Annotated in this window: 111 protein-coding genes and 1 tRNA gene (2 of these 112 cut by a window edge); 72 read left to right on the top strand and 40 right to left on the bottom strand. The window is 69.0% G+C overall.

The window, feature by feature from the left end; translation table 11 throughout:
* From nuoN to ACWDV4_RS07710, 6 genes are all read left to right on the top strand, one after another.
* Positions 1-1,048 carry the 3' portion of an NADH-quinone oxidoreductase subunit NuoN gene (nuoN, locus tag ACWDV4_RS07735; protein ID WP_449975690.1) on the top strand. 509 nt of this gene lie to the left of the window's left edge, so only the last 1,048 of its 1,557 coding nucleotides appear in the window; its start codon lies beyond the left edge, outside the window; its stop codon occupies positions 1,046-1,048.
* 85 nt (positions 1,049-1,133) lie between these two features.
* Positions 1,134-2,165, top strand: a complete 1,032-nt coding sequence (locus ACWDV4_RS07730) for a polyprenyl synthetase family protein (RefSeq protein WP_449975689.1) — start codon at positions 1,134-1,136, stop codon at positions 2,163-2,165.
* Positions 2,166-2,331: 166 nt separating this feature from the next.
* On the top strand, positions 2,332-3,579 hold the full coding sequence (locus ACWDV4_RS07725) for a sensor histidine kinase (protein WP_449975688.1): 1,248 nt from the start codon (positions 2,332-2,334) through the stop codon (positions 3,577-3,579).
* Positions 3,580-3,595: 16 nt separating this feature from the next.
* Positions 3,596-4,240, top strand: a complete 645-nt coding sequence (locus ACWDV4_RS07720; RefSeq protein WP_449975687.1) for a response regulator transcription factor — start codon at positions 3,596-3,598, stop codon at positions 4,238-4,240.
* A gap of 76 nt (positions 4,241-4,316) precedes the next feature.
* Positions 4,317-5,048 carry an ABC transporter ATP-binding protein gene (locus tag ACWDV4_RS07715; RefSeq protein ID WP_449975685.1) on the top strand — a complete coding sequence of 244 codons (732 nt, stop codon included), beginning with the start codon at positions 4,317-4,319 and terminating at the stop codon, positions 5,046-5,048.
* A gap of 89 nt (positions 5,049-5,137) precedes the next feature.
* Positions 5,138-6,934 (top strand): FtsX-like permease family protein, encoded by a 1,797-nt coding sequence (locus ACWDV4_RS07710; RefSeq protein ID WP_449975683.1) that lies wholly within the window; start codon positions 5,138-5,140, stop codon positions 6,932-6,934.
* Between the two features lie 55 nt (positions 6,935-6,989).
* Here ACWDV4_RS07710 and ACWDV4_RS07705 read toward each other — a convergent pair whose 3' ends face one another.
* The gene (locus ACWDV4_RS07705) at positions 6,990-8,183 is read right to left on the bottom strand and encodes an MFS transporter (protein WP_449975681.1); all 1,194 of its coding nucleotides are present in this window, start codon (positions 8,181-8,183) and stop codon (positions 6,990-6,992) included.
* Positions 8,184-8,336: 153 nt separating this feature from the next.
* Between ACWDV4_RS07705 and ACWDV4_RS07700 the strand changes: the two genes are divergently transcribed.
* The 3 genes from ACWDV4_RS07700 to ACWDV4_RS07690 all read left to right on the top strand — a co-directional run bounded on the left by ACWDV4_RS07700 (position 8,337) and on the right by ACWDV4_RS07690 (position 10,452).
* On the top strand, positions 8,337-9,119 hold the full coding sequence (locus ACWDV4_RS07700; RefSeq protein ID WP_449975679.1) for an IclR family transcriptional regulator: 783 nt from the start codon (positions 8,337-8,339) through the stop codon (positions 9,117-9,119).
* 155 nt (positions 9,120-9,274) lie between these two features.
* Positions 9,275-9,769 (top strand): sigma-70 family RNA polymerase sigma factor, encoded by a 495-nt coding sequence (locus ACWDV4_RS07695; protein WP_449975916.1) that lies wholly within the window; start codon positions 9,275-9,277, stop codon positions 9,767-9,769.
* Positions 9,766-10,452 (top strand): anti-sigma factor family protein, encoded by a 687-nt coding sequence (locus tag ACWDV4_RS07690; protein ID WP_449975678.1) that lies wholly within the window; start codon positions 9,766-9,768, stop codon positions 10,450-10,452. The genes ACWDV4_RS07695 and ACWDV4_RS07690 overlap by 4 nt, the downstream gene beginning before the upstream one ends.
* 104 nt (positions 10,453-10,556) lie before the next feature.
* Here ACWDV4_RS07690 and rarD read toward each other — a convergent pair whose 3' ends face one another.
* The 4 genes from rarD to eccE all read right to left on the bottom strand — a co-directional run bounded on the left by rarD (position 10,557) and on the right by eccE (position 14,404).
* Positions 10,557-11,492, bottom strand: a complete 936-nt coding sequence (gene rarD, locus ACWDV4_RS07685) for an EamA family transporter RarD (protein ID WP_449975677.1) — start codon at positions 11,490-11,492, stop codon at positions 10,557-10,559.
* A 72-nt stretch (positions 11,493-11,564) separates the two neighbouring features.
* Positions 11,565-12,002, bottom strand: a complete 438-nt coding sequence (locus tag ACWDV4_RS07680; RefSeq protein ID WP_449975676.1) for a GNAT family N-acetyltransferase — start codon at positions 12,000-12,002, stop codon at positions 11,565-11,567.
* A gap of 35 nt (positions 12,003-12,037) precedes the next feature.
* Positions 12,038-12,424, bottom strand: coding sequence for a phage holin family protein (locus ACWDV4_RS07675; protein ID WP_449975675.1), 387 nt, complete (start codon positions 12,422-12,424; stop codon positions 12,038-12,040).
* A gap of 129 nt (positions 12,425-12,553) precedes the next feature.
* Positions 12,554-14,404, bottom strand: a complete 1,851-nt coding sequence (gene eccE / locus ACWDV4_RS07670; protein WP_449975674.1) for a type VII secretion protein EccE — start codon at positions 14,402-14,404, stop codon at positions 12,554-12,556.
* A 129-nt stretch (positions 14,405-14,533) separates the two neighbouring features.
* On the opposite strand from eccE, the gene eccB reads away from it, so the two are divergent.
* From eccB to ACWDV4_RS07655, 3 genes are all read left to right on the top strand, one after another.
* The gene (eccB, locus tag ACWDV4_RS07665; protein WP_449975673.1) at positions 14,534-15,928 is read left to right on the top strand and encodes a type VII secretion protein EccB; all 1,395 of its coding nucleotides are present in this window, start codon (positions 14,534-14,536) and stop codon (positions 15,926-15,928) included.
* Positions 15,929-16,082: 154 nt separating this feature from the next.
* Positions 16,083-16,433: a WXG100 family type VII secretion target gene (locus ACWDV4_RS07660; RefSeq protein WP_449975672.1), complete on the top strand. Its 351-nt coding sequence runs from the start codon at positions 16,083-16,085 to the stop codon at positions 16,431-16,433.
* Positions 16,434-16,457: 24 nt separating this feature from the next.
* Positions 16,458-16,751 (top strand): WXG100 family type VII secretion target, encoded by a 294-nt coding sequence (locus ACWDV4_RS07655; protein WP_449975670.1) that lies wholly within the window; start codon positions 16,458-16,460, stop codon positions 16,749-16,751.
* 89 nt (positions 16,752-16,840) lie between these two features.
* On the opposite strand, the gene mycP (ACWDV4_RS07650) is transcribed toward ACWDV4_RS07655, so the two are convergent.
* Positions 16,841-18,085, bottom strand: a complete 1,245-nt coding sequence (gene mycP, locus ACWDV4_RS07650; RefSeq protein WP_449975669.1) for a type VII secretion-associated serine protease mycosin — start codon at positions 18,083-18,085, stop codon at positions 16,841-16,843.
* A gap of 152 nt (positions 18,086-18,237) precedes the next feature.
* Between mycP (ACWDV4_RS07650) and ACWDV4_RS07645 the strand changes: the two genes are divergently transcribed.
* Together ACWDV4_RS07645 and ACWDV4_RS07640 are read left to right on the top strand one after the other, a co-directional pair.
* The gene (locus tag ACWDV4_RS07645; protein ID WP_449975668.1) at positions 18,238-20,454 is read left to right on the top strand and encodes an SseB family protein; all 2,217 of its coding nucleotides are present in this window, start codon (positions 18,238-18,240) and stop codon (positions 20,452-20,454) included.
* Between the two features lie 36 nt (positions 20,455-20,490).
* Positions 20,491-20,856 (top strand): hypothetical protein, encoded by a 366-nt coding sequence (locus tag ACWDV4_RS07640; protein ID WP_449975915.1) that lies wholly within the window; start codon positions 20,491-20,493, stop codon positions 20,854-20,856.
* Positions 20,857-20,952: 96 nt separating this feature from the next.
* Here the strand turns inward: ACWDV4_RS07640 and ACWDV4_RS07635 are convergent, their stop codons facing one another.
* From ACWDV4_RS07635 to acs, 4 genes are all read right to left on the bottom strand, one after another.
* The gene (locus tag ACWDV4_RS07635) at positions 20,953-21,897 is read right to left on the bottom strand and encodes an alpha/beta fold hydrolase (protein ID WP_449975666.1); all 945 of its coding nucleotides are present in this window, start codon (positions 21,895-21,897) and stop codon (positions 20,953-20,955) included.
* 121 nt (positions 21,898-22,018) lie between these two features.
* Positions 22,019-22,471 carry a hypothetical protein gene (locus ACWDV4_RS07630; RefSeq protein ID WP_449975665.1) on the bottom strand — a complete coding sequence of 151 codons (453 nt, stop codon included), beginning with the start codon at positions 22,469-22,471 and terminating at the stop codon, positions 22,019-22,021.
* A 147-nt stretch (positions 22,472-22,618) separates the two neighbouring features.
* Positions 22,619-25,021 carry an immune inhibitor A domain-containing protein gene (locus ACWDV4_RS07625; protein WP_449975913.1) on the bottom strand — a complete coding sequence of 801 codons (2,403 nt, stop codon included), beginning with the start codon at positions 25,019-25,021 and terminating at the stop codon, positions 22,619-22,621.
* Between the two features lie 284 nt (positions 25,022-25,305).
* Positions 25,306-27,270 (bottom strand): acetate--CoA ligase, encoded by a 1,965-nt coding sequence (gene acs / locus ACWDV4_RS07620; protein WP_449975664.1) that lies wholly within the window; start codon positions 27,268-27,270, stop codon positions 25,306-25,308.
* A gap of 162 nt (positions 27,271-27,432) precedes the next feature.
* Here acs and ACWDV4_RS07615 point away from each other — a divergent pair, with 162 nt between their 5' ends.
* Positions 27,433-28,203: an oxidoreductase gene (locus tag ACWDV4_RS07615; protein ID WP_449975663.1), complete on the top strand. Its 771-nt coding sequence runs from the start codon at positions 27,433-27,435 to the stop codon at positions 28,201-28,203.
* A 105-nt stretch (positions 28,204-28,308) separates the two neighbouring features.
* Here the strand turns inward: ACWDV4_RS07615 and ACWDV4_RS07610 are convergent, their stop codons facing one another.
* Entirely contained in the window at positions 28,309-29,112 is an 804-nt protein-coding gene (locus ACWDV4_RS07610) for an HAD family hydrolase (protein ID WP_449975662.1), read from the bottom strand.
* Between the two features lie 454 nt (positions 29,113-29,566).
* On the bottom strand, positions 29,567-30,601 hold the full coding sequence (locus ACWDV4_RS07605) for a questin oxidase family protein (RefSeq protein ID WP_449975661.1): 1,035 nt from the start codon (positions 30,599-30,601) through the stop codon (positions 29,567-29,569).
* Positions 30,602-30,720: 119 nt separating this feature from the next.
* Between ACWDV4_RS07605 and ACWDV4_RS07600 the strand changes: the two genes are divergently transcribed.
* Positions 30,721-31,191, top strand: coding sequence for an NUDIX domain-containing protein (locus ACWDV4_RS07600; protein WP_449975660.1), 471 nt, complete (start codon positions 30,721-30,723; stop codon positions 31,189-31,191).
* A gap of 90 nt (positions 31,192-31,281) precedes the next feature.
* On the opposite strand, the gene ACWDV4_RS07595 is transcribed toward ACWDV4_RS07600, so the two are convergent.
* The gene (locus ACWDV4_RS07595; protein WP_449975659.1) at positions 31,282-32,322 is read right to left on the bottom strand and encodes an alpha/beta hydrolase; all 1,041 of its coding nucleotides are present in this window, start codon (positions 32,320-32,322) and stop codon (positions 31,282-31,284) included.
* A gap of 342 nt (positions 32,323-32,664) precedes the next feature.
* Here ACWDV4_RS07595 and ssd point away from each other — a divergent pair, with 342 nt between their 5' ends.
* The 7 genes from ssd (at position 32,665) to ACWDV4_RS07560 (ending at position 37,554) form a co-directional block, all read left to right on the top strand.
* Positions 32,665-33,723 carry a septum site-determining protein Ssd gene (gene ssd / locus ACWDV4_RS07590; protein ID WP_449975912.1) on the top strand — a complete coding sequence of 353 codons (1,059 nt, stop codon included), beginning with the start codon at positions 32,665-32,667 and terminating at the stop codon, positions 33,721-33,723.
* Entirely contained in the window at positions 33,720-34,937 is a 1,218-nt protein-coding gene (locus ACWDV4_RS07585; protein ID WP_449975657.1) for a TadA family conjugal transfer-associated ATPase, read from the top strand. Before ssd ends, ACWDV4_RS07585 begins: the two co-directional genes overlap by 4 nt.
* Complete coding sequence (locus tag ACWDV4_RS07580) at positions 34,934-35,845, top strand: type II secretion system F family protein (RefSeq protein ID WP_449975655.1); 912 nt, start codon at positions 34,934-34,936, stop codon at positions 35,843-35,845. The genes ACWDV4_RS07585 and ACWDV4_RS07580 overlap by 4 nt, the downstream gene beginning before the upstream one ends.
* The gene (locus ACWDV4_RS07575) at positions 35,845-36,573 is read left to right on the top strand and encodes a type II secretion system F family protein (RefSeq protein ID WP_449975654.1); all 729 of its coding nucleotides are present in this window, start codon (positions 35,845-35,847) and stop codon (positions 36,571-36,573) included. The genes ACWDV4_RS07580 and ACWDV4_RS07575 overlap by 1 nt, the downstream gene beginning before the upstream one ends.
* Positions 36,574-36,599: 26 nt before the next feature.
* Positions 36,600-36,767 (top strand): DUF4244 domain-containing protein, encoded by a 168-nt coding sequence (locus ACWDV4_RS07570; protein WP_184534587.1) that lies wholly within the window; start codon positions 36,600-36,602, stop codon positions 36,765-36,767.
* A complete protein-coding gene (locus ACWDV4_RS07565; RefSeq protein ID WP_449975653.1) occupies positions 36,764-37,132 on the top strand; it encodes a TadE family type IV pilus minor pilin in 369 nt (122 codons plus the stop codon). The genes ACWDV4_RS07570 and ACWDV4_RS07565 overlap by 4 nt, the downstream gene beginning before the upstream one ends.
* Before the next feature lie 68 nt (positions 37,133-37,200).
* Positions 37,201-37,554 carry an Rv3654c family TadE-like protein gene (locus ACWDV4_RS07560; RefSeq protein ID WP_449975652.1) on the top strand — a complete coding sequence of 118 codons (354 nt, stop codon included), beginning with the start codon at positions 37,201-37,203 and terminating at the stop codon, positions 37,552-37,554.
* A 362-nt stretch (positions 37,555-37,916) separates the two neighbouring features.
* Here the strand turns inward: ACWDV4_RS07560 and ACWDV4_RS07555 are convergent, their stop codons facing one another.
* Both ACWDV4_RS07555 and ACWDV4_RS07550 read right to left on the bottom strand, forming a co-directional pair.
* Positions 37,917-38,390, bottom strand: a complete 474-nt coding sequence (locus ACWDV4_RS07555) for a GNAT family N-acetyltransferase (RefSeq protein ID WP_449975651.1) — start codon at positions 38,388-38,390, stop codon at positions 37,917-37,919.
* A gap of 144 nt (positions 38,391-38,534) precedes the next feature.
* Entirely contained in the window at positions 38,535-41,006 is a 2,472-nt protein-coding gene (locus tag ACWDV4_RS07550) for a DEAD/DEAH box helicase (RefSeq protein WP_449975911.1), read from the bottom strand.
* Between the two features lie 141 nt (positions 41,007-41,147).
* Here ACWDV4_RS07550 and ACWDV4_RS07545 point away from each other — a divergent pair, with 141 nt between their 5' ends.
* The 6 genes from ACWDV4_RS07545 to topA all read left to right on the top strand — a co-directional run bounded on the left by ACWDV4_RS07545 (position 41,148) and on the right by topA (position 49,230).
* Positions 41,148-41,504: an STAS domain-containing protein gene (locus tag ACWDV4_RS07545; RefSeq protein WP_449975650.1), complete on the top strand. Its 357-nt coding sequence runs from the start codon at positions 41,148-41,150 to the stop codon at positions 41,502-41,504.
* On the top strand, positions 41,501-41,938 hold the full coding sequence (locus ACWDV4_RS07540; RefSeq protein WP_449975648.1) for an ATP-binding protein: 438 nt from the start codon (positions 41,501-41,503) through the stop codon (positions 41,936-41,938). The genes ACWDV4_RS07545 and ACWDV4_RS07540 overlap by 4 nt, the downstream gene beginning before the upstream one ends.
* Positions 41,939-42,275: 337 nt before the next feature.
* The gene (locus ACWDV4_RS07535; protein ID WP_449975647.1) at positions 42,276-44,654 is read left to right on the top strand and encodes a sodium-translocating pyrophosphatase; all 2,379 of its coding nucleotides are present in this window, start codon (positions 42,276-42,278) and stop codon (positions 44,652-44,654) included.
* A 222-nt stretch (positions 44,655-44,876) separates the two neighbouring features.
* Positions 44,877-45,416: a hypothetical protein gene (locus ACWDV4_RS07530; protein WP_449975645.1), complete on the top strand. Its 540-nt coding sequence runs from the start codon at positions 44,877-44,879 to the stop codon at positions 45,414-45,416.
* Positions 45,413-46,054 carry a hypothetical protein gene (locus ACWDV4_RS07525; RefSeq protein WP_449975910.1) on the top strand — a complete coding sequence of 214 codons (642 nt, stop codon included), beginning with the start codon at positions 45,413-45,415 and terminating at the stop codon, positions 46,052-46,054. Before ACWDV4_RS07530 ends, ACWDV4_RS07525 begins: the two co-directional genes overlap by 4 nt.
* Positions 46,055-46,395: 341 nt before the next feature.
* The gene (topA, locus tag ACWDV4_RS07520; RefSeq protein ID WP_449975643.1) at positions 46,396-49,230 is read left to right on the top strand and encodes a type I DNA topoisomerase; all 2,835 of its coding nucleotides are present in this window, start codon (positions 46,396-46,398) and stop codon (positions 49,228-49,230) included.
* A 53-nt stretch (positions 49,231-49,283) separates the two neighbouring features.
* On the opposite strand, the gene ACWDV4_RS07515 is transcribed toward topA, so the two are convergent.
* A complete protein-coding gene (locus ACWDV4_RS07515; RefSeq protein ID WP_449975642.1) occupies positions 49,284-50,615 on the bottom strand; it encodes a D-arabinono-1,4-lactone oxidase in 1,332 nt (443 codons plus the stop codon).
* A 163-nt stretch (positions 50,616-50,778) separates the two neighbouring features.
* Between ACWDV4_RS07515 and ACWDV4_RS07510 the strand changes: the two genes are divergently transcribed.
* Entirely contained in the window at positions 50,779-51,456 is a 678-nt protein-coding gene (locus tag ACWDV4_RS07510) for a TetR/AcrR family transcriptional regulator (RefSeq protein ID WP_449975640.1), read from the top strand.
* Between the two features lie 60 nt (positions 51,457-51,516).
* On the opposite strand, the gene ACWDV4_RS07505 is transcribed toward ACWDV4_RS07510, so the two are convergent.
* The gene (locus ACWDV4_RS07505) at positions 51,517-52,704 is read right to left on the bottom strand and encodes an amino acid deaminase/aldolase (RefSeq protein ID WP_449975908.1); all 1,188 of its coding nucleotides are present in this window, start codon (positions 52,702-52,704) and stop codon (positions 51,517-51,519) included.
* Between the two features lie 422 nt (positions 52,705-53,126).
* On the opposite strand from ACWDV4_RS07505, the gene tmk reads away from it, so the two are divergent.
* From tmk to ACWDV4_RS07475, 6 genes are all read left to right on the top strand, one after another.
* On the top strand, positions 53,127-55,205 hold the full coding sequence (gene tmk / locus ACWDV4_RS07500; protein ID WP_449975906.1) for a dTMP kinase: 2,079 nt from the start codon (positions 53,127-53,129) through the stop codon (positions 55,203-55,205).
* Positions 55,205-56,443 (top strand): DNA polymerase III subunit delta', encoded by a 1,239-nt coding sequence (locus ACWDV4_RS07495; RefSeq protein ID WP_449975639.1) that lies wholly within the window; start codon positions 55,205-55,207, stop codon positions 56,441-56,443. The genes tmk and ACWDV4_RS07495 overlap by 1 nt, the downstream gene beginning before the upstream one ends.
* Positions 56,444-56,589: 146 nt before the next feature.
* On the top strand, positions 56,590-56,919 hold the full coding sequence (locus tag ACWDV4_RS07490) for a YbaB/EbfC family nucleoid-associated protein (RefSeq protein ID WP_449975638.1): 330 nt from the start codon (positions 56,590-56,592) through the stop codon (positions 56,917-56,919).
* Positions 56,920-57,225, top strand: coding sequence for a type VII secretion target (locus tag ACWDV4_RS07485; protein WP_449975636.1), 306 nt, complete (start codon positions 56,920-56,922; stop codon positions 57,223-57,225).
* A gap of 3 nt (positions 57,226-57,228) precedes the next feature.
* On the top strand, positions 57,229-57,906 hold the full coding sequence (locus ACWDV4_RS07480) for a hypothetical protein (protein WP_449975635.1): 678 nt from the start codon (positions 57,229-57,231) through the stop codon (positions 57,904-57,906).
* Between the two features lie 43 nt (positions 57,907-57,949).
* Positions 57,950-58,780: a PSP1 domain-containing protein gene (locus ACWDV4_RS07475; protein WP_449975634.1), complete on the top strand. Its 831-nt coding sequence runs from the start codon at positions 57,950-57,952 to the stop codon at positions 58,778-58,780.
* 100 nt (positions 58,781-58,880) lie between these two features.
* Here ACWDV4_RS07475 and ACWDV4_RS07470 read toward each other — a convergent pair whose 3' ends face one another.
* Positions 58,881-60,605: a metallophosphoesterase family protein gene (locus ACWDV4_RS07470; protein ID WP_449975633.1), complete on the bottom strand. Its 1,725-nt coding sequence runs from the start codon at positions 60,603-60,605 to the stop codon at positions 58,881-58,883.
* A gap of 203 nt (positions 60,606-60,808) precedes the next feature.
* Here ACWDV4_RS07470 and ACWDV4_RS07465 point away from each other — a divergent pair.
* Together ACWDV4_RS07465 and ACWDV4_RS07460 are read left to right on the top strand one after the other, a co-directional pair.
* Positions 60,809-60,882: transfer RNA gene (locus ACWDV4_RS07465), tRNA-Thr, on the top strand.
* Between the two features lie 233 nt (positions 60,883-61,115).
* Positions 61,116-61,682 carry a DUF3592 domain-containing protein gene (locus ACWDV4_RS07460; protein ID WP_449975631.1) on the top strand — a complete coding sequence of 189 codons (567 nt, stop codon included), beginning with the start codon at positions 61,116-61,118 and terminating at the stop codon, positions 61,680-61,682.
* 33 nt (positions 61,683-61,715) lie between these two features.
* Here the strand turns inward: ACWDV4_RS07460 and ACWDV4_RS07455 are convergent, their stop codons facing one another.
* The 3 genes from ACWDV4_RS07455 to ACWDV4_RS07445 form a co-directional block, all read right to left on the bottom strand.
* Positions 61,716-62,531, bottom strand: a complete 816-nt coding sequence (locus ACWDV4_RS07455; protein WP_449975630.1) for a glycerophosphodiester phosphodiesterase family protein — start codon at positions 62,529-62,531, stop codon at positions 61,716-61,718.
* A gap of 31 nt (positions 62,532-62,562) precedes the next feature.
* The gene (locus ACWDV4_RS07450; RefSeq protein WP_449975629.1) at positions 62,563-62,829 is read right to left on the bottom strand and encodes a hypothetical protein; all 267 of its coding nucleotides are present in this window, start codon (positions 62,827-62,829) and stop codon (positions 62,563-62,565) included.
* Positions 62,830-62,914: 85 nt separating this feature from the next.
* Entirely contained in the window at positions 62,915-63,697 is a 783-nt protein-coding gene (locus tag ACWDV4_RS07445) for a TNT domain-containing protein (protein ID WP_449975627.1), read from the bottom strand.
* A gap of 240 nt (positions 63,698-63,937) precedes the next feature.
* Between ACWDV4_RS07445 and ACWDV4_RS07440 the strand changes: the two genes are divergently transcribed.
* From ACWDV4_RS07440 to ACWDV4_RS07430, 3 genes are all read left to right on the top strand, one after another.
* Positions 63,938-64,435, top strand: a complete 498-nt coding sequence (locus ACWDV4_RS07440; RefSeq protein WP_449975626.1) for a DUF2231 domain-containing protein — start codon at positions 63,938-63,940, stop codon at positions 64,433-64,435.
* Between the two features lie 74 nt (positions 64,436-64,509).
* Positions 64,510-65,097 (top strand): Hsp20/alpha crystallin family protein, encoded by a 588-nt coding sequence (locus ACWDV4_RS07435; RefSeq protein ID WP_449975624.1) that lies wholly within the window; start codon positions 64,510-64,512, stop codon positions 65,095-65,097.
* Between the two features lie 68 nt (positions 65,098-65,165).
* Positions 65,166-66,278, top strand: a complete 1,113-nt coding sequence (locus ACWDV4_RS07430) for a glycosyltransferase family 9 protein (protein ID WP_449975905.1) — start codon at positions 65,166-65,168, stop codon at positions 66,276-66,278.
* Here the strand turns inward: ACWDV4_RS07430 and ACWDV4_RS07425 are convergent.
* Positions 66,208-67,134: a glycosyltransferase family 2 protein gene (locus tag ACWDV4_RS07425; RefSeq protein ID WP_449975622.1), complete on the bottom strand. Its 927-nt coding sequence runs from the start codon at positions 67,132-67,134 to the stop codon at positions 66,208-66,210. The two genes, ACWDV4_RS07430 and ACWDV4_RS07425, sit on opposite strands and share 71 nt — an antisense overlap.
* Positions 67,131-68,927, bottom strand: coding sequence for a D-glycero-beta-D-manno-heptose 1-phosphate adenylyltransferase (rfaE2, locus tag ACWDV4_RS07420; RefSeq protein ID WP_449975621.1), 1,797 nt, complete (start codon positions 68,925-68,927; stop codon positions 67,131-67,133). The genes ACWDV4_RS07425 and rfaE2 overlap by 4 nt, the downstream gene beginning before the upstream one ends.
* Before the next feature lie 342 nt (positions 68,928-69,269).
* On the opposite strand from rfaE2, the gene ACWDV4_RS07415 reads away from it, so the two are divergent.
* Complete coding sequence (locus ACWDV4_RS07415) at positions 69,270-70,940, top strand: MDR family MFS transporter (RefSeq protein ID WP_449975620.1); 1,671 nt, start codon at positions 69,270-69,272, stop codon at positions 70,938-70,940.
* Positions 70,941-70,947: 7 nt separating this feature from the next.
* Here ACWDV4_RS07415 and ACWDV4_RS07410 read toward each other — a convergent pair whose 3' ends face one another.
* A complete protein-coding gene (locus tag ACWDV4_RS07410; protein ID WP_449975619.1) occupies positions 70,948-71,439 on the bottom strand; it encodes an NUDIX domain-containing protein in 492 nt (163 codons plus the stop codon).
* A gap of 146 nt (positions 71,440-71,585) precedes the next feature.
* Here ACWDV4_RS07410 and ACWDV4_RS07405 point away from each other — a divergent pair, with 146 nt between their 5' ends.
* Positions 71,586-72,314: a DUF981 family protein gene (locus tag ACWDV4_RS07405; RefSeq protein ID WP_449975618.1), complete on the top strand. Its 729-nt coding sequence runs from the start codon at positions 71,586-71,588 to the stop codon at positions 72,312-72,314.
* Positions 72,315-72,375: 61 nt separating this feature from the next.
* Here the strand turns inward: ACWDV4_RS07405 and ACWDV4_RS07400 are convergent, their stop codons facing one another.
* Positions 72,376-73,044, bottom strand: a complete 669-nt coding sequence (locus ACWDV4_RS07400; RefSeq protein WP_449975617.1) for an HAD family hydrolase — start codon at positions 73,042-73,044, stop codon at positions 72,376-72,378.
* Between the two features lie 56 nt (positions 73,045-73,100).
* Positions 73,101-73,925 (bottom strand): SCO6745 family protein, encoded by an 825-nt coding sequence (locus ACWDV4_RS07395; protein WP_449975903.1) that lies wholly within the window; start codon positions 73,923-73,925, stop codon positions 73,101-73,103.
* A gap of 116 nt (positions 73,926-74,041) precedes the next feature.
* Here ACWDV4_RS07395 and ACWDV4_RS07390 point away from each other — a divergent pair, with 116 nt between their 5' ends.
* Entirely contained in the window at positions 74,042-74,431 is a 390-nt protein-coding gene (locus ACWDV4_RS07390) for a PPOX class F420-dependent oxidoreductase (RefSeq protein WP_449975616.1), read from the top strand.
* 59 nt (positions 74,432-74,490) lie between these two features.
* On the opposite strand, the gene ku is transcribed toward ACWDV4_RS07390, so the two are convergent.
* Positions 74,491-75,549, bottom strand: a complete 1,059-nt coding sequence (gene ku / locus ACWDV4_RS07385) for a non-homologous end joining protein Ku (protein WP_449975614.1) — start codon at positions 75,547-75,549, stop codon at positions 74,491-74,493.
* Positions 75,550-75,635: 86 nt separating this feature from the next.
* Here ku and ligD (ACWDV4_RS07380) point away from each other — a divergent pair, with 86 nt between their 5' ends.
* Positions 75,636-76,577: a non-homologous end-joining DNA ligase gene (gene ligD / locus ACWDV4_RS07380; protein WP_449975612.1), complete on the top strand. Its 942-nt coding sequence runs from the start codon at positions 75,636-75,638 to the stop codon at positions 76,575-76,577.
* Positions 76,567-77,499 carry a non-homologous end-joining DNA ligase gene (gene ligD / locus ACWDV4_RS07375; RefSeq protein ID WP_449975610.1) on the top strand — a complete coding sequence of 311 codons (933 nt, stop codon included), beginning with the start codon at positions 76,567-76,569 and terminating at the stop codon, positions 77,497-77,499. Before ligD (ACWDV4_RS07380) ends, ligD (ACWDV4_RS07375) begins: the two co-directional genes overlap by 11 nt.
* Positions 77,500-77,589: 90 nt before the next feature.
* On the opposite strand, the gene mycP (ACWDV4_RS07370) is transcribed toward ligD (ACWDV4_RS07375), so the two are convergent.
* Both mycP (ACWDV4_RS07370) and ACWDV4_RS07365 read right to left on the bottom strand, forming a co-directional pair.
* Positions 77,590-78,759 (bottom strand): type VII secretion-associated serine protease mycosin, encoded by a 1,170-nt coding sequence (mycP, locus tag ACWDV4_RS07370; RefSeq protein WP_449975609.1) that lies wholly within the window; start codon positions 78,757-78,759, stop codon positions 77,590-77,592.
* Positions 78,756-80,327, bottom strand: coding sequence for a hypothetical protein (locus ACWDV4_RS07365; protein WP_449975608.1), 1,572 nt, complete (start codon positions 80,325-80,327; stop codon positions 78,756-78,758). The genes mycP (ACWDV4_RS07370) and ACWDV4_RS07365 overlap by 4 nt, the downstream gene beginning before the upstream one ends.
* A gap of 232 nt (positions 80,328-80,559) precedes the next feature.
* Between ACWDV4_RS07365 and ACWDV4_RS07360 the strand changes: the two genes are divergently transcribed.
* Positions 80,560-81,129: a dihydrofolate reductase family protein gene (locus ACWDV4_RS07360; RefSeq protein WP_449975901.1), complete on the top strand. Its 570-nt coding sequence runs from the start codon at positions 80,560-80,562 to the stop codon at positions 81,127-81,129.
* Here the strand turns inward: ACWDV4_RS07360 and ACWDV4_RS07355 are convergent.
* Positions 81,108-81,407: a hypothetical protein gene (locus ACWDV4_RS07355; protein ID WP_449975607.1), complete on the bottom strand. Its 300-nt coding sequence runs from the start codon at positions 81,405-81,407 to the stop codon at positions 81,108-81,110. The two genes, ACWDV4_RS07360 and ACWDV4_RS07355, sit on opposite strands and share 22 nt — an antisense overlap.
* On the bottom strand, positions 81,404-81,724 hold the full coding sequence (locus tag ACWDV4_RS07350) for a DivIVA domain-containing protein (RefSeq protein WP_449975606.1): 321 nt from the start codon (positions 81,722-81,724) through the stop codon (positions 81,404-81,406). The genes ACWDV4_RS07355 and ACWDV4_RS07350 overlap by 4 nt, the downstream gene beginning before the upstream one ends.
* Positions 81,725-82,180: 456 nt before the next feature.
* On the opposite strand from ACWDV4_RS07350, the gene ACWDV4_RS07345 reads away from it, so the two are divergent.
* Positions 82,181-82,387 (top strand): winged helix-turn-helix domain-containing protein, encoded by a 207-nt coding sequence (locus ACWDV4_RS07345; RefSeq protein ID WP_449975899.1) that lies wholly within the window; start codon positions 82,181-82,183, stop codon positions 82,385-82,387.
* A gap of 231 nt (positions 82,388-82,618) precedes the next feature.
* Here the strand turns inward: ACWDV4_RS07345 and ACWDV4_RS07340 are convergent, their stop codons facing one another.
* Positions 82,619-83,068: a DUF4259 domain-containing protein gene (locus tag ACWDV4_RS07340; RefSeq protein ID WP_449975604.1), complete on the bottom strand. Its 450-nt coding sequence runs from the start codon at positions 83,066-83,068 to the stop codon at positions 82,619-82,621.
* 177 nt (positions 83,069-83,245) lie between these two features.
* Between ACWDV4_RS07340 and ACWDV4_RS07335 the strand changes: the two genes are divergently transcribed.
* From ACWDV4_RS07335 to ACWDV4_RS07325, 3 genes are all read left to right on the top strand, one after another.
* Positions 83,246-84,523: a DNA cytosine methyltransferase gene (locus ACWDV4_RS07335; RefSeq protein WP_449975897.1), complete on the top strand. Its 1,278-nt coding sequence runs from the start codon at positions 83,246-83,248 to the stop codon at positions 84,521-84,523.
* A 341-nt stretch (positions 84,524-84,864) separates the two neighbouring features.
* Positions 84,865-85,323, top strand: a complete 459-nt coding sequence (locus ACWDV4_RS07330; protein WP_449975602.1) for a very short patch repair endonuclease — start codon at positions 84,865-84,867, stop codon at positions 85,321-85,323.
* Between the two features lie 249 nt (positions 85,324-85,572).
* The gene (locus ACWDV4_RS07325; protein ID WP_449975601.1) at positions 85,573-86,310 is read left to right on the top strand and encodes a GIY-YIG nuclease family protein; all 738 of its coding nucleotides are present in this window, start codon (positions 85,573-85,575) and stop codon (positions 86,308-86,310) included.
* Between the two features lie 384 nt (positions 86,311-86,694).
* On the opposite strand, the gene ACWDV4_RS07320 is transcribed toward ACWDV4_RS07325, so the two are convergent.
* Positions 86,695-88,374, bottom strand: coding sequence for a DNA repair helicase XPB (locus tag ACWDV4_RS07320; RefSeq protein WP_449975600.1), 1,680 nt, complete (start codon positions 88,372-88,374; stop codon positions 86,695-86,697).
* A gap of 135 nt (positions 88,375-88,509) precedes the next feature.
* On the opposite strand from ACWDV4_RS07320, the gene ACWDV4_RS07315 reads away from it, so the two are divergent.
* The 3 genes from ACWDV4_RS07315 to ACWDV4_RS07305 all read left to right on the top strand — a co-directional run bounded on the left by ACWDV4_RS07315 (position 88,510) and on the right by ACWDV4_RS07305 (position 90,425).
* Positions 88,510-89,370, top strand: coding sequence for a L,D-transpeptidase family protein (locus ACWDV4_RS07315; RefSeq protein ID WP_449975599.1), 861 nt, complete (start codon positions 88,510-88,512; stop codon positions 89,368-89,370).
* Between the two features lie 393 nt (positions 89,371-89,763).
* A complete protein-coding gene (locus ACWDV4_RS07310; RefSeq protein ID WP_449975895.1) occupies positions 89,764-90,000 on the top strand; it encodes a DddA-like double-stranded DNA deaminase toxin in 237 nt (78 codons plus the stop codon).
* Entirely contained in the window at positions 89,997-90,425 is a 429-nt protein-coding gene (locus tag ACWDV4_RS07305) for an Imm1 family immunity protein (protein WP_449975598.1), read from the top strand. Before ACWDV4_RS07310 ends, ACWDV4_RS07305 begins: the two co-directional genes overlap by 4 nt.
* 23 nt (positions 90,426-90,448) lie before the next feature.
* Here ACWDV4_RS07305 and ACWDV4_RS07300 read toward each other — a convergent pair whose 3' ends face one another.
* Entirely contained in the window at positions 90,449-91,429 is a 981-nt protein-coding gene (locus tag ACWDV4_RS07300) for an N-acetyltransferase family protein (protein ID WP_449975597.1), read from the bottom strand.
* A gap of 299 nt (positions 91,430-91,728) precedes the next feature.
* Here ACWDV4_RS07300 and ACWDV4_RS07295 point away from each other — a divergent pair, with 299 nt between their 5' ends.
* Positions 91,729-92,325: a hypothetical protein gene (locus ACWDV4_RS07295; protein WP_449975596.1), complete on the top strand. Its 597-nt coding sequence runs from the start codon at positions 91,729-91,731 to the stop codon at positions 92,323-92,325.
* A 65-nt stretch (positions 92,326-92,390) separates the two neighbouring features.
* Here ACWDV4_RS07295 and ACWDV4_RS07290 read toward each other — a convergent pair whose 3' ends face one another.
* Complete coding sequence (locus ACWDV4_RS07290; RefSeq protein ID WP_449975595.1) at positions 92,391-93,398, bottom strand: hypothetical protein; 1,008 nt, start codon at positions 93,396-93,398, stop codon at positions 92,391-92,393.
* A 277-nt stretch (positions 93,399-93,675) separates the two neighbouring features.
* On the opposite strand from ACWDV4_RS07290, the gene ACWDV4_RS07285 reads away from it, so the two are divergent.
* The 6 genes from ACWDV4_RS07285 (at position 93,676) to ACWDV4_RS07260 (ending at position 98,553) form a co-directional block, all read left to right on the top strand.
* Positions 93,676-94,599, top strand: coding sequence for an NAD(P)H-binding protein (locus ACWDV4_RS07285; RefSeq protein WP_449975594.1), 924 nt, complete (start codon positions 93,676-93,678; stop codon positions 94,597-94,599).
* Positions 94,596-95,438 (top strand): NAD(P)H-binding protein, encoded by an 843-nt coding sequence (locus tag ACWDV4_RS07280; RefSeq protein WP_449975593.1) that lies wholly within the window; start codon positions 94,596-94,598, stop codon positions 95,436-95,438. The genes ACWDV4_RS07285 and ACWDV4_RS07280 overlap by 4 nt, the downstream gene beginning before the upstream one ends.
* Before the next feature lie 231 nt (positions 95,439-95,669).
* The gene (locus ACWDV4_RS07275; protein ID WP_449975592.1) at positions 95,670-96,131 is read left to right on the top strand and encodes a hypothetical protein; all 462 of its coding nucleotides are present in this window, start codon (positions 95,670-95,672) and stop codon (positions 96,129-96,131) included.
* A 55-nt stretch (positions 96,132-96,186) separates the two neighbouring features.
* The gene (locus tag ACWDV4_RS07270) at positions 96,187-96,627 is read left to right on the top strand and encodes a DUF3995 domain-containing protein (protein WP_449975591.1); all 441 of its coding nucleotides are present in this window, start codon (positions 96,187-96,189) and stop codon (positions 96,625-96,627) included.
* Between the two features lie 121 nt (positions 96,628-96,748).
* Positions 96,749-97,894 (top strand): sensor histidine kinase, encoded by a 1,146-nt coding sequence (locus ACWDV4_RS07265; RefSeq protein ID WP_449975590.1) that lies wholly within the window; start codon positions 96,749-96,751, stop codon positions 97,892-97,894.
* Positions 97,891-98,553, top strand: a complete 663-nt coding sequence (locus ACWDV4_RS07260; protein ID WP_449975589.1) for a response regulator — start codon at positions 97,891-97,893, stop codon at positions 98,551-98,553. The genes ACWDV4_RS07265 and ACWDV4_RS07260 overlap by 4 nt, the downstream gene beginning before the upstream one ends.
* Before the next feature lie 73 nt (positions 98,554-98,626).
* On the opposite strand, the gene ACWDV4_RS07255 is transcribed toward ACWDV4_RS07260, so the two are convergent.
* Positions 98,627-99,049 carry a DUF6223 family protein gene (locus ACWDV4_RS07255; RefSeq protein WP_449975588.1) on the bottom strand — a complete coding sequence of 141 codons (423 nt, stop codon included), beginning with the start codon at positions 99,047-99,049 and terminating at the stop codon, positions 98,627-98,629.
* A gap of 247 nt (positions 99,050-99,296) precedes the next feature.
* Here ACWDV4_RS07255 and ACWDV4_RS07250 point away from each other — a divergent pair, with 247 nt between their 5' ends.
* From ACWDV4_RS07250 to ACWDV4_RS07240, 3 genes are all read left to right on the top strand, one after another.
* Positions 99,297-99,794: a DUF2975 domain-containing protein gene (locus tag ACWDV4_RS07250; protein ID WP_449975587.1), complete on the top strand. Its 498-nt coding sequence runs from the start codon at positions 99,297-99,299 to the stop codon at positions 99,792-99,794.
* Positions 99,794-100,030: a helix-turn-helix domain-containing protein gene (locus tag ACWDV4_RS07245; RefSeq protein ID WP_449975586.1), complete on the top strand. Its 237-nt coding sequence runs from the start codon at positions 99,794-99,796 to the stop codon at positions 100,028-100,030. The genes ACWDV4_RS07250 and ACWDV4_RS07245 overlap by 1 nt, the downstream gene beginning before the upstream one ends.
* Positions 100,031-100,218: 188 nt before the next feature.
* Positions 100,219-100,509: a hypothetical protein gene (locus ACWDV4_RS07240; RefSeq protein WP_449975585.1), complete on the top strand. Its 291-nt coding sequence runs from the start codon at positions 100,219-100,221 to the stop codon at positions 100,507-100,509.
* Between the two features lie 27 nt (positions 100,510-100,536).
* On the opposite strand, the gene ACWDV4_RS07235 is transcribed toward ACWDV4_RS07240, so the two are convergent.
* The gene (locus ACWDV4_RS07235) at positions 100,537-103,041 is read right to left on the bottom strand and encodes a helicase-associated domain-containing protein (protein ID WP_449975584.1); all 2,505 of its coding nucleotides are present in this window, start codon (positions 103,039-103,041) and stop codon (positions 100,537-100,539) included.
* Positions 103,042-103,192: 151 nt separating this feature from the next.
* Here ACWDV4_RS07235 and ACWDV4_RS07230 point away from each other — a divergent pair, with 151 nt between their 5' ends.
* Positions 103,193-103,579 carry a cold-shock protein gene (locus ACWDV4_RS07230; RefSeq protein WP_184534534.1) on the top strand — a complete coding sequence of 129 codons (387 nt, stop codon included), beginning with the start codon at positions 103,193-103,195 and terminating at the stop codon, positions 103,577-103,579.
* Here ACWDV4_RS07230 and ACWDV4_RS07225 read toward each other — a convergent pair.
* Entirely contained in the window at positions 103,540-104,376 is an 837-nt protein-coding gene (locus tag ACWDV4_RS07225; protein ID WP_449975583.1) for a 1,4-dihydroxy-6-naphthoate synthase, read from the bottom strand. The genes ACWDV4_RS07230 and ACWDV4_RS07225 overlap by 40 nt on opposite strands.
* Positions 104,377-104,643: 267 nt before the next feature.
* Between ACWDV4_RS07225 and ACWDV4_RS07220 the strand changes: the two genes are divergently transcribed.
* Genes ACWDV4_RS07220 through ACWDV4_RS07195 form a run of 6 tightly spaced genes read left to right on the top strand, consistent with a single transcriptional unit; the run spans position 104,644 to position 110,330 of the window.
* A complete protein-coding gene (locus tag ACWDV4_RS07220) occupies positions 104,644-105,528 on the top strand; it encodes an STAS domain-containing protein (protein WP_449975582.1) in 885 nt (294 codons plus the stop codon).
* Positions 105,528-105,977, top strand: a complete 450-nt coding sequence (locus ACWDV4_RS07215; protein WP_449975580.1) for an STAS domain-containing protein — start codon at positions 105,528-105,530, stop codon at positions 105,975-105,977. The genes ACWDV4_RS07220 and ACWDV4_RS07215 overlap by 1 nt, the downstream gene beginning before the upstream one ends.
* Positions 105,974-106,399 carry an ATP-binding protein gene (locus tag ACWDV4_RS07210; protein ID WP_449975578.1) on the top strand — a complete coding sequence of 142 codons (426 nt, stop codon included), beginning with the start codon at positions 105,974-105,976 and terminating at the stop codon, positions 106,397-106,399. Before ACWDV4_RS07215 ends, ACWDV4_RS07210 begins: the two co-directional genes overlap by 4 nt.
* The gene (locus ACWDV4_RS07205; protein ID WP_449975577.1) at positions 106,381-107,409 is read left to right on the top strand and encodes a SpoIIE family protein phosphatase; all 1,029 of its coding nucleotides are present in this window, start codon (positions 106,381-106,383) and stop codon (positions 107,407-107,409) included. Before ACWDV4_RS07210 ends, ACWDV4_RS07205 begins: the two co-directional genes overlap by 19 nt.
* Complete coding sequence (locus ACWDV4_RS07200; RefSeq protein ID WP_449975575.1) at positions 107,406-108,776, top strand: ATP-binding protein; 1,371 nt, start codon at positions 107,406-107,408, stop codon at positions 108,774-108,776. The genes ACWDV4_RS07205 and ACWDV4_RS07200 overlap by 4 nt, the downstream gene beginning before the upstream one ends.
* Positions 108,777-108,791: 15 nt before the next feature.
* A complete protein-coding gene (locus ACWDV4_RS07195; RefSeq protein ID WP_449975574.1) occupies positions 108,792-110,330 on the top strand; it encodes a SpoIIE family protein phosphatase in 1,539 nt (512 codons plus the stop codon).
* 34 nt (positions 110,331-110,364) lie between these two features.
* Here the strand turns inward: ACWDV4_RS07195 and ACWDV4_RS07190 are convergent, their stop codons facing one another.
* A complete protein-coding gene (locus tag ACWDV4_RS07190; RefSeq protein WP_449975572.1) occupies positions 110,365-111,021 on the bottom strand; it encodes a futalosine hydrolase in 657 nt (218 codons plus the stop codon).
* Complete coding sequence (locus ACWDV4_RS07185; protein ID WP_449975570.1) at positions 111,018-112,685, bottom strand: MFS transporter; 1,668 nt, start codon at positions 112,683-112,685, stop codon at positions 111,018-111,020. The genes ACWDV4_RS07190 and ACWDV4_RS07185 overlap by 4 nt, the downstream gene beginning before the upstream one ends.
* A gap of 85 nt (positions 112,686-112,770) precedes the next feature.
* Between ACWDV4_RS07185 and ACWDV4_RS07180 the strand changes: the two genes are divergently transcribed.
* Positions 112,771-112,904, top strand: partial view of a DUF3027 domain-containing protein gene (locus ACWDV4_RS07180; RefSeq protein WP_449975894.1) — the 5' end (the start) only. The gene runs 706 nt beyond the window's last position; only the first 134 of its 840 coding nucleotides appear in the window; it begins with the start codon at positions 112,771-112,773; its stop codon lies beyond the right edge, outside the window.

The following is a 112,904-nucleotide window of genomic DNA, read 5'->3' as shown; positions in this document are numbered from 1 at the left end:
GCTCTGCGCGCTGGCCCGTCGCCGGCGGCTGCTCAGCCAGGAAGCGGCGCTGAAGTACTTCATGCTGGGCGCGTACGCCTCGGCGTTCTTCCTCTTCGGCATCGCCCTGGTCTACGGCTTCACCGGCGGGGTAGCGGCCGGTGGCGGCGGCAACGTCGACTTCGACACCATCCACCGGGCGGTGACCGAGTCGACGGCCAACCCGATCCTGCTCTTCGCTGGCCTTGCCATGGTCGCCATCGGTCTGCTCTTCAAGGCGGCGGCCGCACCGTTCCACGTCTGGACCCCCGACGTCTACCAGGGTGCGCCCACTGCGATCACCGGCTTCATGGCGGCCTGCACCAAGGTGGCGGCCTTCGGCGGGCTGCTCCGGGTGCTCTACGTCGCGTTCGACGGATCGACCTGGGAGTTCCGGCCGGTGCTGGGGGCCATCGCGGTGCTGACCATGCTGGTCGGCGCGATCCTGGCGGTCACCCAGACCGACATCAAGCGGCTGCTGGCCTACTCCTCCGTGGCCAACGCCGGCTACCTGCTCGTCGGCGTGCTGGCGGTCTCCAAGGAGGGGCTCTCCAGCACCATGTTCTACCTCGTCGCGTACGGGTTCTCGGTGATCGCGGCGTTCGCCGTGGTGACCCTGGTCCGCGACGCCGACGGGGAGGCCACGCACCTGTCCCGCTGGGCGGGGCTGGGACGTCGCTCGCCGCTCTACGCCGGGCTGTTCACCTTCATCCTGCTGGCCTTCGCCGGTATCCCGCTCACCAGCGGCTTCATGAGCAAGTTCGCGGTGTTCGGGGCGGCTCTGGAGGGTGGTCAGACCTGGCTGGTGATCGCCGGTGTGGTGAGCAGCATGATCCTCGCCTTCCCGTACCTGCGGGTCGTGGTGATGATGTGGCTCTCCGAGCCGGGCGAATCCACGCCGAGCGTCTCCCGTGCCGGGGCGATGACCAAGCTGGCGCTCGCCATTGGCGTGGTGGCGACCCTCGTGCTCGGTGTGGCCCCGGCTCCGCTGCTCGATCTGGCCAACAGCGCCGCCGACTTCGTCCGATGACGGTGGGTCGGCGGCGGGTCGGACCGTGCTGTTCGGTGCTCTCCCTCACGCTGCCCCCCACCAGGAATGCTTGGGCGGGTGTGGCATGGTTGGACACGTGGTGAGACCGGCTGACGGCCTGACGAGTATCGGGCTCGACTTCGTCGACGCGCAGGTGGAGGCGTCGGTGCTTGGCGTGCTCGCGACGGTCGAGACGGAGTTGCGGGCCAGTGTGGCGAGCGCGGATCCGTTGGTTACCGAGGCGGCCCGGCACCTGGTCGAGGCCGGCGGCAAGCGGTTCCGGCCGCTGCTGGTGGCCCTCGGGGCCCAGTTCGGCGATCCGACGGCGGCGCAGGTGGTGCCGGCCGCCGTCGTGATGGAGCTCACGCACCTTGCCACGCTCTACCACGACGACGTCATGGACGAGGCGCCGGTGCGGCGGGGGGCACCGAGCGCCAACTCGCGGTGGACCAACTCGGTGGCGATCCTGGTGGGGGACTACCTGTTCGCCCGTGCGGCGGATCTCGCGGCCGATCTCGGCATCGAGGCGGTCCGGCTACAGGCACGCACCTTCGCCCGACTCGTACACGGCCAGATCGCCGAGACTGTCGGCCCCCGGGCCGGTGTCGACCCGGTTGCCCACTATTTGCAGGTCATCGGCGACAAGACCGGTTCGCTGATCGCGACCTCCGCCCGGTTCGGCGGCATGTTCGGCAACGCGTCGCCCGAGCACATCGCGGCACTCACCGGTTACGGCGAGACGGTCGGGGTGGCGTTCCAACTCTCCGACGACCTGCTCGACATCGCGTCCGAGTCGGTGCAATCGGGTAAGACGCCCGGCACCGACCTGCGCGAAGGGGTGCCCACCCTGCCGGTGCTCTACGCGCTGGCCTCGGACGACTCCGACGCGGCGTCGGTCCGGCTGCGGGACATCCTCGCCGCCGGGCCGGTGACCGACGACGACCTGCACGCCGAGGCACTCGGCCTGCTGCGCGAGTCGCCGGCCCTCAAGCGGGCGCGGGAGACCGTACGCAGCTATGCCGAGGACGCCCGGCAACAGCTTTCGCCGCTGCCGGACTGCGCGCCGCGCCGGGCGCTGGAGTCGCTCTGCGACTTCATCGCCGACCGGACGAGTTGAGCCGCAGCACAGCCCGGTCGTGTTCGTGGCAGTCGACCAGATGCCGTCCCGGCGTCCGGCCAGGCTGGCCCGATCGTCGCACACTTCCGGCAGTACGAGCCCAGGCCAGTCAAACATCCGATGAGGGCATACGAGGGTGAGGTCGATCGGGTCGCGTCTGGGCGCGGTGTTTAGACGTAGGGCCGGTGAACTGCTGTACGCCCTGACGGATGCCCCAGTCTCCCTCGTTGGGCTAGTACTCGTCGTCCTCATGCTCTGCGTCGGTGTGCCGTTGGTGGTGATCTTCGTCGGGATCCCGATGCTGGCGACAGGGCTGGTCGGCGCTCGTGGATGGGGTCGGTTCGAGCGGTGGCGGGCTCGGGTGCTGCTGGCCGAACGAGTATCCGAGCCGCCATCGTCGTCGCTGCCTTCCGAGTTGCGGTTGGTCGGGTTGCTGCGTGTGGCGCTGAGTGACACGGTCGGTTGGCGGGCCGCGCTGTACCTGCTGGTAAAGCCACCATTGGCGGCGGTGACGACGTCCCTGGGGATCTGCGTGTACGTCGGTGCGGGTGTTGCATTGAGTTACCCACTGTGGTTCACCCGTGCGCCGATGGTGTTTGGTTCCTATCGGGTGGACACCACGCCGCTTGTGCTGGTCGTTGTGCTGATCGGCCTGGTCATGCTGACGGTCGGTCCGGTGCTGTTGGCCGGTCCGCTCATGTTGAGCCGGTTGCTGGTTCGGGGCCTGCTGGGGCGATCACGGCTGGACGGGCGGGTTCGGGCATTGGAGCAGGCCCGGGGACAGGCGGTGGACGCCTCCGCGGCGACGCTCCGGCGCATCGAGCGGGACCTGCATGACGGTACTCAGGCTCGACTGGTCACCCTTGCGATGGATCTCGGCCACGCACGGGAACTGCTGGCCGACGTCGACGACGGTGGAGCTGGCGTGGCCCTGGCGCGGGCCACCGTCGAGGCCGCGCATCGCAACGCCCAGCAGGCGTTGGTGGAGCTGCGCGGTGTCGTCAGCAACATCCACCCACCGGTGTTGGACACGGGGTTGGGGCCGGCGTTGCAGAGTATTACCCAGGCGTTGGCCGTCCCGGTCTCCCTGCAGGTTGACCTGGCTGGCCGGCCGCCGCCCGCGGTGGAGACGATCGCCTACTTCTGTGCCGCCGAACTGCTTGGCAACGTGGTGAAGCACAGCGGTGCGGAAACAGCCAATGTGGACCTGTCAGGCGACCGGCGGTTGCTGAGGCTGCGGGTGGCCGACGATGGGGTAGGCGGCGCGGTGCTACGCGGCGGCGAGGTTGGTGTGGGCGGTACGGGGCTGGCGGGTTTGGCCATGCGGGTCGCCACAGTAGACGGGACGCTGCGTATCGACAGCCCGGCAGGCGGACCGACGGTCGTTACAATCACGCTGCCCATGACCGTTTGAACTGGGGAGATGTCGAGTGCGGGTGGTGATCGCCGAGGATTCGGTCATCCTGCGTGACGGTCTGGTCCGGCTCCTCACCGCCAAGGGCCACGAGGTGGTGGGTGAGGCTGCGGACGCGCCAGGTCTGCTGACCGCCGTGGCGCAGCACACGCCGGACGTGGCGGTGGTCGACGTACGGATGCCGCCGACGCACACCGACGAAGGACTTCGCGCCGCGATCGAGCTCCGGCGTCTGTATCCGACCGTCGGAATCCTTGTCTTCTCCCAGTACGTCGAGGTGCACTACGCCCGTCGCCTCTTCGCCGACGGCAGCCGGGGTATCGGTTACCTCCTGAAGGACCGGGTCAGTGAGGTGGGCGACTTCGTGGCGGCGCTGGAGCGGGTCGCCGCTGGCGGGACCGCGCTTGATCCGGATGTCGTATCCCGCCTCATCGTGGCGCGTGGTCGGGGGCAGGGCATCGAGCGGCTCTCGCCACGGGAATCGGAGGTGCTGAAGTTGATGGCGCAGGGCCAGTCCAACGCCGCCATCGCCCGGATTCTGGTGGTCTCCACCGGTGCCGTGGAAAAGTTCGTCACCAGTATCTTCGCCAAGCTGGACCTGCCGCTGGCGGATGCTACGAACCGACGGGTGCTGGCCGTACTGCGGTACTTGCAGCAGTAGGTGGGGAAACCCCTACCAGCCGAAATGGCCAGGTCACCCCAGTGCAGGGGCGCACGGCCGCGGCTTGGATTGCCACATGACAGACGACTACGCCCTGCGGCTCGATGCCGTATCAAGGCGGTATGTGTCCCAAGCCGGTGACGTCACGGTGCTGAATGACGTCACTACCGGCTTCGTTCGTGGACAGCTGACCGCGGTGATGGGCCCCTCCGGCTCGGGCAAGACGACTTTGTTGCAGTGCGCGGCCGGGCTGGACCGACCGACCGCGGGCCGGGTGTGGCTGGGCGACATCGACCTGACCTCGCTCGGCGATCACGCGCTCGACCGGGTCCGGCGGGACCGAATCGGCTTCATCTTCCAGGCGTACAACCTGCTGTCGATACTGAACGTGTACGACAACGTCACGTTGCCGCTTCGGATGGCCGGCCGTAAGCCCGCACGCGGTGAGGTCAGCTCGGTGCTCGACGTGGTCGGTCTCGCTGGCCTCGACCGGCGCCGCCCGGCTGAGCTGTCCGGCGGACAGCAGCAGCGGGTAGCCATCGCCCGCAGTCTGGTCACCCGGCCCGAGGTGCTGTTCGCCGACGAACCCACCGGCGCGCTCGACACAGCGACCGGTCGGCAGGTTCTGGACCTGCTGCGCGCGACGGTCGACCGGTACGGGCAGACGGTCGTGATGGTGACCCATGATCCGGGTGCCGCCGCACGGGCCGACACGGTGCTGTTCCTGGTCGACGGCCACATCCACAGCCGGCTGCACCGTCCTACGCTCGGGCAGGTGACCGCACAGATCGGTGTGTGGGAGCGATGATCAGTCTGCGGTCTCTGCGGTACCAATCGGCCCGATACGTCGGCGCCTTCATCACGTTGTGCCTGGCCACGGCTATCGTCGGAAGCACGGTGATCGCGCTCGACGCGACAGGCGACGTGCCGACCGGCGGCGGGCCGGTCATCGTGGTCAACGGTCAGCGCGTCGTCCGCGACGCCGTCGACCTGGGTGGCGTGCAGACCATCCTTGCACTCAGCGGGACGACCTCGGTGTTCATCGGTGTGTTGATGGTCTCCGCTACCTTCTCGTTCGGCGTCGCACTGCGCCGGCGCGACCTGGCGCTGCTGCGGCTCGTCGCCGCGACTGGTCGGCAGATCCGCCGCCTCGTCATCGTCGAGGCGATCGCGGTCGCGTTGCCGGCCGGGCTGGTCGGCTGTTTGCTGGCCGTCCTGACCGCGCCGGCCGTGCTGCGTACGCTCAGCCAGACGGAGCTGTCCCCGGTGCAGCTGACGCCGACACCGAACCCGGGGCTGCTGTTGACCGCGTTCGGCAGCGGGGTACTGATCGCGGTTCTCGGTGCTGCTGCCTCGGCACGCAGGGCGGCACGGATTCGGCCGGTCGAGGCGCTACGTGAGGCTGACCTCGACGCCGGGGCGATGACCGCCGGCCGCTGGCTGATCGCCGTACCGCTACTGGTGGGTTCGGTCGTGATGTTGGCCGTCACGGCAGGAGCGGGCGGGGAGGCTGCCACTCCGCTGGCCCTCTTCGGCGGCCTGGGCCTTACCGCGGCGGCAGCCGCGCTCGGGCCGGTGTACCTGCCCGTGCTGGCCCGGATGTTGGCGACGCTGGCGACCGGCACCGTATCGGGACGACTCGCCGCAGCCTCGGTCGGCGCCAACCGTCGCCGCACTGCGGCTCTGGTCACTCCGGTCATGGCGATCGTCGCCGTCGCCGGGGTCCTCAGCTCGGTGCTGGCCAGCACCGCCTCGGCGGTGCAAGCCGACCAGCAGACCCACACCCAGGCTGAGCTAGTGCTTGCCGCGCCCAACGCTGACCATCTGGATCAGGTCCGCGCGGATCCGGACGTCCTGGCTGTCTCCGCAGTCGGGTCGCTGCCGGCGGTGGTCGTCCGCGGCGACGAAATCGAGCGGAACGACGTCGCTGTCGTGGACCTGCCGTCGTTGGCTGCCACCACCACCCTAAGCGCGGTGTCGGGCACCCTCGGTCCGCTCGCTTCAGACCAGGTCGCGGTGTCCCGCGAGTACGCCGGCTGGTACGGCCTGCACGTCGGAGATCGGCTCGTCCTCGCATTGTTCGACGGCCGCACACTTCCGCTGGCCGTGGCGGCGGTGCTCGATGCGGGCGCGGCGACGCCGAGCATCCTGGTGGCGCCATCCCTCGTCGGGCACAGCACGATCGGCGTACCCGACCATGCCCTTGTTCGCGTGCGGCCGGGCACTGATCCGCTTCGGGTGGCCGAGCGACTCGGTCGCGCCAGCCTCAACGTACAGCCCACCACCCGATACTTTGCCGTCACGGGCAGGGAACAGGACCGGCTCAACACGACGAGCATGTTCCTGATCGCCGGCCCTGCCGCTGGGTACGTACTCATCGCGATCACGAGCGTGGTCGTCATGGCGCTTCGTGCGCGCCGGCAGGAGTTCGACACGCTACGCCTGCTCGGCTTCCGTGGGCGCGGGATCGATCGGCTGGTGCTGCAGGAGGCGGCCGTCGCGGCGCTGCTGGGCACCTTGCTCGGCGCGGTCATCACCGCGGTGAGCCTGGTTCCGTACCGGATGGCCCTGCGCGACGGCTATGCGGTGACTTCCGTCGACCTGTCGTGGCCCGTGTTGGTCGGAGTCGCCACCATGTGCGCACTGGCGGCATGCATTGCCAGCCTGCTGGCCGTACGCCGGCGATCGGCTTGAGCCTGGAAGCCGGTACACGGATCGAGGCTTGGCGACCGATCTCGATCCAAGTCGGCTATCGACCGACAGCCGGGTCGCGTCGGCCGGCGCGGAGCATCCGGCTGCCGGTGAGCATGAGGCCGGCGGCGAGCAGCATGGCGACCGAGGCGGTCAGCCACATCGCCGGATAGCCGGCGTACGCGGCGACCGCGCCGAGGCCGAGCGGGCCGACGCAGCCGCCCGCGTACACCCCGGTCTGGGTGATGGCGGTGGCGGCGGCCGGTGCCTGCGGGTGGAGCTGGACCACGGCGAAGTTCATCAGGCCGGGCCAGGCCCAGCCCAGGCCGAAGCCGAGGACTACGCCGAGGATCAGCGGGGTCGAGCCGGGCTGGGCAAGCAGGACCAGACCGCCCGCTCCCACCACGAGCATGCCGGCGATGACGGCGACGTGCCCGCCGGTACGCCGGTCGGCCAACCAGCCGGAGAGCACCCGGGCGGTGATGCAGACCGCGCTACCGAAGGTGAGGGTCGCTCCCGCCAGCCCTGGGGAGAGTCCGCGCCCGACCGCCGAGTCGACCACGAAGGTGCCCAGGGCGTTGGCGGCAGCTGCGGCCAGGGTCGCGGCCAGGCCGAGGACCACCAGCGCCGTGGTGGCGCGTTCGCCGCCCGTAGCGTCGGTCCGACGTGCCGCCCGGTCACCCGCCGGTACGGCCAGCAGCGTGGCCAGCGTCGCCCCGGCCGCCGCGACGAAGGCCCACCGCCAGCCGGCGGTCAGGGCGATTGCCGGTACGGCGGCACCGGCCAGCAGGGTGGAGACGGGGATGGCGGCCTGTTTGACGCCGAAGGAGAGGCCCTGCCGGCCGGGCGGGACGTGTCGGGCCAGGGCGGCGTTGCTGGCGAGTTGACCGAGTGAGTTGGCACCCGCACTGAGCCCCAGCAGGACGACCAGGGTCGCGAAGGAGTGGGCAAGTACGGCGATGGCCAGCATGCTCACGGCGGCGAGCAGTAGTCCGGCGCGGGCGACGACCCGTGGGCCGTATCGCTCGACGAGCGCCCCGGAGGGCACTGAGGCGAGTGCGCTCACGCCGAAGTAGACGGAGACCGCCAGGCCGAGCCCGGCGGGGGAGAAATGCAGCTCATCGCCCATCTGAACAGCGAGTCCACCGACCAGGAAGACCGGCAGGACGCAGCCGATGGTGGTGACCGTGGCGCCGGCTGCGGCGCGTACGGGATGGGTACGCGTCGCGGCGGTGGCCTGGATCTCGGTCATATGTGAAAGATCTTATGCGATCTGGACGTATGAACCGAACGTGTCTGTCGCTGCACGCGTAGTCGCCGTAGATCTGGCATCCTCAATCCGAACGGTCATTTCCTCATAGGCCGATTTTTCATATGGTGTAAGTCCCCGGCGGCGGAGGTGGTTGTGCGCGACCCCTTGGCGGAACCTTCGGACCTGATCCGTAGCGTGTCGCGTGCGCTACGTGTCCTCGAAGCGGTTGGGCGGGCCCCGAAGGGCCTGACCGTGAAACAGATAGCGCGACGGTGCGAGCTGACCGTGGCCACCACCTACCACCTGGTGCGCACGCTTGCGTACGAGGGCTACGTGATTCGTCGCGAGGACGGCACGTACATCGTGGGGCTGGAGGTGGCCGACCGGTATCGGGAGTTGGTGACCGCCTTCCGCGGCCCGCCATCGGTCGGCGAAGCGCTGCGCCGGGCAGCGTCCGAATCCGGCTTCAGCCACTACCTGGGCCGCTTCGTCGGCGGGCAGGTGGCGATCACGGCCGTGGCGGAAGGCCCCCGGTCGCCCTATCTGGAAGATCTGGTACCCGGCTTCGACGAGGGAGCCCACGCCACGGCGCTGGGCAAGGCGCTGCTCGCCACCCTTACCCCTGAGCAGCGGTTCCGTTACCTCCGCGAGTTCGGCATGCGTTCGTTCACCTCGGCCACCCTGGTCAGCGCCGAGGCATTCGAAGCCGACCTGGCGGCCGGCGACCGGCGCGGGATGCACCTCGAACTGGGACAGTTCCGGCACGGGGTGGCCTGTGCCGGGGTGCTGGTCTGTCCGGACAAGGACATGGAACGGCGGGTCGTGCTCGCCTGCGCCCTACCGGCCGCCGAGATGATGACCACCGCCCGGCTGGTCCGGGCCAAGCTGCTGAGCACTGCCCGGGCCATCGCCGACGGGCTCGCTGCGGAGGGCTAGCAACCAGGCTTTGGAGTTAGGAAGGGCCCCTTCTTATCGCTTTTTGTATAGGAAGGGGCCCTTCCTAACATCAACGCGGTGGGCTTGAACCATCGGGCGGGTTGGTGCGTGGATGGAGGCGAAGGGAGGCGGCCATCTCCGATCACGACGCGCAGCTGCTACGCGCATTGCACGACGAACACGCGGAGGCGCTTTACGCGCACGCGCTGCGCCTTGTGCATGGTGATCGGCAGCGGGCGGAGGACTTGGTGCAGGAGACGTTGCTGCGGGCCTGGCGACATCCCGGGGCAATGGACCCGAGCCGTGGTTCGGTCCGAGCATGGTTGTTCACCACCGCCCGTAACCTGGCCATCGACGCCTGGCGGCGGAGCGCCGTACGGGTCGGTGAAGTTGTCACCGATCAGCTGCCCGAACCGCCCCAGTCCGTCGATGAAGCCGAGCGTGCGGTGGAGGCGTGGATGGTCGCGGAGGCGCTGTCCCGACTTTCGCCCGCCCACCGGGAGGTGCTGGTGGAGTGCTTCTACCAGGGGCGCTCGGTCGGTGAGGCGGCCAGCCGGCTCGGCATACCACCGGGAACGGTCAAGTCCCGAATGCACTACGCGTTACGGTCCCTGCGACTGGTCCTGGCGGAGATGGGGGTGACCCAGTGAACTGCGAGCACGCCTACGACGACGCCGCCTACGTGCTGGGTGCCCTCGCACCCGCCGAACGGGCCGCCTACGAGCGACACCTGAGTGCCTGCCCGTCGTGTCGAACGGCCGTTTCCGAGGTCGCCGTGCTGCCGGGGCTGCTCGGCCGGCTCGACCCGGCCGGGTTGGAACAGGTAGCTACCCCGGTCGACGAATCCCGGGTGCCGGCGCTGCTGGCTTCTGTCGAGAAGGATCGCCGTCGTCGACGCCGTACCTCCTGGTGGTGGTCGGCCGGTGCGGCCCTCGTCGCCGCCTGCCTGGCCCTGATCGTCGGGCTCGGCCTGGGTGGAGTGCCGGTACGCGAGGAGCCGGGCCTCGACTTCGAGGTCCGGATGACCACGATGCAGCCGGTGCAGGGGACGGTGCCGGTGAGCGCCGAGATCGGGCTCAACGGCACCAACTGGGGTACCGAGGTCACCATGGAATGCCGCTACGCGAAGACCCATGACTACACGAAGGCGTACACGTTCCGGCTGGTCGCCAAGGGCGTAGACGGGTCGACCGAGCAGGTGGGGTCGTGGGTGGCCGCCCCCGGCGAGGAGGTCCGCTTCACCGGCGTAACCAGGTTCTCCCGCGACGAACTGGTCCGGCTGGAACTACTCCGGTACGACGGCACCCCGCTGCTCGCCTACGACGTGACGTGACGCTCTCCGCCGCTGCCGACGTACGGGCAGCGGCGGTCACCGGGCGACGGGCACAGTGGTTACGAGCGCCGGGCATGGTGGTTACCGGGCGCCGGGCACGGTGGTTACCGGGCGCTGGTGGCGGCCGCAGGTTCCGGGGTCGCGGCGAGGAGTGCCGCGCGGGACTGCCGGCGGGTGTGCCGTATGGCGTCCGCAGTGAAGATGATCAGCGCCAGCCAGACCAGGACGAAGCCGGCGAGCCGGGCGGGCGGCATCGGCTCGTGAAAGATCAGTACGCCGGTGCCGAACTGGAGGATCGGTGCAATGTACTGGAGGATGCCCAGGCCGGTCAGCGGAATCCGGTTGGCCGCACCCGCGAAGAGCATCAGCGGGATGGCGGTGGCCGCGCCCGCCAGGACCAACAGCGCGGTGTGCCCCGGCGAGACGTGCCCGAAGGCGGCCTGGCCGTGCCAGAGCAGCCAACCGAGGTAGCCGGCCGCCGGCAGGGCCAGCACCGCCGACTCGACGAAGAGCCCTTCGGCGGCGGGCAGAGCGAGCCGCTTCTTGATCAGCCCGTACCCGCCGAAGGTGACGGCCAGGGTCAGGGCGAGGTACGGCAACCGTCCGTAGTCGATGGCGATCACCGCCACTGCCGCCGCGCCGAGACCGAGCGCCGCCCACTGTACGACGCGGAGCCGTTCGTGTAGCACGGTCACCCCGAGCAGGATCACCACCAGCGGGTTGATGAAGTAGCCGAGGGCGGTCTCGACCACGCGGTCGGAGTTGACACCGTAGATGTAGACGCCCCAGTTGATCGCGATCAGGGCGGCGGCGCAGATCATGCTGAGCAGGGTGCGCGGCTGGCGGAACAACCTCCGCAGGAAGCTCCAGTTGCGCAGCACGGTCAGCACGAGCGTGACGAACAACACCGACCACACCACCCGATGGGCCAGGATCTCCATCGGACCGGCCGGTTGGAGCAGCTTGAAATAGATCGGGAAGACGCCCCAGAGGACGTACGCTCCGATCCCGTAGAGGTACCCCCAGCGCTGCTCGCTCATTGGCTCACTGTAAGTGGTCGATGGCCGGTTGAGTCCTTTCCAGTGATTCGGCTCACTGGGTGTTCTCGCGGGTCAGCCCCGTAGATCCAGCTCCATTAGCTGGTCTGGCCGGGCTAAAGGGGTGAAGCCGAGCCGGGCGTACACCTCGTGGGCGTCGACCGTGGCGAGCATGATTCGTCGTACGCCCCGGGCGGTCAGCTCGTCCCGGGCCGTGGCGGCCAGCCAGCTACCCAGCCCGCGTCCCCGTTCGGTCAGGTCCACGTAGACGTCGCACAACCAGGCGATGGTCGTCTCGTCGGTCACCGCCCGACCGAACGCCACCTGGGCCTGATCGGTCGGGCGGTAGACCCCGAACACCATGGAGCTGGTGATCGCCCGGAGGGTGCTCTCCCGGGATCGTCCGAGGGCCCAGTAGGCATCGGTCGACAACCAGTGGTGCACCCGTTCGACGTCGAGGCGCTTGGGATCGGTGGACAGTTCGTATCCGTCGTTCCGCGTGATCGTCACCACGGCCAGACGGTAGCAGCGGTTGGTGTCCGGAGTGTCTAGTCGCGATCCATGACCAGGCCGAGCAGCCAGGTCACCACGCCCACGAAGAGCGCGCCGAGCACCGCGTCCGGCCAGAACTCGTCCACGTGGAACGGCAGCCCGACCTGGCCGGAGATCCAGCTGGTGAGCAGGAACAGCAGCCCGTTGACGACGAGCGCGATGAGCCCCAGCGTAAGCAGGTAGAGACCGCAGCCGACGAGTTTGATGATCGGCTGGAGGACGGCGTTGACCACGCCGAAGATCACCGCGACCAGGACGAGGGTGAGGATGGCCTCGCCGATCGACTCGGTGCCCAGCGTAATCCCAGGGATGATCAGCGTGGCCAGCCAGAAGGCCAGGGCGGTGCTGCCGATCCGGACGAGAAGACCTTTCAGGAACTCCATCTGGCGATGGTGCCACGGCGGGGCAACCCCTGGACAGCCCGACCTGATCCACCCGGGCAGGTCAGGCCGGCTTTCCACCAATCAGTCGCGGGCCGGGCGAGCGACTCACCCTGGGGCCGGGCGAGCGACTCACCCTCGGGTCGGGGGACCAACCAGTTGCGACTCGATCGGGGTGACCGAGAGTAGCGCCCAGCGCAGTGACCGGCGGTTCACCACCCCCACCATGTCGGCCCGGATCCGGGTCAACCACTCTGACGACTCGCCGAGGCCGAGCGCAGGGCCGGCCAACGTCGCCTCGGCCGGCCGGAGCGGTTGGAGGATGGCCAGATCGGCGCGGGACACCAGGTCGACGTCGGCGGCGGTCAACTCGTCTCGGAGGACCAGGTTGGCCCGCCAGCCCGAGTCTGGCTGCGAACCGGACACGACCGATCCGGTATCGATTACGAGCAGCAACGGACGCAGTGGCGTGCCGGGTGGCCCGTCGACTGGCCGACCGGGCGGGATGACGACGATCTCACCCGGTGCGCTCGATCCCCGGACGAACGGCTCCCAGGAGCGGGGCCGCGCCGTCTGCACCACGATGCGGGCACCCAACGCCATCGCCCGCAGGACGACGAGTTGGGCGGCCCGGATGCCCCCAATCAACACCACGTCGGTGGTCTTCGCCCGGAACAACTGGGCGATCACCGCACCGCCACGCCGATTCGCGCCGAGCATCAGCCCTGCCATACCGAGCGGCAGCTCCAGACCGTCCAATGCGGCCGGCGACAGCGTCAACGCCTTGACCGGTACGCCCGGACGGATGCCAGCCGTGCCGAGCGGCAGGGTCGCGGCGAACCCGGCGAGGTGCTCGCCATCGAGCCGTTGCGCGCCGAACCGTTCGCTGCTCAACAGACGACGAAGTGCCTGCACGGCAGTGGTGAGGTCGGCGAGGTTCGCGGCGGCCAGTCGTACCGTCAGATCCACCGGTACGGTGTCGGCGCCGCCGCTCGGCCATGGGCCGGCGGTGAGCGACACCGTGGTCGCCATGGCCGGTAGGGCCAACATTCGTGGTAGCAGGCGGCGAGCGCTCTCCAGCTGCGGATCGGTCCAGCGGCGCAGCCGGTAGGTGGTCTGCCACAGCCCACCGAGCTGGATCGACTGCCAGGACTCCTGTACCGGCGTGGCGGCGTCGTAGTGGGCCAGCTCGGCGATGACGCGTAACGCCGCGCTCTCGCCCAGCAGGCGGGTCGGCACCGGGCCAAGCCGTCGGCGTACCTTGCGGACCGCGCTGGAGAGGGCGCGTTGCAGTTCCTCGTCGCTCCAATTGGCGACGCGTAGCACCCGGACGGCGAGCAGCGCCCGTTCGTGGCGTAGCAACCGCCCGTCGGTCAGCTGTCGGTACGAGGTGGCCGGGATCCCGCCGACGTTCCCCGGTACGGGTGCCGGCGCGCCCGCGAGCAGCAGCTGTATGCGCATCGGCGGAGTCTCGCCGCCCGGCGCCGGAAGCAGGCTCGCCGGTGTGGGCAGCGCCTGCGGATCGTCGGCGAGCAGCTCGGCGGCGTCACCGAGTTCCAGTACGACGGTCAGCCCATAGCCGTCACTGAGCACTGCTGCCGAATCGCCGGCCAGTTCGGCGGTGGTCATGGTCGTACCGGGGGCGAACAGGTCGAGCAGTGCGTCGGGTGCGGTGTTCGACGTGAGCGAATGTCGCCCGGTCAGGAAACGTAGCCCGATTGCGGACCATTCGAACAGCCACCGGCCGCGGATTCGGATCCAGGCGGCGCAGACGAGTGCGACGGCGACGAATCCGGCCGCGAGTAGGAGGAGTGGGCCGCGTCCCCAGACGACCAGGAGCAGGGCGACCGCGAGTTGGGCGGCAACGATCTGTCCAGCTCGGACCCCCAGCGGTGCGCGGCGCCCCGGCAACGAACCGAGCGGAGCCGGGGCGATCCGGGGCGGCCGTACGCTGTCGTGGACCGGCTGGTCCGTTGTGCTCACCGCCACCGCTGTCGGCCTCCCCGTCTGGTCACCGGGCCGGTGGGGAATACCCGCCCCACAAATACCCCGCCCCCCAGGAATTGTTTCGCGGCCTATCGTATGGGCCGGACCGAATGGGGAGGGGCCCGGATGCCGTCGCGGCAGGACCAACTGCATTCATACCAGTTCATGGTCCAGCGCGTGGTGGCCGCGCTGGTGATGCGAGAGACCGATCCCGCGCAGTCGCCGTTCCGGCGGGCGGCGGGGGCGACCCTGGCCAGTGTGCTGATTGCGGCGATCGCGTTCGGCGGCATCGCTGTGTACGGCGCGTTTGTCGGGGGCGGTAGCAAGAGTTGGCGGGACTCGCAGGCGGTGATCGTGGAGGAGGAGTCGGGTGCCCGGTTCGTCTTCATCGAGGGCAAGCTGCACCCGGTTCTCAACTACGCCTCCGCCCTGCTGATCATCAAAGCGTCGGCACCGAAGACCGTGCTGGTGTCCCGTAAGTCGATCGAAGGTGTGCCGCGAGGAATGCCGCTGGGCATTCCCGGCGCTCCGGACTCGTTGCCGGGACCACGGCGGCTCACCACCACCCCGTGGACGATCTGCTCGCTGCCGTCAGCCGGCGGTACGTCCGTACCGGCTCGGTCGGCGTTGCTGGTCGGCACTGACGCGGCCGGCGGTACGGCATTGGCGGAGGACGCCCTGCTCGGCCGGCATCCGGACGGCAGCCTGCATCTGATCTGGAACAACCGTCGGCACCTGATCCGGGACCGGGACCTGGTGCTGCCCGCCCTTACCTGGGCCAGCGATCAGGCGGTGGCGGTGGCACCGGCCCTGCTCAACGCGTTGCCGGTGGGGGTGGACCTGGCCCGCATTGCGATCCCCGGAAAGGGCGATCGGTCGGAGAAGGTGCCGGACGCCGAGATCGGCGAGGTCTTCGTGGTGGAGAGCCAGGGCGGCGGGCGGCAGTATGTGGTGGCCAAACGTGATGGTCTGGCCGCCATTACCGAGGTGCAGGCCGACCTCTTGCTGGCGGCGTCCAAACAGGACAGGCCCACGCCGCTTGCCCCGGGCCGGTACGCCGGGATCCCGAAGCTGCCGACCATGGTCTCCACCGATTCGGCAGCCCCGCCGGCCACCCAACCCCGGCTGGTACCGGTGACCGACGCTGCGGTGTGTGGTCGGATTCCCGACGATCGAGGGATTGCGGAGATCCGGATCGGGGCGACTGTGCCGCAACTGCCCGAAGGTGGGGGGACGGGGGCTCGGGCCCCGGGCGGTGGCGCGTTGGCCGACCACGTCGTGGTGCCGCCGGGGCGGGGAGCGCTGGTGGAGGCGGCCGCTGCGCCAGGTGCCAGCGGCGGCGCGATCTCAGTGGTCACCGACCTGGGGCGGCGGCATGCGGTGAGCGGGGCCGAGGTGTTGGCGATGCTGGGGTACGGGCAGACACAGCCGATGCGCCTGCCGGCGAACCTGGTGACGCTGGTCCCCGATGGGAAGCCACTCGATCCGGAGGCGGCCCGGTCACCGGCCACCCAGGAGTGAAGCTGTTGCCCGCCCGCGCATTAGTGTCCGGACGGGACTACCCAGAGTGGTGTCGGCCGGTTACCGTCATCCGGAATTGTTCGTGACGTTGTGCGACCCAGCGAAGACACGGTGTACGCCGTGGTCCATAGTGGTCAGTGGGCACCGTCGGGACGTGCGCGACGCAGTATGGAGGGAACGGGGTGACGTCGTGGTAGCAGCAGACGCCGCGGTGATGGCGCAGACTGCCGCGAAGTTCGACAGGGCGGACGAGGCGCTACAGAAGATGCTCAGCGGCCTGATGACCGAGCTGGCGGCGCTACAGACCGAGTGGCAGGGCAGCGGCGGCCGCTCGTTCGAGCAGGTCAAGATGGCGTGGGAGCAGGACCAGCGGGCGATTCACGACGCCCTGCGGCAGACGGCCGGGGCGATCCGTACCGCCGGCCGGCAGTACGACTCGACCGACACCGACGCGGCCAGTCGGGTGGCCAACACCAACCGTGGTGGCATTCAACTTCCGCTGTAGCGGACAGAACGGGGAGGGAAGACCATGAGCGACCAACTCGTCGTCAAGCTGCCGGCCCTGGAAAAGGCCAGCGGGGACATCCAGCGGGCGCTGAATACGCTCGACGCCCAGCTCAGCCAGCTGGAGCAGGATGCCGCTCCGCTGGTCGCCAGCTGGGAAGGCGACGCCCAGCAGGCGTACGCCGAGCGGCAGGCCCGGTGGCGGTCGGCCTCGAACGACCTGAAGACCATGCTTCGCGACATCAAACTGGCAGTGGACGAATCAGTCATCGAATATCGCAGTACGGAGAAGCGGAACACCCAGTTGTTCTCCGGCTAGGCGCGACCGGCGAGGCTCCCACTCGGTCGTCGACCGGCCCGGCAACACTCGACCGGTGTCGCCGGGCAGCCCGGCTCAGCCGGACCGGTTCACGATGTGGGTGGGAGCTTCGTCGTCTCCGTCGGCCCAGCGGGCCGCCACCGTCGGCGTGCCCCGCGCGGCAGCACCACAGCCAGCAGCAGCACCAGGAAGGCGACCGCACCGGCGATGCCGGCCAGCCACAGCGCCCGGCGCTGAGCGGTCCCGCGTCGTTCCTCCTGGGCGACCACCACCGGGTCGACCTGTTGTGCGGGCAACGCGTGAGCCGGTTGCGGATTGCCCACCGCCCCGGTGTCCGTCACCGCCCGATACGGGTTCAACACCCCCCGGCCGTACGCCGTGCTGTGCTCACCGGCCGGGGCCGGGTCAGCGGTGGCGAGGATCCGCTCAATCACCTGGGCCGCGGTGAGCCTCGGCCAGTACTGACGGACCAGGGCAGCGGTCGCCGACACGAACGGCGCGGCGTAGCTGGTGCCCTCCTGCTTGCGATGTCCCCGCCCGGGGGCCGCCGCCAACACCCCGCCACCCGGCGCGACGACGTCGACGTACGACCCGACCTGGGAGAACGGTGCCCGGTTCCCGTCGGCACCGATCGCGCCTACGCCGAGGACCCCGTCGTACGCGGCAGGGTAGGGGCGGGGATCACCGTTGTCGTGCAGGTTTCCGGCGGCGGCGACCACCACCACGTCCTTCTCGACGGCGTAGGCGATCGCCTCCCGTACCGCCCGGTTGTCTTCGTAGAGCACCACGGAGAGGTTGAGCACGGTGGCGTCGTGATTCACCGCCCAGCGGATGGCCTGGGCGAACTGTGCCGCCGTGACGGTACGCCCCGATTCCCGGCCCTCGATGATCTGCTGCTCGCTGATCCGTACCGGAAGGATCTTGGCCTGCGGCGCGAGCCCTCGGAACCTGACACCCTCCTGTTCGGTGGCCGCGATGATGCTCGCGACGGCGGTGCCGTGCCCGGCGCAGTCGAGGTTGCCGTCCTGGCTTTGATCCAGGTAGTCAGTGCCGGGGAGAACTCGGCCGCGGAGCTGAGCGTGCCGCTTGTCGACGCCCGAGTCGATCACGGCCACGGTCACCCCGGCCCCGGTGGCCAGCGGGGCCAGACGATCCGGCAGGTAGCGCTGCTGCGCCCAGGGGAGTTCGGTGACCGGTTCGACCGGTGCCAACGGCGAGGTGCAGCCCGGGGCGGCGAGTCGGGCCGCTGCCGGCGTGGCTAGTATGCCGCTGGGCAGCACCGATGTGACGATCATTGCGGTGGTGAGCGCGATCTGTGCTTTCCGGCGAGGCATGCTCTGCCTTTCGGATCGTGTCGGGTCCGAGACCGGATGTTATCGGCGGACAGCCGACCGCGGCACCCGCCGTTGGCCTGTCATTGTGATCTTGGGTCCACCTTGTAGGTTGTACGCGATACCTGTGGCCTGTTCGGCGAAAGGGGGTGGCCGTGACCAACTGGGAGCCGGCCACCGAGGCCGAGGCCGCGATGCGGGACGCCCTACGGGCAAATGATCAGGAACTCTATTTCCAGATTCTTTCCCGTACCGAACTTCTTCTGCCGGTATCCGCGCAAACCCTTTCCGGGCAGCCATCCGGCTGGGGCACCTGGACCACCAATGGGCGCACCCACGTACTGGCGTTCACTTCGGGCCCCGCCCAGCGGGCCTGCCTCGGCGAGAACGCCGGCCCGACGCGCAGGATCCACTACTACGAGTTGGCCAGTGACTGGCCCAACCTGGAGTGGTGGCTCGCGGTCAACCCAGGGCTGCCGGTCGAGGGTTACCTGCCAGCCTGGTTCGTGTCGCAACTTGCCCGGGGCGATGTCCGGTTGCCGGGTCGCACCATGGGGGCCCGAGCCCGATTGGATCGGGCCGAGACCCTGGCCCGTGCCCGGGCCACCGCAGCCGTCCCACCGCGCGCCGCGCCGCTCGGGCCCGGCGCGCCGATGGCCTTGCCGCCGTCCCCAGCGCCCCTGCCGTCCTCATCTCCGCCGGTGTCGCCGGCGGCACCGCCACCAGCCACATCACCGTCGGTGTCGCCGCCGCCACCACCGGGTTTCGCCGCCATCGACAATCAATCGTCACCCTGGATTCCGGACCTTCCCGGTCCGACCCCGGTCAGCAGCGACAGCGGCGCGCCCCCACCCACACCGGAGACCGCGCCCACGTCCCACGCGCCGGAGACCGAGTTCTCCGGGTGGTACGCAGCGGCCAACCGGTCGACCACCCGACCACCCGAACCGAGGACCGAGCCGGAGCCGAGGATCGAGCCGGAGCCGGAGCCGAGCTGGAACTTCCCAGTCGACCCGACGCCCGGGGCGGCCCCCACCGGATTGGCCGCGCCCACAACGGCCATACCGGACCAGAGCGAAAGGCCACGTCCAGAACGCTCACTCTTCGAGAAGGTGCCACCGCCTCAGGCCACCGCCGACCCACCGGCTCAGGCCACCGCCGACCCGCCATCTCCGGCTGCCGTCGATCCGCCGGCTTGGGCCGCTGCCGTCGAACAACCGGCTTGGGCTGCTGCCGTCGATGACGCCAGGGTCGAGCTGACGCCTGCGGTCGACGAGGCCACGAGCATGCTGCCGGATGTCGACGCCGCCGCAGACCCCGTCGTCGAGCAGCCGGCACCGGCCAGCCTCGAACCGGAACCGCCCACCACAGCGAGTTCGACGTCGCTCCCGCCGGACTTCGTCCCCGCCAACGACGTCGAACGGAGTCTGCTGGAGGCGGTGGGCAACGGCAGCACCGACACCTTCCTCTCCACCCTTCTGCTGGCCAAGGTGCTGCTACCGGTCTCGGCACTGTCCCTGCCCGGAAGTCAGCCCGGCGACGCCGGCTTCGACTGGCACACCGAGCGGATCGACGGCGAGACCTATGTGGTGGTGTTCACCTCACCGGAGCGACTCGCCGACCATGTTTCCGATCCGGTGGAGACCATCGGCGAGAAGTTCGTCCGACTGATCCGTCGGTGGCCGGACAACGACTGGTCGTTCGCGGTCAACCCCGGCACCCCGGTCGGGGCCAAGCTGCCCGGCGCGCAGATCGTCGCGCTCGCCAACTGGGCGGCTGAGCTGGGGCTCGGGGACGACGACGGCACGACTGTCGAGCCCGCCGCGCCGCCGGCCGCCGAGAAGACCGAGCCACGGTCGTCGTACGCGCCGGTCCGGGAGGACCCGAACCGTCCGCAAATGATGCAGAAGGTCATCGCGCCCAGCCAGATCGCCCTCTATCTGGATCGGGGCTACGACCGGGTCTCGGGTTTCCTGCATCGGGTCTCCGAGGTTGCCCACCTGGACACCCCGGCCAAGCTCCACGCCGCACTCGGCCTCAACTACCCTGGGTCACCGTTCTCGCGTGACGCGGACGAAATCTACGTGCTGCGCTGGCCGGCCTACCGGCCGAGCCTCTACCGGATCCCGTACGGCGGCCAGAGTGAGGTGGCCATGCGGGCGATGGAGGGCTGGGTCATCGAACGGGCTCCCTTCCGAGGCAACGGTTTCGCCCCGGGCGAGAGCAGCGACGTGGTCGCCGAGTTCAAGGTGGACAGTGCTCGGCTGCCCCATGGCACCGAGCTGCGGCGGCTCGGCGCGGACGGCACGGAAACCCTGGTGGCGACCCTGGACATGGATGTCTGCCACTGGCAACGGGTCGAGCAAGACTGATGGACGACGGGCGCCACTGATGCGCGACGGGGAAGACTGATGCGCGACGGCTACATGGCCCGCTGGCAGGGCCGGGAATACGAGGCCAGCCCCGACGGCGACCAGGTACGGATCTACCAGCCGGAACCGGGTAATGGTTTCGCCGAGATCCGGCCTGGCCGGTTCGTCCGGCTGGTGCCCGCCACCGAGGTCGACGACCTCGCGTACGTGCGTACCATCTGCTCCTGGCAGGGGCAGCCGTTCATCGTGCTCGGCGCACACGAGTCCTGGCTCCGGGTCGAATACACCGGGGGCCGCTGGCCGATCGCCCAGTCGATGGGGCTGGAAGAGTTCGACTTCGGCGTCTACCAGGGGTGGGCCCCGGCGCACGAGGTGACCGAGGTGCGCGAGCAACGGGTCTGACCGTCGGCCGGGGTGGGAGCACGTGCGAGGCACTGGCCCCCGGAGCGCGGCAGCAGACGCGGGGACTGCACGGTTCCAGCACCAGTCGGGTCCGACTCAGGACTTGGTCCACCGCAGGATTTCCCCGAGCACCAGGTCGGGGGCCTCGACGTGCGGAAAGTGGCCGACGCCGTCGAGCAACCGCCACTCGTACGGGGCGGAGACGTAGCGACCGGATCCCTGGGCGGTACGCGGTAGCGAAGCCTCGTCGACCTTTCCATGTAGTTGCAGGGTCGGCGTGACCAGCGGCTGCTGCATCAGTCGTACGAACCGGTAGCCGTGCAGCCGTAGGACCGACCGGAAGGCCCACCGGTAACCCTCCATCGCGCAGAACGCCGCCTGCGGAATCTGGATGGCTTCCCGGCACCGGGCGGCGTAGCTGTCGAACGACGCGCTGGAGACCCAGTCCTGGCCACCCCAGCGGTGTAGGTACTCGCCGACGAGAGCAGCGTTGTCCCGGGTCAACGTGTGCTCGTAGCGGGGAATCTGGAACTTCAACATCGGGGTCGAGGCGGTGAACTGTCCGCGCGGGTCGGAGAAGAGGGCAGCCCGTAGCCGCAGTGGGTGGGGAGCGCCGAGGACCACCAGCCGCCGTACCAGCTTGGGATGGAAGGCGGCCGTCGTCCAGCCGATCATGCCGCCGGAGCCGGTCCCCACCACTGTCGCCGTACGCTCACCCAGCCCACGGATCAGGCCGGCGATGTCGGCGGCCAGCGTGTACCCGTCGTACCCCCGGGGTGGTTTGTCGCTGGCGCCGTAGCCGCGCAGGTCGACCGCGACGGCGCGGAAACCGGCGTCCGCGACGGCCGGCAGCATTTCGTGCCAGGCCCACCAGAACTCGGGAAAGCCGTGCAGGAAGAGCACCAGGGGGCCGGTACCCGCCTCGACGACGTGGAAGCGGCTACCATTGGCGCCGACGAAACGGTGCTGCCACGGGCCGTCCACCAGTACGCAGGACTCGTCGACGACGGGCCTCCTACGGCCGCCTCGCTGCTCGGTCATTGGCACAGCCTAGGCGCGGGGGCGGGTGGTAGTGCCCCCTAGGCGGCAGTGATCAGGGATTCTTCCGGGACACCACCCGGTTTCGACCCTCGAATGGCATTTTCGAATGGGTTTTGGCCGGCTACCGGACCACGCTGAGCTCCACGATGCTCGCATGGGTGCCCGGTCCGCAGCTGATGCGTAGGAGCAGGGGGGCGATCGTTACTCGGACGAAGCTGTCGACCTGCAACGTTCCGACGTCGCTTCCGTACAGGGCGTATTCCTTGCCATCGTCGGTGACCACGCCATAGCACGGGCCGGAACCACCCCGGGTGACCCGCCCCGCGATCCGGTCGGTGGCCTGTTCGTCGGTCGGCTTCTTCGGTGGGACGGACGGGGACGCCCCGGACGGCCGGACCGTCGGGGTGGGGACGGTGGTGGGCGTGGCGGCCGCACTGGCGGTTGCCGCAGGTGGTGACGGCTGGCCAGCGGTGTCGTTGTCGGGCTCGGTGGTAGCGCAGCCGGACATCAGCAGGGCCAGCGTCATCGGCACCAGCAGTGGTCCGCCGGTACGCAGGAGAGTCCATTGCGTCACGTCAGGCACCCTACTTCGACGCGAGGCGGCGGCCGAACGGTTCCCGTCCCGCGTCCCGAGTCTCGCGGCTAACACATTGCCCACAACGAAGCGGCGCCCGAGGAGGTAAGCCCTCCCCGGGCGCCGCGACCGATCAGTCAGCCGGGATCAGTAGATCCGGATCTTGATCGAGGTACCGTTCTCGTCCAGCACCCGGATCTTGGTGCCGGTGGCCGGCAGCTTGACGCCGTGGTTCGGCAGCTGCGAGTACCAGTACTGCTTGGTGTCGTCGAACAGCGGTTGCGCGGCCTGGCCACGCACGTAGTTCGGCCGACCGTTGATGTGCAGGGTCATCGAGTCGGCCTTACGCAGGCTGAACGGCGCGTCGTAGACCTGGACCCGAGCCCGCCACGGCTGGCCGGTCAGGTTGTAGAGCGGCTGCGGGTGCGAGTCGATGATCATGTTGCGACCCTCGCCTGGGTGCTCGAACGTGTCGTTGTCCGAGTACCGCGTGTTCCAGTACGAGATCAGCAGACCCGTCTGGTAGGCGTAGTTGTCCACGTAGTCCGGCCGGGTGTTCTGGTAGCCGAAGAAGTACGGACCGGTCTTCAGGTACTTGTCGTACCCGACGTACGAGCGGTGACCCGCGATGTAGAAGTTGTCGTACAGCTGGGTGTACGACTGCTCCACCACCGTGAAGCCGTTCAGGTTCCAACCATCCGTGCCGGCCTCGAAGCCGTCCGAGAATAGCGGCTGGCCGTCGGCGGTCACCGTGACGGCGTCACCGAAGAAGCCACCCTCGGACACCCCGCCGTCGGTGTAGTAGCGGAACCGGAACTGCACCACCTGACCAGCCACGGAGTCCAGCGGCACGTTCAGGTCGTACCACTGACCATCGCTGCTACCGCCGAGCGCCGGCCGGCCGGCCGGGTCGGTCGGAGCCGGCTGCCCGTTGATCGAGAACGGCATCGCCGTCCAGGTCGAGCCGCCGTCCACCGACGTCTCGAAGTAGAAGTAGTCGTAGTCCTGCTCGATGGCGTAGCGGCCCTTCAGCGAGAGCGACGCACTGGTCTTCCCGGTGAGGTCCAGGGTCCGGGACATCGAGTTGTTCAGGTCGTCCTCGTTGCCGGAGAAGAACTGCTTCGAGCCCTCCGCCGGTGCACCGTGGTCGAACGTGTACTCCCGCTGCGGCAGCACCACCACGGCAGCCTGCGGCTTGGCCGAGTTGTACTCCTGTGGGCCAAGCGTCAGCGTACGGTTCTGGCCCGGTACGACCACCTCGTAGTCGAGCCAACCGAGCTGCAGCTTGTTCCACGCGCCGAGGTCGCCACCGCGCTCGCCGATGCCGCCGTCGGTCTTGTCGCGGAGCCGGCTCTGGGCCATCAGGGTCCAGTGCTCGTTGTTGTTGTCCCCGCCGTTGATGTTGTTGTAGTCGTCCGGCAGACCGAGGTCGTGCGCGTACTCGTGGTAGAAGACGCTCCGGCCGCCGTTCTCCGGCTGCACCGTGTAGTCACCGATCCAGATGCCGGTGTTGCCGATCTGCGTACCACCGGCCAGGTTGTGGGCCGGACCGGTGATGCCGGCGCTGTTCACGAAGGCGTACCAGCGGTGGCTCCAGATGGCGTCCTCGCCCTGCCACGGGTCACCGTCCGCCTCGTCGCCACCGGAGTGGACGATCTGGAAGTGGTCGATGTAGCCGTCCGGCTCGTTGAAGTTGCCGTCGCCGTCGTAGTCGTAACGGTCCCACTCGTCGAAGGACCGCATGTCGGCGGCGATCTGCTCGTCGGTACGACCGGCCGCCTGCTGGTCGGCGACCCACTGGTTGGCCGCGTCAGCCACCAGCGCCCACATGTTGGTGCAGGTGTTTGAGGCGCAAACCGCCGGGTCCTGGTTGGCGAAGTCACCGGAACGGCCGTAGCGGGCCTCGTTGTACCGGACCTTCACCCAGTCGGTGACGGTGCCGTCGACGCTGTAGCGACCGGACGACTGGGACTCGTAGTACTGCTTCAGCGACTCCTCGCCCTCACCCGTGCCGAAGTACAGGTTGCGGTAGTAGTCGGCGTTGTAGTCCGACCGCCACACGGTCGAGTTGTCCACCGCGCGGTTCGGCGCGGGGATCTCGTTGCGCAGCGGACCGTCGAAGCGAACCGGCCCCGGGGTGTCCGGGTCGGTGTCCTTGTCCGGGTAGGAAGGGTGCCGCTCGTTGCCGAACTCGGTCAGGATGACGAAGATTCGGTCGGTCTTTTCCCGGCCCAACTCGACGTACTGGTCCTGGGTCTGCTTGCCGCCCGCGACACGCGCACCAGGCGCGTTTCCGGTGACCTTTTCGCCGACCTTGACGACGGTGCTGCCGTTCCGCTTCTCCGGCGTGGAGCGTCCGGTGAGGACGTCGGTGAGACCCTGCTCGCGCAGGGCGCGCCGCTTGGTCTCAAGCGGGTTGGGCAGTTCGTCCGAGTGCTTCGCCTTGGAAGTCGACGGGGCTGCGGCTGGCGCGTCTACGGGGGGTGCGGCAGAGGCGGCCGGACCGAACGTTGCGGCCGTCGCTGTCAGCGTGAGCCCGAGCAGCCCCACTGCGACTTTGCGCACGTGGTACCTCCGGTGTTAGGTGACCGACCCAACGGCAGTATGGGTCGGAAAGATCGACCCCATTGCGGGGATCAATGTGAAACCTAGACACTGGCGGGATCGCTGGGAAGTATGCGCGTCGGGTTATTGCAAGATCTTGTTCACGCACGCCCTCTATGTCACATTCGGCGGGTAGTCGGTCAACTACCGGACCGGTCCGATGCGGTCAATACCCACAAACGCCGCTGGGTGGGTCCGTCCGGACCCACCCAGCTCACCGTACTGATCGGTCAGTCCTCGTCGGACTTACCCGCGCCCATGCCGGACGAGATCAGCTCCATCACCGACGAGTCCTGAAGCGTGGTGACGTCACCGAGTGACCGGTGCTCTGCCACGTCCCGCAGCAGCCGGCGCATGATCTTGCCGGAGCGGGTCTTGGGCAGCTCCGGAACCAGCATGATCTGGCGGGGCTTGGCGATTGGCCCCAGTGACTTGGCGACGTGGTTACGCAACTCCGCGGTCAGCGCCTCACCGGCCTCGCCAGCGGTGTCCACATGCCCCCGCGGAATCGCGAACGCGACGATCGCCTGACCGGTGGTCGGGTCGGTCGCCCCCACCACGGCCGCCTCCGCCACCGACGGGTGCGACACCAGCGCCGACTCCACCTCCGTGGTCGAGATGTTGTGCCCCGACACCAGCATCACGTCATCGACCCGGCCCAGCAGCCAGATGTGACCGTCGGCGTCCTTCTTCGCGCCGTCCCCGGCGAAGTAACGGCCCTCGAACCGGGACCAGTAGGTGTCGATGAACCGCTCGTCGTCACCCCAGATGGTGCGCAGCATCGACGGCCACGGCTCGTTCAGGACCAGATAGCCGCCGCCCCCGTTGGGCACCGACTCGCCCTGGTCGTCCACCACGTCGGCGCTGATCCCGGGCAGCGGTGACATGGCGCTACCCGGCTTGGCGGCGGTCACCCCGGGCAGCGGCGAGATCATCATCGCGCCGGTCTCGGTTTGCCACCAGGTGTCCACGATCGGCAGTTCGCCCCGGCCGACGTGCTGCCGGTACCAGATCCAGGCCTCCGGGTTGATCGGCTCACCGACGCTGCCGAGCAGACGCAGCGACGACAGGTCGTAGCCGGCCGGGATTTCATCGCCCCACTTCATCATGGTGCGGATCAGGGTCGGCGCGGTGTAGAGGATGCTCACCCGGTACTTGTCGACAATCTCCCAGAACCGGCCCTTGTGCGGGGTGTCCGGGGTGCCCTCGTACATCACCTGGGTGGCGGCGTTGGAGAGCGGGCCGTACACGATGTAGGAATGCCCGGTCACCCAGCCGATGTCGGCGGTGCACCAGTAGACGTCGGTCTCCGGCTTCAGGTCGAAGACCGCGTGCGTCGTGTACGACGTCTGGGTCAGATAACCGCCGGTGGTGTGCAGAATGCCCTTCGGGCGAGCGGTCGTACCGCTGGTGTAGAGGATGAACAGCGGGTGCTCGGCGTCGAACGGCTGCGCCTCGTGCCGCTCGGCGGCGGTCTCCACCGTCTCGTGCCACCACCGGTCCTTGTCGGTCCAGGCGACCTCCTGGCCGGTACGGCGGACCACCAGGACGTGCTCGACCGTCGGGCAGTTGGCCACCGAGTCGTCCACGGTCGGCTTCAGCGCCGAGGGCTTGCCCCGCCGGTAGCCACCGTCAGCGGTGATCACCACCTTGGCGCTGGCATCCTGGATCCGGTTGGTCAGCGCGTCGACGGAGAAGCCACCGAAGACCACGCTGTGCGTCGCCCCGATTCGGGCGCAGGCCAGCATCGCGACCGCCGCCTCCGGGATCATCGGCAGATAGATCGCCACCCGGTCACCCGAGGTCACGCCGAGGTCGGTCAACGCGTTGGCCGCCTGGCTGGTCATCCGCAGCAGGTCGGCGTACGTGATGGTGCGGGTGTCGCCCGGCTCGCCCTCCCAGTGGATCGCCACCCGGTCGCCAAGCCCGGCCTCGACGTGCCGGTCCAGGCAGTTGTAGGCGACGTTGAGCTGCCCACCGACGAACCACTTGGCAAACGGCGGGTTCGACCAGTCGAGGACCTGGTCCCACCCGGTGGCCCAGGTCAGCCGCCCGGCCTGCTTCGCCCAGAAGGCGAGCCGGTCGGCGGCCGCCTCCTCGTACGCCTCGGCGGTGACGTTGGCCTCGGCGGCGAGCGCGGCCGGCGGCGGGAACTCCCGTGTCTCCTGCAGCAGATTTGCCAGGGTCTCGCTCATGGTGTGGGGGCTCCTCCTGCGTCACAGTGACGTATGTCTCGGGTAGGAAGGCTAACGGTGCGGCCCTGGTCGGGGCGAGTGTTGGCCAGGACGGGGCTGCGCTGACGCGCCGAATGGCCGCTGCTGAGCGCTGGCCGGTCGGAGGTCGCTAGCGTGGTCACCGTGACCACCGATCCACTCGCCCCGCTGCTCACCCTCACCGACATCGGACCCGCCGTCGAGCGGGCCCGCGACCGGGTCGACCAGGCGCTGCGGCACCGCGCGTTACGCCGGCACGGCGGCCAGGTCGCGGCCGAGGTGAGCCTGCGCTCCGCCGTGGCCAGCGCCGCCCTGGAGGGGTACGCCCACGAGCGCGAGACGGTGCGCGCCGGTACGGTCACCGACCCGGTGCTCCAAGGGGCGTTGCGGGTCGCCGGGGCGCTGCCCAGCCTGGCCGACCTGTGGCCCAGGGCACCCCGACAGGTGCTCGCCAAGCTGCACACCCTCGCCGCCCGGGGAACGATCAGCGAGGAGGTGCTCGGCCGGCCAGTGGCCGAGGACGCCCTTGGGCCGGTCGCGGACCAGGCGATCAGCGTCCGCCTCGACGGCCTGGCCGACCTGGTGGCCGGAGGGACGAAGACGTCGCCGTTGATCCTGGCCGCGGTGGTGCACGGCGAACTGCTGGCGCTGCGGCCGTTCGCCGGGCCGTCCGGGGTGGTGGCGCGGGCCGCCGCCCGACTCACCCTGCTCTCCACCGGGTTCGATCCGCGCGGTCTGGTCGCCGTCGACGTGGGGCATCATGAGCGTGAGCCGGAGTACGTCGGCGCGGCTGGCGCCTTCGCCACCGGCACCCCGGACGGGCTTCGATCATGGCTGCGGCACTACATGACGGCCGTGGAGATCGGGGCGGAGCAGATCACCCTGATCGGCGACGAAACCCTCGCCGCCAGCTGACCCGCCCTGCCCCTCGGCAGTGCTCCCATAGGGGCGGTCATCGGCCCCAGAGGCGGTCAACGGCCCCAGAGGTGGTGTAAACCGGCCCCCAGAGGTGGTGACCGGTCAGGCGGTGGTGGCCCTGGTGCGGCGGTGGCGGCCGTACCAGGCGATGCCGATCGCCACGCCGACCCCGACCCCGATGGCGGCTGCCGCCACTGGCACGGCCGGCCGCTCCCGCAGCCGTCGACCCAGCGGAATGGGGTGCCGGAACTCCAGTACCGGCCAGGCGTTCTCGGTGGCCAGTTTGCGTAGCGGCCGGTCCGGGTTGACTGCGGTGGGATGACCGACGCACTCCAGCAGCGGCCGGTCACTGACCGAGTCGGAGTAGGCGTACGAGTCCGCCAGGTCGTAGCCCCGCTCCTTGGCCAGTTCGTGTACGGCCTCGGCCTTGCTCGGGCCGGCCGCGTAGAACTCCACCTCGCCGCTGTAGCGCCCGTCGTCGTCCACCGTCATCCGGGTGGCGATCACGTCGGTGATCCCGAGTAGCTCGCCGATCGGTCGCACCATCTCCTCGCCGGAGGCGGAGACCAGGACCACGTCCCGACCGGCGGCCTGATGCTCCTCGATGAGGGCGGCGGCCTCGGCGTACACGTAGGGGTTGATCAGCTCGTGGAGTGTCTCCGCGACGATCTGGCGGACCTGATCCACCTGCCAGCCCTTGCAGAGGGCAGCCAGATAGTCGCGGGTACGCGCCATCGTCTGCTCGTCCGTGCCGCCCAGCCGGAACATCAGCTGGGCGTAGGCGGACTTGACCACGTCCCGCCGGGTGATCAGACCATCCCGGTAGAACGGCCGTCCGAATGCCAAGGCGCTCGACTTGGCGATGACGGTCTTATCTAGATCGAAGAAAGCGGCGCTTCGGCCCACGGCGCGAAAGTCTAGCCGGATGGTCTATCGTCGGCTGGTGCGCGGGGTCACCCGCGCACCTTGCTGGCCTGCCGATCCTGATCCGCCGGTCAGTTGAGCGGTGATGGCGATCACACGAAATTTCCTCATTTTCGCAGGGTGTGGAGTTAACGCCACTCGACGTATACAGCTCGACTCAGGCATGCTTGTATTTACGACACGGTTTCACCTGATCCTGTGTCTGGGCAGACCCTCGGCGGTTGCATCCCCCCGCGACCGCTGAGCGGTTCGGCTCGACCCCCCCGGAGCCGAACCTCACAGGCGACCCCCGTCTCCCCCCGACGGGGGTCGTCTCCTTCTCTGGGATCGTTCCCGCCCAGCTCAGGGGTACTGAGAGCCTCGGGGCTCCGCCCTGAACCCAGCCCTTCTCAGAGAGCCGCTGCTCGTGGCTGGCACGACAGTCGGCGCAGGTTCGTTAGTCGGCGGCGATCTCCTCGATGGATTGCGCGGCGACGGCGAGCAGGGCGGGATCTCCAGAGCGCAGGTACGTGTCGCTCAAGGTGTCAATGAACTTGATCGCGTGCGCGTCTCCGGTTTCGGTTGCCCCGCGCATGACTTCATCAAGGCTTAGGTTGATGCCGGCGGGTGAGATGGGCCGCGCCTCGGTCGGGGCGTAGGCGGCGGTGACCGCAGCTGTTGCCGCCCAGGCGGCGGCGAGACTCGGTGCCCAGAGCGTTGACGGTAGAGCGGGCAAGGCGCGCAGGACCGCGTTCGGCGCGGTGGCGGCGTGGACGAGCATGACCGGGCTGGCGTACCCGTGGCTGCCGTGCCGGATGACGGCGGCGTCGACGATGCCCGCGAGCCGTGTCGGCACGTCGTCCTTGTTGTCGCCGGGCACTGCGCCGGCTGCTGTCGGCCACAGGGGCAGGTCGGCTAGTTGAGCGAGGCGGGCTCGGATGCCGGACCGCTGATCGGGTACGCGGGGTACTGCGTCGAGCGCGGACCGGGCGTCGGTCGTCGGGTACGGTCCGGCGCCGGGTGGTGCGAGGGGCTGCCACCGGGCGGCCCAGTAGGCCAGCCCCTGACCGAGTTCGGCGACACGCGGCTCGGTCTCCTCGTCGAGCAGCGCGCGTATGGCGTGGCCGACCCGGATGACTCCGTGGGTCGCGCCAGCGGCTATGCCAGGTAACAGACGTGGCCACCACCGGACCAGCACTTCCCGCCAAGGTTCGCCGGCCAACTCGCGCTCGAAATAGTTAAGCCAGTCGCCGGTACGAACCGGGTCGCCGAGCGGATCACGCCATTCATCACTCGGGATGGGTCGGATACCTCGTGGTCGCTCTTCCAGCTTGTCCGCGTAGCCATCAATCCATCGGTGAACTGCCCGCTCGTGGCCGCGGTGGACCAGGGCCTCCACCGCCATGGGGGCGTGGTTGGATAGCCAACCATTCCGCTCCGGGCCGGTGTGGCGCACCCGTTCGTATGCCTCGTCGAGGGCAGAACTCGTCATGCGCGGGAGTTTTCAATCTGAAGTTCGGTTGAAGTCAAGCGACAGCTACCTGGGGTTGGTCGTACCGCCGCCGCTGCCTGAACGTGTTCGATCGATCAGAGTGCGTCTACTCTGCTCGGGTGACGACCAACGAGATGCCGCCCGTGGCAACCCCGCGCGTCGCCGCAGGCGCACTCTTCTTCGACACCGAAGGTCGCGTGCTCCTCGTCAAGCCCACCTACGTGAACCACTGGGAAATCCCCGGCGGCCACGTAGAACCTGGCGAATCACCCCGGGTCGCCTGCATCCGGGAGATTCAAGAGGAACTCGACCTCACCGTCGATATCGGCCCCATGCTCGTCGTCGACTGGGCGCCTGCTCCCAACGACGGCGACAAGCTCCTCTTCATCTTCGACGCCGGCACCCTCAGTGAAGTGGACCAGCAACGGATCACCTTCGCGGACGACGAACTCAACGAGTGGCGTTTCGTCGCGCCCGAGGCGCTCGACGGGTACGTCCCCGATCGCCTCGCCCGCCGAATCCGTACCGCCTGCGATGCCCGCAGCCGGGGCGCGAACGCGTACGCGGAGCACGGCGTAGAGCCCTTCTAGACGGAGTGGACCCGGCCGGTATACGACCGGCCCGGCCAGCCGGAGGTGGCTGACCGGGTGTCGTTCGGATCGGGTACGGATTTGGGCAGGTCAAGGCTTGTGCAGGGTGTCCCGCAGGGACATCGCGGCCTGACTGGTGGCCTGTCGGGCCGGTGGGCTGTCGGCCAACGCGTTGAGCATGACGAAGTCATGGATCATGCCCTGGTAGCGGACCTCGGTGACCGGTACGCCGGCCTGGCGCAACTTGCTGGCGTACGCCTCGCCTTCGTCCCGCAGGACGTCCGCCTCATCGGTAATGATCAGCGCCGGTGGTAGCCCGGTGAGCTGGTCCATGCTGGCCTGTAGCGGTGACGCCATCGGGTTGGACCGCCGGTTGGTGTCGGGCAGGTACTGGTCCCAGAACCACATCATGAGTTCCCGGCCCACGTAGTAGCCTTCGGCGAACTCCCGGTAGGAGCCGGTGTCGAAATTGGCGTCGGTGACCGGATAGAACAGCACCTGTTCCATGAACTTCGGGCCGCCTCGCTGCTTGGCCATCATCGTGAGGACGGTGGCCATGTTTCCGCCGACGGAGTCGCCAGCGATCGCCATCCGGGAGGCGTCCAAGCCGTGCGCCGCACCGTTGTCCACGATCCATTGCGCGACCGTGTAGCACTCCTCCAACGCGACCGGGAACTGTGCCTCCGGGGCGCGGCTGTACTCCGGGAAGACCACGGCGACGTTGGCCTGCGTCGCGATTTCCCGGACGAGCCGCTCGTGGGTGTGGAAGTCACCGAACACCCAGCCCGCCCCGTGTAGGTAGAGGACGACCGGTTGCGGGTTGCGTGAGCCATCGGGTCGCATCACGTCCTGCGCCACTGCCCGTACCCGGTTGCGCAGTCCGCTTGCTCCACCGGCCTGCTGCCCCTTGGGCCAGACGACCCGGACCCGCACCTGACCGGTCGGTCCACCCGGAATCGTCATGTCCTCAAGGTCGACGTCCGGTTGGCTGACCTGGCCGGACTGGATCTCGTCGAGCTTGGCTCGCCCCTGAACCGGTGGAATTTGGAACAGGAACGGCGGTTGGGCCGTCATCCGGACCACTTCCTGTGCGGCCGGCTCCAGGACGACGGTGCTGGTGGCTTGTGCCATGACGGATTCTCCTCCCCGTGCCGCCACGGGCGGTGGCGACTGATCAACTAGCGAAACTCCGTCTGCCTCCGCGCCACGGGTACCCGAATCTGGGCGAGCTATTGCGCGGGCCGCCTCTTCGCGTGCCCGTTTTGTCACTGCATGAGGGAATTTCATAGCAGATCCATTTGTCCGATGGGGGTTTTCCACAGGCGGTTCGGTTATCCACAGCCGCGCAGTTGGGTCCCCCGAGCAGGTTTTTCGCGCGGCACGGTGTGGCGGTGACCCGTACCCGCCGCCCCGTTGGAGGCAGTGATGCCGTCCCGTACCTCCGTTCCGTCGGTTTCGCGCCTGCCCCTGGTGTTGACCTCGGACGATGACCTGCTCGACGAACTGTTACGACTCGCCGCGGCTGGCGGCACCGAAGTCGAGGTGGCACCCGATCCGCCCGCCGCCCGCTCACGGTGGGCCGCCGCGCCGCTGGTACTGGTCGGATCCGACCAGACCCAGGCCTGCCTACGGGCCCGGCTACCGCGCCGGCCCCGCGTGGTCATGGTGGGCCGGTCCGGACAGGGAGACCCGAGCTGGGATCTGGCCGAACTACTCGGTGCCGAGCATGTCGCGATGCTGCCGGCCGCCCAACCCTGGCTGGTGGACCGGTTCGCGGAAACCACCGGCAACACAGTTGCCGCCGGTGGCCGGATCATCGCGGTAATCGGCGGGCGGGGCGGTGCCGGCGCGAGTGTCCTGGCCGGTGGTCTCGCCGTCACCGCCGCCCGAGCCGGTCTACGCACGCTGCTGGTCGACGCCGATCCGCTCGGCGGTGGTCTGGATCTGGTCCTCGGCTGGGAACAGCTGTCGGGGCTTCGCTGGCCAGCGCTCACCAGTGCGGATGGGCGGGTGGATGCGCCAGCCCTGGTCCAGGCCCTACCCAGCCGAGGTGACCTGGTCATGCTCTCCTGGGACCGAGGCGACCTGATGCCCCTGCCAGCGGAGGCGATGGCGGCCACGATGGACGCCGGGCGACGCGGCCGGGACTTCGTCGTCGTGGACCTGCCCCGACAGTTCGACGACCCAGCCGTGATCGCACTACAAGCCGCCGATCAGGTCTTCGTGCTGGTACCGGCCGAGTTGCGGGCCACCGCCGCCGCAGCCCGGGTAGTGGCCGCCGCCGTTCCGCACTGCGCCAACCTGTCCGTGATCGTGCGGGGGCCGGCTCCCGGCCGGTTGAAGGCCCGTGAGGTGGCGAAGGCCCTCGACCTGCCGTTGGCCGGCACACTCCGGCCGGAGCCCAACCTGTGCCGGGGCCTGGAACGCGGCGAGGCGCCCGCAGTCACCGGCCGAGGGCCACTCGCCGTCCTGTGCCAGCGGCTCGTCGCCGACCTCTCCGGCGTTCCGGTAACCATCGCGGAGACGGCATGAGCCAGGAGATCGCCGCCCGCGTCCGGCACCGATTCGCCGCCGAGGGCACGGTGCTCACGCCGGCCGCGGTCGTTTCCGCCGTACGCGCCGAGCCCGGAGCCGCCGTACTGGGGGATACCACCGTGCTGCGGATCGCCAGCCGAGTGCACCAGGATCTGGTGGGTGCCGGTCCCCTGGCACCGCTACTCGCCGACCCGAACATCACCGACATCCTGGTCAACGGGGTCCGGGTGTGGGTCGACCGAGGTGGCGGGCTACGCCAGGAAGCAGTGCCGCTCGGCACGGTCGACGACGTCCGGCGGCTCGCCCAGCGGCTAGTGGCGGCCTGCGGCCGACGGCTCGACGACGGAACCCCATTCGCCGACGCGCGGCTACCCGACGGCACCCGGTTGCATGCCGTACTACCTCCGGTCGCGACCGACGGACCCTATCTTTCGTTTCGCACCTTCCGGCAGCGGCCGTTCACCCTCGACGAACTCGTCGAGCACGGCACGATGGCCCGACCGGTGGCGGAACTGCTCGAAGCGGTGGTGGCCGCTCGCCTGGCCTACCTGGTCACCGGCGGCACCGGGTCCGGCAAGACGACGCTGCTCAACACGCTGCTCGGGCTGGTCCCGGGCACCGAACGGATCGTGTTGGTCGAGGACGCCGCCGAACTGCGACCGGTGCATCCACACGTCGTCGGGCTCCAGGCCCGAACCGCCAACGTGGAGGGTGCGGGCTCGATCGGACTCAGCGACCTGGTGCGGCAGGCGTTGCGGATGCGCCCCGACCGGCTGGTGGTGGGTGAGTGCCGAGGGGCGGAGGTCGTCGACCTGCTGGCCGCGTTGAACACCGGCCACGACGGCGGGGCCGGTACGTTGCACGCCAACGCACCAGTCGACGTACCGGCCCGGTTGGAAGCGCTCGGCCTGCTCGGTGGACTGCCCCGGGTCGCCCTGCACGCCCAGGTGGCCGCCGCTCTCCAGGTGCTGCTACAGGTTCGCCGCTCCCGTCAGGGGCGGGTACTGGCGGCGGTCTGCCTGCTGTTGCCCACCGGCCCGGAACGACTTGTCACCGTCGTACCGGCCTGGCAACGCGGGCACGGTCTCGGTCCAGCAGCCACCGCGTTGGCTCGACTCATCGCCGACCGGGGCGTGCCGGTGCCACGACTGTTGACCGTTACCCGACCAGCCTTGCCGACAGCTGCCCGACCGACCGGGCCGGACTCGTGACAGCGAACCTGTGGCTGCTCGTGTCCTGCCTGCTCGGTGCCGCGCTGGTCGCCGGGTGGCCGGTTGGTTCCAGCCGAGCCCGCCGACGCGCCATCATCGAACCGCAGCCCGACCAGAGGAGCGCTGACCAGCGCAGAAGCGCCGACCGGCAAACTCGCATCGACCGGCGGATTCACGTTGGTCGACAGTGGATGTCGCTCGGGCAGCTCGCCGCCTCGCCTCGCCGGACCACGATTTCGGCCCTGGTGTTCGGTGGAGGTGTCGGGGCCTGGCTGGGCGGTCCGGTCGCGTCGATAGCAGTGGCCGCCTATACCGGGCTCGCCGTGGGGATGGTGCTGCGGCGGCAGAAGCTACGGCTCGCGGCACAGCAACGCCGCCGCCAACTCGATGGTCTGTCCGCGCTCGCCGCCGACCTGCGCGCCGGTCTACCGGTACCAGGGACGATTTCCCAGCCGCCCCTGGTGACGTCTGCGGTGGCCTCCGTAGCTACCTCTGCGAAGTCGGTTCCGGCGGCGACGCTGCCCAAAGATGACGATACGGACCGGATCACCTCACTGACCCGGTCGGCGATCCGGTTGGCCGAGCAGACCGGGGCACCCCTGGCCGACCTGCTCGAACGGATCGAGGCCGACGCCCGGGCGACGGACCGGGGCCTGGCTGCCGCCGCAGCACAGGCAGCCGGGGCACGGGCCACCGCGTGGCTGCTCGCCGGCCTGCCGCTGGGCGGGATCGCCCTGGGCTTCGGCATCGGCGTCGACCCGGTCTCCGTACTGCTACACACCCCCATCGGTGCCGGCTGCACGATTGCCGCCATCGGCTTACAGTTCGCCGGTCTGGCCTGGGCCAACCGGCTCAGTAGCAGTGCCACTCGAGGGGCAGTTGGTGCGATGCGTACCCGGGTGGCCTGATGCCCGCCCCGCTCGCGCTGGCCGGATGCCTGGCCGGGGTCGCGCTGATCGTGGCCGTGACCGCCCGGCCCACCGGCCGTACGGTTCGGCGTCGTCTCGGCCGGCTGGGCATCCGACGTACCGGTCCCCATCGACCGCCCGACCTGGTCCGGCTTGGTGCGTTCCTCGGTGGCCTGGCCGTCGCAGTCGTAGCCGGCGACTGGACCGGGCTGCTGGCCGGTGTTCTTGTCGCCGTCGTTCTGGACCGGTTGCTACGGCGCTTCGAGCCGGCGGCAGTCCGGGCTCGGCGGTTACGCGAGGCCGCTGACCTTCCGCTCGCGGCCGACCTGTTGGCGTCGGCGCTTCGGGCCGGGGCACCGGTGGACCGCGCTGTGGCGGCAGTGGCCGAGGCGCTGGCCGGTCCGCTCGGCGAGCGGTTGGCGCGGGTCGGCCGGACGATGCTGCTCGGCGGCGGGCCGGAAGAAGCGTGGGCACACCTGGCCCCGGTGGCTGGTGCCGACCGGTTGACCACAGCCGCCGTCCGCTCGGCCGCCAGCGGTGGCGCACTCGCCGGGGCGCTGGCCCGGCTCGCGGACGACCTGCGGGCCGACCGAGCCGTGGCCGCGGAGGCGGCAGCCCGCCGGGCCGGAGTGCTCATCGTCCTGCCGTTGGGGCTCTGTTTCCTACCGGCCTTTATTCTCGCCGGCCTGGTGCCGGTGATCGTCGCCGTCCTTGGCGACGTGCTGTGACGACCATCGAAGAAGGGAACACCAGTATGCGTAGACTCCGAGCCCGGTTGCGGGGCGACGCCGGGATGAACACCGCCGAGTACGCCGTCGGCACTCTCGCCGCCGTCGCCTTCGCCGGCCTTCTGCTGAAGGTCCTCACCTCGGGCAATGTCCAGGCCGCCCTGACCGCCGTGATCGATCGGGCGTTGAAGTGATCCGGCGCTGGCTGGCCGGCCGGGACCGAGGCTCGTACACGGCTGAACTCGCGGCCGGCCTGCCGGCGCTGATGTTGCTGCTGTTCTTCGGACTGACCTCGGTCAACGCGGTGACCACGAAGGCGCAGTGTGTGGATGCCGCCCGAGAGGCGGCCCTGGCTGCCGCCCGAGGTGAGGACGGGGTGGCGGCTGGACAACGCGCCGCGCCGGCCGGTGCCGTCGTGTCGGTCACCGTGGCGGGGGAGACCGTTGCGGCGGCGGTACGTGCACCTGTCCGCGCATTGGGCGCACGGCTGCCCCGGCTCACCGTCTCGGCTACGGCCGTGGCCGCCGTCGAGCCCGGCGCAGCGGAGGCAACCCGATGACGACAGGCTGGGATCGGACCGTGTCCAGACCGGTGACGGCGGGGCGAGAGCGGGAGGCAATCAATCCCATGACGACAAGCCGGGATCGGGGCAGTGCGTCCCTGTGGTTGCTCGCGATCGGGCTGGTGCTGGTGGCGGCCGGGCTCGGCGGGGCGGCAATCGGTGCAGCCCGAGTCGCGCGGCACCAGGCGCGGGTCGCGGCAGACCTTGGCGCGCTGGCCGGAGCTGCCTACGCGCTCGATGGCTTGGTGGTCGCCTGCGACCAGGCGGCCACCATCGTCTCCGCCAACGGTGGTCGGCTCACCCGATGCACTGTGGACGGCCTCGACCTAGAGGTCGTCGTCACGGTGGCCGTCACTCCGTTGCCGGGACTGGACCGGTCGGCCACCGCCGCTGCCCGGGCAGGCCCGATCCGCGCTTGAAGTTCGTTCGGCACGATCGGCACCCTGCTCCCGGTTGGATGAAGATCGGCCATTTCCTCCCTAAACTAATCTTACGGGTGGATTCCTGCGTGAATTGGATCGTGTTGAGTGGGTGCTCCACGGGTACGGAGAGGAAGCCGAAGAACACGCGAGAAACGAGCCGGAAGGCTGTCAGTAGAGAACGGTCGAGAACAGGGATCTCACCGTACTGAGTCACAAGGAGCAGCATGCGGATCGGCAACGTGGAGATCAGACCACTCGGCGGTGGACTCGGCTGCCTGCTGATGATCCTTTTCTCGATCGTCGCGTCGATCGTGCTCACGGTGGCGGTCAATCTGATCTTCTGACCCGGAGTGCGAACGCTATGCCGCCAGGCGCAGCAGGAACTCCTCGACGTCTTGGCCCCGCCCGTACGCAAAACCACTGTCTTCACCGACGATCGTGAACCCGCACCGTTCAAGGACCTTGCGGGAGCCGACGTTGTCCTTCGCGACCCGGGCGTGCAACGGCCGGGTCGTCACCTCGGTCAGGAACTCGGCCAGTGCCTGGGAGGCGATGCCCTGGCCCCACACTGCTCGGTCAATCCAGTAGGTGACCTCGGTATCGCCATCCTGAACGAAGCTGCTCACATGGCCGACCACACTGGCATCGGCCACGATGGTTCGCGTAACGATGCTTTCCTTGCCGAGGATCCTGGCCCAGCGGGCGAGAAAAGCTGCCCGGTCCGTCGGATCCTCGGCGGTGAAAGCGGCCATCCGGATCGCCTCCGGGTCGAGCTGATGCTGGAAGAACACATCAAGATCAGTCTCTTCTACCGCCCGCAGCAGCACCGTCACGACTTCGGCCTCCACATCGATCCGTTCGCATTCCGCCCGCCAGGAACCTAGCCCAATGCACCGACAGAAGCCGCGCGCCGACATTGAGACGACGATGTTGAGACGACGACGTCGAGACGCCGACCGCTGGGCGACTTCGCAGACCTATGACGGGTGGGCCTCAGCCTTTGCCAGGTTGGCCAACACCACGTCGAGCACCCGTACCGCCGCCGTCTTCGACAGCGGATTGTTGCCGTTGCCGCACTTCGGCGACTGGACACAGGAGGGGCAGCCCGCCTCGCAGCCACACTCGGAGATCGCATCCCGGGTCGCCCCCAGCCACGCCTCCGCCACCCGGTACGCCCGTTCGGCGAAGCCCGCCCCGCCCGGATGCCCGTCGTAGACGAAGACCGTCGGCTCCTCGGTGTCCGGGTGCAGTGCGGTGGAGAGTCCCCCGATATCCCACCGGTCACAGGTCGCCACCAGTGGCAACAGCCCGATCGCCGCGTGCTCGGCGGCGTGCAGCGCGCCCGGCACATCGGCCGGCTCGACCTCAGCCTCGATCAGGGCCGGCTCGGAGACCGTGAACCAGACCGCCACGGTCCGCAACTCGCGGGCCGGCAGGTCGAGAGGGCGGGTGTCCAGCACCTCCCCGGTGGCGATCCTTCGCCGCTGGTACGACACCACCTGGCTGGTCACATCGACCTCGCCGAGGAAGAGACTGATCGGACCGGCATCCAGCCGGGACCGGACCGACACCACCGCCAGCGACGTGACGTCCCGGGCATGGGTGGACCAGTCCGGCTCCTCGGCGTGCACCAGGGCACAGCCGTCTTCCAGATCCAACTCGTCCACGACGTAGGACGTGCCCTGGTGCAGGTGTACCGCGCCGGGGTGGACGGTGACGTGCGCCGACGCCGGATCCACCGTGCCGAGCAGCCGACCGGTGGCCGACTCGACCACGCAGATCGGCGTACCGCCGGTGCCGCGCAGGTCGACCTCGGGCCGCCCGGTGTGCCGCCAATACCACCCCGTCGGGCGTTTGCGCAGCGCGCCGCCGGCCACCAGCGTCTCGACCGCCTCGGCCGAGCCTGGTCCGAACAGGTCGAGGTCGGCTTCGGTCAGCGGCGCCTCGACGGCTGCGCAGCACAGCTGCGGTCCCAGGACGTACGGATTGGCCGGGTCGAGCACCGTCGCCTCCACCGGCTGTTCGAACAGCGCCTCCGGGTGGTGCACCAGATAGGTGTCCAGCGGGTCGTCCCGGGCCACCAGCACCGCCAGCGCCTCCTGCCCGGAGCGCCCGGCCCGGCCGGCCTGCTGCCACAGCGAGGCCCGAGTGCCGGGATAGCCACAGATCAGTACGGCGTCCAGCCCGACCAGGTCGACGCCCAACTCCAGGGCGTTGGTCGAGGCGAGACCGAGCAGCTCGCCGGTGAGCAGCGAACGTTCCAACGCCCGCCGGTCCTCCCGCAGGTAGCCCGCCCGGTAGGCGGCGACCTGTTTCCCGAGACCGGGCACCACCTCGTTCAGTGCTTGCCGGGCGGTGGTGGCGACCACCTCGGCGCCGCGTCGGGACCGGACGAACGCCAGGGTCCGTACCCCGGCGGCGACGGTGTCGGTGAGCAGGTCGGCGGTCTCCCGCAGCGCCGAGCGGCGGACCAGGGCAGCGCCGGCACCGACGGCGGTGTCCGCGACGGGGGCGTCGTCGGCCGGCGCGGACGGCTCCGGAACAGCAGACCGGGGAAGAGCGGACCCGGGCAGGGCGGAGCCAGGGTCGGCAGGCAGCAGCGGTGGTTCCCAGAGGGCGAAGGTCAGCCCGCCGCGCGGCGAGTGGTCCTGGGTGATCGCCGTCACCGGTAGGCCGGTGAGCCGAACGGCTGCCACCGCCGGGTCACCCGAGGTGGCCGAGGCAAGTACGAACACCGGGGACCTGCCGTACCGGGCGGCCTGCCGGCGGAGCCGGCGCAGTACGTGGGCGACGTGCGACCCGAAGACGCCCCGGTAGGTGTGGCACTCGTCCACGATCACGTACGTGAGCCGGCGCAGGAACGTCGCCCAGCTCGCATGGCCGGGCAGCAGCCCGTGGTGCAGCATGTCCGGATTGGTCAGCACGAACCGGGAGTGTCGGCGGATCCACTCCCGTTCGGCGCGCGGGGTGTCCCCGTCGTAGCAGGCCGGTCGTACGTCATCGAGGCCCAGCTCACTGATGGCGCGCAACTGGTCGGCGGCGAGCGCCTTGGTCGGAGCCAGGTAGAGCACTGTGGCCCGGGGGTCGGTCAGCAGCCCGGCCAGGGCGGGCAGTTGGTACGTCAGTGACTTGCCGGAGGCGGTGCCGGTGGCGACGACGACGTGCTGGCCCTCGTACGCGAGGGTGGCTGCCTCGGCCTGATGCCGCCAGGGCGCGCTGACCCCGCGCCCGGCGAGCGCCGCGCGTAGTTGTTCGGGCACCCAGTCGGGCCAGGGGGCGGTGCTGCCAGCGCGGGCGGTGACCTGCTCGACGTGGGTGACCGGGTCACCGGCGGCGGTCAGGCCGCTGCGGGCCCGCAGCCGGCGGAGCAGGTCCGCTGGTGTCGGATTGCCGGCCGGACCCGACCAGTCGGCTCCGGAGCCTGCCGATACTGTGGCTGCGGAGGTCACGTCCTGCACTCTCGCACTGTCGAGGGGCGATGGAAAAGTCGGGGCGTGGGTAATGAGCTGGTACCGGTGCACCTCGATGCGGTTCGTACCGGTCGATGGTTAGATGCCCAGGGGTGTCCTGGTGGGCAGAGGAGGGGACTGATGGAGCTATCGCTGGCGACCCGCACCGTCGCCGATCACACGGTGCTTGAGGTCGGCGGCGAGGTGGACGTCTATACCGCCCCCCGGCTGCGGGAACGGCTCGTCGAGTTGGTCGACGGTGGTGCCCGTAACGTCGTAGTGGACCTGGGGCGGGTCGACTTCCTCGACTCGACCGGACTCGGTGTGTTGGTCGGTGCCCTGAAGCGGCTACGCGCGGCCGGCGGCACCTTTGGTCTGGTCTGCGCGAAGGAACCGCTGCTCAAGATCTTCCGGATTACCGCGCTGGACCAGGTCTTTCCGATCTATCCCAGCATCGACTCCGCGACCGGCTCGGGCTCGGCCGGCGCCAGCGCGTGATGGCGACGGTCCGGCTCTCCTTCTCTCCCGCGCCGGTGCACGTGCGTACCGCCCGGCTGGTCGGTGTCGCCGTGGCCCGGCGGGCCGGTGTCGCCGAGGAACTCCTCGACGAGCTGCGGCTCGCCATCGGTGAGGCGTGCGCCCGGGCGGTCGCCCTGCACAACCAGTACGGCCTGACCGACCTGGTGGAGGTCGAGATGTCCGACGTGGGGATGTACACCGTCCGCGTGATCGATCGGGCACCGATCGAGGCCGGGCTCGGTCTGACGGCACTGCCGCCGGACGAGCTGACCAACGAGTCGCTGACCGACGAGGCGCTTACCACCGGAGTCGGGTTCGCCCTGCTGGCCGGTCTGGTGGAGGACCTTCAGGTACGCCCCGTGGACGAGGGGATCGGCACCCAGGTACGGATGGTCTGGCCGATCGGTCGCTGACCGCTGGTCGGGCATCGTCCGGACGGCGGACACCCATGACCGGCGACCAGATCGCTGGTACGAGCGTAAATATTTGCGTTTATACATCACTTCGTCGGCTTAACACAACGACGAAGATCACCGCGACACGACGTGGCGAGGGTGTGACCTCTGCCACCGTGTGCGGCTAGAGTACCCGGGGTTATCAGCAAGTGTCCTGGTCCCGCAGCCTGCGGGATCGGGTGATCGACGCTGGTCCGCGGGTATGGGTCGGCGCACAGACACTTGCGAATCCGTGTGGCCGCCCGGGGCCGGTTCGTCCAGCGGCGGCGCGAGTGTTCGGTACAGGAGGACATAGATGTCCGGGACCCCGGTCGCCGCAGGCGGCGGCTTGTCCCTTACCGGTGCGAACCTGTCGTACGTCGTCATCGCCGCGGTCATCGCGCTGGTGGCACTCGGCTTCGCCGCCGCCCTGACCAGGGCGGTTCTGGCAACCGGTAAGGGCACCACAAACATGCAGGAGATCTCCGGGGCGGTCCAGGAGGGCGCCTCGGCATACCTGCTTCGTCAGTTCAGAACCCTGGGCATATTCGTCGTGATCGCCGTGCTGCTGCTCTTCTTGCTGCCGGTGCACGACACCGACAACAGCGAGCTTCTGGTCAAGATCGGCCGATCCGGCTTCTTCGTCGTGGGCGCGGTCTTCAGCGCGTTCATCGGTGGTGCTGGCATGGCCCTGGCCACCCGGGCGAACCTGCGGGTCGCCGCAGCCGCCCGGGAGGCCCAGGGTGGTCGGGAGGCCGCGATGCAGATCGCGTTCCGCACCGGCGGCGTGGTCGGGTTCCTCACCGTCGGCCTCGGCCTCTTCGGTGCGGCCCTGGTCGTCGTGCTCTACAAGGGGGACGCGCCGACCGTGCTGGAAGGGTTCGGCTTCGGGGCCGCCCTGCTCGCCATGTTCATGCGGGTCGGCGGTGGCATCTTCACCAAGGCCGCCGACGTCGGTGCCGACCTGGTCGGCAAGGTCGAGCAGGGCATTCCGGAAGACGACCCGCGCAACGCGGCGACCATCGCCGACAACGTGGGCGACAACGTCGGTGACTGTGCCGGCATGGCCGCCGACCTGTTCGAGTCGTACGCGGTGACGCTGGTCGCGGCCCTGATCCTCGGTCGCGCCGCGTTCGGCGAGGAGGGTCTGGTCTTCCCGCTGATCGTCTCCGCCATCGGGGTGCTCATCGCGATCATCGGCGTCTTCATCACCCGACTACGCGCCTCGGACCGCTCCGGTCTGACCGCGATCAACCGGGCGTTCTACCTCTCCGCCCTGCTGTCGGCAGTCCTGGTCGCCATCGCCGCCTGGCTCTACCTGCCGGCGAGCTTCGGCGACTTCGCCGAGGGGCTGGGCGACGCCGACGGCAGCCCGATCGAGGGCAATCCACGGGTGGTCGCCATCGGCGCGGTGCTGATCGGCATCGTGCTGGCCGCCGCCATCCAGGCCCTGACCGGCTACTTCACCGAGACCAACCGTCGTCCGGTGCAGGACATCGGCAAGACCTCGCTGACCGGACCGGCCACCGTCATCCTCTCCGGCATCAGCATCGGTTTGGAGTCGGCGGTCTACTCGGCGCTGCTGATCGGTGCCGGGGTCTTCGGCGCGTTCCTGCTCGGTGGCAGTTCCATCACACTGTCGCTGTTCGCGGTGGCGCTGGCCGGCACCGGCCTGCTCACCACGGTCGGGGTGATCGTGGCGATGGACACCTTCGGTCCGATCTCCGACAACGCGCAGGGCATCGCCGAGATGTCCGGCGACATCGACGAGCACGGGGCTCGGACCCTCACCGAACTCGACGCGGTGGGCAACACCACGAAGGCGATCACCAAGGGCATCGCGATCGCCACGGCGGTGCTGGCCGCGACCGCGCTGTTCGGCTCGTACACCGACACGCTACGGATCGCGTACATCGATGCCGGGGTTGATAACTGGGTCAACGAGATCCTCAACACCCTGAACGTGGCCAACCCGCGGAACCTGGTCGGCCTGATCATCGGTGCGGCAGTGGTGTTCCTCTTCTCCGGTCTGGCCATCAACGCGGTCTCCCGCTCGGCCGGTGCCGTGGTGATGGAGGTGCGCCGCCAGTTCCGGGAGATGCCCGGCATCATGGACCGCACCCAGCGCCCCGAGTACGGCAAGGTCGTCGACATCTGCACCCGGGATGCGCAGCGGGAGCTGCTGACCCCCGGCCTGCTGGCCATCATGGCGCCGATCGCGGTCGGCTTCGGTCTCGGGCCCGGCGCGCTCGCGTCGTACCTGGCCGGGGCGATCGGGGCCGGCACCCTGATGGCGGTCTTCCTGGCCAACTCCGGTGGGGCCTGGGACAACGCCAAGAAGCTGATCGAGGACGGGGCACACGGCGGCAAGGGCTCCGACGCGCACGCCGCGACGGTGATCGGTGACACCGTCGGTGACCCGTTCAAGGACACCGCCGGCCCGGCGATCAACCCGCTGATCAAGGTGATGAACCTGGTCTCGCTGCTGATCGCCCCGGCGGTGGTGGCCTGGAGTGTGGGCAGCGACCAGAACACTCCGCTGCGGATCGGCATTGCGGTGGTCGCGACGTCGATCATCGTGGTGGCGGTGCTGTTCAGCAAGCGCAAGCCGGTTGCCATGTCCGAACCCGGTCCCGGGCCGGGCGGTACCGGCAGCGGTAGCCCGGACCAGCGGCCGGAGACGGTGAACGCCTGATCCTCTCGACCGGTCGGGGCCGCCGTGACGAGGGCCCCGACCGGTCGCCATGACGACGGCAGCGTGCTCCGGCCGGCCGCCGTGACGACCGCAGCCGGCTTCGGCGGGCCGCTGTGACGACAGCAACCTGGCCTGCTCCGGCCGGCCGCTGGTCCCAGCGGAGGCTGCCCACCGGCTGGTCACCGGTCACGGCTCGGTCGATGACGCCGTACGCTGCAACGCATGCGTACGCCCCGCGCACCCGCTGGCCGGCTCACCGCGGTCCTGGCCACCCTTGCCCTCCTTCTCGGGGCCTGTGGCAGTGGACCCACGGCCCAGGTCTGGGCCGCGTCGGTCTGTGCCGCCCTCACCCCGTGGCGGGCCGAGATCAGCGACCTGACCAGCAGCACCCAGCAGCAGATGACCGCCAAGACCACACCCGCCCAGGCCAAGGAGAACCTGGTCCGGCTCCTGGGCGGAGCGGAGAAGGCCAGCGAGACGGCCCGTGAGAAGGTGGCCGCTGCCGGCGTACCCGACGTGGAGAAAGGCGACCTCGTCTCCCAGGGATTCCTCGCCTCGCTCACCGCCGTGCGGGACGCGTACGCCAAGGCCAAGAACTCGATCGAAGGGCTGAGCACCGGGCAGGCCGGGACGTTCTACGACGGGGTCAAGGCCGCGATCGACACCCTCAATCAGGAGTACGCGGCAAGCGCGCTGGACACCACCAATCTGGACTCGCCGGAACTGGAGGAGGCGTTCGACGAGGTCGCGGAGTGTCGCTGACTTCGTCCGAGGCAGGCTGGCAGCCCGAGGCGGGCCGGCCCGAGGCAGGCCAGCCTGACCGGCAGCTCTCACTCTTTGGGGTGGAGGCGATCCGGCCCACCCCTGCCGATGTTGCCGGCCTGCTCGCCGGTCCGGGGCAGCTGGTCCGAATGGGTGGTACGGCCCGGGTGCGTGTCGTGGTGGATGCCGCCTGGCGGGTGCACGTCCTCGTTGCCGAGCTGGCCCGGCGCGGGCTGACCGCGCACTGGGTGGCCGACGTACCGGACCGGCACACGGTCCGCACCTCGTACGCCAGTACGCTCGCACCGCTCGCGGCAGGGTGGCTACAGGGCACGGTGAAACGCCCGCCGACCGACTTCCACCTGGACGGTCCCCGGCTCCGGCTCTGGATCGCAGCCGCCGGCGACCGGGACGCGCTGGGTTACCTGCTCCGGCTCGGCCCGGACGACCAGGACTGCTGGGCACCGGTCGGGGCCGCCCTGGCCGCGATCGGGCTGGCGGCGGCACTGCTCGATGCTCGGGCCGGTGGCCCGGCGTACCGGATATCCGGCCGACGTCGGCTGGCCCGGCTGGCGGAGCTGGTGGGCGATCGGCCGCCGGCCGCGCCCGCCGCGCACTGGCCGCAGCCGCCGGCCTGATTTGCTGGCCCGAACCTGCTGGCGCCCCGACCCGCCCGGGCGGATCAGCGGCGTTCTGGCGGCCGATGGGCCACGTAGAGGCTGGCTGTGGGTGTACCGTGTCGCCGTCCGGGTCATTCTTCCGTGTGATTGTGGTACCCCGACATAACCGCTGCTCAAGGGGTCGGTTCGCCGCCCGCGCAACCCAGGAGGCGAAGAGCGCGTTACGTTGGACGTTCGGATTGCCGACGCGACGGCGCGGTTCGGCGGCGAGCGCGCGGCCACGACGGTCAGCCAGGCAACAATTGCCCGGTGTGATGTCCGGCCCGGGAAGAACACCATGAGTGAGGTCAGGGAGAGACGTGCCGAGTAACGCCAGGAGCACCCGTCTGGTCATCGTCGAGTCGCCGGCGAAGGCCAAGACGATCTCGGGCTATCTCGGCCCGGGGTACGTCGTCGAGGCCAGCTTCGGCCATGTGCGTGACCTGCCGCGCAACGCCGACGACGTGCCCGCCAAGTACAAGAAGGAGCCGTGGGCCCGCCTCGGTGTCGACGTCGACCACGGCTTTGCCGCGCTCTACGTCGTCTCATCCGACCGTAAGCAGCAGGTTGCCAAGCTGACGAAGCTGATCAAGGAGGTGGACGAGGTCTTCCTCGCCACCGACGAGGACCGTGAGGGCGAGGCGATCGCCTGGCACCTGGTCGAGACGCTGAAGCCCAAGGTCCCGATCAAGCGGATGGTCTTCCACGAGATCACCAAGTCGGCGATCCAGACGGCGGTGGCGAACCCCCGCGAAATCGACCGGGACCTGGTCGACGCGCAGGAGGCCCGACGCATCCTGGACCGGCTCTACGGCTACGAGGTTTCGCCGGTGCTGTGGAAGAAGGTGCGCAGCGGGCTGTCGGCGGGCCGGGTCCAGTCGGTGGCCACCCGGATCGTGGTCGAGCGGGAACGGCAGCGCATGGCGTTCCGTTCCGCCGAATACTGGGACATCCTGGCCACCCTGGCTGTCAAGGCAGCCGGCGACGGTCCGCGTACGTTCAACGCGACCCTGATCGGCCTGGACGGCGACCGGATCGCCACCGGCAAGGACTTCGAGCCGACCACCGGCCGGGTGAAGCCCGGGGCTGGGGTCCGGCACCTGGACGAGGCAGGTGCCCGAGGGCTGGCCGCCCGGCTCGACGGACGGCCGTTCACCGTCACCCGGGTCGAGGAGAAGCCCTACCGGCGTCGGCCCTACGCGCCGTTCATCACCTCCACGCTGCAGCAGGAGGCGGCCCGTAAGCTGCGGTTCTCCTCCCAGCAGACGATGCGCACCGCGCAGCGGCTGTACGAGAACGGCTACATCACCTATATGCGTACCGACTCGGTGAACCTGTCGGAGACCGCCATCGCCGCGGCCCGTCGGCAGATCGCCGAGCTGTACGGCGAGCGCAGCGTGCCGCCGGAGCCACGCCGGTACACCGGCAAGGTCAAGAACGCGCAGGAGGCGCACGAGGCGATCCGACCGGCAGGGGACAACTTCCGTACCCCGGGCGAGGTGGCCAACGAGCTCTCCGGCGAGGAGTTCAAGCTCTACGAGCTGATCTGGCGGCGGACCATCGCCTCGCAGATGACCGACGCGGTCGGCTCCAGCGTCTCGGTGCGGATTCGGGCGATCTCCACCAGCAGCGAGGAGGTCGACTTCGGGGCGACCGGCAAGACGATCACCGACCCGGGCTTCCTGCGGGCGTACGTCGAGTCTTCCGACGACGAGACCGCCGAGGCTGAGGACGCCGAGCGTCGCCTGCCGAACCTGACCAAGGACCAGCCGCTGACCGCCGACGAGTTGACCGCGCAGGGGCACCACACCCAGCCGCCGTCCCGGTACACCGAGGCGTCGCTGGTCAAGGCGATGGAAGAGCTGGGCATTGGGCGCCCCTCCACGTACGCCTCGATCATGCAGACCATCCAGGACCGGGGATACGTGGCCAAGCGCGGCCAGGCGTTGATCCCGTCGTTCCTGGCGTTCGCCGTGGTCGGGCTGCTGGAGCGGCACTATCCCCAGCTGATCAACTACAACTTCACCGCCACCATGGAGAACGAGCTGGACGAGATCGCCGACGGCGATCACGCCGCGGTGGACTTCCTCACCGCCTTCTACTTCGGCGGCGGCACGATGGACGGCGACGACTCGATCGCCCGGGCTGGCGGCCTGAAGAAACTGGTCACCGAGAACCTCAGCGAGATCGACGCGCGCAGCGTCAACTCGATTCCGCTGTTCCGCGACGACGAGGGGCGGGACGTGGTGGTCCGGGTCGGCCGCTATGGGCCGTACCTGGAGCGGCGGCTGCCCGGTGTCGAGCCGACGGCTGGGGCGACCGCGGAGGGTGAGGACGGCGGGGCCGGTGGCGACCGGGCCCCGATCCCGGAAGGGGTCGCGCCCGATGAGCTGACCCCGGAGAAGGTGCACGAACTGTTCCTCGGCGGCGGCGGCGAGCGCAAGCTCGGTGAGCACCCGGAGACCGGGGAGCCGATCGTGCTCAAGTCCGGCCGGTTCGGCCCGTACGTCGCCAGCGGCGACCGCAAGTCCTCGCTGCTGCGTTCCCAGACGCCGGATTCGCTCACCCTGGCTGACGCGCTCAAGTTGCTGACCCTGCCCCGGCTGGTGGGGATCGCGCCGGATGGAGCCGAGGTCCTGGCGGCACCCGGCCGCTACGGCCCGTACGTCAAGCGGGGTGACGAGTTCCGCTCCCTCGAATCCGAGGAGCAGCTTTTCACGATCACCCTGGACGAGGCGTTGGCGTTGCTGGCTGCCCCGAAGACCCGGCAGCGCCGGGCTGCGGCCCCGCCGTTGCGGGAGATGGGCCCGGACCCGATGACCGAGAAGCCACTGGTTATCAAGGACGGCCGATTCGGGCCGTACGTCACCGATGGCGAGACGAACGCTTCGCTGCGCCGGGGTCAGACGCCGGAGGCGTTGAGCCTGGAAGACGCGTCGGAGATGCTCGCGGAGAAGCGGGCCAAGGGGCCGGCCCCGAAGAAGAAGGCGGCCAAGAAGACCGCTGCCAAGAAGACGACGGCGAAGAAGGCCACCGCGAAGAAGACCGCCGAGGCCGATGGTGGCGCGCCGGTCAAGAAGGCCGCCGCCAAGAAGACGACGGCGAAGAAGGCTGCGCCGAGGAAGGCCACCGCCGCCAAGAAGGCGTCCGAGTAACAGATCTTGGTGGATTGTGGCCCACCCACGGGCCAGAATCCACCAAGAACTACCTAGGCGCCCAGCACCCGATCGGTGTACGCGTTGGCGAAGACCCGGTCCGGGTCGAGCCGGTCCCGTACCGCCAGGAAGTCGGCGAACCGGGGGTACGCGGGCGCGAGCGACGCCGCGTCGCGATAGTGCAGCTTGCCCCAGTGCGGCCGGCCGCCCAGCCCCTGGGCGATCTCCTCAAACGCCCGGAAGTACGGCTCGTACAGTGCCCCGACGTACTGGTGGATCGCGATGTACGCCGACTCGCGCCCGTAGCCGTGGGACAGCCAGATGTCGTCGGGGGCGGTGAACCGCACCTCCACCGGGAAGAGCACCTTGAACGGCAGCCCGTCGACGAGGCGGCGCAGCGCGGCCAGGGCCTCGGGCAGCGTCTCGCGGGGCAGGCCGTACTCCATCTCGGTGAACCGGACCCGGCGCGGGGTGCAGAACACCGTGTCGGAGCGGCCGGTGTAGATCCGTTCGGTGAGCGCGCGGGCGGAGATCGAGCTGATCGTCGGGGCCAGGGCGGGCACGCTGCGGCCGAGCCGGCAGACCCCGGCGAAGACGGTGTTGGAGAGGAACTCGTCGTCCAGCCAGCCCCGGAACCGGGGCAGCGGCTGGTCGTCGGCCGGCACCCGGTTGTTGGTCTTGACCTGCACTCGGTCCGTGTACGGGAACCAGTAGAACTCGAAGTGGTCGTTGTCGCTGATCAGGGTGGGCAGGTCGGCCAGCACCTCGGTCAGCGGGGCGGGCCGTTCGTGGGCCCGGAGGGTGAACGCGTCGTCGCAGCGCAGGGTCACCTCGACGATCACTCCGAGCGCGCCGAGCCCGACCCGGGCGGCGGCGAAGACGTCGGGGTTCTCGTCGGCGGAGCAGTGCAGCACCTCGCCCGTACCGGTGACCAGGGTGAGCCCGGCGACGAAGGTGGCGAGGCAACCATAACCGGCGCCGGTGCCGTGGGTGCCGGTGGAGATCGCGCCGGCGATGGTCTGTACGTCGATGTCGCCGAGGTTGGGCATGGCCAGCCCATAATCGGCGAGCAGCTTGTTGAGCGTCCGTAGTTGCGTGCCGGCCGGCACGGTGACCAGACGTTTTGCCTTGTCGACCCGGATCGGCCCGGCCAACTTGGTCAGCTCGATGCGCTGGTCGTCGGAGCAGGCGATGTCGGTGAAGGAGTGGCCGTTGCCGACGGGCTTGACCCGCCGCCCGGCGGCGCGGGCCGTTTCGATCGCAGTGACGGTCTCGGCCACGGTCACCGGGGCGAGTACCGTGCGGGCGGTGGCGTTCTGGTTACCGGCCCAGTTCGACCATGCCATGTCGACGGTGCCGGACGGTGGGGGTGTGGTACCGCGCATGCGGTCCTCCAGCTGCCATCCCGAAGCAGAAAATGAAATGTATTCATATCAGGAATCCTGGTGTGAGTAAATACCGCAAATCCCCCTGGATCGTTAATCCGGGTAGCGTTTCGATCCCGCGACGTTTAGATATGTTCATGGCTCGAAAGGGGAGTGGCGTCGAGTGTCCACATCAACCGCCACATCCGGTCCATTGCGCCGCGTTCCAGTGCAGGGCCGCAGCGTAGCCCGGGTCCAACGAATGCTTGACGTCTGTGCCGAGTTGGTCGACGAGGTGGGCTACGAAGGCCTCACCACGACGCTACTCGCGGAGCGGGCGGAGGTGGCAATCGGTTCGGTCTACCAGTTCTTTCCAGACAAACGGGCCATTGTGCAGGCGTTGACCCTGCGCAACATGGAGGCCTATCTGGAACGGCTCGGCGAACGGTTCTCCCGAGGCGACCTCGCTCACTGGTGGGACGGGGTGGACGCCAGCATCGACGAGTACATCGCGATGCACCGGCTGATGCCCGGTTTCCGTACCCTGCACTTCGGCGACGTCGTCGACGTGCACCTGCTCGATGAGAGTCAGGACAACAACGGGGTCATCGCCGAGCAGATCGCCCGGGTGCTGGTCGAGCAGTTCGGCATCACCGACGAGCCCAACCTGCGGTTCGCCCTGGAGATCGCGGTCGAGACCGCCGATGCGCTGATCAAGCTGGCGTTCCGTCGTGACCCCGACGGCGACGAGCGAGTGCTCGCCGAGGCCAAGGCGTTGATCCGGGAATATCTGCACCGGCACGTCGATGCCCGAGCCGAGCGGCGACGCCCGACGAAGAGCAGCGCAGGCGCGAAGAAGTGAGGCCGGCGCCGCCACCGTTCACCGGTTGGCGGTCCGCACTCACCGGTTGGCGGTCCGCACTCACAGGTAGGCGTGGCCCTCGCCTCGATAGGTGGGCACCGTCGCCACCACCTCTTCGCCGTCGACCAGGTGTAACTCGTTGACGTGCTCGCAGAGTTCGCCGGCCTTGGCGTGGCGGAACCACACCCGATCCCCGACGTGCAGCTCGTCGGCGACCGGCCCGATCAGCGGGGTCTGCACCTCGCCAGCACCCTCGGTGCCGGTCAGGTGTAGTCCATCCGGCAGCCACGGCATGGGCAGTCGGCTCGCCTGGGCCGGTCCGGACGCGATCCAGCCACCGCCGAGCACGGTTGCCACGCGGGGGGCGGGACGGCGTACGACGGGCAGGGCGAAGAGGGCGGACGGTGTCGGCCGCCAGGCCCGATAGCCGTCGAACAGGGACGGCCCGTACAGCCCGGATCCGGCGGTGACCTCGGTCACCGCCGGATCGGCGCTGGTCAGTGCGAGGCTGCCGGTACCGCCACCGTTGACGTACGCGAGGTCGGCGTGTTCCCGTACGGCGGCCACCGCCGCACCGCGACGGCGAAGCAACTCCCGGTACGACCGGCGGTGCACGGTACGGATGGCCAGTCCGCGCAGTGCCTGCCGGGGCGGGGCGTCCCCGAGCCCGGCGATCTGTGCCTCGTACGCCATCACGCCCACCAGCCGGAACCCGTGCCGGCCGGCGATCTGCGCGGCCAGCGTGCCAGCGTCGTCGGCCGAGTGCACCGGTGAGCGGCGTACCCCGACGTGCAGTCGGCCGCGGAACGGTCGCCAGGACGCGTCGAGTTCGAGACATACCCGGATCTCGGCGCGACGCTGCGGGGCGACCACCGAGTCGATCAGGTCCAGTTGGGCCGGGCTGTCCACCATGACGGAGATGGCCGTGGCCAACTCGTCGTCGCCGGCCAGGGTGGCCAACGCGCCCCGGTCAACGGTCGGGTACGCCACCAGCACGTCCTGGCTGACCCCGGTCCGGACCAGCCAGATCGCCTCGGCCAGCGTGTACGCCATCACGCCGTGCCAGCCCGACTTGGCCAGTGCCCGGCCCAGCAGGTCCCGACAGCGTACGGACTTGCTCGCCACCCGTACCGGCTTGCCGGTAGCCCGGTGGACCAGGGTGGCGGCGTTGGTGTCGAAGGCGGCGAGGTCGACGACCGCGAAGGGCGGGTCGAGGTGCGCGGTGGCCCGGTCCAGGCGTGCGCGCAGACTCTCGCGTCCGGCATCCGCAGTGTCGGGTTCGGCGTGCGGGGCGTTGCGTTCGGTAGGCACCTGAGCACGCTAACTGGCGATCGGTAAATACGAAATACCTTCGTGTCTTGCTCGGGGTGGTGCGGAACCCAGACGGATCGTCCGAGTGACCCAGCTGGGTGGCAAAGCCCCTTGCTCGTCCGCCGACGAATGTCGTCAGTCCCGCCTACCCCCGCCGCGACTAGAGTGTGGGGTCGGGGAAGCCCAGCGTTGGGCAGCATCTGGAGGTAGCGGCCATCGACACGAATCAGGACGGCGCGGCCGGTGGCAAGACACCGGGCGCTGCGTCGTCGACGCCGCCCGCCGCCCAGGTCGACCTGACCGGCTACCAGGCCCTGCGATCCGTCCTGCGGATCCGCCCGTTCCGCCGGCTCTGGCTGGTGCTCGGCGCGGCCTCGTTCGGTGACTGGTTCGGCCTGCTGGCCACCTCGATCTTCGCCGCCGCCCAGGTCAGCGGGGACACAGCCAAGGGTGCCGCGTTCGGTGGTGTGATCGCGGTCCGGTTGCTGCCGGCATTGATCCTCGGTCCGGTCGCCGGGGTGTTTGCCGACCGGTTCGACCGGCGACTGACCATGGTCATCTGCGACATTTTGCGCTTCGTCCTCTTCGCCTCCATCCCGATGGTGGCGTTGCTCGGTGCCAAGGGCGGGGTCGTGGTCGGCTGGGCGGCGATCGCCACCTTCCTGATCGAGACGATCACGCTGATCTGGATCCCGGCCAAGGAAGCGGCGGTTCCCAACCTGATCCCGCGTACCCGGCTGGAGATGGCCAACCAGCTCACGCTGATCACCACGTACGGCATCACCCCCATCCTGGCCGCGCTCAGCGCGGCGGCACTGGAGGCGCTGGTCCGGGGGATCTCCGGCAACGAGTCGCTGGGCTGGGCCGAGCCGGCCCAGATCGCACTCTGGATCAACGCGTTCTCCCGGCTGGCCACCGCCCTGGTGGTGTTCTTCGGCATCAAGGAGATCAGCGGCCGGGACGGCCCACATGATCGGCCCGAGCAGGGCATGCTGCGCCAGTTCGTCGATGGCTGGAAGTTCATCGGCAAGACGCCGCTGGTCCGGGGACTGGTCCTCGGCATCCTCGGTGCGTTCGCCGGTGGCGGCATCGTCATCGGCACGGCCCGCTTCTTCGCCTCCTCGCTCGGTGCCGGCGACGCCGCCTTCTACCTGCTCTTCGGTGCCATCTTCGTCGGGTTGTCGCTCGGTATCGGGCTCGGTCCGATGATCGTCCGGGAGATGTCCCGTCGACGCTGGTTCGGGATGAGCATCGTCCTGGCCAGCGCCTCGGTGCTGGTCCTGGCCGTCGCACTGCACCTGTCGATGGCGATGCTCGGCGCGATCCTGGTGGGTGCCGGGGCGGGAATGGCCTTCCTCGCCGGCACCACCCTGCTCGGCGGGGAGATCGCCGACGACGTACGCGGCCGGGTCTTCGCCGTGGTGCAGACCGGCACCCGGCTGGTGCTGATGCTGGCCATCTCGGTCAGCAGCGTGCTGGTCGGCGTTGCCGGCTCCCGGGAACTGAACATCGCCAACCTGGGTATCTCGGTCTCCTCCACCCGCCTGCTGCTGCTGGCCGCCGGCATCGCCGGGATCTTCGCCGGCATCAGCGCGTTCCGCCAGATGGACGACAAACCGGGCGTGCCGGTGTTGCTCGACCTCTGGGGATCGATCCGGGGCCGTCCGCTCTCGCCAGCCGAACCGTTCACCTCCACCGGACTCTTCGTCGTCTTCGAGGGTGGCGAGGGGGCTGGCAAGTCGACCCAGGTCACCCGACTCGCCGAGGCGCTGCGCGCCCAGGGCCGAGAGGTGGTGGTGACCCGGGAGCCGGGAGCTACCGGCGTGGGAAAGCGCATCCGGGGACTGGTGCTGCACGGTACGGAAGGTCCGGAAACCCTCTCCCCCCGGGCCGAGGCGCTGCTCTACGCCGCCGACCGGGCCCAACACGTCGCCACCGTGGTCCGCCCGGCACTGGCCCGAGGCGCGGTGGTGATCAGCGACCGGTACGTCGACTCGTCCCTGGCCTATCAGGGGGCCGGTCGTACGCTTCCGGTCGACGAGGTTTCCTGGCTCTCCTCCTGGGCCACCGGCGGACTCAAGCCGGACCTGGTCGTGCTCCTCGACATCGACCCGGTCATTGGCCTGGCCCGGGTGACCGAGCGCGGAGCCGGCATCGACCGGTTGGAGAACGAGGCGGTCGAGTTCCACGAGCGGGTCCGCTACGCGTTCCTCGACCTGGCTGCCGCCGACCCCAAGCGTTACCTGGTGCTCGACGCGTCCCAGTCAGCGGTGGAGATCGCTCCCATAGTGCTGGCCCGGGTCGACGGGCTACGTGTCGATCCGACCGACAACGGTGGAGCCGAACTGGGAAAAGTTCCTGACCCGCCGGGTCAACCGAGGTTGTCCGAGGACGAGCTGGTGTCTGTCGCGGACAGCGAGTGGGAACGGCGGCCCTGATGCCCGACGTCTTTACCGAGCTGGTAGGCCAGGTCGAGGCGGTGCAGACCCTACGGCGGGCGGCGGAAGCAGCCAACGAGGTGATCCGCGCGGCCGAGGCACCCGGCACAGCTGGTCCGGGCGGAGTCGAGGCAGCCGCGGGGCTCTCCGCCGGTAGCGCGATGACCCACGCCTGGATCTTCACCGGGCCGCCCGGCTCCGGTCGGTCGGTCGCCGCCCGCGCCTTCGCGGCCGCGTTGCAGTGCGTGTACGGCACCGGCTGTGGGGACTGCCCCGGATGTCGTACCACCGTGGGCGGCACCCACGCCGACGTGCGGTTCGTGGCCCCCGACGGGCTCTCCATCAGCGTCAGTGAAATGCGTGCCCTGGTGCTGCGGGCGGCCAGCACCCCGGCCGGCGGGCGCTGGCAGGTGGTGGTCATCGCCGACGCCGACCGGCTCACCGAGGCCGCCGGCAACGCACTGCTCAAGGCGATCGAGGAACCCCCACCGCGTACGGTCTTTCTGCTCTGTGCCCCGTCGACCCACCCGGACGACATCTCGGTGACCATTCGGTCCCGGTGCCGGTTGGTGCCGTTGGGTCAGCCGTCCGCCGACGCGGTGGCGACCGTGCTGCGCGACCGGGACGGGATCGCCCCAGAGTTGGCCGGCTGGGCGGCTGCCGCCGCGCAGGGGCACGTCGGCCGGGCCCGCCGGTTGGCCAACGACGCGGAGGCGCGGCAGCGGCGGGAAGCCGTACTGGCCGTGCCCCGGCGACTGACCGGGGTCGGGGCCTGCTTCGACGCCGCCTCCGCGCTGATCGAGGCGGCCGAGGCCGAGGCAGCCGCCTCGGTGGCCGAGACCGACGCCGCCGAGAAGGCTGCCCTGCAAACGGCGTTGGGGGCGGGCGGCACCGGCAAGGGGGCGGCCGGCGCGAGCCGGGGATCCGCCGGCCAGATCAAGGAACTCGAACGGCGGCAGAAGTCCCGGGCCACCCGCGCCCAGCGGGACGCACTGGACCGCGCCCTGGTCGACCTGGCCGGCTTCTACCGGGACGTCCTGACCATGACGTTGCGGGCGCCGGTCGCGCCGGTGCACACCGACACCGTGCAGTTGGCCAGTGCGGCAGCCGAGAAGTGGGCGCCGGAGGCGACCCTGCGCCGGTTGGAGGCGGTGCTCGCCTGCCGCTCGGCGATCGAGGCAAACGTCAAGCCGCGGATCGCGGTGGAGGCGATGATGCTCAACCTCTGGCGGGGCTGACTCAGCAGGGCTGATCCGATCCCGATTCCAGTGTCGTGGATCGATCTCAAGGGTTCCCTAACCGATTGTCGGCCGGTACGGTTCGGTGCCGTATCGCGATGGTCGGGGCACGCTCAGTGAATGGGCCTGCCGAGAGGAGCCTGCCGATGGGGGCGCGCGAGATCGACGAGGCCTGGATCGAGGAAGCGATCGAGCGCTACCGGCGTATCGAGTCGCAACAGGCCGAGTTCGACAAGGCGGTGCACGGGGTCGAGGCAACCGTCCGCTCCCCGGACGGGCTGGTCGAGGTGGCGGTCACCGCCGCCGGCACCATCACCGACGTACGGTTCCTCGGGCCCCTGCACACCCGTACCCCGGGTGAGGTCGCCCGCTCGGTGCGGGCCGCAGTCACCGCGGCGGCCGATGCCGCCCGCTGGGCCCGGGAAAAACTGCATGCTGAGACGTTCAGTGACTACCGGCCGCTGACGGAGGCCTGAATGGACAGCCTGCGTGACCTGGCTGATCGGCTGGACGCGGCCGCCACCGCATTGGACGTTGCCGCCCGCACTCTGGCGACGGTCGCCCCGGCCCCGATCGAGTTGGGTGCGGACACGCCGGGCCGGCCGGGGGAACTCGGTCGCGCCCTGCACCAGCAGTGGCTGACCGCTGCCACGGCCCGGTCCAGTGAGGCCGCCCGGGCAGCCGGCCACTTGGCCGACGTCGCCGCCTCGGTACGTGTCGCGGCGGCCGGTTACGCCGACGTCGACGAGGCCGCCCGCCGCCGGCAACCCGGGGAGGCGTGACCCGTGGATCTTCTCGACCAGTTGGCCGAACCTGCTGCCGATCTGCTCGCCCGGGTGGACCGGACCCTCACCCTCGGCGGGGTGCCGGCCGGACATTCGATCGAACCGCTGCTGCGTCGACTGCGGGCCCTGCCCGGAGCGGCAGCCGGCGCGATCATCGCGCTCCAGCCGGCATCGTTGGCCGCCGCCGGCCAGACGCTCCGGGAGCTGACCAGGGCGTACGACGGCACGCGTGCCGGGCTCGACGCCATCGACGCCTGGCAGGGCAGTGCGGCGGACACCTTCGACATCCAGCGGGCCGCGCTCGCGGACCACCTCGCCGGCGGAGCGGAGAGCCTGCTGGGCCGGCTGACCGCCACCGCCGACCATGCCGATGCGGTCGTCGAATGGGCGACCCGGAGCCGGATCGAGTTGGCCGGCACGCTCGTGGCGGCGTTGGGGTCGGCGGAGGCGGTGACCCTGGTGACCGGTACGGGCCGGGCTAGCCCTGGTGTCGGCGATCCGAGCGGGGTACGGGCCGCCGCCGCAGTCGGGTCCCGGGTGCTGTCCACCGTGGCCGACGCGTACGACCAGGCGGAGATGCTGCTGCACCGCTGGCCGCCGCGATTGTCCGAGGTGACCTATCGACCTCCGCTGGACGGGGTCGGCGGCTTCGACCAGACCATCCGGATCAGGCATTGATCAATCGACCGGGCCGGCGTCGGTCCGTCGTAGAGTGATGTTCATGGGTATGCTCTGCGCGGTCAGTTTCAACCGGTACGGGCGGCTCTACTACCTTGATCCGGGCGAGCTGCGGCCGGCAGTCGGCGATCGGGTGCTGGTGCCCACCGACGGCGGTAACGAGGTGGCCGAATGCGTCTGGGCCGCTCAGTGGGTTGGTGAGGACACCAGCGGGTTTCCGCAGTTGGCGGGCATAGCCACCGACGAGGATCTACGCCGCGACGAGCTGCAACGCAAGCGCAAGGCCGAGGCGAAGGTGGCCGCGAAGCGGCTGATCCGCGAGCACGACCTGCCGATGAAGGTGATCACCGTCGACCATGTGCTGGAGCCCTCCAGCGGTGGGCGGACCACCGTCTACTTCACCGCGCCGCATCGGGTCGACTTCCGGTCGCTGGTCCGTGACCTCGGGGCCACCCTGCACTGCCGAGTGGAACTGCGTCAGCTCTCCGCCCGCGACTCGGCCCGGGTGCAGGGCGGGATCGGCTCGTGCGGACGGGATCTGTGCTGCGCCACCTTCCTCACCGACTTCGAGCCGGTGACCATCCGGATGGCCAAGGACCAGGACCTGCCGCTGAATCCGTTACGGATTTCCGGGGCGTGCGGGCGGCTGATGTGCTGCCTCAAGTACGAGCATCCTTTGTACGCCGAAAGTAGCAATTATCCGGCCGGTGGCCAGTTGGTCAGCACGCCGGAGGGCGAGGGGCGGATCGTGTCCCGACACCCGCCCAGCGAGACGGTCACCGTCCGACGCCACTCGGACGGGGCGGTCAGCCGCTGTGCCCTCTCCGAGGTCTGTGGCTCGCGACAGGCCCACGAGCAGCGCTACTCGCGTTGACCGCCGACCGCCGCTGACCACTGACCGGGGGTGGTCAGCGGCGGTCAGCGGTTGACGGTCAGCTTGGCTCAGCAGGTGGTCGGCTGGGTTCAGCGGATGGTCAGCGGATGGTCAGCGGCGGTTCGGCGAACCGCGCCGGCAGCGGCTCCGTCGGCGATACCCACGAGGTGTCCGGTGCGCCGTCGGGATCGGCCCGCCAGGAGTGGGAGATCCGGTCGATCGCGATCGGATAGATCGTGAGTTCCCCGGTCGGGCTGAAGTGCAGCCGGAGGAAGGACTTCGCGTCCTCGATGCCCTGGCCGGCGAAGAGCTCGTTGAGGTTGACCCCGAACGAGCCGGCGACCAGGAGATAGGCGGCGGTCAGCTGGCCGGCGACCAGTCCGGCGACCGGTCCGTAGAGGACACCTGCGGTGATCACCGGGAACGCACCCGACCAGTCGTGGAACGGCAACATGAGCCAGAGCCAGGTGCCGAGCGCGGCCAACATGATTTGCGCGATTCCGTGGCTGAGCCCGAGGATCCAGTGCCGGACGTGTCGTTTCCCGCCGGCACTCGGTGGTTTGGCGAACAGGCCCGCGCCCAACAGGAAGATCGCCAGCATGCCGACCATCGGCACACTGAACAGCCCCCGGTCGCTGGTGCCGGTGTGCTGTACGGCAACCCCGGCCATCGCCAGCATCAGCAGGGTGTGCAGCAGCCCGAGCAACGTCAGGAAACCCGGATTGCGTAGCGGTAGCCGACCGAAGACACCCCAGCCGTAGCGGCGGGACCGGGCCGCGTCCGGGTAACGGGCGGCAAGCCGGTACGGCTCGGTACGGCTCGGTCGCCGGGTCAAACTGTCCCGGGGCGGCACCTCGATCCGCTCCGGCAGCTTGTGCGTGGGATAGAGATAGGCCCCGCCGCCACCGCAGGTGATCAGTTCCCGGTCCGGTCCGGTGTATCGCGCATAGTGGTGCAGGTCGCCGGAGAGAAGCAGTCGGACCTGCGCCCCGGTGGGACCGATGATCTTCCGTACGAAGTAGTCGACCGCGTCGTACGCCCCGGGGTTGTCGACGGCCTTGACCCATGACGGTGCCGGCACCACCAGGATCACCCGTGACTCGGGGCCGAGCGCGGTGGCGGCCTGCTCGAAGTAGCGCAATTGCGGATCATCCAGGTACGCCCCAGACTGCTCGTCCAGGCCGAACAGCCACCAGTTGGCCGGTAGCTCGATGCTGAAGTAGGACCGGTGCTGCGGGGTGCACCAGCCACCGAGGTCGTTGTCCCGGGACCGGGCGAAGAGCCGCAGGAAGGCGGTCAGCCCGTCGTACCAGTCGTGGTTGCCGGGTACCGCGTAGAGGTTCGGCGACTGCTCGCCGGGACCCACCTGGGGCAGCGCCGCCTGGTAGGGCCCCTTGCAACGGTCCTCGTACGCCTGGCCGCTGGCGGTCGGATAGACCTGGTCGCCGCCCATCACCAGTACGTCACCTCGGGGCAGCCGCTGCCCCTCGACCTCGATCTCTCGCTGGGCAAGCAGGTAGGCCACCGAGTAGGTGGCGTCGAACCCGTCACCCAGGTCGGCCACGTAGTCCAGCCACAGCCCGTCCGCATCGCCCGGCTCCCGGTGGCCGTCACTGGGCAGCGAGTTCTGCAACTCCCGCTTGTCCAGGTACGCCCCGAAGAGCAGAGCAAGTAGGGCGCGCAGTCCAGTGCTGATCAGCAGCAGGGGAGCCAGCCACGGTACCGGTGCCTGGGGGGCGAAGCCGAGTTCCTGCGGGTCGCAGCTGCGGGGGCGGGCGGGGGCGATGTCGACCGGGGGTGCCGGCGGTGCCTGATCGTCGGTCACGGCTTGGCAGCCTAGTCCGGAAACCTGTCCGTACGCTGTCCGGTGTCAGCCTTTCTGGGCGAAATTCCGACGCAAACGATGTCGTACTGTGATTAACCCGTGTCGCCACGTGACTGTTTTTACCGGGTTGGGCGGCGGTCGAGGCGGAGCCGGCAAACCCGTGGCGCGGGGCGTTGGTTGGTGTCGTACACTTGTCCCTCGTTGCCGCCTTAGCTCAGTCGGCTAGAGCGACGCACTCGTAATGCGTAGGTCGACGGTTCGATTCCGTCAGGCGGCTCGGAACGAAAAGCGCCAGGTCAGGTGTTCTGACCTGGCGCTTTTGCTTGTTCTTGCCGGCGGGTGACGCTTGGGAAGATCCTTCGCATGCCTCCCTCAGTTGCAAGATCAGTGGCAGTGGCGAGTGCAAGGTCAGTGGCAGTGGCGAGGGTTCCAAACCTGTGTCGCGTTACCTCAGCCGTCGATCATGGTTGCGGTTGAGGCGAGGTTGCAGTTGCCCGCCACGATGATCGGGTGGCTGTACAGGAACGCTCGTCGGCGTGGGTGACCCTTGGCTGTGTGTTACTGGTTGTGGCCGGAGGTGCGCTTCTCTGGCTGCCGTTTCATACCCAGTCCGCGCTCGACGACTGGGAGGTCGAGCTGCGCGCGACTGGCGTCCCGACGCGAGCGGTTGTCCAGAACCGGGTGACAGAGTCGGGAGGTAACCGGTCGAGCAGTTCGACCACCATGTATTTCCGGTACGAGTCGGCCGGGCGGACGTATACGCAGGAGGTTGCCTGCTTTGAGGAGTGCCGACTGATCGGCGATGAGGTGCAGATCTGGGTGAATCCTGCCGACCCGAGCGACTTCGTCACAGACTTCGATCAGCTCAGCGGACACCGGGGCCGGGTGCAGGGGGTGCTGGGAGTGGCCGGATTCATGATCCTGGTCGCGGGGGTCCCCCTGTTGCTGTCCCGTATCCCGTTCCAAGGCTGGTCTGCCCGTCGGTCGACCCAGCGCCGCCCTGCCGCCCGGGCCCTTGTTCCTGCTGGCCACAGGTTTACCAGCCGTTCCAAGCACAAGCGGAGCGGGCGACGCTGACGATCCGGCCGCCCGCTTCACGTACGGGTCAGCTCAGGCGCACTTGCCGGCCAACCACGTCTTGTAGTCCTTGGTCCAACTGGTGGCGATCCGCTTCGGCCCCTGGTTCAGGGTGCTCTGCCACTTGGTGTAGTTGCCAGAGGCGGCCGGCGGCGGCTCTTCCCAACCGACCGAGTCGACCCAGGTCGGCCGGTTGGTCAGGGTGGCCCCCAAGCCCGCCGCCGTGATCCGGCTTTCGAGTTCGGGCTTCAGCGCGGTGTCGTGCGTGTAGATCATGATTTCCTGTCCCGCGATCCGTTCCTTGATCGGGTCGATCACCTCCTTCCATGCCGCCGCCTTGATGGTCGAGTCGGCGTTCAGCAACGACTGCTTGGCTTCCCCTTTGACCTCCACCAGGGCGATCATCTGGCGGGCCCGAGCGGCGTCCAGCCACTCCCGGAAGGTGTAGACCGTCTCGCCGGTGTAGGGGCCTCGACTGATCGTTCGACCCTTGAGCATGTCGCTGCCGGTGGCCCACCAGAGTTCGGTGATGGCCTTCCGGGTGCCGGTCAGCCCGTTGGTGGTGGTGTTGTGCCACATCACCGCCTTGGTGCCGTTCTTGGTGAGCTGAAGATCCGCTTCGACTCCGCTGGCTCCCCAGCTCTTCTGGGCGGTGAGGCCGCGTGGATGGTTGGGCTGCCGTACCTGGTCGCGGTCCCAGGGGTTGGCCTGGGTCGGGTAGCCGCCGTGGCCGAAGATCTGCGGGCAGGCGGGCAACGCGGCAGCTGGGGTGGCGGGCGTGACGACCGTGAGGAGGCCGGCGGTCAGGGCGCCCACGATGGCGAATACGCGAGACTTCTTGATGTTCACGGTGATCAAAATATCGACAGATGCGGGTAGGTCAAGTCGGTGCGGGTCGCCCGGTGAGGGCCAGATAGAGCTGGGCGCAGGCAGCCGGTTCCGAGTCGAGCACCGCGCGTACCTCGTCGGTGCCGCGCTCGTGGGACCCGATCTCCCACCGCTGTCCACCGTCCGGCCCGCCCGTACCCGGCCGGAGGAACCAGAAGTCGGCCGAGACCGGTACGGGTTCGTGCACGCCGGTCAGCCGGAACGCGTCCGGTGACACGCCGGCCGCCAGCAGGGCGTCGCATAGCTCGTACCGGTCCACTAGCGCAGGTTATCCGCCCAGCTCCTACGGCATGGCTGCCCAGCTCGCGCGGCGTGGATGACAGTCACGCGGCATGGTGCCCAGCTCACGCGGCGTGGATTACGGCCTTTTCCGTCACCGGGTCGTCCCCCGAGCTGGGGGCCTCCTCCACCAGGTAGCCGTTGGTTAGCAGCCAGGTGACGTTGAGTGCTGCGCCCGCCTCGGGTAGGTACTTCTGCTCCAGTTTGAACTGGATGCCGAAGCCCGGTTGGGCGAACCAGGGGGCGATCGGTCCGGCGTCCACGGTGAACGGCTTGACCACGCAGTAGACGTGGTAGTTGGCAAGTGGGGCCTGGTTCGGGGTGTTCAGCGACTGTGGGGGCAGGGCGCGTCGGGCGTACGGAGTGCCGGCAGGCGCGAGGAAGCTGCCGCCAGGGAAGCCGAACCGGTCGATGCGGCGGCCGGGTTGCAACTCGAAGGCGAACTTGATTGGCCGCCCGTCGGGCAGGAGTACGAAGCCGAGTGCCGGTGGGTAGACCCAGCCGTCCTTCGCGGCGTTGCCGTACTGCTCCAGGAAGGTTGCCCGGTCCAGGGCGCCGAACCGTCGGTAGTTGCGGAGCAGGTCGCTGACCGGGGCGGTGGCCGGAAGGTCGGCGGGGCCGAAGATCGCCCGATCCCCGTGGTACCGCCCGGTGGGAGTGGCCGGTGCGGGCGTACCGGGCTGGCAGCCGCTCACCCCGCCGCCGCCACCGCCCCATTCGGCCCGACCACCGCGCTCGTCCTGGTCGTGTACCAGGGACGGGCGGTCTGACGCGGGGACGGCCGCCGGGTGCGGGAGTACGAGGGCAGCACCGGCCAGTACGGCGAGAAAGGCGCGTCTGTACCTCATCAGGAACCTCCGAAAACCAGACCGATGGCGACCAATCTTCGGGGTGTTCTGCGAATTTAGCACTAAATTGCCCTTTAGTAAGGGAAGAGAGATGTGTCCGTTTTAGCGCTGGTGTTCAGTGATGTGGCCGGTGAGAACACCGGGACCGTGGAGTCGGATTCGTATCGGCGAGGTTTGCCGCCCCGACCACCGGGTACCGCCTCACCCAGCGCGCCGGATCGCCAACCCTGGAGGGCGACCATGGAGAGTCGAGTCAAGATCATGGGGCATCCGGTGCACCCGATGCTGGTGATGTTTCCCGTGGCGCTGTTCGTGTCGGCCGTCATTTTCGACGTGATCGACATCCTCGGCGGCCCGCGGTTCCTCGGCGAGGTGGCGTACTGGAACATCGTCGTCGGGCTGATCGGCGGCGTCTTCGCCGCAGCGGCCGGCGCGATCGACCTACGGGCCATCCCCCGCCATACCCGGGCCAAGCGGATCGGCGTTGCCCACGCTCTGACCAACAGCGCCGTGATCGTGCTCTTCGCCGCGGTCTGGGCGGTACGGATGGCCGCCGATACGCGCACCGCCGGAGGAGCGCTGGTGGCCATCGAAGTGGTTGCCATCGTCGGAGCCGGGCTCGGAGCCTGGTTCGGCGGCGAACTGGTCGACCGTCTCGGCGTGGGCGTAGACCCCGACGCCAACCTCGATGCCCCCAGTTCCCTCCGGCGTCGCCCGGCGAACCGGTTGGCGAAGTAGCGGAACACGGCGAACCGGTTGGCGGAGCAGCGGAACGACGAACAGCGGGCGGGCGGAATAGGAGTGGACGCAGGATGACCGAGCGTGGCGAACAGCAGCAGAAACAACGCCCAGCCGAACGGCGGTGGGACCCGGTGGCCGACCTACAGACCCTCCGATCCGGACTGGGGCGCATGGTCGACTCGGCGCTGGCCAGTATCGGAGGTGGCAGCCCCGACGTGGAACTGTGCAAGACCGACACCGGTTGGGCGGTGGTCGCCCGGCTCCCCGGGGTAGCCCCAGAGGAGGTCGCCCTCGAACTCGACGAGCGGGAACTGTGCATCCGGGCCCGGTCCGAGGAGGAGGTCAACGCCGACCACGGGATGGCCGGCACCGGTTCCCGTACCCGGGGATTCGAATATCGTGTCGACCTGCCGGCGCAGGCGGACCTGGAGCACATCGACGCGGTGATGGACCACGGCCTGCTGACCGTCATGCTGCCCCGAACGGCCCGCACCACCCCCCGGACGATCACCGTCGGTCGGCGGCTCTACCCCGAACCCACCGCCGGTACGCCCCAGGGCGGGCTCACCAGGCCGATCGCCGGTGACCCGGCCGCCGACCGGGAACTGCACCGCCCCGAGGCGGGTGCCCCCGGTACCGCCCGGTGGCAGAGCGGCTGACCGGCAGCCGGGACATGGGCAACAGCCGGGACATGGGCAACAGCCAGGGCATGAGCAGCAGCCAGGCCATGATCGGACAGATCGGCGACCGGGTGCCCGACGTCGAGCGGATCGCCGTACTGCGGGCCAACGCCCTCGGCGACTTCATCTTCGTACTGCCGGCTCTGGACGCCCTGCGGGCCGCCTACCCGGACGCCGAACTGGTGCTGATCGGAGCCCCCTGGCACACCCGTCTGCTCGCCGACCGGCCCGGCCCGGTCGACCGGGTGCTGGTGGTGCCGCCCGCCGACGGTATCCGTACCGCCGGAGCCGGCGAGGCGCCACCGTCGAAGGAAGCCATGGCCGACTTCCTCGCCGAAGCCCGCCGGGAACGATTCGACCTTGCGCTACAGATGCACGGCGGGGGTGCCAACTCCAACCCGGTGATCTCCGGGCTGGGCGCCCGGCTCACCGCCGGACTCCGGACCGAGAACGCCCCATCCCTGGACCGCTGGCTGCGCTACGTCTACTACCAGCCGGAAGTGGTGCGCTATCTGGAGGTGGCCGGTCTGGTGGGTGCCCCACCGGTCCGGCTGACCCCGTACCTGGCGGTGACCGAGGCAGACCGGGCCGAGGCACGGGACGTGGTCGGCGGGTCGGACGTACCCCGGATCGCCCTGCATCCCGGGGCGAGCGACCCCCGGCGTCGCTGGCCCCCGGAACGCTTCGCCGAGGTGGCCGACGCGCTGGTCGCCGACGGGTACGAGGTGCTGGTCACCGGTACGCCGGACGAGCGCGCGCTGGCCGAGCAGGTGGTCTCGGCAGCCCGGGTGCCGGTCCGCTCCCTGGTCGGTGAACTGTCCCTGGGCGGCCTGATCGGCTGCTACGCCGACTGCCGAGTGGTGATCTCCAACGACACCGGCCCGGTGCACGTGGCGGCGGCCGTCGGCACCCCCACCGTCGGCATCTTCTGGGTCGGCAACCTGCTCAACTGCGCGACCCCGCTGCGCGCCCGGCACCGGCCGATCGGCTCGTGGACCCTCAACTGCCCGGTCTGCGGCGTCGACTGTAGCCGGGAGATCTACCCGGACCGGCCCGGCGACGGGGACTGCCCGCACCGGGTCTCCTTCGTCACCGACGTACCGGTGGTGGAGGTGCTGGCGGCGGTGGCCGATCTGGTGGACTCGCCGACCCACCGGTGAGCACCACCTCCCACGCCTCGACGTCCCGCTCGGTGACCGTGGTCGGCGACTCCAGGTGGTAGGCCCCGCTGGGCAGAATGCCGGCCCCGCCGTACCGGCACATCACGCTGAGCTGCGCGGCGACGTCCTCGCCCTGGTGCCGCTCACCCACCTGACGCCAGAAGTCGAACCCACCGGCCGCCCGCAGCCGGGCCGCGTCGTAGAGCACACACCCGCCGATCCAGGACACCTTGTACGCCCGCCACTGCCCCGAGGGCAGCCGGCGGGCGGCGGTGACGTGCAGCAGGTTCGCCGCCGAGTGGATCTGCGCTCGGTCCCACTCCGGCGTATCCGGCCGGATCTCCTCCGGCTCCGGCGGCCCGCTCCACTCCACATAATGTTGGTGGGTCTCCGGCCGTACGTCGTGCAGATAGGACAACCCGTGTACGGCGTTGCCGACGAAACCGCAGCCCAGCTCGCCGATCGCGGCCAGCAACCGGTCCACCGTCTCCGGTTCGAGCCAGACGTCGTCGTCAAGGTAGAGGACGTACCGGGCGGTCGACTGGTCGAGCAGGTAGGCACGATGCTCGGCGAGCCCGCGCCGAGGCAGCCGTCGGGTGAGCAGCACCGGATGGCCCCGATGTCGCAACACCCGCACCATCGCCGCCACCGCCGGATCGGTCCAGGGGGCCGGCCCGTCAGACTGGTCGCTGACCACCACCCCGAACCCGATCGCACCCTCACCGCCCTGTGCGGCCAGTCCGGAGAGCGTGACGGCCAGTTCAGCCGGTCGGTCCCGGGTCGGGACCAGTACGTCCAGTAACCGCCGGTCGTCCCGGAACTCCTCCTGGCAGCCCGGGTCCAGCGGCCGGCTCACGACGGTCTGCCGGTTAGGAAGGGCCCCCTATTATCGTTTTCTGTAGAGGAAGGGCCCCTTCCAATCACCTCACCAACCGCTTCACCCTGCGAGCGGATCCGCTCGATGATCGCCGAGGTGGACCGGTCCGGTACGTAACCGAGGGTGTATACCTGGCCGCCGAGTCGACGTACCAGAGGTGCCTCGGGGACCATTTCCGGCGGGTAGTCGCCGCCCTTGACGTACACGTCGGGTTGGACGGTCTCGATCAACGCGACCGGTGAGTCTTCCGCGAAGACGACGACATGGTCCACGCAGGAGAGCGCGGCGAGTACGGCCACCCGGTCCTCGACCGGGTTAACCGGCCGATCCGCCCCCTTGAGTCGCCGTACGCTGTCGTCGGAGTTGACCGCGACCACCAGCAGGTCACCCAGGGCGCGGGCCTGATCCAGGTAGCGGACATGCCCCCGGTGCAGGACGTCGAAACAGCCGTTGGTGAAGACGATGCTCCGTCCTGCCTGCCGATGCTGTTCCACCAGCGTGGTCAGCTCAGCGTGGTCGACGACGGTGGCCGCCGGCGCGGACGCCGTCACAGCAGCGGGTGACGTCGGTACGGCCCCGGCTGCGGGCGGCACCGGCCCGGCCCCGGCTGCCGGCGGGACGGTAGCTGCCACAGGGGACACCGGCGCAGCCAGGGCAGCGGGCGAGGCCGGCGCAGCTGTCGCACCGAGCGCGGTGAGCAGGTCGTCCCGGAGACAGACGCAGGTACCGGTGTCGGAGACGGTGATGGTGGCGGCGAGTTGGGCCAACTGCGCGGCCGTGGGCAGCGGCGCGTCGGCGGCCAGGGCCAGCGTCATGGCAGCCAGGTAGGCGTCGCCCGCGCCGACCGCGTGGCTGGCCGGGACCCGGGTGGCGTGGCTGCGTCGAGGATGACCGTCGGCACCGCCGACGACCGCGCCATCCCCGTCGAGGGTCACCGCCACAACCTCAGCCCCGGTACGCTTGCGCAGCTCAGCGAGGTGCGCCTGGGCCACGTCGGCCCGGTCGATGCCGGTGTCGACGGTTGCCGTACGGTCCCCGGTCACGTCGATCTCCGCCTGGGCCGCTCTGGTTCCGTCCCGGGTGCTTGCGGCCACGTCGAGCAGCCGGGTGGCCTCGGCGAAGCTCGGGGTCACCACGGTCGGGGCGAGACCACGCCAGTCGGCCAGGTCGTGGGCGTCCAGTGCCACGGTGGCGAAGAGGTCGCGGTGGGCGACCAGCCAGGCGCGGATCGCCCCGGGCAGCGCGCCTAGGCCGTAGTCGCAGACCACCAGGGTGGGCGGTCGCCCGTCGGTGAGGATGAGTAGTTCCTCGGCGGCGCAGGACAGCGCGCTGAGTAGACGGTCGATGGTGTCGTCGTGTAGTTCGTCGTCGGCGTCGCCTTCGTCCTCCCGGATCAGGATCTGATCGGCGGCGAGGAGTCGACGCTTGACCGGGGTGGGCCGGCCTTGCTGGGTCACCGTACGGTCCAGCACACCCGCCCGGTCCAGGCAGTCGTGTAGCTCGTCACCGGGGGCGTCCGCGCCGATCGGTGAGACCAGTGCGGCGAGCCCGCCCAGTGCGGCGAGGTTGACGGCGGTGTTTGCTGCGCCGCCGGCCGCCGCGAGCCGGCGGCGGAGGGTCAGCACCGGGGCGGGGGCCTCCCGACAGAGCCGGTCCGAGTCGGCGAATCGCCACTCGTCGAGCATGGCGTCGCCGACCACCAGTACGCCGCGTCCTACCCAGTCGTCCACCACGGCCGCGAGTCGGCCGCTCTCCGCTGCGCCTGTCGCCATACGGCTGCGGGTCCCCGTCGTGGTCCGGGTCAAACCTGCGGGTACGGACACAGCCGCTGCCGCTGGCTCTGCGCTGCGGGTGGCCCTGGGGACGGCCGCTGCCGCCGGCCCTGCGCTGCCGTTGCACGTTAACGCGGTGCTACCGGTGGGGGCTACGGGTGCTGTTGGGGCTGTCCGGGCGATTGTCGGCGCTGTCCGGACTGTTGGGATCGGTCCTGATCTGGCCGATCCCCGGGCGAGACGGTACGGCTCGGTCGAGACTGGGCCCATGAGGTCCCCGGGGCCGGGTCAGGGCCGCCCCGGACATCGCGGGGATCGGGAACCACCAGGGGAGGAGCCGCGATGACCGTCGCGCAGGACGACCGCCCAATACTGAGTCACCGACAGATTCTGCTGCTCATGGCCGGGTTGATGACCGGCATGCTGCTTGCCGCGCTGGATCAGACCATCGTCGGCACCGCGCTCCCCACCATCGTCGGTGAGCTGGGCGGGATCACCCACTACTCGTGGGTGGTGACCGCGTACCTGCTCGCGTCCACCGCCTCCACTCCGCTCTACGGGAAGATCTCCGACCTGCTTGGCCGCCGTCCGGTCTTCCTGTTCTCGATCGTGACGTTCCTGATCGGTTCGCTGCTGGCCGGACTGTCGCAGAACATGGTCCAGTTGATCGTCACACGGGGTATCCAGGGCCTCGGGGCGGGCGGGCTGATGACGCTCGCCTTCACGATCATCTCGGATGTGGTGTCGCCCCGGGAACGGGGGCGCTACCAGGGGCTCTTCGGCGCGGTCTTCGGACTGTCCTCGGTGGCGGGGCCACTCGTCGGCGGGTACTTCGCCGAGACGAACTGGCGGTGGATCTTCTATATCAACATCCCGCTGGGCATCTTGGCGATCGTGGTCTGCTACCGGGTGATGCGGATGGTGCCGTTCCAGCGCCGCAAGCATGCGCTCGACTGGCTCGGGGCGGCACTGCTGGTGGTCTGGGTGAGTTGCCTGCTGCTCGCGTTGAGCTGGGGTGGCAACGAGTACGCCTGGAGTTCACCGACGATCATCGGGCTGTTCGCGGCTGGTGCCGTACTCGCGGTGGTCTTTCTGTTTCAGGAGGCCCGGGTCGGTGAGCCGATCCTGCCCCTGCACCTGTTTCGCCGGCCGACGTTCGCGCTGGCCAACATCGCCGGATTCGTACTTGGTCTGGTGATGTTCGGGTCGATCATTTTCATCCCGCTCTACCTACAGATCGTCAAGGGGGCCTCGCCGACCCGAAGCGGTCTGCTGATGCTGCCGATGATGGCCGGGGTGATCGTCATGTCGGTGCTCTCCGGGCGGGCGATGACCCGGTACGGCCGGTACAAGTGGTTCCCGGTGGCCGGGTCGGTGGTGCTGGTGGTCGGCATGTTGCTCTTCACCCTGCTGGAGGTACGGACGTCGCTGTGGCTCGCGTTCACCGTCATGGTCATCATCGGAATTGGGATGGGTCTCTGCATGCAGTCGCTGGTTCTCGCGGTGCAGAACGCCGTGGAGGCACGCGACCTGGGGGCCGGTACGTCGGCGGCGACCTTCTTCCGGTCGCTTGGCGGCTCGTTCGGCGTGGCGATCCTCGGTGCAGTGCTCACCGCCCGGCTGAACAGTGGGCTGGCCGAGCGGCTGCCCGGGGCACTGGCCCAGTTGCCGCCGGAGCAGGCCACTGCGGTCGGCGGTGCGGGCAACATTTCGATCAACGAGCCGGAGAAGATCCTGGCGCTGCCCGATCCGGTCCGGGTCGCCATCCAGGAGTCGTTCGTCAATTCACTGCATCTGGTGTTCCTGGTGACCGGGCTGATCGCGATCCTGGCGGTGGTGGTCACCGTACTGATGCCGGACCGGGAGTTGCGGGGGGCCGGTCCGCAGGGGGCGACCGGTGGGGTTGGCCCAGCTGGCGGCAAGGCACCCGCTCCCGGCGGTAAGCCCCTGGACAAGGCGACCAAGGAGGAGGCAGCCAGCGAAATGGAGGCCCAGAGCCAGACGATGCTCTGACTCTGCGCTATTTCAGGACCAGCCGGCCGGTCCGCTCGAAGGCGGCCAGATCAGCCAGGGTCTCGATTACCGTGGGGGAAATCGGACTCGGCAACTCGTCCATCGGGTAGAACCGGGCATCGGTCGTCTCATCGGTGACAGTCAGCAGATCACCGGCCCATGCGTCCACCCGGAACGCCACGGTGAAGAGCTGGTACGTGTGGCCGTACATATTGGTGTTTGTCCGGTCCGGTCCGGTGTAGAGGCTGAAGGCGGTTACCGAGCTGGTCAGCAGGCCGGTCTCCTCGCGTACCTCCCGGGCCGCGCAGTCGGCGATGGACTCGCCCAACTCCATCGCCCCGGCCGGCATCGCCCAGTGGCCGTTGTCGGAGCGTTGGATCAGCAGCACCCGACCGGCGTCGTCGCGGAGCACCGCCCGTGCACCGACGAACATCAGTGTCCGGTCACCGGCTAGGGCACGAAGTTGTCCAACGTACGAATCAGCCCAGGAAATGCTCATCGGGCCAATCTACGGCGGTGCCTGGCGGATGAGTCGCGTTTCACCCGGGGCCGCCGGGGAACGCGCCGCAATGGCCATACCTGCCCGGGATGGCCGGGACGCAGCGAAGCCCTGCGTCCGGTCGACGGTCGGAAGGGAGTCGAATGGTGACCGGCTTGCTGGCGCAGGACGGCCTGAAGATCAACTGGGTGGAGATGCCCACCTACAACACGATCATGGCGTTGGCGGCAGGCGTCGGCCTGATCCTGGTTGTCGCGCTCGGACGACAGGTGGTCAACCACAAGCCGATCGTCGCCGAGGGCTGGGCGGTCGCCTTCGCGATTCTCGGTGCGATCCTCTTCCTGACCGGCCTGCACATGACGTTGACCTGGCCACTGGCCAGCGGCGGCTTCGCCTTCGACAACATCATCTTCGGTGAGCCCGCGTTGGCGTTCGGTGCGCTGATGCTCGGTGCCGCGCTGGTGCTCTGGCGACGTGCCCCGCTGTTCGAAATGGCGGCCGGTGATGCTGGCGGAGTCCGGACCGACCAGGTACGACGGTTGATCGGTCCGATCTCCGTCTTCGTCTTCGCGCTCGGTCTGGCCTGCTTCGCCATCGCCGCTGCCGGCTGGACGTACACCCTGTTCGCGGCACCACCGGAGGAACCGATCTCCGGCGAGTTCGCGGAGTACCCGTTGATCGAGGCGAGCTTCATCTCCGGCCTGTACGTCCTGACCGGTATCGGCGCGGTGCTCCTTCCGCTCGGTCTGCGCAAGATGACCCGGCCACTGCTGATCGCCGCCGGAGCAGCCTGGGCGATCGCGGGTGTCGTCTTCACCCTCTTCGGTGCGCTGAACTTCTTCACCCACATCGGCCTGATCGTCAACACCCAGTAGTCCGTTAGGAAGGGCCCCTTTCTATCGCTTTTTGCATAGGAAGGGGCCCTTCCTAACACCACTAGTTCGTGGTGGCGGCTTCGACCGTCTGCTCGGTGAGGTCGCCGATGGCCGGCAGGAGCAGGGCGGCTTGCTGTTCGGCGTCCGGGGCGAGTGGATAGGCCGCGTGTGGCACCGCGATCACCCGCATCCCGGCGGCGGCCGCCGAGCGTACGCCGTTGGACGAGTCCTCGATGGCGACGCAGCGTGCCGGCTCGACGCCGAGCGTCTCGGCGACGGCGAGATAGACGTCCGGCGCGGGCTTGCCGTGGGCGGTCTCCTCAGTGGAGAGCGTGGTGCGGAACGTGTCGGTCAGGCCCGTCGCGGCCAGCGCCGCCGCGATCAGCCGGGTGGGCGAGGAGCTGGCCAACCCCAGCGGCCACCGCCCGGCGAGCCGGCTGACGACCTGATCGGCGCGGTCGATCAGGGGTACGTGTTCCGCGTACCGCCGGGTCATCTCCTCGATGACCTCGGTGGCGACCTGTTCCGGCGTACGGTCGACGCCGAGATCCTCGCTGAGGTAGTGGGACCACTCCCTGGTGCTCATCCCCATCAGCCGGTGCTGGGTGTCCGGCTGCCATTGGCCACCGTGGTTGGCCACGTAGGCGCGCCGGACCTCCTCCCAGACCGGTTCGGAGTCCACGATTACGCCGTCCAAGTCGAAGATCACCGCATCCGTCACGTTCACCATCCTGCCCGACCTGGCGACCATCGGCAGGGCGGCCAGGATGACGGATATGGCCAGGCTCAGCTGATCGGTGCGGGCAGGCCGTGTGGGGTGACGGGCGGCAGAACCGCGTAGCAGGCGTGGGCGACCGGGGAGATCAGCTCCCGCAGCCGGCGGATCTGTGCCGGGTCGAGGGCCCGCCACGGGCCGGCCGCTGCCCGATCGGTGGCCTCCTCGACCGCCTGGTACGCCGTACGTCCGGCCTCGGTCGGCTTCCCGTCCGGGGTGAGCCAGCCCTGGGCGGTCAACCGGTCCACTGCCGCCTGCCATTCCTCGTCGGTCCAGCCCCGGTAGGGCTGCAACACCTGCCGGGGCAGGTCGACACTGGCCCGCCAGACGAGCGATTCTGGCCCGTCCAGCCCGGCCGTCACCAGTGCGGCGACATGCCCGTCGCCCCGGTGCTCGCGTAGCGTGGTGGCCGCCTGCCAGAGCCGGCCGAGGGACTGCTCGGGGCGGGGCAGCGCTGCGTTGACCGCCCCGAGGATTCGGCCGCTGTGGTCGAGGTGCCCGGCGGCGGCCTCCAGCAGTTCGGCCAACTCGGCGACGTGGGCTTCCGGCAGGTCGTACGTCAGTTCGGCGAGGGCCTGCACGGCTCCGGTGAGCCGGGTTCGTAACGCCTCCTCCGGGCTGACCAGGCGCCAGACCGAGGGCAGGGCTCGGGCCACCATGGCGGGGGAGAATCCGAAGAACGCGGCGACCACAGGTGCCGCCTCGACTGGGCCCAGCGGTGCGGATCGGGCGGCGAAGTACCTGCGCCAGCCACGTAGCCCGACTGCCTCGTACGCCGCTTCGGGGCGGGGGTGGAAGTAGGTGATGGCGTGTACTGGTTCGAAGTGTGTCCACATCAGCCGAGCGAGCCGTTGCGGATCGTCGATGTTTTCCACCCCTCGAACCTTAACGTTAGTTAAGTTGGCTGGGAAGTAGGTGACTGTCAACGTTGATCCGGCGGTAGTTTCGGACCATGACGATCCTTACTGACCAAGATCTGGCTCTGCTCAACGAGCCGCACCTTGCCCACGTGGCGACGATCGAGGCGGATGGCAGCCCGCACGTGACCCCGGTGTGGGTGGACACCGACGGCGAGTACATCGTCTTCAACACCGCCAAGGGGCGGGTGAAGTACGACAACCTCCAGCGCAACCCGTCGGTGGCGGTGTCCGTGGTGGACCGGGCCAACGACTTCCGGACGCTCTGGGTCAAGGGCACCGCGGAGCTGGTCGAGGAAGGGGCCGAGGCGCACATCCACCAGCTCGCGAAGAAGTACCTCGGCCAGGACCGGTATCCGTTGCAACCCGGTGAGGAGCGGGTGATCGTCCGGATCACGCCTACCCAGAAACTGGGGCGCGGCTGACCGAGCGGGTGGCTTAGGCGCTCCTGCAGGCCCTGCTCAGAGGCTTTTGCGGACCCGGTTCAGGCGCTCTTACGGGCCGCCTTCTTCGGGGCGGCCTTCTTCTCGGCCGTCTTCCGGCCGGTTGCCTTGGCCCCGGTCGCCTTCTCGGCGGTCTTCTTGCCGGTGGTCTTCTTCGCACCCTCAGCCTTTTTGGTCGGCTTCTTGGCGGCAGTCTTCTTCGCCGCCTGAGCCGCCCGCTGGGCCGACTTCGCCGAGGTGATCGGCGTCGGCTTGCCAGCGCCACCCCCGCCCGCTGCCGCGCCTGCGCCCGCTGCCCTGCCCCGGGCAGCTGGTGCCTCACCCCGGGCGGCTCGGGCGCGGTCCACCGATGCGCGTAGCGCCGCCATCAGGTCCACCGCCGCAGCCGGTGCCTCCTCCACCTCCTCGGGCTGTACCACCTCGCGACCCTCGACCTTGGCGTCGATGACCTCCTGCAACGCCGTCCGGTAGTCGTCGGTGAACGCGTCCGGCTCGAACTCGCCGGCCATCGAGTCGATCAGGGAACTGGCCATCGCCAACTCCGGACCCCGTACCTTGATGTTCTCGTCGAGGAAGCCAAAGTCCGGCGTACGGATCTCGTCCGGCCAGAGCATCGTGTTCAGCAGCAGCACGCCCTCGCGTACCCGGAGCGTGGCGAGTTGCTCGCGTTGGCGCAGCGCCACCTTGACGATGGCCACCCGCTCGGCGTCGGCCAGCGCGTCGCGCAGTAACACGTACGGCTTGGTCGCCGCCCCTTCCGGCTCCAGGAAGTACGCCTTGTTGTAGAGGATCGGGTCGACCTGCTCGGCCGGTACGAACTCCAGTACGTCGATCGCGTGCGAGGTGGTCAACGGCAGGTCGGCGAAGTCCGCGTCGGTGAGGATCACCATCTCGCCGCCGCCGATGTCGTACCCCTTGGCGATGTCGTCGTAGCTGACCTCCTCGCCGCAGACCGAGCAGGTGCGTTTGTAGCGGATTCGGCCGCCATCCTCACGGTGCACCTGGTGGAAGCGGATGTCCTTTTCCTCGGTAGCTGAATAAAGCTTGACTCCGATGGAGACCAGCCCGAACGAAACCGCACCTTTCCAGATGGCCCGCATTCCCCTGCCCCTTCATCCGATATCGATCAGGATCGCATCTGTTTGAAGTGCGGACGAGGGTTTCCCGGCGGATCTACGCTGGTGAGGTGCCCCGTGCGCCAGTCAAGCCGATGCTCGCCAGTGTCGGCGACCTGCCCGCCGGATCCGAATGGGGCTACGAATTCAAATGGGATGGCGTCCGCGCGCTAGCCGATATCGGTGGCGGCACGATACGCCTCTACTCCCGATCCGGCAGCGAGATCACAATTGCCTATCCGGAGCTGGCCGCGCTCCGGGAACAGGTGGACGACGTGCTGCTCGATGGCGAGGTGGTGGTGTTGACCGGGGGCGGCGTGCCGTCGTTCACCGCTCTTGCCGAGCGGATGCACGTACGGGAAAAGGGCAAGGCCGCCCGGCTTGCGGCGGCGATGCCGGTGACGTACATGATCTTCGACTTGCTCCGGTGGCGCGGCGAGTCCCTGACCGGCCGTCCCTACCGCGAGCGCCGGGAGTTGCTCGACGGGCTCGGCCTCAGCGGCCCCCACTGGGCCGTGCCGCCGGTCTTTCCCGACGGACCGGCCACCTACGAGGCGGCCGGGGAGCACGGCCTGGAGGGGGTGATGGCCAAGCGACTCGACTCGGCCTACCGCCCCGGGGTCCGCTCGCCCGATTGGGTCAAGATCAAGCTGGAGGTGACCGGCGACTTCGTGGTCGGCGGCTGGCGACCCGGGGCGCGGCGGATCGGCGGCCTGCTGGTGGGCGTACCCGGACCGGACGGGCGACTCATCTACCGGGGTCGGGTCGGCGGCGGCATCGGCGCGGCCACCGAACGGGAACTGCTCGGCATCCTGGAACCGCTCCGGTCCGACGCGTCGCCATTTCGCGGCAAACTCCCTGGTACGGATGCCCGAGGGGCGATCTGGGTAAAACCTGAGACCGTGATCGAAGTGAAGTACGGCCAGCGCACCCCGGACGGACGGTTGCGGTTCCCCCGGCTGCGCCGGTTGCGTCCCGACAAGGCGGTGGAGGACGTGACCGATGACGGCTGAGCGTACTAGCCGGCAGACGAACCGGATCCGGGTCGAAGTGGACGGCCGGGAGCTGGAACTGTCCAACCTCGACAAGGTGCTCTATCCCAGCGCTGGCTTCACCAAGGGCGAGGTGATCGACTACTACACCCGGGTCGCCCCGGTGCTGCTGCCGCACCTGCGGGACCGGCCGCTGACCCGGATCCGCTATCCCAACGGCGTCGAGAGCGGCTCGTTCTTCGAGAAGAACGCCCCCGCCGCCACCCCCGACTGGGTACGCACCGAGACCCTGCCCGCCCCCGGCTCCAGCAAGGGACGGGAAACCATCGACTATGTGGTCGCCGACGACCTGCCCACCCTGGTCTGGCTGGCCAACCTCGCAGCCCTGGAACTGCACACACCGCAGTGGAGAATCGGCGAACACCCGGACATGATGGTCGTCGACCTGGATCCGGGATCGCCGGCCGGGCTGCCCGAGTGCAGCGCGGTCGCCGTACTCATGCGGGACCGGCTGGCCGACGACGGCATCGTCAGCTATCCGAAGACTTCCGGCAAGAAGGGCATGCAGCTCTGCTGCCCGATCGCCGGCACGCAGTCGGCCGACCTGGTCTCGGCGTACGCCAAGCGGATCGCCGAGGAGTTGGAGCACGCCGAGCCGAAACTGATCACCTCGAAGATGGCCAAGCGGCTCCGCCCCGGAAAAATCTTCATCGACTGGAGCCAGAACAACGCGGCCAAGACCACGGTGACGCCGTACTCGCTGCGGGCGCAAGCCACCCCGACCGTCTCCACGCCGCTGACCTGGGACGAAGTAGAAGAGGCCGGGGGTGGCATCCCAGGCAGCGTGCGTCAGTTCACCTCCGCCGAGGTGCTGTCCCGGATCGACGAGTACGGCGACCTGATGGCCGACCTGATCGACGGCGGTCCGGAGCTACCGGGTTAGGAAGGGCCCCTTCTTATCGGTTTTTGTATAAGAAGGGGCCCTTCCTAACCCGCGAAGCGGGGTGGTGCTGTCGAGGCGGGGGTGGGCGGGTCAGGTCCGAGGGCGGCGGCGCAGCAGCAGGACGGCAACGGCGATGACAGCCCCGACTAGCAGGAGACAGCCGACGCCGATCGCGGCGATGGCGCCCGCTGGCCACTGGCCGTTCTGGTCGTCGATCGCGTTGGGAGCCGGCCCGGGCACCTGGAACGTCGTGTCGGGATTCGGCGGCGTGAGGCTGGCCTCGGGCAGCGGCGGTACGTCGGCAGTCAGCGCCTTGACGACGTTGACGATGCCGTAGCCGTACTGGTCGTCGCGGCCGGGTGCGCCCTTGTCGGTGGCGGTGGCGGTGAGCCGGTGGATCACCTCGGGTGCCTTGAGGTGCGGATACTTGGCCCGTACCAGCGCCACCGCCCCGGCGACAATGGCGGTGGCATCACTGGTGCCACGGCCGAGGTGATAACCGTTGCCGCCGTTGGCGCGGGTACCCGTGGTCGTGATGTCGACGGCCGGCGCGGTCAGCACGACCTCCGGGCCGGTCACGGAGATCTCGGCGTGCCGGCCGTTGCGGTCCACCCCGCCGACGGCGATTACTCCAGGGTAGGCGGCCGGATAGATGACCTTTTTGTCGTCAGGGCGGTTACCGGCAGCAGCGACGACCACGATGTCAGCCCGTTGAGCAGCCTGGATCGCCTCCCGCATTTCAGCGTCGTCTCTCTCAGCTCCGAGGGAAAGACTGATCACTTTGACGCCCTGGCTGATTGCCCAGCGAATGCCAGCCTCGGTATCGGATCCCGGCATCTTCGAAGAAACGGTGTCGCGGATCGACAAGATTTTGGCCTGGGGGGCAACGCCGAGGGCTCCGGCACCGTTGCCGTGCCCATGGGCTGCGATGAGCCCCGCCATCGCGGTGCCGTGTCCGTCGAGGTCGGTGCGTCCATCCAGCACGTCGACCCTATCGCCGGTGAAGTCGTTACCCGATAGCACGGAGCCAGTCAGGTCGGGGTGACCAGCGTCGACACCGCTATCGACGACGGCAACGGTGACCCCGGCCCCCTTAGTGATCCGATGTGCTTCGGCAATCTTCAGGAAGTCAAGGTGCCACTGCTTGTCGCGGATCTCGTCGGCTTGGGCTGGAGGTGCGACCACGAAGGTGGTGGCGAGTGCGGCCATGGCGGCGACGATTACCCGGCCGGTGCGGCGGCAGGCGGGATGGCGGTTCATCGGTTGATCCCGATGACGCCGGGGCCGAGATCGTGACGACGTTCGCCTCGGGGTGCTTCGGTCACGGGGGGCACTCCTTCAGCTACCTCCCACACCAGGTCAGCTCGGCCGTTCGAGCCCTGATCGCGCCGGTCCTGGCCACGGCCACCAGCTCCGAGCGGCATTCCAGCTCCCATACCCGCCGTATTCGGCATCCCCGAGCTGCCGGCCCGCCCTGCCATAGTCGGACCGCCGGCACCTCGGCCGCTTGCTCCGCCGACCGGGGCGTACATTCCGCCCGGCGGAAGGGCGTTGCCGCCTAATCCGCCACCGGCCACGAGCCCGCCTGTGCCAGAACCAACACCGATACCAGTGCCAGGGAGCCCGGTAGCTGGGGGAGCAGGAGTGGTGGTTCCACCACCGACGCCACCGAGGATTGGCCCACTGCCACCGGGTGTGCTACCCCCGGGTGTCCATTGCTGCCCGTCTGGCAGCACCGGGTTGATTCCAGGCAGCGACGCGGGCGGGTTGTGGGGCACTGGAGGTACGTGCGAACCACCACCACCGGAACCTGACTTGCCACCCGGCACCGGGGGTAGCTTGGGTTCCCTCAGGTCTGATTCATAGCGAGCCGGGAGAGTGATCGACTCGGCATGCTGGGCGACCACATTTTCGGTTTCGGACATGATCTGGCGGGCCTTGCGGTTGATGTCATCTTCCGCGCCGTCGAGTTGACGCAGCAGCAGGTCGTCGGCCTTTTCCTGGTATTGCCGACGCAGCGGCTCTAGCCGCTTCTTCGCCGACTCCAGGACATCCATGATGCCGTTGAGCGCGTGCTTGTTTCGTCCGGAGGCGGTCTCACTTTGCACCATGCTGGTAATGAGCTGATCGAGTTCGCCTAGGAAGGTGCGGGCTGCGATGCTGCTGGTTGCAGGCCAGGCAACCTCCGAGGTTTGCCGATACCGGCGCAGCCGGGCGATCTGGTCGGCCAGCGCTGACTCCACCGCGGCCCAGGTGCTCACCTGACGGCGGCCGGTTTCGATGTTGTCGCCCTCGACCATCTGCCACAACGCGTGTACGTCGTAGGCGTCCCAGTTGGTGCACCAAGGCGGCGCTACCGGGCCACCAGCCGGCTGCTCGGTTTTCTTGCTGGGCACCGATGGTCCCATGATGGGCAGCTGAGTGTTCCGGGGAGGAGCAGCCGGGGCGGTACCACTTGGGAGGTAAGTCGGGTCGATGTGCGAGTGGTGTAGTCCCCTGCCGGCGAGGCGTACGGCTGCCAGCTCGTCGACCTGGTCGTAGTTGTCTGCTGCCTCGCTGGTCGCCAGGGCAATCTGGTCCACCCTGGTCGTGTAGCCGGCCAGGGTGGCTATCGCCCGATCGAGGGCCAGCGCGTACCGCTTCTTTGCGGCGAAGACGTACCCGCTGGCCGAGGTGGCACCGAACGGCACACCCGGAGAAAAGTCGGTCTTGACCTGCGTCGAACGCGGTTCGAGGGTGGCTGCCTTGTCACCGCTGAGCTGGGTGGAGACCTGCCGGAGATCGGCCGTGCTCACCCGGATTTGCAGCCCATCGTCCAACTCGGCCACGAAAATCCTCCCCCATGTTTCGTGACAGACGCTAGATCGCACAATAGCGGAGCGTGCTGAGTTCGAGGACAACATATCGCTACGTCGCCACACAGAGGACAGTGGATTCAGGGGTACGCGTCGATGCTGAGCGAGTGTCGGAGGCATCTGGTTAGGTCGGGGTGACGGATAGTCAGCGCATCCGACTTGGTCAAGGGGGACTTCCGTGGTCAGGGTCTACACCGAGGCGAGCATGTCGCTGGACGGCTACATCGCTGGTCCCGAGGAGAGCGGGTTCGACCACCTCTTCCGGTGGTACGAAAACGGCGAGGTCGTCACGGCGACCGCTCAGCCGGATCTGACGTTTCGCACCTCGCTGGTCAGTGCCGAGCATCTACGTCGTACGACGGAGGAGACCGGGGCGCTGGTCGTGGGGCGGCGGCTGTTTGACCTTACCGATGGGTGGGGCGGTCGCCATCCATTGGACAAGCCGGTCGTGGTGGTCACGCATCAGGTGCCGGACGGCTGGCCGCGCGCGGACGCCCCGTTCACCTTCGTCACCGACGGGATCGAGAATGCGATTGCACAGGCTGCCGAGCTGGCCGATGACGGCTGGGTTGGGGTGAATGGCGGCAGCATCGCCCGTCAGTGCCTCGACGCCGGACTGCTGGACGAGATTCGGGTGAACCTGGTTCCGGTGCTGCTCGGCGGCGGTGTTCCCTTCTTCGCCCAGTTTGCGGACCCGCCGGTCGGGTTGACCGGGCCGATGGTGATCCCAGGCGACGGGGTAACCCACCTCTATTACGGCGTAGCTCGGCGGTAGCCGTACGGGCGCAGGTGTGGTCGGCCGTCGCAGGGCGCGGTGTGCTCGGTGGGCAGCGCGCATCGGGCACCGTTCGCGAGTAGCCGATCACAGAAGACCCGATGGTGTACGCCCTGGTCGTCCTCCCGGGAGACGGTGACCTCGCCCAGCTCCACGCAGCTGCTGAGGTGGGCCAGGAGGCGGGCGGCGGTACGCGCGAAGATCCGTGCCCGGAACAGATCCAGCACGGTGATCGGGAGGTGGATCACCCAGCGGCTTCGGGTAGCGGGGCTGGTCATCGCCGGGCCAGTTCGTACGCGCTCGGGGAGTGGGCATTCTGCCAGGCCCGCAGCGCGCGTTTGATGCGTACGTTTTCTTCTTGGACGGCGACCAGGGCGGTCTGCGTCACGGCCAGTTCGTCAGCGACCCGGTGTAGGAAGGCGCGGATCTCGGCTGGGTCGAGGCCGCGACGGCGCGTGGTGAAGCGATGGCTTCGTACCTGCCAGGGGCGCAGCGTCGGGTGTCTGGCGGGCCTTGTGGTGGGGTCGTGGCGAAGGTGTCTCGGCTGATGATCGTCGCGCCGGCTGCCGCGTAGTCGGCGTAGGAGTGCGCGCACGTGTCGCCCTTCGTTCGGTCGTCTGCTGAAGGCTCTTTCTGCTGGTGGAAGGGGTGGTCTCCGCCGTCTCGGGTTCGGCGGAGACCACCCCGCCCTGCCGGCGCAGCCTCGATCGGCGGTACGACGACAGGGCCGTGCGGGTGTGCGGGGTGTCCCGGGATGGCCGGCCGGGGGAGCGGTCCGGCCACCCCGGGACCGGGGGGAGGTACGGCTTGCGGCGGTACGAGCGATGCGTGTCCCGTACGAGCAGCGCCAACCGACCGCAGCAGCACCACATCACTGACAGCGACGGTATTGCCACCGAGTCACCTATGTCAAGGATGTCACCACGCCGACTAACCCGAACTCGTCAGTAGCGTCAGTTGTCGTTCATGCGTTGCCTATCTCGGCATAGTCGATCAATACTGGGTGGGCCAACCGACTGCAAGGGGCCAAAGCGTGCCTATTCCACCCACGATGGACGAGCTGCTCGACGATTTGATGAGCAAGATCGAGAACGGAACCTACCCGCCGGGCTCACAGTTGCCCGCTGGTCGGGCGCTGGCTGACGAGTACGACGTTTCGCAGTCGACCATCAGTCGTGCGATGGCGACGTTGCGGAAGCGGGGTGTCCTGGTTGGGCGGCCGGGGCGCGGTGTTTTCGTAGCCGAGTCCGGACGCTGACCGGGTTCTCGTTCCAAACTGAGTTCTCAAAACCCTGTCCGTAGGGAATCAAAGACTCTCCACGATTGCCGGTAGGAAGCTTGCTTCCGAACGGAAGACGTCAATCTTTTCGGGGCGGTTGGTTCAGGGGTTCGTTGAGTAAGCCGTCGAGTCGTCTGGCTTGTTGATCTACGCGGCCTCGGGTACGGCGGATGGTTGTGGGGGTGACGTATGTCGAGGCGGGCGGTCTTGTCACCCCCTGAGAAGCCCAGGCTGCCGACCGATCGTCACCGACGCGAGGTTGAGCCGAAGTTGCTCGGTGACGGCTAGCGCCTCCTCCTCCTCGATGTCGCCAGCCCACCGTTGGCGCCATGTTGATTCATCCGCGAGCACTACGTCGAGCGCCCGCGCGGCCAAGTCTCGCAACGATGGGCCAACCCGGATGTCCGCTCGACCAAGGAGAAATCGCGGAGCGTAGGCCGAGTCTGAGGGCGGTGCTCCGGTGAGTGACTGAAGCACGGTGGCGGCCGCCGCGACAGTTCGAGCGGCCTGGTCCACGGTTAGGGCATGTCCGGCGGACACCGCCGCCTCGAGAGTGCGGCGCACAAGATCAGCACGTTGATCAGGTGCGGCGGCCTCGAGGGCGCCGCACCACTCGACCGCGTCGTCGTTGTCGAACGGACCGAGCTGCCATGTTGCCATCGCCCCTCCTCTGGATGGCGTAACCAAACCACATCCATAACGCCACCGACACCGGGGTTCGGTTTGCGAGGCAGCCGCAGGTCGCGCGGGCGGGCTTTACATTCTGGCGAGCCTCTTTCAAGATCGACAACTCCGCGGTATGCTCCTGCCATGCCTGAGCTGCCAGAAAAGCCAGTGATGGACCGCACCTCTGTGGAACTCTTCGCTGGCGGCGGCGGCCTGGCGATGGCCGTTCACCGAGCGGGTTACCGTCCCCTCCTGGTCAACGAGCTCGTCAAGTACGCCTGCGAGACCCTCAAGGCCAACGTGGCCATTCCGTGGGGGGAGAGCAAGCGAATCCCCTCCCCTGGTGAGCGGTGGCCCCTGATCGAGGGGGACGTGCGCGAGGTCGAGTTCGACTACCTATGGGATCGCGTGGATCTACTCGCCGGCGGGCCGCCCTGCCAGCCGTTCAGTCTGGGCGGCGTAGCCAAGGGCGATGAGGACAAGCGCAACATGTTTCCGGCGATGTTCCGCGCTATCCGCGAGATTCAGCCCAAGGCCGTCGTGTGCGAGAACGTTCGTGGTCTGCTGCGCCCGTCCTTCAGGCCATACTTCGAGTACATCGAGCGGGAACTGGGGCTGCCGTTCGAGGAACGTGGCGATGACGTCACTTGGCGCGAGCATGACGAGGTGCTGCGGGATCGGTTGGCCGAGGAGCCGTCAGACCCGAAGCAACGGTATGAGGTCGTGACCACGATGGTGAACGCCGCCGATTACGGCGTGCCGCAGATCCGTAACAGGATCATCATCGTGGCGTTCAGGTCAGATTTCGGCGTCGACATCGAACGCTTCAAGGAGGCCGTACGCCCACGGCACTCGGAGGATGCGTTGATCCGGTCGATGTTGGACGGCTCCTATTGGGAGCGGCATCCGGACGTTCCCGATCACGTTCGCCAACGTGTCATGTCGCGACTGCCAGACACACCTCCCGAGGACGACGGAAAGCTTCCCTGGCGCACTCTGCGGGATGCCCTCAAGGGCTTTGACGGACAGCCCTCGTTACCTCCCGTGCCTTGGGACCGACTCGATCGGCGCGAGTATGGGCTCGGTGGTTTCACCGATCACATCGGCTGGCCGGACGCACGTATCTACGCGGGCCACACCCCAAACGAGCTGGACCGACCGGCGAAGACAGTCAAAGCCGGCGTGCATGGCGTACCCGGGGGAGAGTCGGTGATGTTGACCGACGATCTGCTACCCGAACCACTCGGAGTCTCGCCCTACACCTACCGACACCGATACATGACGGTACGCGAGACAGCGCGAGTCATGACCTTCCCTGATGACTGGAAGCTCGCGGGCCCTCGTGGTGAGCAGATGCGCCAACTCGGTAATGCCGTCCCCGTCATGCTTGGCGAGATCTTCGCCCGAGCCATCGCCGCCGCGCTCGACGAGGCCGAGAGCAAGCCGTGATCTCATCATCGGCCCGGCCCGACCAGCGCTGGGCGGACAAGCCCCCAGACCCGAGAGCATGGAAGGGACGAAAGGGCCGCAGCCGACGAGCGGCCTCAGCTGAACAAGATCGGGCTGCCGGTGGGATCGACCGACGGTGGGTCGACCTCGGCGATGGACGACAGGCCCGTGCGTCCGTCGTACTCAAACTGCTGCCGCGAACCCGGCGAATCCGCGCATACCTGCGCTGGTCGGATAGCGGACGTTCACCCGCTCGCTACCTAGGTGAGGTCGAGCACGCCACGAGAGCCGAGAATCTCGCCGAGGGATGGCGGCTCGCCTGGGACCGAGGAATCCTCGTCGTGCCCGAGGTTACCGCCTCCTCATGGGCGAAGAGCCCGGCCGTGCGGGCCGTGATGCGCGCCAACAAGGCCCGCGACACGGGCCCCGAACGCCGACTACGTTCGCTCCTCCACAAGGCAGGCCTGCGATACCGGGTCAACACGCGGCCACTTCCCTCTCTGCGCCGCACTGCGGACGTGATGTTCCCTACCGCACGCGTAGCAGTGTTTGTCGACGGCTGCTACTGGCACGGATGCGCCGAGCACTATCGCCCCGCCCGAGCCAATGGCCAGTTCTGGCGAGAGAAGATCGAACGGAACCGTGCGCGCGACCGGGAGACCGACCAGCTACTCGCCGGGGCCGGATGGACGGTAATCCGGATCTGGGAGCACGAGGATGTCACGGAGGCCGCCAATCGCATCTATTGGGCAGTGCGTGGATCGCCCGCCAACCTGCGGCCTTTGGCACCCGCCCTATGAACAGGGCCGGCCGTCTACACTAGCCACCCCTCGCGCCACCCCCTGAGTCAATGATCCGTTACCAAGGGTCGCAAGTGGTCAATGGGCGGCCGAGGAATGGCGCTGCCGTACCTGCGGTGCGGGGCATTGTCCGTCGATGACGTCGTGCCGGCACTCACCTCTGGTGCCGATGTGTTGGCCGAGTAGGCTAGCGGAGCTCACTTCACGAGATCGACTTGCTACCGACATGTGGAAGGTCGAGGCAAACGCATGTTCAACAGCGCTGATTTCCGCCTGAGCATCACCCGGGCTCTCGGTGACCAGCTCGCCGAGTCCTTGGAAAAGCTGACGCCGGCACCGCTTGACCTAGCCAGTATCGCGGCCCTCGCTCCCCGCCCCGGTGTATACCAACTTTACGAAGATGACCACTTTGTCTACGTCGGCAAGGCGGACAACTCGTTGCCCGCGCGCCTCACAGAGCACTTCACGAAGATTGCCGGCCGTCTACACGTGGGCCGCATGACCTTCGCCTGCCTGTACGTCGAGGAGGACCTTCACGCTGTCGCGCCGGAAAAGCTACTGATCGCTCGGTACAAGGGCGAGGGCCAGGCACCGTGGAACAACAACGGCTTCGGTAATAACGACCCGGGGAAGGAGCGAGACACGACGGACTTTTCCAAGAAGCCGCGCCACTTCGATGTCTTGCACTCGGCGAACCTCGACTGGGTCTGCGACACGATCATGCCCGGCCGCTATACGGCAGACCACTTGCTGAAGAGTCTCAAGGAGGCTCTACCCTATGTCTTCCGCTATCAGCAGGCTGCCTTCCACAAGGAGGTGACCGTCGAGGTCATGTCCCGGCGGCCGACTGCGGACGAACTCTTTCAGAGCCTGGCCTGGGCCATTGCCGACGTAGAACCAACCTGGCAGATTACCGCTTTGCCTGGATACGTGATCTTGTATCCCAAGAAGGGTCCATACCCGAGCGCGCGACGCACATACCCGTAGTGGCCTGATACTGCCGCAGGAACGCGTCAGATGACAGGCGACGCCGGACGTATGAGAATCGGTAGATTAGCGCAAGGTAGGAGCCGGCCGGCCGGCAGTTTCGGTCAGGGGCACCCGGCCGGAGATGTGGCAGCGGTCCGAGTGTGTGGATCGCGCCTGTCCAGCCCTCTAGTGGCTTGCCCCTCGCAGATCGAGGCCCCTGCTACTCGGTGCCCATGATCGAATGCGTGTGAGCTGCAATCTTTTCGGCGTGTCGTATTGCTCAGCCGTCAACGATCAATGGCTCGCCTGATGTGAACCTGCCTGACAGGCAGGGCCATCCGGGCTGCCGAGGATGGGATGAGCCTCAATCAGTATGTGCTGCGGAAACTTGGGGCGGCCGGATCAATCCACGCTGGGCAGGGGTGGGCCGAGTACGTCGTCGGCGTCGATGATCCTGTACGCGTACCCCTGCTCGGCCAGGAAACGTTGCCGGTGTGCGGCGTACTCGGTGTCGATGGTGTCCCGGGACACGACCGTGTAGAAGTGCGCCTGCCGGCGGTCGGCCTTCGGCCGGAGCACCCGGCCGAGGCGTTGCGCCTCCTCCTGGCGGGAGCCGAACGTGCCGGAGACCTGGATCGCCACCGCTGCCTCAGGCAGGTCGATCGAGAAGTTGCCCACCTTGGAGATGACCAGTGTCCGTAGCGAACCCGACCGGAATGCGTCGAAGAGGCGTTCCCGCTCCTTGTTGGTGGTAGCGCCCTGCACGATCGGGGCGTCGAGGTATTCGCCGAGCTGGTGCAGCTGGTCGATGTAGCCGCCGATCACCAACACCTGTTCGTCGGGGTGCCGGTCGACCAGCGCCTTCACCACCGGCAGCTTGGTACGGGCGGTCGCCGCGAACCGGTAGCGCTCCTCCGACTCCGCTGTCGCGTACGCCATCCGCTCGGCATCGGTGAGCGTGACGCGTACCTCGACACACTCGGCCGGGGCGATCCAACCCTGCGCCTCGATGTCCTTCCACGGTGCGTCGTACCGCTTCGGGCCGATCAGCGAGAAGACGTCGCCCTCGCGGCCGTCCTCCCGGACGAGGGTCGCGGTGAGGCCGAGCCGTCGGCGGGCCTGGAGATCCGCGGTGAACCGGAAGATCGGCGCGGGCAGCAGGTGCACCTCGTCGTAGATGACCAGACCCCAGTCGCGGGCCCCGAAGAGGTCCAGGTGGGTGAAGGCACCCTTCCGCCGCGAGGTGAGCACCTGGTACGTGGCGATGGTGACCGGACGGATCTCCTTGCGCTCGCCTGAGTACTCCCCGATCTCGTCCTCGGTCAGCGAGGTGCGGGCCACCAGCTCACGTTTCCACTGCCGGCCGGCGACCGTGTTGGTCACCAGGATCAGGGTGGTCGCCTTCGCCTCGGCCATCGCGGCGGCCCCGACCAGCGTCTTGCCCGCGCCGCAGGGCAGCACCACCACGCCCGACCCGCCGGCCCAGAAGTGCTCCACCGCCTCCCGCTGGTACGACCGCAGGGTCCAGGCCGGGCGGCCGTCCTTGCCAGCCTCGGCCAGCTCGATCGGGTGGGCTTCGCCGTTCACGTAACCGGCCAGGTCCTCCGCCGGCCAGCCCAGCTTGAGCAGCGCCTGCTTGAGCCGCCCCCGCTCGGAGGGGTGTACGGCGATGCTGTCGTCATCGATCTTGTTACCGAGCATCCCGGCGAGCTTCTTGCTCTTGGCCACCTCGACCAGGACCAGCCGGTCCAGGCCGCGCAGCACCAGCCCGTACGCGGGGTCGTTGACCAGCTGGAGCCGGCCGTACCGGTCCATGGTTTCGGCGATGTCGACCAGCAGCGCGTGTGGCACCGGATAGCGGGAGAACTTGATCAGCGCGTCGACCACGCCCTCGGCGTCGTGCCCGGCGGCGCGGGCGTTCCACAGCCCGAGCGGCGTCAGCCGGTAGGTGTGCACGTGCTCCGGGGAGCGCTCCAACTCGGCGAACGGGGCGATAGCCATCCGACAGGCCCGCGCGTCTGGATGATCGACCTCCAGCAGCAGGGTTTTGTCCGATTGCACGATCAGCGGTCCGCCACTCACGCCAGCTTCCTCCCACACATTGGGTGACCCTCCAGTCTTGCACGGGAGATAACGAACCGGAAAACTCTTCCAAAGACCGCAACCATCCCCGTATCTCGATGCGTCTTGTTGAGTGCGGCTGTCTGAGGAGGGCGGATGAACCAACCTCGCAGGATCACTCGGATCCTGGCTCTGGCAGTGGTCACGCTGGTCGGCGCCGGCGCGTGTACGTTCGATCCGCAGGAACGGGCCGGGGCTGATCGACCCGCCTCGGCCAACAAGGCGGAACGTGGATCGGGGGCGAGCGACACCGCCGGGCCGGATCAGAAGTCGACCAAGCGCAACCCCAAACCGACCAAGACCACCCCAGCCCCGACGAAAACCGTCAAGAAGCCGGACCCGACGAAGACCACCTCGTCGGACCGGGGGAGCTGTCCTCAGGGCGAGAAGCAGCGTGAGGTCGAGACGTACCTGGCCAAGCTGGGCGGATTCGGGCGAATCAAGGTGGACGGCAAGCAGTCGATCGAGGACTGCTCGGCCATCAAGAAGTTCCAGAAGCGGTACGACATCCGCCCCGCCGAGGGACGGGCCGGACCGCTCACCCTTGACGTGGCCCGACGGCTGGCCAGCACCAATACTGCCAAGTGCAAGACCGGTACGGGCACCACGTTCTGCATCGACCTGACCCTGCAAACCGTCTGGGCGATGCAGGGCAGCAAGGTGATCATGAAGCCTACGGTCACCCGGACCGGAATGAAGGACTTCGCCACGCCCCCCGGCACGTACAAAATCAACTTCCGCAACATCAAGGAGTGGTCCGACCCGTACGAGGTGTGGATGCCGTACTGGCAGCACTTCACCCAGGGAATGGGCTTCCACGAGGCAACCACCTACCTGCACAACCCGGTCGGCTCGCACGGCTGCATCAACATGCTTCCGGCGGACGCCAAGACGCTGTGGTCGCTCGGCAAGGTCGGCACCCGGGTGCACGCCTTCGGCCACCGCGCCGGCACCTGATCAACCCAATTCCGGTACGGCGGCCCGGTTGCTGGGCCGCCGTACCGGCGTATTCGGCCATTTGACGCTTGCCCCTTCGGGTAGGGCTCCCCGCATCATTCGCACGATCTGCAAGCCCATCGCCAGACCGCAGACCGCAGGCCGCTTTCGCTGAGATGCGCAGAGCGCGTGATCTCCTCGATGAGGCACTGAGCTGGTTGAACAAGTCCAGTGACGACATTCACGCGTACGTCGGCCTGGTCGAAGGCGCGGCAGCCGCATCCTCGTCGCCGACCGCCCTACCAGAGGTGAGCGGCTTCGACCCGGCTCCTTTCCTGGCAATGCTGCCCCCGATACCGAGCGGACGCAGGCCGGGGCGGCGGCCCAAGAGTCGGGGCGTCTGGGTCGCCGGACCTGGGCGTCGTTGTACGGGACGGAAACGTTCTCTCTTCTGCCGCCGACGTGGAGTTGAAGTTCGCCATGCGAATGCGCGAAGACAAGATTCAGGAAGCGAAGATCGTGATCGACCGGCGCCCCTGCGCGGGAGTCCTGGGTTGCGACGAACTGCTGTCGAGGTTCCTACCGCCGGACGCGGTACTCACCGTGTACTGGCCGGAGGGCAACAGGACCTACCGGGGAGGTCACCGATGACGACATCGGAGGTTGTCGCCTACTACCGGCACGACCTGGGCGCGATCGTCATAGCCAACGACGAGGACATTGATCGACTGATCGATTCGCTGCTGGCCGAACCATTCGAGAACACCGTTGCGGCGCTGTACTCCACTGCTCGGCGCAAGCTGGCCTCGGGAGTGCCCGACCATGAACTGTTGTTGGCCGTCAACGCCGACGATTCAGTAGGTGGCCTCCGCTACATGGGCGATGGCACCTGGTACAGCAAGGGTTCGCCCAGCAAGCATGACGAGGTCTACTACTGCTACATGGGCAGCGATCGCGACTTCCCGCATGATTCGGAGATCTCCCTGGAGCAACTTCGTCAGGCGGTGCAGGAGTTTCTCCGATCTGGCGGCCAGCGTCCCGCCGCTATCTCCTGGCAACCCTCCGCCAGCGGTTGACTGAGCCAGGCCGCGCTTACCACTCAATAGCCGATCAGGCGATGCAGTCGCAGGAAGGTCTCGGTGAAGCCGAGTTTCGGCCAGGTGCGGGAGGAGAGCAGGTTGGTCACCCGCCAGTCGGTGACCACACTGTCGAATCCACTGTCGACGGCCCAATCGATGACGGCTTCGCCGAGGGCCCGCCCGGCACCGGCACCCCGGGCCTGCGGGAAGACTGCGGCGAACCCGAGGAACCCGGCATTGTCCGGGCGGGCCGGGCCGAGATGGGTGCTCGACTTCTCCAAGGCACATCCGATGGCCGAGCCGACGACCTTGCCGTCATGTTCGACCACGAACGTCGCGTACCCGTCGTCGTCGAAGTCCTCGGCCCATGCGGTGAGGTTCTCCTCGACGGTCCCGATCCGGCCCGACGAGAAGGTCGGGGACAGGCCCTGGTGCATCGGCAGCTCAAGATCGAGTTGGGCGAGCGCCGGGATGTCCGCCCGGATGGCCCGGCGCACCGACAGCCGAGAAGCCCTGGTCGTCGCCGAGCTGGATACCGGCCTGGACGCTGGCCGGATGGCGTGCGCGTGCTGCTGGCCGAAGCCCAGGCGGAACCAGGCGTGCACCAGTTCCACGTCGTACGCCGGCACCATGACGTAGTGCGCCGTACGGCCCTCGTCGACCCAGCGGGCAGCGGCGAACGCGTACAGGTCACGCATCACCTCGGCGTCGATGGTCGCCTGCCCGGCTGCTTCGACCCAGATGTTCGGACCCCACAGCGGTGACGACTTCGGGGCCCCGAGCACGAAACCGACCAGTTCGCCGGCGCGAAACGCGACCGCCCCGGATGCCTCCGCCGTCTCGAACGCGGTGGTCAGCTCCGCGACGGCGACATCGACGTCCTCGAAGCGGGGGGAGAGCAACGGCTCAGCGATGCGGTGCCGGCGGTGCCGCTCGGCCAGGAGAGTGCCGCAGGCAGCAAGATCGGCGGCCTCGAACGGCCGTACCTCGACGCGGGACATGGCGGGCACGGTACGCACCGAGTGGCCCGTTCGGCATCTGCTTTTCTGCCCGCCGACCCCGTTGTCGGGCAACTCGACATCGTGCGCATCACCCCAGGGTCGGCGGAACCACTTCTGACCAGGTCGACTCCTGAAGTAACCGGGTAGTGGCGGTTTGCTGTGTCTCGCGGATCGCGGAGATTGGTGCGGTCGTACGGTGCTGGACTCGATTTCATGACTTTGACAGTCTTCAATGTGATGGCTGCCGGATCGGATGCCGGGGCGGGGTGGCCACAACCTGTTTCGTCAGGGAGGCTCTGTTGAAACTCATGGTGCGTAGTCCACGAACGGTCCTGGCCGTGCTCGCCACCGGCCTAGCCGGCCTGCTGGCCGGTGGCCTGCTCGCCGTTGCGCCCTCGGCCAACGCGGAAGGCTCCGGCTCGGTACAGGCGGTCGCGGTGCAGGCCAGGTACAGTCCGCTCGGCGCGACCGCCAACGGGCCGTCCGGTCCGGCCACCGCCAAGTTCACCGCGGGACCGTACTGCTGCCCGTCCACCGCAATCGTGCTGACACCGCAGCAGGCCATCGGGGAGAGCGACTTCCAGTGGTTGAATCTCGGGCTGCCCTGGGACAACGCTGCGGTCACCTCGATCGACGTGTGCTATGCCATCAGCGCGGGCATGGTGGGGACCACCTACATCAGCCAGACCCGGGTCACCGAGATGACCACACCCAACTCGGCGACGGTGCGGGTGGATGACGGCACCGACCGCACCACCCCGACGGCCAACTGCTACAGCGTGCCGACCAGTTTCACCCCGAGCGGCACGCTGACGCTGGCACTCAAGGTGGTCTTCGGCAGCACCACTGACCGGATCACCATCGGCATGGTCAAGGTCGGCGGCGTCTCGCCCTGATCACCCCGACCAGCTGCGGGCGGCGCATCGCATACCTCGGTAGCGACGGCCGCCCGCCTTCCCGGTCAGGTGGGCCGGTTGGCCCGACTGTGCAGGTAGGCCCACCCGATCAATGCCAGCGAGCCGAGCAGGAAGACGGTGTTGTGCGCGTACTTCGGTAGGGGCGGGACGTCGCCGAGCGGGGTGACCAGGAACGCCGAGACAGCCATCGCGAGCACCGCCCCGCCGGCCACCGCGACCGGGTAGCGTCCGTCCCAGCGGGTCGACCGGGAGACGTATGTCAGCAGGCCGGTGCTGGCGGCGATCAGCGCGACCCCGCCGGCCACCCCCACCCAGGTGGGCGGCAGGAAGTTGAATCCGAGCGCGCCGACCAGGCTGAGCAGACCCACCGCGTACGGCGGCGGCAGCGAGCGTTCGCGTCGGCCCGGCGCGGGGCGACGCCCGAGGGTGAACGCCCCGGCGACCAACAGCGCGACGACCAGGAGAGAGCCGCTGACCTGGGCCGCTGACGCGTGGTCGTCCTCGGTCTTCAGATGGATGCCGAGGATCAACGCGGCGGCGGCGAGGTAGAGCACGGTCGCCACGAGCAGCCCCGGCCAGCGCAGCCAGGGCGTGTGCGCCCGCCGCCCGGCCAGCGCCTCCGTCAACGCGATCGGTGCACCGAAACTCCAGACGACGTGACCGACGACGAAGGACATCACCATGTATGGGGCGATCCCCAGCGGCTCGATCAGGGTGGGGAGCAGCATGTCGTCCCAGTAGTCGATGTCGCGATAGGACATGCTGAACAGGCTCTGGTCGATGACGCCGGCCTGGAGCAGCCCGGCTGCCGCCGCCAACGCCAGGATGCCCGGCCAGCGGACGTCGTACCGGCGGGCCAGCTCTCGGATGAGCAGCGCGGGGCAGCCGTACAGCGGCCCCAGGATCAACAACCCGCCCAACAGGGCGAGCGGATCACCGGTGCTGACGTCGTAGCCGGAGAGCGATTCTGCGTACAGCGGCGACAGCAGGACCAGGCCGAGGGCCAGCAGGAGTCGCCCGACGCGGGGCCGGGCTGGGGGCGGTGCGGGCATCGGCGGGATCCTCCGGGACGGTGTGCTCACTGAGACCGTTTCGAGGCTCGCGGATCACTGGTCCCGTCAACTACGGCCAAGCTGCGAGTACGCCCCGACCAAAGTCGACCCTCGTCATATCCGGAAGGCGCGTCTCGACACCTGCACCTGATCGTACATATGTGCTATATGCGAGCGCGAAGAAATCCGCCTATCGTCCCTGATGACCGCCGCCGCGAACCTTGGCCGGGTACGGCGGCGGTCTATTGCGCCATTTCAGGGAACCGAAAGGAGCAACATGACAATCTTAGTGACCGGCGCGTCCGGGAACACCGGCCGCCATGTGGTGGACCAGCTGGTGAGTGCTGGCTGTTCGGTGCGGGCCATGACCCGCCAGCCGCAGACATTCACGCCACGAGCCGGCGTCGACGTGATCGAGGGGGACTTCCAGCGGCCCGAGACCTGGCCGGCGGCTCTGGACGGAGTCGAGCGGGTCTACCTGTTCCCCTTCATCGATGCCGACAGTGAGCCGGGGAAGGGGTTCGTGGACCTGGCGGTGCGAGCCGGGGTGCACAGGTTCGTGGTGCACTCGGCCGCCGCAGCCGGCTTCGAGTCCGACGACGCTCCGGACGACCCCGACATCAGCGCGTTGCGGCGGCACCTCGCCGAGGAACGGCTGGCGCATCGGGCGGTCGAACGGGCCGTGGAGGCCAGCGGCGCGCAGTGGACCCATGTACGACCGGGCCTGCTCGCCGTGAACGCCCTTGCTTGGGCCGCTCGGATTCAGCGCGAGCAGGTGGTGCGTGCGCCGTACGCCAAGGCCGGATTTCCCTGGGTGCACGAGGCAGACATCGCCGACGTGGCAGTCGCGGCGCTGCTCGGCGACGGCCACCTCGGCGCGGCCTACCCGCTCACCGGACCGATGAAGGTCAGTCAGGCGGAGCAGGCGACCGCGATCGGGGCGGCGCTCGGGCAGGAAATCCGCTTCGAGGAGTTGAGCCCACAGCAGGCCCGCGAACAATGGCTGACCGACGGGTACGACCAGCAGACCGTCGACTGGCTGATCGAGTTGCTGGCCGCCGCCGTCGACGGGCCGGAGCTGCTGCCCACCACCGACACCTACCAGCGGATCACCGGACGGCCACCGCGCAGCTTCGCCCAGTGGGCCCTCGATCACGTGGCCGACTTCCGGCCCTCGGCCCGGACGGGGGCAGCCGCATGACCATCCTGCTGACCGGGGCGACCGGATTCATGGGACGGGGCATCGTCGGCGAACTGCTCCGGGCTGGTCAGTCCGTTCGCGCCCTGACCCGTACGCCGGCAGCAGCCGGCCTGCCCGACGAGGTGGAACTGTTCGAGGGGGACCTCGAACGACCCGCGACGCTGCACGACGCGCTGCGGTCGGTCGAGCGGATGTACCTGATCCCGATGGTCCCGCAGACGGCGGCTGAGGTGGTCGCGATGGCCAGGGCAGCCGGTGTGCGCCAGATCGTGGTCCTGTCTGGAGCGGCCGCCGACGACGACGTCTGGGGCGATGACGGCTACCTGCCCGTCGAACGGGCCGCGCAGGAATCCGGCCTGGAATGGACGATCGTGCGGCCGGGCGAGTTCGCCGGCAACTGGCTCGACTGGGCGCCGGCGGTACGCACGCAGCGGCTGGTGCGCCGGCCGTACGGTGCTGCGGTCACCCAGCCGACGCACGAGGCTGACATCGCCGAGGTGATCGCGGCGGTCCTGACCGAGGACGGCCACGCCGGCATGACGTACACGTTCACGGGACCGGAGGCGCTTACCGTGACCGAGCAGGTGCGGCTGATCGGCGCTGCTCTCGGAGAAGAGGTCAGGTTCGAGGAGCACGATCCGGCGCAGGCCCGCGAGCAGTGGATTCAGGACGGCTATCCGGCCGAGATCGTCGACTGGTTGTTCGGGATCTGGGCCGACTCCGCCCGCGATCCCGCTCCGGTCAACGAGGATTGGGCCGCTGGGGTGCCACGGCTGACGGGGCGGCCAGCCCGCACCTTCGGTCAGTGGGCCGTGGACCACGCCGGGTCCTTCCGATAGTCGGGCGACCGTTTCGCGACCACTCTCGCTGGGTGGTCGCGAAACGGCGACTTCCGCCAGCGTCGTACCGCCCTGGACGAGCGCAGTCACGTCGCGTCGACACCCGTCGCGTCGACAACTGACGTACGGACGCAGATGAAATCTAGGCAACCGCCGATTCCCCCGGATGGGGGAGTCGGTTCCCTCGTGCTCGGGAGTGTCGATCGGCCTGCCGTGGCTACGTTCGCAGCTATGGATGGTGTTGATCTCCAGCGGCGCTGGCCTGCGTATGCGACGGCGGTGGTGTTCCTCAGTTACGCCGTCGGTAAGGCCGCCTTTGCCCTACAAGCCAGGCTCGGGTTGCCGAGTGGGCCGGTCGTGTCGGCCGCCGAGCACGAACGGTACGCCCGCGAGGTCATGGACGTGGCCACCGCGCAGTGGTGCGCGAGCGCTTCCGGGCTGCTCGGCGCCTGTCTTGCCCTCGCTACGGTCACGGCACTGGGGCGCCGAGTGCCGAGGCCGCTCATGCTGCTGATGCTGGTAGGGATGGCACTGGCCGCCGGGGCCGGCGCGGTGGTCATGGTCGTGGACGGGTTCGTCGGCATCGGCGTGGGGTGGCAGTGGTACCACGGCCTCCTCGGGGTCGTTGTCATCGGGCTGCTCGTGTCCTTGATTCGGTCCTATGTGGTGGCAACGAGACGTGCTGCGGACTGAGTGGACACGCGTGGCGGCGTACGGGGCGGCAGCGTGCGCCGCAGCGTACGGATCGATGAAGCTCGCGCAGGCATTGGGAGCCAATGCGCTGGCCGACAAGGACCCGCTGCCCCCAGAGCTACACGAACGGCTGCTCGCCCGTGATCCGCTGTTCGTGGCAAGTCACTGGGTGCTGGCCGGTGCCGCGCTGATCGGCGTTGTCGTCGCGTTGCTCAGTCTGCGCCGCAAGCTGCCGACGGTGCCGCACCGGCTGTTGCTTGCGATCACCTGGACGCTCGGGATCTTCATGATCGCTCGGTCGATTGGCGTGCTGGGATTCGGCTTCCTCGGTGACGTGTTACTGCTGACCGGGGTACGCCCACCCCCAGCCGAGCACGCCGCGCTGGCCCGCGACCTGGCGTACTGGGATCTGTGGTTGTGGTCGCCGTTCTTCCTGCTCTGGGGGATGTGCTGGGCGACGGTGGGCTGGCGGTTGGGCAGGAACCCGCGCCCGTAGCCCAGCTAGCCCGATCGGCCTGGACACCGCCCCACCGGCAACCTCCGACCGTCGGACCTCGGATACCAGCCTGGCGAAGATGACCTCGGATACCAGCGTGGCGAAGATTAGGCTTCGACACATGTTGAGGTGGCGATGGCACGGTCGGGCGGCGCACACCGCCCTGGTGCTCGTGGTCGGCCTGGTCGCCCTCGTCGGCCTCGTGGTGCAGTCTCGTGGCATCGACACCGCTGCTGACTGGGCGGCGCTTCTGGTCGTACTGGCATCCTCCGGTGCGCTCTGCTTCCGCCGCCGTTATCCGGTGGCGGTGGGTGTGGTGGCGCTGGCCGCCGTCGGCATCTACGGGGCGTTGCTGCACCGGCCAGGGCCGATCATGCTGGTGTTCATCGTGGCGCTCTACACCGTTGTCGACGAGGGGCGCCTTGCCTTCGCCATCGGGCTGGGGCTGGCCTCGGTGGTCGCCTTCGCCGCCGCAGACGGCTACAACAAGACCGAGGACACCGCGAACGGGGCGACGCTGTTGCACGCGGGTTGGCTCGTCGCCGTCATCGTGGGCGTGACCCGCAACCGCCGGGCCTACCTCGCCGAGGCGCGAGCCCGGACGCTCGCCGCAGAGCAGCGTACGGAGGAGGAGGCGCGACGCCGGGCCACCGAGGAGCGGTTGCGTATCGCCCGCGAACTGCACGACGTTCTCGGCCATCACCTTTCGCTGATCAACGTGCAGGCCAGTGCCGCGCTGCACCGCCCCGACCCGACCCGATCCGAGCAGGCGCTGATCGCGATCAAGCAGACAAGCAAGGAGACGTTGCGGGAGTTGCGCACGGCGCTGGGCATCCTCCGGCAGGAGGGCGAGCCGCCGACTACTTCCACCCCGGGGCTGAAGCACCTCAACGAGCTGGTGGCGATGGCCGAGCGGTCCGGGTTGGCGATCCGTACCGAGCTGACCGAAACTCGGCCATTGCCGCCGGAAGTCGATCTGGCGGCGTACCGGATCGTTCAGGAGGCGCTCACCAACGTGACCCGCCACGCCGACGCGACCACCGCGGTCATCCGGGTCCGACCGGACCGCGACGACGTGCTGGTGGAGGTCGAAGACGACGGCACCGGCGCATCGGGCCAGCCCGGCAACGGGATCCTCGGCATGGGTGAGCGGGCCCGGGCGTTGGGTGGGTCGCTGACCACAGGCCCCGGGCCGGACGGCGGGTTCCGGGTTCATGCCCGCCTGCGGCTGCGGCCAGGGCCGGTATCCGTGGGGGCGTCAGCATGATCCGGGTGCTGCTCGCCGACGACCAGACCCTGGTACGCGCCGGTTTCCGCTCCATCCTGGACGGTGAGGACGGCATAGAGGTGGTGGGTGAGGCTGCCGACGGTGCCGAGGCGGTGCGGCTCACCCGGGAGGTGCGGCCGGACGTCGTTCTCATGGACATTCAGATGCCCAGACTGGACGGCTTGGCCGCCACCCGGGAGATCGCCGCGAGCTGCGATGCCCGTGTGATCATTTTGACCACGTTCGACCTGGACGACTACGTCTACGGTGCGCTGCAGGCCGGCGCGAGCGGCTTCCTGGTCAAGGACACCGAGCCAGCGGAGCTGATCCACGGGGTGCGAGTGGTGGCACGCGGTGACGCGCTGATCGCGCCGTCGATCACCCGCCGGCTGATTTCCGAGTTCACCGCCCGGGTCAGCCACCCGGACCCGGGGCCTCGGCTGAGCGCGCTTACCCAGCGGGAACGTGAGGTGATGGCGTTGGTCGCCGCTGGCCTGTCCAACGACGAGATCGCGGCGCGGCTGGTGTTGAGCCCGGCTACCGCGAAGACGCACGTCAGCCGGATCATGACCAAGACCCAGGTCCGGGACCGGGCCCAGTTGGTGATCCTCGCGTACGAGTCCGGCCTGACCGTTCCCGGCTGGCTCGCCCGCTCCTGAGCACAACCTTTCGGGGTTGTCGGGAACCTGCCCAGGAGGGGCGGTTCGCCGGTCAGACCGTACGGCTTGCCGGTCAGACGGTGCGACGCGAGCGGACCAGGGCCAGCCCACCGAGGACGACGGCGATCAGCCCCACCAGCAGGGCCAGGTAGGCACCGCCCCGCCCGTTGCCGGTGCCGATACCGCTGTCGGAGGTGGCCACGACCAGCCCACCGAGGGCCATGCCAATCAGCCCCGCCACCAGGGCTAACGGGGCGCGGAGTCGCCCGAAGCCGGTGCCGGTACGACCGACGGGGCGGGTCAGAGCCAGGCCGCCGACGACCACACCGGTCAACCCCAGTACGGCGGCGACGAGGGCCCCGAGCCGTCCGGCGCTCATGGTGGTGACACTGGCCGCGATCGGCTGGGCCGAGATGTGCGCGGCTGCCGGTGCGGCCAGCCCGAAGCCCCCGAGCAGGGCGGATGTGGTGACAGCAAGCAGGTGACGGACGTACATCGAGGATCCCTTCGCTCGTATGACGAGTACCTGCGGCAGCGTATGTACCGGGGTGGTCACAGGTCGTCATGCCGGAGTTGTCGATCGACCTACCACCCGGGTTGCGGGTGCCCGGGGCGGCGTACCACCGGGGTTGTCTCTTTTCCCGGGCTGGACGGGGAGGCCGTCACCGACAGCAGGGTTTACTTCCTACCCAGGTAGCAGATGACGTATTGACAATCGATAGCTTCTTATCGAAAATCGATGTATGCCTCGAACCTTTGTTGCCCTCCTTCAGGTGATCTTCGGCTTTGTGCTGATTCTCGGCCTCTACGCACAGATCGTCATCATCCCCGCCGTCGCCGCCGACGAGGTCGCCGCCTTCCCGCCGTACGCGCCGCTGGAGATGCCGCTGGTGACCGCCGCGGTCATCTTCATCGCCTGCGTTCAGGTGGGGCTCGTCGCGCTGATCTTCCTGCTTAGGCGGGCAGGCGCCGGCACTCTGTTCGAGCCTTCCGCCCTGACCTGGGTCAACGTCAGCGTCGGCGTCGCCGTGGCGGCCATCGCGGTCACCACCGGCCTCTTGCTGTACGTGACGTTCACCGACATCCCCTCCCCGGCCGACGGTATGGAGGTCATCGGCCTCTGGATGGGGTCGGCCGCCAGCGTTGCCGCGGCAGTGGTGCTGCTCCTGCTCACCCTCGTCGGCCGGCACCTGCTGGTGAAGGCGATCACGCTGAACAGCGAGCTCGACGAGGTGATCTGATGGCCATCATCGTCGACATCGACGTCCAACTCGCCAAGCGCAAGATGCCCGTCGGCGAGTTCGTCGCCGCGGTGAACATCTCCGCTGCGAACATCTCCGTCCTGAAGAACGGCCGCGCGAAGGCGATCCGCTTCAGCACCCTCGACGCGATCTGCCGGGTCCTCGACTGCCAGCCCGGCGACATCCTGCGCTGGGTCCCCGACGAGGACGACGTCAGCGGACCAGACCCGCAGTAATGACGGCGGTGCCAGCCTCGGCGGGGTGGCTGCCGAAGGAGTTGACCAAAACCGTGCCTAGACCGTTAGAGACAGAGGAAGGGGAGGTACGTGTCGGGAAGTCGGCCCTAGGGGAATCCACCCCTGTCGAATCGGCTTCTCGGGTGCGAGTCTGGGTATAGGGGAAAACGCGCAGGTGGGGAGGATGGATGACGGTCGACCATGAGTTGCGAACCAACGGCGAGCAGCGGATCGCCAGGCCGGACGCGTCGTCCAGTCGCGAGGTGCCTATCCAGCCGCCCACCAACGAACCGGTCTCCCGCGCCACCATCGTCTGGTATTCGCTGGCCGGGAGCATCCTTTTCGGCTGGTTCCTGTTTGGTTGGCTGGTGCTGGAGCAGGGGTTCGTCGACTCGGTCGGCGAGGCGGCCGGCAGTGCCTTCGCGTTGCTGCTCCTCATCTCCATTGTCGGCACGGTGCGGCGCAGCCGACGAAGCTGACCGCACCGACGCACCCGACGAAGCTGACTACTCTTCCAACACCGCTGCCGTGATCCGGTGCAGGGCGAAGGTATGCAGCATCTCGCTCCGATCGTCCTCGGCCCGAAGGTAGCCGGCGCTCATCGAGACCGGCCGGACCAGGCGGGACGTGGTGGCCCCGTGTGCGTCGACGTACCCGACCCAGACCAGCGCCTTGTCACGGACCGCCTGTTGCAGGACGGCGAGCGCCTGGGTGTGGGCCTGGGTGTGGCTGGGGTTGGCGCCACCCCGGCCGTTGACTGTCCGGACCGAGGCCGGGGCGCGGCGGGCAGCCCGGGCGGCGGCCTCGCCGCGCCGGATGTGTTCGACGATGCCGAGCAGCCGGGGTGCGGTGAGTTTCGGCGTGACCAGCGGGTCGGTGACCCGATTGGCGACCGACATCCGGGCCGGTGCCCGCGCCGGTTTCGGCCGGGTCAGCACCGCGGCACCGGTCGCGTCCTCCGGCACCGGGGCGTAGCCCGCCTCCCGCAGCGCGGTCAGCATCCGGCCCACCTGGTACGGGGTGCTCAGCACCGTCGGGGCCAGCCGCCGCAGGGACAGTGCGGCCAACCGCCGGTCGGCCAGCACCTCGGTGAGCAGCGCCTCGTCGTCGCTGCGGACGTACGCCCCGGCAGAGCCGACCCGCAGCCCGCCGTGCTTACGGGCCACGTCGTCGATCAGGTAGGTCAACGTCTGCGGCACCGGGGTACGGGACCGGCGCTGGAACAGGGTGTGCAGGTCGTCGGCGGCGTACCCGGCGTCCAGTGCCCGACGCAGGCTCGCCCCGGTCACCCGGTGCACGCTGGCCCCGCCGGCCGACTCGTGTTCGGCCACCACCTCCAACTCGGCGGCGAGCATCGGCTCGGGCGGGCCGGGTACCACCACGGACAGGTCGGCCTGCATCAGGAAGTGGTCGACCGGGGCGGGCAGCAGCGCGTCCAGGGCTCGGATGGCGGTGGCCGTCTCGTCCGCCGGTGCGCCCGTCGCGGCCCGTCGGCCGAGCGGATCGTCGTTGGCCGTCGCCGCGCGGGCACTTCCGGCCAGGGTCTCGGCCAGCAGCAGCCGGCCGTACGAGGTGAGCGCCCCCAGGCCGGTGATGCCGAGTCGGGCCGCCTCGGTCAGTGCCTCGCGGTGTGCCGGCTCGCGCCCCTTGCTGCGCCGGGGGGCATGCCAGGCGAGTAGTTCGAGTACCTCGTCGGCGGTGGGCGCGGCCCCCGGGTCCAGTGCGCCGAGCACTCCGAGTACGGCCCGCCGGGCGGCCGGTGTGGCAGCCCGGTCCACCTCGCTGGAGAGCGCGGTGATCAGCCGGTCCCGGTCGTCGCGTTGCCCGACCAGGCCCGCCTGTCGGGGCATGGCCAGCCAGGCCCGGGTCAGGTGGTCCCAGCGCTGTGCCAGTGAGCCGCTGCGCCACACCTCGTACGTGGCGGTGGGCAGGACCTGCTGGTCGGCCCCGGTACGGGTGGTGGCGGCCCCGGGCAGGTCGGCTTCGCCGGTCAGTCCGGCGGCGTGCGCGACCTCCAGCAGCAGTGCCGTGGTCGGCTCGTCCAGCCCGGTGGCGCGGGCAAGCCGGCGCAGCTCACGTACTCCGATTCCGCCCGAGCGCAGCACCGGAGCCGGCTCGGCGGAGAGCGCCTCCAGTAGCGCCTCGGTGTGTCGTACCGCCTCCATCGCCTGACCGGCTCCGGCGGAGTCGGCGGCCTTCGGTTCCCGGGCCGTGGCGGCCGGCACCGGCGGCTGGGGGCGCAGCGGACCGAGCGGGCCGCAGTCGCGGCGCAGCAGCAGCCCGACCTCGCGGGGTAGTTCCACGGCGGCACCCCGGGCAGTGGCCCCGGTGTCCGGGATCGGCACCAGCAGGGCGTGCTCGACCAGCCAACGCACCGGCGACGGCGATACGTCCAGTTCAGCCCCGTCGACCGCGGGCAGGGCTGGCCCGTCGATGGTCGGCGGGTGCAGCAGTTCGGCCGGGAGCGTGCCGACCGGTGGGCCGGCGGCGAGCCGATCCAGGATCGCCCGCGCCGGGGGCGGAGCGGAGAGCACCGTCCGGCGTAGCCGTGCCGGGTCCGTCACCAGCAGCGCCGCCCGTTCGTCCAGCTCCGCCGCGGGTCGCCCCAGCCCTGCCGGGTACGGCAGGCAGACCTCGTCGACGCTGGCCACCACCTGGAGGGCCGACTCCGGTCCGTACAGCAGGAACAGTGCGCGGAGCCGGTCGAGCGCGGCGCGTACGGCGGCCTGGTCCCCACCCCGGCCGGTGGTCGCCAGGGCGAGGATCGCCGCGACGGAGGTTCGGCCCTCGTTGTCCGGGTCGCGGGTCAACCGGGCCGCGTCGAGGATCTGGAGGGTGAACTGGTCCAGCCCGTCCAGGGCACGGGCGACCGACACCCGGGACTGGGCCCGTACGGCCAGCGCGGACACGTCGGCCGGTACCGGGACGACCAGGTCAGGACGCAGCTCCAGCAGGGCGGCGAGCGCGTCGTCGGGTAGCGACCTGAGGTGGTCGGCGAGTGTGGTGGTCATCGTCGTTCCACGCTATCCGGCCGAGGGCCGATCCGGCTCCTCGGTCGGCTGGGTGGCGTCGACCTGCCCACCGGATTCCCAGCAGCGCTGAGGCGGCCGATGCGGCTAGCCTTGTGTGACACAGGAGTCTCAACGAGGCAGGGGTTAACAGGTGCCGACGGGTCGAGTGAAGTGGTATGACGCGGCCAAGGGTTACGGGTTCGTCACCAGTGACGAGGGTGGCGACGTGTTCCTGCCCAAGGGCGCGCTGCCCGCTGGCGTCACCGACCTCAAGGGGGGCCAGCGGATCGAGTTCGGTGTGGTGGACAGCCGCCGGGGTGCCCAGGCGCTCGGGGTGAAGCTGCTGGATGCTCCGCCGTCCATGGCCGAGCTGCGTCGTCGACCAGCCGAGGAGCTGCACGGCCTGGTCGAAGACATGATCAAGGTCCTTGAGGCGAAGATCCAGCCGGATCTACGTCGGGGCCGGTTCCCCGACCGGAAGACCGCGCAGACGGTCGCTCAGCTGGTCCACGCGGTGGCCCGCGAGCTGGAGATCTGAGGGGTCAGGCCGGCGTCCGCAGCCCGGTGCAGCAGTGCGTCGATCGCGGCCCGGCCGTCCTCGCCCAGGTCGGCGGTGAACTCGTTGACGTAGAGGGCGATGTGCCGGTCGACCACGGCGGCTTCCATCTCCTGTGCGTGTCGCAGCACGTACTCGCGGGTGGCTGCCGGGTCGGCCCAGGCCTGCCGTACCGAGGTGCGGATCCAGTCGGCGGCCTCGGCCGGGTCGACGACACCCCGCCGGGCCAGGATCGCGCCGAGCGGGATCGGTAGGCCGGTGTCACCTTCCCACCATTCGCCGAGGTCGACCAGGGCGGTCAGGTCGTACCGGGGGTAGGTGAACCGGGCTTCGTGGATCACCAGGCCGGCGTCGTAGCGGCCGGCGGCGACCCCGGGCATGATCTCGTGGAACGGCACGACCTCGATCCGGGCCGGCGGTCGGGCCGCCGACCAGAGTCGGAACAGCAGGTACGCCGTGGTCCGGTCGCCGGGTACGGCGACGGTCGCGCCGGTCAGGTCGCCGTGGGCGCGGTCCTTGCGGGTCAGCACCAGTGGGCCGCAACCTCGGCCCAGCGCGCCACCGCAGGGCAGCAGCTGGTAGTCGTCGAGCAGCCAGGGCAGCGCCGCGTAGCTCACCTTCACCAGGTCGTACGCCCCGCGTTCGGCCGCGGTGTTGGTGACGTCCACGTCGGCGTAGGTCACCTCGACCGGAGGTGCGCCGGGCACCAGCCCGTGTACCAGGGCGTGGAAGACGAAGGTGTCGTTGGGGCAGGGCGAGATCGCCAGCGAGAGCGCCACGTCCTACACCGAACCACATCCGGGTCGACCGCTCCGGCACCGGTCCGCCGAGTGTGAGGTCATAGACAGTGACTGGCGGTTCCGACGGGCCGGGCCGGCGACGGTGTCACGAATTGTGTCAATGTCAAGATGCGCAGGTCAGCGCTGCTTGACCAGCCATCCCACGCGCTACCGGTGATAGAGTTCGCCGTCTGGCCGCGCGCAGCCGGGAAGGAAGCCGGAAGATGGTGCGGTAGCCGGGCGGACCGGCAGGCGGGGAGGAAGAGCATGGGAATCACGGCCGACGAGAGCGGTCGCCTCGGCGTGCTGTTCGACAGCCATGCCGAGCAGCTGAGCGCACGGTGGACGGAGGTCGTCACCAGCTCACTGCGGGGCCGGATGACCGAGGCGGAACTGCGCCAGCAGGTGCAGGATCTGCACCGCGCATTGACCGCGACCCTCCAGGAGGGTCCGTTCGATCTGGACGCGGACCGTTCAGCGGAGCTGCGCGGCACACTGGCCGAGCTGTCCCGTAGCCGGGCTCGACAGGGCTTCACCGCCAGCGAGACCGCGATCAGTGTCTTCGCCCTCAAGGAGGCGCTGGTCGACGTGCTGGGCGTACATGGCGGCGACGCCCAGGCGCTCGCCGACTACGTGGCCGCCTCGGCGGTGGTGGACCAGATGGGGCTGTTCACCTTCGAGCGCTACACCAAGTCGCGTGAGGAGCTGATCGCCGACCAGGCGGAGCAGCTGCTGGAGCTGGCCACGCCGGTGGTGAAGCTCTGGGAGGGGGTCGTCGCCATCCCGCTGGTCGGCACGCTGGACTCGGCACGGGCCCAGGTGGTGATGGAGCGGCTGCTGCAGATGCTGGTGGACACCGGCTCGCCCTACGCGATCATCGACATCACCGGCGTACCCGCTGTCGACACCCAGGTGGCCCAGCACATCCTCAAGACCGTGGTGGCCGCGCGGCTGATGGGTGCCGAGTGCATCATCTCCGGCATCCGGCCGCAGATCGCACAGACGATCGTGGCGTTGGGCATCGAGTTCGGTGACATCGCCACCAAGGCGACACTGGCCGACGCGCTCCGCCACGCGCTACGGATGATCGAGATCAACCGGCGGGCGACCCGAGGCAACATGGCCGCGCTGCCGGGCGCTCGGGAGGCCTGATGGACCGGGTACCGGTCCTCAAGATCGGCGACCTGCTGCTGGTCTCGATCCAGGTCGACATGGAGGACCAGACCGCACTGGCGCTCCAGGAGGACCTGGCCGAGCGGATCGTGGCGACCGGATGTCGCGGCGTGATCATCGACATCACCGCGATGGACATCGTCGACTCGTTCGTCGGTCGTACGCTCTCCTCGATCGCGGCCATCGCCCGGGTGCTGGACGCCGACACCGTCGTCGTCGGGATGCGCCCCGCAGTCGCGATCACCCTCGTCGAGTTGGGCCTCTCCCTGGACGGCATCCGAACCGCGTTGAACGTCGAACGGGCCATGGAGTTGCTTGCCCGGTCCCGCTTCGATGAGGCGCTCTACTTGCCAGACCTCGACGCGGACGACGACTGGGGTCTGCCAACCGGGCTCGACCTCGACCGTCCCACCTCGACCTCGTCGTGACCGCCAGTCCTGACCTGGGTGCCCCTCAGGTAGTGACGATCGCCGCCGACAAGGACGTGGTCCTGGTCCGGCAGGTGGTCCGCAGCGTCGCCGTCAACGTCGCGCTCTCCCTGGTCGACCAGACGAAACTGGTTACCGCCGCGAGTGAACTGGCCCGGAACACCCTCGTCTACGGCGGGGGCGGCGGGGCCGAGATCGGAGTGGTGGACAGTGGCCGCCGCAAGGGCGTACGCATCGTCTTCGCCGACAACGGCCCCGGCATCGCCGACCTGGACCTGGCGTTGAGCGACGGCTACACCAGCGGGGGTGGACTCGGCCTGGGGCTCGGTGGGGCCCGCCGGCTGGTTGACGAGTTCGAGATCGACACCGCCCCTGGCCGGGGCACCCGGGTGACCATCATCAAATGGTCGCGGTCGACGTGACGGGCGACCACCGGCTCACCGACGGCGGGGTGTGGTTCCGGATGGAGGAACTCGGCAGAGTCAGTGCGGCGCGCCGATCGGCGGAGCTACTCGCCGGCCAGATGGGTTTCGATGCCGAGCGGGTGGGTGCGCTCGCGATCGTCGTTACCGAACTCGCCAGCAACCTCGTCAAGCATGCCGACGACGGGCTGCTCCTGATCCGCCCGGCCCGGGCCGGGAAGGTCGCCGGGGTGGAGGTAATCGCCGTCGACTCCGGCCCCGGGATGGACAACGTCATCTCGTCCACCCGGGACGGACACTCCACCGCCGGCACGCTGGGGATCGGCTTGGGGGCGATCGGTCGGCAAGCGAGCTGGCTCGACGTCTTCTCCATGCCCGGCAAGGGCACGGTGACCGCCGTGCAGGTCTGGCCGGCGCAGCCGCCCGAGCCGTACTGGGCGGCCGGGGTCAGTCGGCCGATGACCGGCGAGAAGGCCTGTGGCGACGGGTTCGCCGTACGGGTCGTGGACGGCCGACGACAGGTGCTGGTCTGCGACGGCCTGGGGCACGGGCCGCTGGCTGCGGCGGCTGCGGCGGCCACCGTACACGCCTTCCAGGTGGCCCCGGCGGTACGTCCGGCGGCGGTCATCGAGCATCTGCACCGGTCGGTCAGCCACACCCGAGGTGTCGCCGCAGCCGTCGCCGAGCTGGACCTGGATGCCGGTCTGGTCCGCTACTCCGGGCTGGGCAACATCACCGGGACGCTGATGGACGGCCCGGACCGACGCGGGCTGGTGTCGCTGCCGGGCATCGTCGGTCACCAGCGGCGCGCCGTACGGGAGTTCGACTACCCGATGCCGGCCGGTGCCTACCTGGTCATGCACACCGACGGGGTGACCGACCGGTGGCGGCTGACCGACTATCCCGGCCTACAACGACGGGCCCCGCAGGTGATCGCGGGCACGATGCTGCGGGATGCCGCCGTACGGCGGGACGACGCGTGCGTACTGGTCGCCCGGACCACGCCATGACCGAGCCCGGCGAGAACAGCATCCCGCTGCTGCGGATGGCTCTGCGCACCGAGTCCGACGTCTTCGTGGTCCGGCAGCGGGGTCGGGAGGTGGCCGCAGCCGTCGGCCTCGAACACCAGGACCAGATCCGGCTGGCCACCGCGCTCAGCGAGATTGGCCGATATCTTCTGGTTACCCGCGCCGTGCCGATCCCGGCCGAGGTGGTCTTTTCGGTGACCATCGGTACGGATCCACAGACGCTGGTCACCGAGGTTGTCGCCAGCTGTCCGATCGACACTGATCAGCAACTGTCCGGGGCCCTGGCCGTAGGACGGTTGGTCGACTCGTTCAGCGTTCAGCCGAACGGGGGAGCTACCGTGATACGGATGTCGCGTCGGATCCCCCGCTCGGCCGGTCCGCTCACCCCCACCCATCTCGAAGCGGTGCGCGGCGACCTGACTTCCTCCGCTGCTCGGACACCATTGGAGGAGATGGCGGAGCAGAACGAGCAACTACTGGCAGCTCTGGAGCAGACTCGGGCACAACGGGACGAGCTAGCCCGCCTCAACGAGGAACTCGCCGAAACCAACCGGGGCGTCCTCGCCCTCTACACCCAGCTCTCCGAGGAACTGGACGAGACCAACCGGGGCGTCGTTGCGCTCCACGCCGAGTTGGAGGAGCGATCCGCCCGGTTGCGGGTGGTCAGCGAGACGAAGAGCCGCTTCCTCGCCAACGTCAGCCACGAACTGCGGGCTCCGGTCACCGCCGTGATCGGTCTCACCCGGCTGCTGGCGGACCCGTTCTCCGACCCGCTCACTGACGAGCAGAAGGAACAGGTCGAGCTGATCCGCAGTTCGGCGGCGGACCTGCTGGCGCTGGTCAACGACCTGCTCGACCTGGGCAAGGCGGAGTCCGGGGCGATCGAACCGACCTGGTCCGACGTCGAGCTGCGACCCGTCTTCGGTCAGCTGCGCGGCACCGCCCGCGCCATGGCCACCCGCCCCGGCGTCGAGCTGGTGGTCGTCGATCCCGAACCGCCAGCGGTGATCCGCTCCGACGAGGTGCTCCTCACCCAGATCCTGCGGAACCTGCTGCACAACGGGCTCAAGTTCACCGAGCACGGTGAGGTCCGGATGACCGCCGACCGCGATGGTGAGCAGTGGACGTTCCAGGTCAGCGACACCGGGGTTGGCATCCCACCCGAGCACCAGGAACGGATCTTCGAGGAGTTCTATCAGGTGCCGGGCAAGTCGTCCGGCGGCACCGGCCTCGGCCTGCCGTACGCCCGGCGACTCGCCACCATCCTTGGCGGCACCCTAGACGTGACCAGCGCCCCCGGCAGCGGCAGCACCTTCACCCTCCAGCTTCCCGTCCAACCGGAGCTGTGACGTATGGACCGTCCGGTGACCGATGCCACGATCCTCGTGGTCGACGACAGCGCTGCCAAGCGCTATCTGCTGGTCAGGTGGCTGACCCGCGCTGGGTTCACCGTCGTCGAAGCGGACAGCGGCGCGAGCGCACTCGACCGGATGGCCAGCCAGGACATCGACCTGATCGTGCTGGACGTACGCCTCGGCGACATGAGCGGCTTCGACGTCGCTGAACGGATCAAGGCGAACCCGCGGCACGCCTCCCGGCCCGTCATCCACGTGTCGGCACACGCCGTCGACCTGGCTGACCGTACCCAGGGGCTGGCTCGGGGAGCCGACGCCTATCTCGTCGAACCCATCGAGCCGGACGAGCTGATCGCCACCACCCGTGCCGCACTGCGCTACTACCGGGCCCGGCGTCGGGCCGAACTGCTCGCCGCCCGGCTCGCCTGCCTCGCCGAGACCACCCTCGCCGTCAACTCGGCCGCCACGCTGCCCCAGTTGCTCGACGCCGCCGTGACCGGGGCCGCCCAGATCTTCGGGACCGGTGCCGTCGTCGTGGCGGAGAACGCCGACGGTGACCGCCTGGCCGCGGTCACCATCGAGCCAGGCGCGTCGGTGCGGACCGGTAGCTGGCCCGGCGACGTCGTACCGGTGCCGGTCGGGGTCACTGTGGACACCGCGCCCACGCCCGAAGATTGGCCGCTGCCCGTCAGCGCGGACGAACAGATCGCCATTGCCACCGTACGGCTCCGTATCGACCGGCCGGCGGTGCACGTCGCCGTACCGTCCTCGGCCCTGGTTCCGGAGTCTGTCGTGCTCACGCAGCTCGCCCAGGCGGTCGCCACCGCAGTCGAGGCGCAACGCTCCTACGACGAGGAGCACCGAATCGCGGTGACCTTGCAACGCAGCCTGTTGCCCCGCCGGCTACCGCGGATCGCCGGGTTGGACCTTGCCGTACGTTACGAGCCCGCCAGCATGCAGACCGAGGTCGGCGGCGACTTCTACGAATTTGCGATGATCGACGGCCGGCTGCTGGCGGTGATCGGCGACGTCGCCGGCCACTCGCTGCACGCGGCCACCGTCATGGCCGAGCTTCGGCACGCCATCCGGGCGTACGCCGTGGAGGGTCACTCGCCCGGCGTCATCCTCGAACGGGTCGACGAGCTGGTCCGTACCCTGCTGCCGGGGGAGTTCGCGACGGTCTGCCTGTTGACCCTGGAACCCGACACCGGGCGGATCCGGTTGGCCAGCGCCGGTCACCTACCGTCGCTGCTGGTCACGGCCGACTCGACCCGGTTCATCGAACACCGGGCCCCGCTCCTCGGGATCCACGCCGACCGACCCGACGACCTCGAATTCGAGCTGCCCCCCGGGGCGACGCTGGTTCTCTACACCGACGGGTTGATCGAGCGCCGGGACGTCGACATCGACCAGCGGATGGCCGATTTGGCCGTCTGCGCGGCCACCGTGGACGCCGACCTCGACCGGTTCTGCGGCCGGCTGCTCGCCGAGTTGGGCCCGTCGCAGAGCAGCGACGACCTGGCCGTGGTGGCCCTGCGTCGACACTGACCGGCTAGCCGGAGGCTGCGCCGACACCGACCGGCTAACCGAAGGCGGCGGCGGCCGTGGTCAGCGCGTCGAAGGCCGCGCGCATCCGCCACGCCCCCCGGTCCCGGGGACCGATCGGGTTGGAGATCGCACGCAACTCCGCGAACGGCAATCCGGCCTGGGCGGCGGCCACCGCCACCCCGTGGCCCTCCATCGCCTCGGCCACCGCGTCGGGATACCGGTCGGCGAGCAACCGGGTGGTCTCGGCGGTGCCGGTGACGGTGTTCAGGGTGAGCACCGCGCCGACCGTCGCATCGGGTAGCACGGCGCGCAACTGCGCGAGCAGGGTCGGGTCAGCGGGGATCTCCGGCCCGCCGCCGAGGTGTTCCCGGGACATGCCCAACTCGTCGAGGGGGAGGAAGCCCTCCGGTGACTCGGCTCCGAGGTCGGCCGCGACGCTACGGGTACCGAGGACGATGCCGCCGAGCGGGGCCCGGTCCGGGAAGCCGCCGCCGATGCCGGCACTCACCACCGCCCGGTACGGGCTGCCCGCCGCCTCGGCCAACGCCAGCAGCCGGGCGGTACCGGCGGCAGCGGCGGCCGGACCCACCCCGACCGGGGCGACGGTGGTGGAGGCCGGGGTGATCAGGCCAGCGAGTAGCGCCTCCGTCTCGGCCGGTACGGCAGTGACGATCAGGATTCCACCGTTCAACTCTTCGGTCCCTGTGGTTCGCGGCGGGACTCGTCGTCCCCCGATCCGGTGCGTGGCATGGCCGAGGACGGCCGGTAGATGTGGAAGCCGGGCGGCGCGAGCGGCGACTCGGCCGTCGACCCGGGCACCGCTCCGGTGGCCGACGCCGGGGCCGGGGAAGCGGGGGCCGGCGACACCGGGGTGGGTACGTCGGCATCTGTGCCGCTGGTTGGGCTGCTCTCACCGGCCTGACCAGTGGACGGCTCGTCCGAGGCGGCCCGTTCGTCGTCGGCGAGGGCACGGCCCAGCAGGCGCTCGCCGCGTAGCCGAGTGGCCATGATCGCTGCCCGTACGGCGGCCAGGGTGGCGAAACCGGCCAGTCCGGCGATGCCGATCCAACCCTCGACCGGGATGAGCCCGAGCGCCCCGCCAGCCACGAAGGCCAGCATCAGCACCGTCTCTGAGCGGGCGAACGCGCTTGCCCGGAGTCGTTCCCGGACCCGCTCCTGGATACACGCGTCCACGGCCAGCTTCGCGATGCCGCTGACCATGGCGGTTACCAGGCAGAGCAGGGCCACCATGGGAAGCGAGAACTTGATCGTGGTGAGTATCGCCACGCCGGCGACGATGACCAGGCCGCTGGACTGGATCATGGTCGGCTGGTGGATGCGGAGCCGGGTACCCGCCGCGGTGGCGAGGAAGGAGCCCACCGCGAGCGCCCCACCCACCAGCACCAGCGCGCCCTCGCTGGCGATGTCTCGACCGAACACCACGGTGGTCAGGTCGCCGGCCTTGATCGCGAAGGCGAGGTAGAGCAGCAGGAAGCCGAACATGGCGCGCAGCGTGGCGCTGCCGACCAGGCTGGTCATCACCAGCCGGCCGTCCGGACCGCTGCGTCCGAGGGCCCGATCGCCCGTGCCGGGCCGACGGAAGAGGGCGGCGAACACCCGGGGCATGGTCTCCGGTGGCTCGGAGTCCGCCCGGGCCGGCAGCCGCAGCGAGATCACCATGCCGATCAGGAAGATCACCGAGGCGGCCCGCAGTGGCCACTGCGGGCCGAACCAGAACAGAGCCAGGCCGACCGGGCCCACCACACCGCCGGCGATCGTGCCGTAGACACTGGCCCGGGCACCCGCCTGGGACAGTCCCAACCCCGCCGGAAGCAGCCTCGGTACGGCGGCTGAACGCGCGACGCCGTACGCCCGGGAGAGGGCGAGTACGCCGAACGCGGCGGGGTAGAGCCCGAAGCCGTGCAGGTAGTCGGAGATCAACCAGGCCAGGAAGGCACGACCGAGCATGGTGGTGGCGAGGGCCCAGCGGCGACCGTGCCGGAAGTGGTCCAGCAACGGGCCCACCACCGGGGCGAGCAGCGCGAACGGCACCATGGTCACCAACAGGTAGAGGGCTACCTTGCTGCGGGCCTCACCGAGCGGTGCGTTGAAGAAGATCGTCCCGGCCAGACCGATCGCGACCAGCGCGTCGCCGGCACAGGAGATGGCATGCAGGTCGAACATCCGGGCCATGCCGGGCTCGCCGCCGGCACCCTTTTCCCGTACCCGGCCCACACTTCGTACCGTCCAGCGCCCGCCACCCAGCGTCGTCCGCAGGGTGAACCGGAGGAGCCGGATTGCGGTGCCGACGGTACGCCCGAGGGCCGATCGGCCGGAGCGGGAGAACAGCGGCATGCCGACCATCCTTGCCTATCTGGTCGATCTCTGCCGGCTCTGGCCGGAGATCGTAGCGGGGAGTCCCTGTGGGCCGGTCACCCGGATAGGCAACAATGAGCAGGTGACCAGGACCGTCGCCACTCGTGCCCCTCGTCTCGACCAGGTTTGTGCCAGCGCGGTCGAGGTGGCCCGCGCCGGCATCACCGAAGCGGACCCGTCCGACGTCGGCGACCACCT

The organism is Micromonospora sp. NPDC003197, assembly GCF_053590565.1.
Note: the sequence above shows the minus strand (reverse complement) of the source record. Positions and strands in the feature narration are given on the sequence as shown.

Coding starts and splice junctions, on each gene's coding strand:
- ACWDV4_RS07305 (WP_449975598.1), top strand. CDS start 89,997: ATGACGACATCGGAGGTTGTCGCCTACTACCGGCACGACCTGGGCGCG.
- ku (WP_449975614.1), bottom strand. CDS start 75,549: ATGCGGGCCATCTGGAAAGGTGCGGTTTCGTTCGGGCTGGTCTCCATC.
- ACWDV4_RS07290 (WP_449975595.1), bottom strand. CDS start 93,398: ATGCCCGCACCGCCCCCAGCCCGGCCCCGCGTCGGGCGACTCCTGCTG.
- ACWDV4_RS07220 (WP_449975582.1), top strand. CDS start 104,644: ATGGGAATCACGGCCGACGAGAGCGGTCGCCTCGGCGTGCTGTTCGAC.
- ACWDV4_RS07355 (WP_449975607.1), bottom strand. CDS start 81,407: ATGACCAGCCCCGCTACCCGAAGCCGCTGGGTGATCCACCTCCCGATC.
- ACWDV4_RS07475 (WP_449975634.1), top strand. CDS start 57,950: ATGGGTATGCTCTGCGCGGTCAGTTTCAACCGGTACGGGCGGCTCTAC.
- ACWDV4_RS07325 (WP_449975601.1), top strand. CDS start 85,573: ATGTTCAACAGCGCTGATTTCCGCCTGAGCATCACCCGGGCTCTCGGT.
- ACWDV4_RS07495 (WP_449975639.1), top strand. CDS start 55,205: ATGCCCGACGTCTTTACCGAGCTGGTAGGCCAGGTCGAGGCGGTGCAG.
- ACWDV4_RS07635 (WP_449975666.1), bottom strand. CDS start 21,897: ATGACCGAGCAGCGAGGCGGCCGTAGGAGGCCCGTCGTCGACGAGTCC.
- ACWDV4_RS07400 (WP_449975617.1), bottom strand. CDS start 73,044: ATGGTGAACGTGACGGATGCGGTGATCTTCGACTTGGACGGCGTAATC.
- ACWDV4_RS07360 (WP_449975901.1), top strand. CDS start 80,560: ATGTCGCTGGACGGCTACATCGCTGGTCCCGAGGAGAGCGGGTTCGAC.
- ACWDV4_RS07345 (WP_449975899.1), top strand. CDS start 82,181: ATGGACGAGCTGCTCGACGATTTGATGAGCAAGATCGAGAACGGAACC.
- ACWDV4_RS07300 (WP_449975597.1), bottom strand. CDS start 91,429: ATGTCCCGCGTCGAGGTACGGCCGTTCGAGGCCGCCGATCTTGCTGCC.
- ACWDV4_RS07205 (WP_449975577.1), top strand. CDS start 106,381: ATGGTCGCGGTCGACGTGACGGGCGACCACCGGCTCACCGACGGCGGG.
- ACWDV4_RS07445 (WP_449975627.1), bottom strand. CDS start 63,697: ATGAGGTACAGACGCGCCTTTCTCGCCGTACTGGCCGGTGCTGCCCTC.
- acs (WP_449975664.1), bottom strand. CDS start 27,270: ATGAGCGAGACCCTGGCAAATCTGCTGCAGGAGACACGGGAGTTCCCG.
- ACWDV4_RS07605 (WP_449975661.1), bottom strand. CDS start 30,601: ATGACGAGTTCTGCCCTCGACGAGGCATACGAACGGGTGCGCCACACC.
- eccB (WP_449975673.1), top strand. CDS start 14,534: ATGCCGTCGCGGCAGGACCAACTGCATTCATACCAGTTCATGGTCCAG.
- ACWDV4_RS07440 (WP_449975626.1), top strand. CDS start 63,938: ATGGAGAGTCGAGTCAAGATCATGGGGCATCCGGTGCACCCGATGCTG.
- ACWDV4_RS07245 (WP_449975586.1), top strand. CDS start 99,794: ATGGCCATCATCGTCGACATCGACGTCCAACTCGCCAAGCGCAAGATG.
- ACWDV4_RS07390 (WP_449975616.1), top strand. CDS start 74,042: ATGACGATCCTTACTGACCAAGATCTGGCTCTGCTCAACGAGCCGCAC.
- ACWDV4_RS07545 (WP_449975650.1), top strand. CDS start 41,148: ATGGAGCTATCGCTGGCGACCCGCACCGTCGCCGATCACACGGTGCTT.
- rarD (WP_449975677.1), bottom strand. CDS start 11,492: ATGAGCGAGCAGCGCTGGGGGTACCTCTACGGGATCGGAGCGTACGTC.
- mycP (WP_449975669.1), bottom strand. CDS start 18,085: ATGCCTCGCCGGAAAGCACAGATCGCGCTCACCACCGCAATGATCGTC.
- ACWDV4_RS07410 (WP_449975619.1), bottom strand. CDS start 71,439: ATGAGCATTTCCTGGGCTGATTCGTACGTTGGACAACTTCGTGCCCTA.
- ACWDV4_RS07395 (WP_449975903.1), bottom strand. CDS start 73,925: ATGTGGACACACTTCGAACCAGTACACGCCATCACCTACTTCCACCCC.
- ACWDV4_RS07490 (WP_449975638.1), top strand. CDS start 56,590: ATGGGGGCGCGCGAGATCGACGAGGCCTGGATCGAGGAAGCGATCGAG.
- ACWDV4_RS07730 (WP_449975689.1), top strand. CDS start 1,134: ATGGTTGGACACGTGGTGAGACCGGCTGACGGCCTGACGAGTATCGGG.
- ACWDV4_RS07215 (WP_449975580.1), top strand. CDS start 105,528: ATGGACCGGGTACCGGTCCTCAAGATCGGCGACCTGCTGCTGGTCTCG.
- ACWDV4_RS07705 (WP_449975681.1), bottom strand. CDS start 8,183: ATGACCGAGATCCAGGCCACCGCCGCGACGCGTACCCATCCCGTACGC.
- ACWDV4_RS07285 (WP_449975594.1), top strand. CDS start 93,676: ATGACAATCTTAGTGACCGGCGCGTCCGGGAACACCGGCCGCCATGTG.
- ACWDV4_RS07575 (WP_449975654.1), top strand. CDS start 35,845: ATGCCCGCCCCGCTCGCGCTGGCCGGATGCCTGGCCGGGGTCGCGCTG.
- ACWDV4_RS07270 (WP_449975591.1), top strand. CDS start 96,187: ATGAAGCTCGCGCAGGCATTGGGAGCCAATGCGCTGGCCGACAAGGAC.
- ACWDV4_RS07240 (WP_449975585.1), top strand. CDS start 100,219: ATGACGGTCGACCATGAGTTGCGAACCAACGGCGAGCAGCGGATCGCC.
- ACWDV4_RS07335 (WP_449975897.1), top strand. CDS start 83,246: ATGGACCGCACCTCTGTGGAACTCTTCGCTGGCGGCGGCGGCCTGGCG.
- ACWDV4_RS07280 (WP_449975593.1), top strand. CDS start 94,596: ATGACCATCCTGCTGACCGGGGCGACCGGATTCATGGGACGGGGCATC.
- ACWDV4_RS07715 (WP_449975685.1), top strand. CDS start 4,317: ATGACAGACGACTACGCCCTGCGGCTCGATGCCGTATCAAGGCGGTAT.
- ACWDV4_RS07570 (WP_184534587.1), top strand. CDS start 36,600: ATGCGTAGACTCCGAGCCCGGTTGCGGGGCGACGCCGGGATGAACACC.
- ACWDV4_RS07515 (WP_449975642.1), bottom strand. CDS start 50,615: ATGCGCGGTACCACACCCCCACCGTCCGGCACCGTCGACATGGCATGG.
- mycP (WP_449975609.1), bottom strand. CDS start 78,759: ATGAACCGCCATCCCGCCTGCCGCCGCACCGGCCGGGTAATCGTCGCC.
- ACWDV4_RS07560 (WP_449975652.1), top strand. CDS start 37,201: ATGACGACAAGCCGGGATCGGGGCAGTGCGTCCCTGTGGTTGCTCGCG.
- ACWDV4_RS07585 (WP_449975657.1), top strand. CDS start 33,720: ATGAGCCAGGAGATCGCCGCCCGCGTCCGGCACCGATTCGCCGCCGAG.
- ACWDV4_RS07275 (WP_449975592.1), top strand. CDS start 95,670: ATGGATGGTGTTGATCTCCAGCGGCGCTGGCCTGCGTATGCGACGGCG.
- ACWDV4_RS07415 (WP_449975620.1), top strand. CDS start 69,270: ATGACCGTCGCGCAGGACGACCGCCCAATACTGAGTCACCGACAGATT.
- ligD (WP_449975610.1), top strand. CDS start 76,567: ATGACGGCTGAGCGTACTAGCCGGCAGACGAACCGGATCCGGGTCGAA.
- ACWDV4_RS07675 (WP_449975675.1), bottom strand. CDS start 12,424: ATGGAGTTCCTGAAAGGTCTTCTCGTCCGGATCGGCAGCACCGCCCTG.
- ACWDV4_RS07315 (WP_449975599.1), top strand. CDS start 88,510: ATGAACCAACCTCGCAGGATCACTCGGATCCTGGCTCTGGCAGTGGTC.
- ACWDV4_RS07435 (WP_449975624.1), top strand. CDS start 64,510: ATGACCGAGCGTGGCGAACAGCAGCAGAAACAACGCCCAGCCGAACGG.
- ACWDV4_RS07430 (WP_449975905.1), top strand. CDS start 65,166: ATGATCGGACAGATCGGCGACCGGGTGCCCGACGTCGAGCGGATCGCC.
- ACWDV4_RS07200 (WP_449975575.1), top strand. CDS start 107,406: ATGACCGAGCCCGGCGAGAACAGCATCCCGCTGCTGCGGATGGCTCTG.
- ACWDV4_RS07485 (WP_449975636.1), top strand. CDS start 56,920: ATGGACAGCCTGCGTGACCTGGCTGATCGGCTGGACGCGGCCGCCACC.
- ACWDV4_RS07530 (WP_449975645.1), top strand. CDS start 44,877: ATGCGTACGCCCCGCGCACCCGCTGGCCGGCTCACCGCGGTCCTGGCC.
- ACWDV4_RS07235 (WP_449975584.1), bottom strand. CDS start 103,041: ATGACCACCACACTCGCCGACCACCTCAGGTCGCTACCCGACGACGCG.
- ACWDV4_RS07265 (WP_449975590.1), top strand. CDS start 96,749: ATGTTGAGGTGGCGATGGCACGGTCGGGCGGCGCACACCGCCCTGGTG.
- ACWDV4_RS07340 (WP_449975604.1), bottom strand. CDS start 83,068: ATGGCAACATGGCAGCTCGGTCCGTTCGACAACGACGACGCGGTCGAG.
- ACWDV4_RS07655 (WP_449975670.1), top strand. CDS start 16,458: ATGAGCGACCAACTCGTCGTCAAGCTGCCGGCCCTGGAAAAGGCCAGC.
- ACWDV4_RS07260 (WP_449975589.1), top strand. CDS start 97,891: ATGATCCGGGTGCTGCTCGCCGACGACCAGACCCTGGTACGCGCCGGT.
- ACWDV4_RS07185 (WP_449975570.1), bottom strand. CDS start 112,685: ATGCCGCTGTTCTCCCGCTCCGGCCGATCGGCCCTCGGGCGTACCGTC.
- ACWDV4_RS07250 (WP_449975587.1), top strand. CDS start 99,297: ATGCCTCGAACCTTTGTTGCCCTCCTTCAGGTGATCTTCGGCTTTGTG.
- ACWDV4_RS07595 (WP_449975659.1), bottom strand. CDS start 32,322: ATGGCACAAGCCACCAGCACCGTCGTCCTGGAGCCGGCCGCACAGGAA.
- rfaE2 (WP_449975621.1), bottom strand. CDS start 68,927: ATGGCGACAGGCGCAGCGGAGAGCGGCCGACTCGCGGCCGTGGTGGAC.
- ACWDV4_RS07535 (WP_449975647.1), top strand. CDS start 42,276: ATGTCCGGGACCCCGGTCGCCGCAGGCGGCGGCTTGTCCCTTACCGGT.
- ACWDV4_RS07255 (WP_449975588.1), bottom strand. CDS start 99,049: ATGTACGTCCGTCACCTGCTTGCTGTCACCACATCCGCCCTGCTCGGG.